The organism is Advenella mandrilli (genome assembly GCF_016595155.1).
Taxonomy (GTDB): domain Bacteria; phylum Pseudomonadota; class Gammaproteobacteria; order Burkholderiales; family Burkholderiaceae_B; genus Advenella; species Advenella mandrilli.
This window is the reverse complement of record NZ_JAENGP010000003.1, coordinates 57672-173014: the sequence shown is the minus strand read 5'-3', so window position 1 is coordinate 173014 and position 115343 is coordinate 57672. Positions and strand designations below refer to the sequence as shown.

The 115343-nt window shown below is 51.5% G+C and carries 94 protein-coding genes (1 of these 94 only partly in view); 54 read left to right on the top strand and 40 right to left on the bottom strand.

Features of this window, described 5'->3' with window-relative positions; translation table 11 throughout:
- A protein-coding gene (gene queA / locus JHL22_RS03880) for a tRNA preQ1(34) S-adenosylmethionine ribosyltransferase-isomerase QueA (protein WP_200233997.1) crosses the window boundary here: on the bottom strand, window positions 1-431 show its 5' end (the start). 628 nt of this gene lie to the left of the window's left edge; 431 of the gene's 1059 nt are visible here — the first part of the coding sequence; its start codon is at window positions 429-431; its stop codon lies off the left edge, out of view.
- A gap of 190 nt (window positions 432-621) precedes the next feature.
- On the opposite strand from queA, the gene upp reads away from it, so the two are divergent.
- The 4 genes from upp to JHL22_RS03860 all read left to right on the top strand — a co-directional run bounded on the left by upp (window position 622) and on the right by JHL22_RS03860 (window position 2555).
- The gene (gene upp, locus JHL22_RS03875; RefSeq protein WP_200233995.1) at window positions 622-1257 is read left to right on the top strand and encodes a uracil phosphoribosyltransferase; all 636 of its coding nucleotides are present in this window, start codon (window positions 622-624) and stop codon (window positions 1255-1257) included.
- A gap of 165 nt (window positions 1258-1422) precedes the next feature.
- Window positions 1423-1740, top strand: coding sequence for an ElaB/YgaM/YqjD family protein (locus tag JHL22_RS03870; RefSeq protein ID WP_200233993.1), 318 nt, complete (start codon window positions 1423-1425; stop codon window positions 1738-1740).
- Between the two features lie 21 nt (window positions 1741-1761).
- Window positions 1762-2154, top strand: a complete 393-nt coding sequence (locus tag JHL22_RS03865) for a phage holin family protein (RefSeq protein WP_200233991.1) — start codon at window positions 1762-1764, stop codon at window positions 2152-2154.
- Window positions 2151-2555, top strand: a complete 405-nt coding sequence (locus JHL22_RS03860) for a hypothetical protein (protein ID WP_200233989.1) — start codon at window positions 2151-2153, stop codon at window positions 2553-2555. Before JHL22_RS03865 ends, JHL22_RS03860 begins: the two co-directional genes overlap by 4 nt.
- Here JHL22_RS03860 and ubiD read toward each other — a convergent pair.
- Window positions 2512-4056, bottom strand: coding sequence for a 4-hydroxy-3-polyprenylbenzoate decarboxylase (gene ubiD / locus JHL22_RS03855; protein ID WP_200234303.1), 1545 nt, complete (start codon window positions 4054-4056; stop codon window positions 2512-2514). The genes JHL22_RS03860 and ubiD overlap by 44 nt on opposite strands.
- Window positions 4057-4221: 165 nt before the next feature.
- Between ubiD and JHL22_RS03850 the strand changes: the two genes are divergently transcribed.
- Complete coding sequence (locus tag JHL22_RS03850) at window positions 4222-5076, top strand: lytic transglycosylase domain-containing protein (RefSeq protein ID WP_200233988.1); 855 nt, start codon at window positions 4222-4224, stop codon at window positions 5074-5076.
- Here JHL22_RS03850 and JHL22_RS03845 read toward each other — a convergent pair.
- Window positions 5047-6249, bottom strand: a complete 1203-nt coding sequence (locus JHL22_RS03845; protein WP_200233986.1) for a pyridoxal phosphate-dependent aminotransferase — start codon at window positions 6247-6249, stop codon at window positions 5047-5049. The genes JHL22_RS03850 and JHL22_RS03845 overlap by 30 nt on opposite strands.
- A gap of 170 nt (window positions 6250-6419) precedes the next feature.
- Between JHL22_RS03845 and JHL22_RS03840 the strand changes: the two genes are divergently transcribed.
- The 4 genes from JHL22_RS03840 to JHL22_RS03825 all read left to right on the top strand — a co-directional run bounded on the left by JHL22_RS03840 (window position 6420) and on the right by JHL22_RS03825 (window position 11486).
- Complete coding sequence (locus tag JHL22_RS03840) at window positions 6420-7331, top strand: hypothetical protein (RefSeq protein WP_200233984.1); 912 nt, start codon at window positions 6420-6422, stop codon at window positions 7329-7331.
- Window positions 7332-7502: 171 nt separating this feature from the next.
- The gene (locus JHL22_RS03835) at window positions 7503-9809 is read left to right on the top strand and encodes an NADP-dependent malic enzyme (RefSeq protein ID WP_200233981.1); all 2307 of its coding nucleotides are present in this window, start codon (window positions 7503-7505) and stop codon (window positions 9807-9809) included.
- Window positions 9772-11016, top strand: a complete 1245-nt coding sequence (locus tag JHL22_RS03830; protein ID WP_200233979.1) for a patatin-like phospholipase family protein — start codon at window positions 9772-9774, stop codon at window positions 11014-11016. The genes JHL22_RS03835 and JHL22_RS03830 overlap by 38 nt, the downstream gene beginning before the upstream one ends.
- Complete coding sequence (locus JHL22_RS03825; RefSeq protein WP_200233974.1) at window positions 11013-11486, top strand: barstar family protein; 474 nt, start codon at window positions 11013-11015, stop codon at window positions 11484-11486. The genes JHL22_RS03830 and JHL22_RS03825 overlap by 4 nt, the downstream gene beginning before the upstream one ends.
- A 55-nt stretch (window positions 11487-11541) precedes the next feature.
- Here the strand turns inward: JHL22_RS03825 and JHL22_RS03820 are convergent, their stop codons facing one another.
- On the bottom strand, window positions 11542-12279 hold the full coding sequence (locus tag JHL22_RS03820; protein ID WP_200233973.1) for a 16S rRNA (uracil(1498)-N(3))-methyltransferase: 738 nt from the start codon (window positions 12277-12279) through the stop codon (window positions 11542-11544).
- A 197-nt stretch (window positions 12280-12476) separates the two neighbouring features.
- Here JHL22_RS03820 and tkt point away from each other — a divergent pair, with 197 nt between their 5' ends.
- From tkt to pbpC, 5 genes are all read left to right on the top strand, one after another.
- Complete coding sequence (gene tkt, locus JHL22_RS03815; RefSeq protein WP_200233972.1) at window positions 12477-14531, top strand: transketolase; 2055 nt, start codon at window positions 12477-12479, stop codon at window positions 14529-14531.
- Window positions 14532-14547: 16 nt separating this feature from the next.
- Window positions 14548-15558 carry a type I glyceraldehyde-3-phosphate dehydrogenase gene (gene gap, locus JHL22_RS03810; protein WP_200233971.1) on the top strand — a complete coding sequence of 337 codons (1011 nt, stop codon included), beginning with the start codon at window positions 14548-14550 and terminating at the stop codon, window positions 15556-15558.
- Window positions 15559-15645: 87 nt separating this feature from the next.
- Window positions 15646-16845, top strand: coding sequence for a phosphoglycerate kinase (locus JHL22_RS03805; RefSeq protein ID WP_200233966.1), 1200 nt, complete (start codon window positions 15646-15648; stop codon window positions 16843-16845).
- Window positions 16846-16962: 117 nt separating this feature from the next.
- Complete coding sequence (locus JHL22_RS03800) at window positions 16963-22824, top strand: alpha-2-macroglobulin family protein (protein ID WP_200233965.1); 5862 nt, start codon at window positions 16963-16965, stop codon at window positions 22822-22824.
- A gap of 3 nt (window positions 22825-22827) precedes the next feature.
- A complete protein-coding gene (gene pbpC / locus JHL22_RS03795) occupies window positions 22828-25056 on the top strand; it encodes a penicillin-binding protein 1C (RefSeq protein WP_234041094.1) in 2229 nt (742 codons plus the stop codon).
- A 65-nt stretch (window positions 25057-25121) separates the two neighbouring features.
- Here pbpC and JHL22_RS03790 read toward each other — a convergent pair whose 3' ends face one another.
- A complete protein-coding gene (locus JHL22_RS03790) occupies window positions 25122-26003 on the bottom strand; it encodes an NAD-dependent epimerase/dehydratase family protein (RefSeq protein ID WP_200233964.1) in 882 nt (293 codons plus the stop codon).
- A 277-nt stretch (window positions 26004-26280) separates the two neighbouring features.
- Here JHL22_RS03790 and JHL22_RS03785 point away from each other — a divergent pair, with 277 nt between their 5' ends.
- On the top strand, window positions 26281-27105 hold the full coding sequence (locus tag JHL22_RS03785; protein ID WP_200233963.1) for a carbon-nitrogen hydrolase family protein: 825 nt from the start codon (window positions 26281-26283) through the stop codon (window positions 27103-27105).
- A 167-nt stretch (window positions 27106-27272) separates the two neighbouring features.
- Here the strand turns inward: JHL22_RS03785 and cydX are convergent, their stop codons facing one another.
- From cydX to JHL22_RS03765, 4 genes are all read right to left on the bottom strand, one after another.
- Window positions 27273-27386, bottom strand: a complete 114-nt coding sequence (gene cydX, locus JHL22_RS03780) for a cytochrome bd-I oxidase subunit CydX (RefSeq protein WP_200233961.1) — start codon at window positions 27384-27386, stop codon at window positions 27273-27275.
- Between the two features lie 24 nt (window positions 27387-27410).
- On the bottom strand, window positions 27411-28547 hold the full coding sequence (gene cydB, locus JHL22_RS03775) for a cytochrome d ubiquinol oxidase subunit II (protein ID WP_200234299.1): 1137 nt from the start codon (window positions 28545-28547) through the stop codon (window positions 27411-27413).
- 23 nt (window positions 28548-28570) lie between these two features.
- Complete coding sequence (locus JHL22_RS03770) at window positions 28571-30118, bottom strand: cytochrome ubiquinol oxidase subunit I (RefSeq protein ID WP_200233959.1); 1548 nt, start codon at window positions 30116-30118, stop codon at window positions 28571-28573.
- A 98-nt stretch (window positions 30119-30216) separates the two neighbouring features.
- Window positions 30217-30624: a DUF2946 family protein gene (locus JHL22_RS03765; RefSeq protein WP_200233957.1), complete on the bottom strand. Its 408-nt coding sequence runs from the start codon at window positions 30622-30624 to the stop codon at window positions 30217-30219.
- Between the two features lie 253 nt (window positions 30625-30877).
- On the opposite strand from JHL22_RS03765, the gene fba reads away from it, so the two are divergent.
- The 7 genes from fba (at window position 30878) to JHL22_RS03730 (ending at window position 37948) form a co-directional block, all read left to right on the top strand.
- Window positions 30878-31942, top strand: a complete 1065-nt coding sequence (fba, locus tag JHL22_RS03760) for a class II fructose-bisphosphate aldolase (protein ID WP_200233956.1) — start codon at window positions 30878-30880, stop codon at window positions 31940-31942.
- Window positions 31943-32105: 163 nt separating this feature from the next.
- The gene (locus JHL22_RS03755) at window positions 32106-32987 is read left to right on the top strand and encodes a phosphoribosylaminoimidazolesuccinocarboxamide synthase (RefSeq protein ID WP_200233954.1); all 882 of its coding nucleotides are present in this window, start codon (window positions 32106-32108) and stop codon (window positions 32985-32987) included.
- A 13-nt stretch (window positions 32988-33000) separates the two neighbouring features.
- Entirely contained in the window at window positions 33001-33504 is a 504-nt protein-coding gene (gene purE, locus JHL22_RS03750; RefSeq protein ID WP_200233953.1) for a 5-(carboxyamino)imidazole ribonucleotide mutase, read from the top strand.
- Window positions 33505-33534: 30 nt separating this feature from the next.
- Window positions 33535-34719 (top strand): 5-(carboxyamino)imidazole ribonucleotide synthase, encoded by a 1185-nt coding sequence (locus tag JHL22_RS03745; protein WP_200233951.1) that lies wholly within the window; start codon window positions 33535-33537, stop codon window positions 34717-34719.
- Window positions 34720-35742, top strand: a complete 1023-nt coding sequence (locus JHL22_RS03740) for an L-threonylcarbamoyladenylate synthase (RefSeq protein ID WP_200233950.1) — start codon at window positions 34720-34722, stop codon at window positions 35740-35742.
- Between the two features lie 54 nt (window positions 35743-35796).
- Window positions 35797-36984, top strand: a complete 1188-nt coding sequence (locus tag JHL22_RS03735; protein ID WP_200233947.1) for a M20 aminoacylase family protein — start codon at window positions 35797-35799, stop codon at window positions 36982-36984.
- A 25-nt stretch (window positions 36985-37009) separates the two neighbouring features.
- Entirely contained in the window at window positions 37010-37948 is a 939-nt protein-coding gene (locus JHL22_RS03730) for a 2-hydroxyacid dehydrogenase (protein ID WP_200233945.1), read from the top strand.
- A gap of 26 nt (window positions 37949-37974) precedes the next feature.
- On the opposite strand, the gene JHL22_RS03725 is transcribed toward JHL22_RS03730, so the two are convergent.
- From JHL22_RS03725 to JHL22_RS03715, 3 genes are all read right to left on the bottom strand, one after another.
- The gene (locus tag JHL22_RS03725; RefSeq protein ID WP_200233943.1) at window positions 37975-38823 is read right to left on the bottom strand and encodes a hypothetical protein; all 849 of its coding nucleotides are present in this window, start codon (window positions 38821-38823) and stop codon (window positions 37975-37977) included.
- 19 nt (window positions 38824-38842) lie between these two features.
- Entirely contained in the window at window positions 38843-39193 is a 351-nt protein-coding gene (locus JHL22_RS03720; protein ID WP_200233941.1) for a nucleotide pyrophosphohydrolase, read from the bottom strand.
- A gap of 89 nt (window positions 39194-39282) precedes the next feature.
- The gene (locus JHL22_RS03715; RefSeq protein ID WP_200233939.1) at window positions 39283-40377 is read right to left on the bottom strand and encodes an NAD(P)-dependent alcohol dehydrogenase; all 1095 of its coding nucleotides are present in this window, start codon (window positions 40375-40377) and stop codon (window positions 39283-39285) included.
- Between the two features lie 201 nt (window positions 40378-40578).
- Here JHL22_RS03715 and queE point away from each other — a divergent pair, with 201 nt between their 5' ends.
- The 11 genes from queE (at window position 40579) to JHL22_RS03660 (ending at window position 50332) form a co-directional block, all read left to right on the top strand.
- A complete protein-coding gene (queE, locus tag JHL22_RS03710) occupies window positions 40579-41211 on the top strand; it encodes a 7-carboxy-7-deazaguanine synthase (RefSeq protein WP_200233937.1) in 633 nt (210 codons plus the stop codon).
- Window positions 41211-41924 (top strand): 7-cyano-7-deazaguanine synthase QueC, encoded by a 714-nt coding sequence (gene queC / locus JHL22_RS03705; protein WP_329610628.1) that lies wholly within the window; start codon window positions 41211-41213, stop codon window positions 41922-41924. The genes queE and queC overlap by 1 nt, the downstream gene beginning before the upstream one ends.
- Window positions 41924-42388 carry a 6-carboxytetrahydropterin synthase QueD gene (queD, locus tag JHL22_RS03700; RefSeq protein WP_200233935.1) on the top strand — a complete coding sequence of 155 codons (465 nt, stop codon included), beginning with the start codon at window positions 41924-41926 and terminating at the stop codon, window positions 42386-42388. Before queC ends, queD begins: the two co-directional genes overlap by 1 nt.
- Window positions 42385-42801, top strand: a complete 417-nt coding sequence (locus JHL22_RS03695) for a GNAT family acetyltransferase (RefSeq protein WP_200233930.1) — start codon at window positions 42385-42387, stop codon at window positions 42799-42801. The genes queD and JHL22_RS03695 overlap by 4 nt, the downstream gene beginning before the upstream one ends.
- Before the next feature lie 267 nt (window positions 42802-43068).
- Window positions 43069-43869, top strand: a complete 801-nt coding sequence (locus JHL22_RS03690) for an OmpA family protein (protein WP_200233929.1) — start codon at window positions 43069-43071, stop codon at window positions 43867-43869.
- 355 nt (window positions 43870-44224) lie between these two features.
- Entirely contained in the window at window positions 44225-45268 is a 1044-nt protein-coding gene (locus JHL22_RS03685; RefSeq protein WP_407926758.1) for a cytochrome-c peroxidase, read from the top strand.
- A 279-nt stretch (window positions 45269-45547) separates the two neighbouring features.
- Entirely contained in the window at window positions 45548-46150 is a 603-nt protein-coding gene (locus JHL22_RS03680; RefSeq protein ID WP_200233928.1) for a glutathione S-transferase, read from the top strand.
- Between the two features lie 2 nt (window positions 46151-46152).
- Complete coding sequence (locus tag JHL22_RS03675) at window positions 46153-47085, top strand: LysR family transcriptional regulator (protein WP_200233927.1); 933 nt, start codon at window positions 46153-46155, stop codon at window positions 47083-47085.
- A gap of 94 nt (window positions 47086-47179) precedes the next feature.
- Window positions 47180-48370 (top strand): CaiB/BaiF CoA transferase family protein, encoded by a 1191-nt coding sequence (locus JHL22_RS03670; RefSeq protein ID WP_200233926.1) that lies wholly within the window; start codon window positions 47180-47182, stop codon window positions 48368-48370.
- A gap of 15 nt (window positions 48371-48385) precedes the next feature.
- Window positions 48386-49321, top strand: a complete 936-nt coding sequence (locus tag JHL22_RS03665; protein ID WP_200233925.1) for a hydroxymethylglutaryl-CoA lyase — start codon at window positions 48386-48388, stop codon at window positions 49319-49321.
- A gap of 27 nt (window positions 49322-49348) precedes the next feature.
- Complete coding sequence (locus tag JHL22_RS03660) at window positions 49349-50332, top strand: Bug family tripartite tricarboxylate transporter substrate binding protein (protein ID WP_200233924.1); 984 nt, start codon at window positions 49349-49351, stop codon at window positions 50330-50332.
- A gap of 86 nt (window positions 50333-50418) precedes the next feature.
- Here the strand turns inward: JHL22_RS03660 and JHL22_RS03655 are convergent, their stop codons facing one another.
- Window positions 50419-51912, bottom strand: coding sequence for a CoA-acylating methylmalonate-semialdehyde dehydrogenase (locus tag JHL22_RS03655; protein ID WP_200233923.1), 1494 nt, complete (start codon window positions 51910-51912; stop codon window positions 50419-50421).
- Between the two features lie 16 nt (window positions 51913-51928).
- Window positions 51929-53137, bottom strand: coding sequence for an ABC transporter substrate-binding protein (locus tag JHL22_RS03650; protein WP_200233922.1), 1209 nt, complete (start codon window positions 53135-53137; stop codon window positions 51929-51931).
- Between the two features lie 119 nt (window positions 53138-53256).
- On the opposite strand from JHL22_RS03650, the gene JHL22_RS03645 reads away from it, so the two are divergent.
- The 5 genes from JHL22_RS03645 to JHL22_RS03625 all read left to right on the top strand — a co-directional run bounded on the left by JHL22_RS03645 (window position 53257) and on the right by JHL22_RS03625 (window position 57962).
- Window positions 53257-54180 carry a LysR family transcriptional regulator gene (locus JHL22_RS03645; RefSeq protein ID WP_200233921.1) on the top strand — a complete coding sequence of 308 codons (924 nt, stop codon included), beginning with the start codon at window positions 53257-53259 and terminating at the stop codon, window positions 54178-54180.
- 18 nt (window positions 54181-54198) lie between these two features.
- On the top strand, window positions 54199-54858 hold the full coding sequence (locus JHL22_RS03640) for a dienelactone hydrolase family protein (RefSeq protein WP_200233920.1): 660 nt from the start codon (window positions 54199-54201) through the stop codon (window positions 54856-54858).
- Between the two features lie 22 nt (window positions 54859-54880).
- Window positions 54881-56536 carry a L,D-transpeptidase family protein gene (locus tag JHL22_RS03635; protein ID WP_234041092.1) on the top strand — a complete coding sequence of 552 codons (1656 nt, stop codon included), beginning with the start codon at window positions 54881-54883 and terminating at the stop codon, window positions 56534-56536.
- A 22-nt stretch (window positions 56537-56558) separates the two neighbouring features.
- Entirely contained in the window at window positions 56559-57125 is a 567-nt protein-coding gene (gene mepK, locus JHL22_RS03630) for a peptidoglycan L,D-endopeptidase MepK (RefSeq protein WP_200233918.1), read from the top strand.
- A gap of 381 nt (window positions 57126-57506) precedes the next feature.
- On the top strand, window positions 57507-57962 hold the full coding sequence (locus JHL22_RS03625; protein ID WP_200233910.1) for a MaoC family dehydratase: 456 nt from the start codon (window positions 57507-57509) through the stop codon (window positions 57960-57962).
- A gap of 195 nt (window positions 57963-58157) precedes the next feature.
- Here JHL22_RS03625 and JHL22_RS03620 read toward each other — a convergent pair whose 3' ends face one another.
- Window positions 58158-59351 carry an acyl-CoA dehydrogenase gene (locus JHL22_RS03620; protein ID WP_200233908.1) on the bottom strand — a complete coding sequence of 398 codons (1194 nt, stop codon included), beginning with the start codon at window positions 59349-59351 and terminating at the stop codon, window positions 58158-58160.
- Window positions 59352-59494: 143 nt separating this feature from the next.
- Here JHL22_RS03620 and JHL22_RS03615 point away from each other — a divergent pair, with 143 nt between their 5' ends.
- Window positions 59495-60394 (top strand): LysR substrate-binding domain-containing protein, encoded by a 900-nt coding sequence (locus JHL22_RS03615; RefSeq protein WP_200233906.1) that lies wholly within the window; start codon window positions 59495-59497, stop codon window positions 60392-60394.
- Between the two features lie 6 nt (window positions 60395-60400).
- Here the strand turns inward: JHL22_RS03615 and purU are convergent, their stop codons facing one another.
- The 5 genes from purU to JHL22_RS03590 are packed head-to-tail and all read right to left on the bottom strand — an operon-like array spanning window position 60401 to window position 64180.
- Window positions 60401-61252 carry a formyltetrahydrofolate deformylase gene (gene purU / locus JHL22_RS03610; protein WP_200233903.1) on the bottom strand — a complete coding sequence of 284 codons (852 nt, stop codon included), beginning with the start codon at window positions 61250-61252 and terminating at the stop codon, window positions 60401-60403.
- Between the two features lies 1 nt (window position 61253).
- The gene (locus tag JHL22_RS03605) at window positions 61254-62372 is read right to left on the bottom strand and encodes an NAD(P)/FAD-dependent oxidoreductase (RefSeq protein ID WP_200233893.1); all 1119 of its coding nucleotides are present in this window, start codon (window positions 62370-62372) and stop codon (window positions 61254-61256) included.
- A gap of 2 nt (window positions 62373-62374) precedes the next feature.
- Entirely contained in the window at window positions 62375-62896 is a 522-nt protein-coding gene (locus JHL22_RS03600) for a flavin reductase family protein (RefSeq protein ID WP_200233891.1), read from the bottom strand.
- Window positions 62897-62931: 35 nt separating this feature from the next.
- Window positions 62932-63564 carry a pyridoxamine 5'-phosphate oxidase gene (gene pdxH / locus JHL22_RS03595; protein WP_200233890.1) on the bottom strand — a complete coding sequence of 211 codons (633 nt, stop codon included), beginning with the start codon at window positions 63562-63564 and terminating at the stop codon, window positions 62932-62934.
- A gap of 55 nt (window positions 63565-63619) precedes the next feature.
- Window positions 63620-64180 carry a gamma-glutamylcyclotransferase gene (locus JHL22_RS03590; RefSeq protein ID WP_200234277.1) on the bottom strand — a complete coding sequence of 187 codons (561 nt, stop codon included), beginning with the start codon at window positions 64178-64180 and terminating at the stop codon, window positions 63620-63622.
- Between the two features lie 162 nt (window positions 64181-64342).
- Between JHL22_RS03590 and JHL22_RS03585 the strand changes: the two genes are divergently transcribed.
- The gene (locus JHL22_RS03585; RefSeq protein WP_200234269.1) at window positions 64343-65221 is read left to right on the top strand and encodes a tRNA threonylcarbamoyladenosine dehydratase; all 879 of its coding nucleotides are present in this window, start codon (window positions 64343-64345) and stop codon (window positions 65219-65221) included.
- A gap of 304 nt (window positions 65222-65525) precedes the next feature.
- Here the strand turns inward: JHL22_RS03585 and uvrA are convergent, their stop codons facing one another.
- Complete coding sequence (uvrA, locus tag JHL22_RS03580) at window positions 65526-71204, bottom strand: excinuclease ABC subunit UvrA (protein ID WP_200233888.1); 5679 nt, start codon at window positions 71202-71204, stop codon at window positions 65526-65528.
- A gap of 246 nt (window positions 71205-71450) precedes the next feature.
- On the opposite strand from uvrA, the gene pdxA reads away from it, so the two are divergent.
- From pdxA to JHL22_RS03570, 3 genes are all read left to right on the top strand, one after another.
- Window positions 71451-72542, top strand: a complete 1092-nt coding sequence (pdxA, locus tag JHL22_RS03575) for a 4-hydroxythreonine-4-phosphate dehydrogenase PdxA (RefSeq protein WP_234041091.1) — start codon at window positions 71451-71453, stop codon at window positions 72540-72542.
- Window positions 72543-72769: 227 nt separating this feature from the next.
- Window positions 72770-72898 (top strand): hypothetical protein, encoded by a 129-nt coding sequence (locus JHL22_RS16085; RefSeq protein ID WP_268918908.1) that lies wholly within the window; start codon window positions 72770-72772, stop codon window positions 72896-72898.
- Window positions 72899-73115: 217 nt separating this feature from the next.
- Window positions 73116-74045 carry a glycosyltransferase family 2 protein gene (locus tag JHL22_RS03570; RefSeq protein WP_200233887.1) on the top strand — a complete coding sequence of 310 codons (930 nt, stop codon included), beginning with the start codon at window positions 73116-73118 and terminating at the stop codon, window positions 74043-74045.
- Here JHL22_RS03570 and JHL22_RS03565 read toward each other — a convergent pair.
- Window positions 74042-74518, bottom strand: a complete 477-nt coding sequence (locus JHL22_RS03565) for a hypothetical protein (protein ID WP_200233886.1) — start codon at window positions 74516-74518, stop codon at window positions 74042-74044. The two genes, JHL22_RS03570 and JHL22_RS03565, sit on opposite strands and share 4 nt — an antisense overlap.
- Window positions 74519-74668: 150 nt before the next feature.
- Here JHL22_RS03565 and ettA point away from each other — a divergent pair, with 150 nt between their 5' ends.
- The 4 genes from ettA (at window position 74669) to JHL22_RS03545 (ending at window position 87590) form a co-directional block, all read left to right on the top strand.
- Window positions 74669-76342: an energy-dependent translational throttle protein EttA gene (gene ettA, locus JHL22_RS03560; protein WP_200233885.1), complete on the top strand. Its 1674-nt coding sequence runs from the start codon at window positions 74669-74671 to the stop codon at window positions 76340-76342.
- Between the two features lie 153 nt (window positions 76343-76495).
- Window positions 76496-76708, top strand: coding sequence for a YMGG-like glycine zipper-containing protein (locus tag JHL22_RS03555; RefSeq protein WP_200233881.1), 213 nt, complete (start codon window positions 76496-76498; stop codon window positions 76706-76708).
- 561 nt (window positions 76709-77269) lie between these two features.
- Window positions 77270-86716, top strand: coding sequence for a YadA-like family protein (locus tag JHL22_RS03550; protein ID WP_200233880.1), 9447 nt, complete (start codon window positions 77270-77272; stop codon window positions 86714-86716).
- Window positions 86717-86804: 88 nt separating this feature from the next.
- Window positions 86805-87590 carry an OmpA family protein gene (locus JHL22_RS03545; RefSeq protein ID WP_200233877.1) on the top strand — a complete coding sequence of 262 codons (786 nt, stop codon included), beginning with the start codon at window positions 86805-86807 and terminating at the stop codon, window positions 87588-87590.
- 164 nt (window positions 87591-87754) lie between these two features.
- Here the strand turns inward: JHL22_RS03545 and minE are convergent, their stop codons facing one another.
- The 4 genes from minE to JHL22_RS03525 form a co-directional block, all read right to left on the bottom strand.
- On the bottom strand, window positions 87755-88030 hold the full coding sequence (minE, locus tag JHL22_RS03540; RefSeq protein ID WP_200233876.1) for a cell division topological specificity factor MinE: 276 nt from the start codon (window positions 88028-88030) through the stop codon (window positions 87755-87757).
- Window position 88031: 1 nt separating this feature from the next.
- A complete protein-coding gene (minD, locus tag JHL22_RS03535) occupies window positions 88032-88847 on the bottom strand; it encodes a septum site-determining protein MinD (RefSeq protein WP_200233874.1) in 816 nt (271 codons plus the stop codon).
- A gap of 88 nt (window positions 88848-88935) precedes the next feature.
- The gene (minC, locus tag JHL22_RS03530) at window positions 88936-89742 is read right to left on the bottom strand and encodes a septum site-determining protein MinC (RefSeq protein WP_200233873.1); all 807 of its coding nucleotides are present in this window, start codon (window positions 89740-89742) and stop codon (window positions 88936-88938) included.
- The gene (locus tag JHL22_RS03525; protein ID WP_200233872.1) at window positions 89733-91484 is read right to left on the bottom strand and encodes a glutamine--tRNA ligase/YqeY domain fusion protein; all 1752 of its coding nucleotides are present in this window, start codon (window positions 91482-91484) and stop codon (window positions 89733-89735) included. Before JHL22_RS03525 ends, minC begins: the two co-directional genes overlap by 10 nt.
- Window positions 91485-91593: 109 nt before the next feature.
- Here JHL22_RS03525 and JHL22_RS03520 point away from each other — a divergent pair, with 109 nt between their 5' ends.
- Both JHL22_RS03520 and JHL22_RS03515 read left to right on the top strand, forming a co-directional pair.
- Window positions 91594-92745, top strand: a complete 1152-nt coding sequence (locus JHL22_RS03520) for a cytochrome ubiquinol oxidase subunit I (protein WP_200233870.1) — start codon at window positions 91594-91596, stop codon at window positions 92743-92745.
- Complete coding sequence (locus tag JHL22_RS03515) at window positions 92742-93764, top strand: cytochrome d ubiquinol oxidase subunit II (RefSeq protein WP_200233869.1); 1023 nt, start codon at window positions 92742-92744, stop codon at window positions 93762-93764. The genes JHL22_RS03520 and JHL22_RS03515 overlap by 4 nt, the downstream gene beginning before the upstream one ends.
- Here JHL22_RS03515 and JHL22_RS03510 read toward each other — a convergent pair.
- The 5 genes from JHL22_RS03510 to JHL22_RS03490 all read right to left on the bottom strand — a co-directional run bounded on the left by JHL22_RS03510 (window position 93761) and on the right by JHL22_RS03490 (window position 98552).
- Window positions 93761-95164 (bottom strand): ATP-binding protein, encoded by a 1404-nt coding sequence (locus JHL22_RS03510; protein ID WP_200233867.1) that lies wholly within the window; start codon window positions 95162-95164, stop codon window positions 93761-93763. The genes JHL22_RS03515 and JHL22_RS03510 overlap by 4 nt on opposite strands.
- The gene (locus JHL22_RS03505) at window positions 95161-95868 is read right to left on the bottom strand and encodes a response regulator (protein ID WP_200233866.1); all 708 of its coding nucleotides are present in this window, start codon (window positions 95866-95868) and stop codon (window positions 95161-95163) included. The genes JHL22_RS03510 and JHL22_RS03505 overlap by 4 nt, the downstream gene beginning before the upstream one ends.
- A gap of 168 nt (window positions 95869-96036) precedes the next feature.
- Window positions 96037-96741, bottom strand: a complete 705-nt coding sequence (locus tag JHL22_RS03500) for a DUF6776 family protein (RefSeq protein WP_200233865.1) — start codon at window positions 96739-96741, stop codon at window positions 96037-96039.
- A 39-nt stretch (window positions 96742-96780) separates the two neighbouring features.
- Complete coding sequence (gene murU / locus JHL22_RS03495) at window positions 96781-97506, bottom strand: N-acetylmuramate alpha-1-phosphate uridylyltransferase MurU (RefSeq protein ID WP_200234265.1); 726 nt, start codon at window positions 97504-97506, stop codon at window positions 96781-96783.
- Window positions 97506-98552, bottom strand: coding sequence for a phosphotransferase (locus JHL22_RS03490; RefSeq protein ID WP_200234262.1), 1047 nt, complete (start codon window positions 98550-98552; stop codon window positions 97506-97508). Before JHL22_RS03490 ends, murU begins: the two co-directional genes overlap by 1 nt.
- Before the next feature lie 304 nt (window positions 98553-98856).
- Here JHL22_RS03490 and JHL22_RS03485 point away from each other — a divergent pair, with 304 nt between their 5' ends.
- From JHL22_RS03485 to rsmA, 3 genes are read left to right on the top strand one after another with little or no spacing between them, the layout of a single operon-like run.
- Window positions 98857-101247 (top strand): LPS-assembly protein LptD, encoded by a 2391-nt coding sequence (locus tag JHL22_RS03485; RefSeq protein ID WP_329610625.1) that lies wholly within the window; start codon window positions 98857-98859, stop codon window positions 101245-101247.
- On the top strand, window positions 101247-102734 hold the full coding sequence (locus JHL22_RS03480; RefSeq protein WP_200233864.1) for a peptidylprolyl isomerase: 1488 nt from the start codon (window positions 101247-101249) through the stop codon (window positions 102732-102734). Before JHL22_RS03485 ends, JHL22_RS03480 begins: the two co-directional genes overlap by 1 nt.
- Before the next feature lie 3 nt (window positions 102735-102737).
- Window positions 102738-103523 (top strand): 16S rRNA (adenine(1518)-N(6)/adenine(1519)-N(6))-dimethyltransferase RsmA, encoded by a 786-nt coding sequence (rsmA, locus tag JHL22_RS03475; protein WP_200233863.1) that lies wholly within the window; start codon window positions 102738-102740, stop codon window positions 103521-103523.
- A gap of 97 nt (window positions 103524-103620) precedes the next feature.
- Here rsmA and JHL22_RS03470 read toward each other — a convergent pair whose 3' ends face one another.
- Both JHL22_RS03470 and pyk read right to left on the bottom strand, forming a co-directional pair.
- Window positions 103621-104784 carry a glycerate kinase gene (locus JHL22_RS03470; RefSeq protein WP_200233862.1) on the bottom strand — a complete coding sequence of 388 codons (1164 nt, stop codon included), beginning with the start codon at window positions 104782-104784 and terminating at the stop codon, window positions 103621-103623.
- Window positions 104785-104796: 12 nt separating this feature from the next.
- Complete coding sequence (pyk, locus tag JHL22_RS03465) at window positions 104797-106236, bottom strand: pyruvate kinase (RefSeq protein ID WP_200233860.1); 1440 nt, start codon at window positions 106234-106236, stop codon at window positions 104797-104799.
- 494 nt (window positions 106237-106730) lie between these two features.
- Between pyk and JHL22_RS03460 the strand changes: the two genes are divergently transcribed.
- Both JHL22_RS03460 and JHL22_RS03455 read left to right on the top strand, forming a co-directional pair.
- Window positions 106731-107138, top strand: coding sequence for a hypothetical protein (locus JHL22_RS03460; protein ID WP_200233855.1), 408 nt, complete (start codon window positions 106731-106733; stop codon window positions 107136-107138).
- Window positions 107139-107214: 76 nt separating this feature from the next.
- Entirely contained in the window at window positions 107215-107880 is a 666-nt protein-coding gene (locus JHL22_RS03455; RefSeq protein ID WP_200233854.1) for a hypothetical protein, read from the top strand.
- Window positions 107881-108109: 229 nt separating this feature from the next.
- Here JHL22_RS03455 and JHL22_RS03450 read toward each other — a convergent pair whose 3' ends face one another.
- The 7 genes from JHL22_RS03450 to glyQ all read right to left on the bottom strand — a co-directional run bounded on the left by JHL22_RS03450 (window position 108110) and on the right by glyQ (window position 115261).
- The gene (locus JHL22_RS03450; RefSeq protein WP_200233852.1) at window positions 108110-109630 is read right to left on the bottom strand and encodes a YdgA family protein; all 1521 of its coding nucleotides are present in this window, start codon (window positions 109628-109630) and stop codon (window positions 108110-108112) included.
- A gap of 37 nt (window positions 109631-109667) precedes the next feature.
- Window positions 109668-110087, bottom strand: a complete 420-nt coding sequence (gloA, locus tag JHL22_RS03445) for a lactoylglutathione lyase (RefSeq protein WP_200233850.1) — start codon at window positions 110085-110087, stop codon at window positions 109668-109670.
- A gap of 160 nt (window positions 110088-110247) precedes the next feature.
- Window positions 110248-110949: a M48 family metallopeptidase gene (locus JHL22_RS03440; protein ID WP_200233848.1), complete on the bottom strand. Its 702-nt coding sequence runs from the start codon at window positions 110947-110949 to the stop codon at window positions 110248-110250.
- Window positions 110950-110964: 15 nt separating this feature from the next.
- On the bottom strand, window positions 110965-111696 hold the full coding sequence (locus JHL22_RS03435) for a lysophospholipid acyltransferase family protein (RefSeq protein ID WP_200233846.1): 732 nt from the start codon (window positions 111694-111696) through the stop codon (window positions 110965-110967).
- 2 nt (window positions 111697-111698) lie between these two features.
- Window positions 111699-112238, bottom strand: coding sequence for a D-glycero-beta-D-manno-heptose 1,7-bisphosphate 7-phosphatase (gene gmhB / locus JHL22_RS03430; RefSeq protein ID WP_200233844.1), 540 nt, complete (start codon window positions 112236-112238; stop codon window positions 111699-111701).
- Window positions 112235-114361: a glycine--tRNA ligase subunit beta gene (gene glyS / locus JHL22_RS03425; protein WP_200233842.1), complete on the bottom strand. Its 2127-nt coding sequence runs from the start codon at window positions 114359-114361 to the stop codon at window positions 112235-112237. Before glyS ends, gmhB begins: the two co-directional genes overlap by 4 nt.
- The gene (glyQ, locus tag JHL22_RS03420) at window positions 114362-115261 is read right to left on the bottom strand and encodes a glycine--tRNA ligase subunit alpha (protein WP_200233841.1); all 900 of its coding nucleotides are present in this window, start codon (window positions 115259-115261) and stop codon (window positions 114362-114364) included.
- Window positions 115262-115343: the final 82 nt, after the last annotated feature.

Genomic DNA, 115343 nt, shown 5'->3' with positions numbered 1-115343 from the left:
TCCAGCAAGTCCAGCACATGGCTGGGGAAGCGAAGATCAAACAACTCACCCTCGCGGCCCAGCACTTCCGCCTCGAAGGCATTTTCAAACACCAGACGGGTACCTGCCTTGGGTGATTTGCTGGATTTGATATGGGCCAGGGCACGGGTGGGCTCGGTAATGCGCTCGATTAAGGCTTCTATTTTGCCCCCGCTTTGTTTTTGTCCGTGCAGGCGTGCCTTGATGACCTTGGTGTTGTTAAAAACAAGCAGGTCGTTGGGTTTTAGCAAATTTACGATATCGGCAAAGGCAAGGTCGTGTAACTGGTCCTGCGGGTCGATATGCAACAGGCGGCTTTGCCCGCGAGAGGCTGGGGGTGTCTGGGCGATAAGCGCTTGTGGCAACTCATAATTGAAGTCGGCAACAGTGAGCGTATTGTTGGTCTGATACATGAAAACAGCAAAGGTAATTGGAAAAATATCGGAGGGCGTATTATCATTTCGGCATGGTTGTTGCCGGGGAAAGGGTTATTATAAAGCCAGTTTAATCCTGTGCCATTGAAATGAATGGATCAGGTAAGTTATGCCCATTCCCAATGCTGGCAAACTGACTATATTGTATTGTGAATCCATCGGAGAAATTATGGCCATCCACGAGATCCGGCACCCCCTTATCAGACATAAATTGGGCATTATGCGCAGTGTAGAGCTGAGTACAAAAAGTTTTCGCGAACTGGCCCAGGAAATTTCAGCATTGCTCACCTATGAGGCCACTAAAGACTTTCCGCTTGAAAATACCACCATCAAGGGGTGGTGCGGTAATGTTGTGGTAGAAAAAATCGCCGGCAAGAAAGTAACCGTGGTGCCCATTTTGCGTGCCGGTATTGGCATGCTCGAAGGGGTACTGACACTGGTGCCTGGCGCCAAGGTGAGTGCGGTTGGGATTGCCCGCAATGAAGAAACTCTTGAAGCCGCGACCTATCTGAAAAAACTGGTGGATGACCTGGATCAGCGAATTGCCCTGATTATCGACCCCATGTTGGCCACTGGCGGTTCTATGGTGGCAACCATCGACATGCTGAAGGCGGCTGGTTGCCGTGAAATACGTGCCTTGGTATTGGTGGCGGCCCCTGTGGGGATTGAAAAGGTGCTCAGCCTGCATCCTGATGTGGATATTTACACGGCTTCGGTTGATGAGGGCCTGAATGAAAACGGTTATATCATTCCCGGGCTGGGTGATGCCGGCGACCGGATTTTTGGCACCCGGCAGAAAGATTAAGACATAGTTTGCCAGCCCCGGTTTTTGTGACGCAGCGATTACACTGTTGCGTTATATTCATACAATGATGTAATTGGCTGTCATGTTTTTTTATGTTTTATTATAGGGTGGTTTCCTAAAATCATATATGATGTTCTGAATCCCCTTAATTTTTGGAGAAAGCAAATGGCGACACGAAAAAGTCTGGAGCAAACCGAAGAGCAGTTGTTGGAAACCCTGCGCAAAAGTATTGAAGATGCAGAAGCTTTGCTGAAGGAAGCCGCGGGTGTGGGAGAAGAAAAAGCGCATGAATTAAGGGCCAGGGCGATGGGGGCGATTCACCGGGCGACCGATACCTTCAAGGAAACCCAGGAAAAAGCCATTGTCCAAAGCAAGGAAGCAGCACGGGTTACCGATGAATACGTTCACGAAAACCCATGGCGCTCTATTGGCATGGTGGGCCTGGCTGGTTTGTTGCTGGGCGTTATTATTGGCCGTCGTTAAGGTTTAAAGGGTACCGCTTTTATGACCGTCAGGCATGATCTGAAGAATGCGGTTGGTAGCCTTTTTAAAGTTGCTGCCACCCGTATGGAGTTGTTCGGACTTGAACTGGCCGAAGAAAAAGAACGTATGCTGGGCATGCTGTGGTTGAGCATGTTTGGCTTTGTTTTTTTTCTGTTGGCCCTCATGAGCGCAACGGTATTGGTTGGCCTGTATTTTTGGGGTACCGAATACCGTTTTGTTGTGTTGCTGGGGTTGGTGTTGTTTCATGCCCTGGCTGCATTGGCCTGCTTTTTCTATGTCCGCTCCCGCCTCATCAGGAAACAGCTGCCGTTTGCCGCTACCGTTAACGCCTTGCAAGAAGATGCGAGCTTTATGAACCGGCAAACACCTGCTGTCAAAAAGGATCGCCCATGAACCGGAAAGAGCGTGAGCTGCATAAACAGTTGCTGGTTGCCCGCATAGAGGTTGAGCGGGAAATTGCCAGCCTGAGTTTCAGAAAGCTGGGCCTGTCGGCGTCGCCGCGGGCACTTAAACAGCAATTCTTGCAAAGTGGCACCTTGGGCCTGTCCCGTTTTACGGGTATCCCTTCTACCGTATTTGATTATCTTCAAAAGCACCCCCGCCTTAGCCTGCTGGTTGGCCGGTTCTTGCTGCGCTCCAGCAAAACCCGTTCAAAGGTGCTTAAGCCCGTGGTGCTGGCGGCGGTTTCTTGGTTTGTTTACAATAAATTTCAGGGCCGGGAAAGCGAAGTGCCTTCCCGTCAGCCGGTTACTACAAACCCAGATCCTTCCACAGAGAATCCACCCGGGTTTTAACGCTGGCATCCATTTTAATGGGGGTGCCCCATTCACGCTGGGTTTCGCCGGGCCATTTGTTGGTGGCATCCAGCCCCATCTTGCCGCCCAGACCAGAAACCGGAGAGGCAAAGTCCAGGTAATCAATGGGGGTGTTTTCCACCAGTAGCGTATCCCGTACCGGGTCCATCCGGGTGGTCATGGCCCAAATGACTTCTTTCCAGTCGCGGGTGTCAATATCGTCATCTACCACAATAATAAACTTGGTATACATGAACTGGCGCAAAATGCTCCAGACGCCAAACATGACGCGTTTGGCATGGCCAGCGTATTGTTTGCGAATGGAAACCACCGCCAGTCGATAACTGCAGCCTTCCGGGGGCAGGTAAAAATCGACGATTTCAGGCAGTTGCTTCTTGAGAAGGGGAACAAATACCTCGTTCAGGGCAACTCCCAGCACAGCGGGTTCATCGGGGGGTTTACCGGTATAGGTGGAGTGATAAATGGGGTTTTTGCGCATGGTAATGCGTTCAACCGTAAAGACCGGGAACCAGTCCTGCTCGTTGTAATAGCCGGTATGGTCGCCATAGGGACCTTCCAGCGCCATTTCATAAGCAGACTGTTTAGGGGGCGTCATGCCCTCGGGAACCGAGGGAGCCAGGGCCCGTGGATCGGATGAGGGAAGGATATGCCCTTCAAGCACGATTTCGGCCGAGGCCGGAATGGATAAATCACTGCCAATGGCCTTGACCAGCTCGGTGCGGGAACCTCGCAGCAGGCCAGCAAACTGGTATTCGGACAGGCTGTCGGGAACAGGCGTGACGGCGCCCAGGATGGTGGCGGGGTCTGCCCCTAGCGCCACGGCAATGGGAAACGGCTTGCCGGGATTGGCCAGGGCAAAATCACGAAAATCAAGGGCGCCGCCACGATGTGACAGCCAGCGCATGATAAGTTTATTGCGGCCAAGGAGTTGCTGGCGGTAAATGCCCAGGTTCTGGCGCTTGGCAAGCGGGCCTTTGGTAATGACCAGGCCCCAGGTAATCAGGGGGGCAATATCGCCCGGCCAGCAGGTCTGGATAGGCAGCCGGTTAAGGTCAACATCATCGCCTTCAAAAATAATTTCCTGGCAGGGGGCGTGGCGATGCATTTTGGGTGCCATGTCCCAAAGTGCGGATTTGAGCATGGAAACCTTGCCAAAAGCGTCTTTCAGGCTTTTGGGTGCCTCGGGTTCACGCAGGGTAGCCAGTAATTCACCTATTTCCTTAAGGGCACTGGTGCTGTCTGCCCCCATGCCCCAGGCAACCCGCTGGGGCGTGCCAAACAGGTTGGCAAGAACCGGGATATCAGACGTCTGGCCATTGTGCATGGCATTTTTAAAAAGCAGGGCAGGCCCTTCCTTGCGTAAGACGCGGTCGCTGATTTCCGTCATTTCAAGATGGGTGGAAACCGGCGTTTGAATGGATTTCAGGTTGTTCAGTTTGTCGAGCTGACTGAGGAAGTCGCGCAGGTCACGGTATTTCAATTTATTCGACCTATCAAGATTGGATAAAGAAGCTTCATTATAGGGTATCTGGTGGCTGTCGGTGTGGCTGTTCATCGGGTTTGGCAACCTGGTAGGCCTGATATTTTATGCATGTATGAATTTTCGGGTTATATTCAGGGTTTACCCTTTTGTTGGCAATAAAAGATGGCTTTATTTGATATTGGTCCGGAAACCCGACAGCTTCGTCAGGGCGTGGTTTCTTTTGCGCATGAATTTATTCGTTTAATGCTCATGTATCTGGGGATTGTCGCGATGGTGCTGGTGGCGGCCATATTCATTTTGCCGGCAGCGCAAGACCGTTTCCTGCAGGTGCGGCTGGCCGTGCTGGATGCGCTTGAACCCGATAACTCCATGGTGTCCGAGCAGGACTTCCTGAGTTTGTTCGCGGTGAATGATCAATATGGGCGCTCCCGGGAGGCGGTTTCAGCGTCTGTCATAAGCGGGGAAGAAGCAGCGACTGAAAAGGGGTTTTTTGCCAACCTGACGATTGACCAGCCGCAGTTCAGTCTACCGGGCGTGTCGGCACACCAGGCGCAGTTATTGAGGGATTACATTGCGCGTAAATTCAAGGTGGCCCGCAATGTGACCGGCTCGCTGATTCTGACTGTTTATGAAACGGCCCGAGAAAAAGACCTTGATCCCTTGCTGGTATTGGGCGTTATTGCGATTGAGTCACGTTATAACCCTTTTGCCGAGAGTCATGTCGGCGCACAGGGGCTGATGCAGGTGCTGACCCGGGTGCATGCCGAAAAATTTGACGAGTTTTATGGCGGCAAATTGTCAGCCCTGAATCCGGTGGCCAATGTCCGGGTAGGAACCCGGATTTTGCGTGACTGTATCAAACGTAGGGGCTCGGTAGATGGTGGGCTGGCCTGTTACGTTGGGGCAACCGGCCCCAATGGGGGAAGCGGTTATGCCGCAAGGGTTCAGGCCGAGCGCAAACGTATTGCGCTTGAATCGGGGATCCCATTAGGAAAGAACCTGGGGCAGTTCTATTGATTTTTTGTTGGCCTGTTTTTGCAGGAAAGGTTCCAGACGGGCAATCGCCTCTTTTAACCGGTCCAGGCCGGTGGCATAAGAAATGCGAATCATGCGGCTGGCATGCTCTGGCCCAAAATCAAGCCCTGGAATTACCACGACACCGGCTTCGTTCAGCAGATCCTGGGCAAATTTCTCGCTGTCATCAGCGTAATAACTGATATCGGCATAAATGTAGAAAGCGCCATCGGGTGCCACCGGTACGTTCAGTTTCAGCCGTTCAAGTTCTGGCAGCAGGTAATCTCGGCGTTCCTTAAAGGCCAGCCGGCGTTTTTCGTAAATCGCCATGGCTTCGTCGGTAAAGCAGGTAATAGCGGCATGCTGGGCCAGGGTCGGAGGGCAAATGCACAGGCTGCTGGCCAGTTTTTCTACGGCCGGCACAATGTCTTCAGGAACGATCATCCAGCCCAGACGCCAGCCTGTCATATGAAAATATTTTGAAAAGCTGTTAATCACGATAATGTCGGGGTCGATAGCCAGGGCTGAAACCGGATCGTGGTCATAGCTCAGGCCAAGATAAATTTCATCCATGATCACCAGGCCCTTGCGCTCTTTAACCACCTTAAGAATTTTTTTCAGTTCTTCATTGTCCACAGAGGTGCCGGTGGGGTTGCTGGGTGAGGCAATCAGGATGCCACGGGTGTTGCTGTTCCAGTTGGCAATGATTTTTTCTGCCGATAGCTGAAACCGTTCTTCTGCGGTGCAGGGAATCAGGCGGGGCTTGGCACCGGCACAAATAATAAAGTTGCTGTTGGCCGGATAGGCCGGGTCTGGCATGAGGATTTCATCGCCGGGATTAAGCGTGCTTAAACAGGCTAGGGACAGGGCGCCTGAAGCGCCCGAGGTGATAATGACCTGTTCGGGGTTGACGCTGGCGCCAAACCTTTTTTTGTAATAATTGGCGATTTCCGCCCGTAGTGGCGCAATGCCCAGCGCCGGGCTGTAACCGCTCAAGCCGGCCTCTGCCGCATGGTTAAGGGTTTCAACAACAATGGCGGGTGCGGTAAAATCGGGCTCACCAATTCCAAGACTGATAATATCCTGTCCCTGCTCTTTCAGTTTTTGGGCTGTTTTGGTAACTTCCACAGCCTGAAAAGTCAGGGCTTCTTCAATTCGGTTGGCAATACGTGACATTGTAAGCTCGGCAGCAAAAAATAAAACAGCAGACACAAGCCGAAAAAAGGGGATTCGGCTGAATATAATAATGGATTGTAGTTTGTGGACGGCGTTCCGTCATTCACATCCGTGCTAAAGCACTTAAAATGTGCAAGTTTGTTTAATTGTTTTCAGGTGGCAATGTCATTATGACTATGAATCGTCGTGCGTTTTTGAGTTTTGGCAAAAAAGCGGTTAGCCAGAGCCCATGGCAAAATTTCTGTCAGCGGGTGGCCCGCTCTGTCAAGGGAAAAATCCGGGATGAGGGTGAGCTTGAAGGCTATGGCGCCGCTTCGGTAACGATCAGCCGGCTTGCCGATGCACTGCATTTACAGGCGTTGTGTGCGGAATATGATACGGCAATGGTGCTGGAGGGTGTTTCCGTGCGGGATAATGTCATTGGCCGTTCATGTTTAAACGTCAGGCTTGAGTCATCCCTGTCGCAGGTGGAGCCAATGGGAGAGAATGCTTGTCTGGCCCAGCCGGCGGCTACCGCCGGGCAACTGCTGGCGCTGGGCTACCGGCAATTCGAACAGGTGCCGGCCGATGTGACACTGGCCCATTGGTTGGCCAGCCCACAATACCATGATGTCAGACCCGGCTATACCCATACATCGGGCCTGGAGCGGATTCATGTCATGTTTGCCGATGGCAAAACCGCAGTCCTGGGTGGTTTTGGCGTTAATGATGAATCTCCGCTTGCCATTCCAACTTTGCAAAGAATCATTCCCAATCTGTTTGAGCTTTTGCGTGAAGATGATGTCGAGTGGAGCCTTGGCCTGGCATGCTGGCCTTTTTCGTACCGGCTGGACGCCCTCAAGGCGCTTCATGCGGATATCAATTTGGCCCGCCTGTTTTTGGGACACCAGGCAACACTGGTCTGGGCCCAGGAAATGGTTATTCGTAAAATGCCCGAGGCACCGGCAGTCACGCCGGGCATGGTCATGCCTAGCGAGCAAGAGCGGGAGCGGCTGGTCCATTCGATTACGCATGTGGAAGGCAGGGTCAAGGGATTGTTTGATCCCTCCGGCGTGTTTCTGTATTTGGACGAGTGCCTTTGAGGGGGTGTCTTTGAACGTGCCCGAAAGGGCTGCCAAGGTGTCTTTACAGCACAGGTGCATCATCTTTATGAAATAGGCACAGAAAATAAATGAATCATCGTGCATTTCCGTTGTATTTTTCGTATCATAGAGCACTTAATACTCATACACTCGTCAGTACAGGATTCAAAAATGGATGAAAGTTTACGCGCCGCCGCTTTGGAATATCATAAAAAAGGCCGTCCGGGCAAAATCTCCGTAACGCCGACCAAACAATTATCAAACCAGCGAGATCTGGCGCTGGCTTATTCACCTGGCGTGGCGGCTGCCTGTGATGAAATTGTCAGCAACCCTGCCAATGCGATTCAATATACCGCCCGTGGCAACCTGGTTGGCGTGATTACCAATGGTACTGCCGTGCTGGGGTTGGGTAATATTGGCCCCCTGGCCTCTAAGCCCGTCATGGAAGGCAAGGCGGTCCTGTTCAAGAAATTTGCCGGTATTGATGTTTTTGATATTGAAATCAACGAGAACGATCCCGATAAGCTGGTAGAGATTATTGCCGGCCTTGAACCCACTTTTGGCGGCATCAACCTTGAGGATATCAAGGCGCCCGAATGCTTTCTGGTCGAGAGAAAACTGCGCGAACGCATGAAAATCCCGGTTTTTCATGATGATCAGCATGGTACTGCCATTACTGTTGCCTCGGCCTTCCTGAACGGGTTGAAGGTGGTTGGCAAAGATATCAAAGCCATTAAACTGGTCACGTCCGGTGCCGGGGCCGCAGCACTTGCCTGCCTTGATTTATTGGTTGACCTGGGCCTGCCGGTTGAAAATATCTGGGTTTCCGACATTGAAGGCGTGGTTTACAAAGGCCGCAAAGAATTAATGGATCCGGCCAAAGAGCGTTTCGCACAAGAAACCCCGTTGCGCAAACTGGGCGAAATCATGGAAGGTGCGGATGCTTTTCTGGGTCTGTCCGCTGGCGGTGTGCTGAAACCCGAAATGCTGCTGAAAATGAAGCATAACCCGCTTATTCTTGCGCTGGCCAACCCAAGTCCCGAAATCCTGCCCGAAGACGCGCATGCGGTCCGTGATGATGTGGTGATGGCAACCGGTCGCTCCGACTATCCTAACCAGGTTAACAACGTACTTTGCTTCCCCTATATTTTCAGGGGGGCGCTTGATGTGGGCGCCACCACGATTACCCGTGGCATGGAAAAAGCGGTGGTGCATGCCATTTGCAAGCTGGCTGAAGAAGAACCCAACGATATCGTGGCTGCCGCCTATGGTGGTAACCAGCTTGATTTTGGCCCCGGATATCTTATTCCCAAGCCTTTTGATCCTCGCCTGATTGTCAGGATTGCCCCTGCCGTGGCCAAGGCGGCCATGGAAGACGGGGTGGCCACCCGTCCCATTGAAGACCTGGGTGTCTATGCCGAGCAGTTGCAGCAGTTTGTCTATCATTCCGGCTCTTTCATGAAGCCCATGTTCTCGCTGGCTCGTTCATATGTTCGTGACGGTGGCAAAACCCGCATCGTGTTTACCGAGGGTGAAGATGAACGTGTGTTGCGTGCGGCACAGGTTCTGATCGACGAAAAAATCTGCCGGCCCATCCTGGTTGGTCGTCCTGCCATTCTTGAAAACCGCATTCGCAAATTTGGCCTGCGGATTCGTCTTGGCGAAGATGTCGATGTCACCAACTCTGAAAATGACCCCCGTTTCAAACATTACTGGATGAACTATTGGGAAATGATGAGTCGCAAAGGGGTAACCCAGGAGTTTGCCCGGGTTGAAATGCGCCGTCGTTTAACCCTGATTGGCGCCATGATGATCAAGCTGGGTGATGCCGATGGCATGATTTGCGGTACGGTGGGTACCTACGCCAATCACCTGCGCCTGGTTGATCAGGTCATTGGCAAGGCACCGGGTGTCACGACTTACGGTGCCATGAATATCCTGCTCATGTCAGAGCGCACGGTAGCCGTGGCCGATACCCATGTGAATGCCGATCCCACTGCGGCTGAAATTGCTGAAATTACACGGATGGCCGCCGAAGAGATGCGTCATTTGCAAATTGAGCCCAAGGTTGCCTTGTTGTCCAGTTCCAACTTTGGCACCGATAACCCAATGTCCGGCGCCAAGATGCGTGAAGCCCTGGGCATCATTCGTGAGCACGAAACCAACCTGGAAATTGACGGTGAAATGCACGCAGATGCGGCGCTTGATGAAGATGTCCGCAAGCGGATCCTGCCATCAAGCACCCTGACAGGCAGTGCCAATCTGTTGATTTGTCCCAATGTGGATGCGGGTAATATTGCTTATAACCTGCTTAAAACATGTGCCGGGGGTAACGTGGCGGTTGGGCCATTCCTGCTCGGGGTCAATGCGCCCGTTCATATCCTTACAGCCAGCTCGACAGTGCGTCGCATTGTCAATATGGCGGCATTGACGGTGGTAGATGCCAATACACCCAGAAAGAAATTCACCGGCCTCTGATCATGCCGCCTCGCGCCGGGAAGCACCTGTTGGATTGGTGTTTACCGGTGGCGGAGCCAAGGCTGCTTACCAGGTTGGGGTGCTTTGGGCTTTGCTTGACATCCTTGACCCCAACCGCAGCCCCCGCTTTCGTAATCCGTTTCAGATTATTTGCGGCTCTTCTGCCGGGGCAATCAATGCCACAGGATATGCCTGCCGGGCAGCCTTTCCACATGCCTCGGTCAGGCGCCTGCGTCATATCTGGAGCAATATCAAAACCAGTCAGGTGTATCGTTCCGATCCGGCAGGGGTTTTTGGCAGCGCAACCCGCTGGCTGTCCCTGCTCATGTTTGGTTGGGCCAGCCCGTTTATCAGGGCACAAAGCCCCAAGTCTTTACTTGATAATCGGCCTTTGGCGCATTTGCTGAACCGGTTCATGCATTTTAACAACCTTGCCCATAATCTTGACAATCATGACCTGTCTGCCTTGGCTATTACAGCAACCAGTTACACAACGGGCTCTCATTTAACGTTTTACCAGTCTAAACATACCATGCAGGAATGGCAGGGGGTCAGGCGAAAATCAGTGTCCTGTGATATTAACCTGAATCATTTAATGGCATCCAGCGCTATTCCGTTTGTTTTCCCCGCGCAATGCCTGCCTGTCCAGACGCATACCGAGTGGTGTGGCGATGGTTCCATGCGGCAGTTGGCGCCTATTAGTCCGGCCATTCACTTGGGCGCGGAAAAAGTGGTGGTGATCAGCACGACCGATCACAACACTCAGGAACAGGTCTCTTTAGACCACTGTTCAGATAATTATCCAACCCTGGCCCAGCTGGGTGGGCATGCCCTGTCTGATATTTTTGTCGATGGCCTTTCTATTGATCTGGAACGTATTCACCGTATTAACTCCCTGTTAAAGGTGATTCCCAAAGAAAGTGATTTCAGGCCGGCCTTGAAAACCATTAATGTGCTTACATTAAGTCCAAGCAAATCTATTGACGAAATCGCCATGATGTATTTAAATTGCATGCCGCAGACCGTACGAGCATTTTTGCGCGTCCTTGGCGTCTCTTCCAAAGGTGGCGTTCATACGGGAAGTATTGTTGCTTCTCACTTATTATTTGAGGCGGATTTCACAACAGAGTTGATAAATCTCGCTTATGTAGATACGATGCAGCGAATAGACGAAATTAAGGCGTTTTTTAATGAGGGCGCATCATGAGTAAAAAATCAGAAAGTACGTTAAAGACGATCCTGTCTTCTGGCGGAGAAATCAAGGCTGACGCACACAAGCTGGAAGAGGTTGCGGCCTTGGCTGAGGAAATGGGCCTGACATTTTATGCCGCCGATTGTGACAAGGCCAGAAATCGATCCGCCATTTTAAGGGCATTGTCAAAGGCCGTTGATTACCCGGTTTTCTTTGGCAATAATATGGATGCCTTGCTGGACTGTCTGGGAGAAACCCTGCTTGAACAGAAAAAAGGTATGGTGCTCTGGATTGAAAATCTGCATTCGGGAGATCCATCTCTGGTCGCCGATACGCAAGATATCCTGGGTATCCTGAATGATACGCTTGAGTATGCCACCGATAAAGAACGGGTTTTTGTGTATGCCATAGAACATGTTGGCAAGCATTCCGATCCGGAGCCCGGTGTGGCGCCTGCCCCTTATGCCGAAAGCCAGAGCAAGTAAAAGCCAGGCAAACCGGCAGGAAACGGCTCCGCCGGTTGGGTTTGTCGGGCTGCGCTCACACCCAGTCCATTAATGCCGTGCAGGCTGCCGTTAGCGCGAGGCCAGCCGTTTCTGTACGCAAGATCCTTGATCCATAAGTAATCTGGCGGGCGCCATTTTTTATGAGTAAATCAAGCTCCCTGTCAGACCAACCTCCTTCGGGGCCCACAATCAGGCAGATTTCCCTAGCATCCGCGTGTGCTTTTAGGTAAGAGGCAAAGTCTGTTCCACCTTCCGGGTGACACAGCAGTTTGTGATCCAGGTGGGCATGGTCGGCTACAAACCGGGCCAGTGTTTGCAGGGGTTCTATTTGCAATATCCGGTTCCTGCCGCATTGTTCACCAGCTGAAATGGCCACTTTTTTCCAGTGATCCTGGCGTTTCTCAAGACGATTGCCGGTTAAGTTCAGCACACTGCGTTCAGCCTGGACAGGAATCAGATGCGGTACACCCAATTCGCTGGCTTTTTCAATAATCCAGTCCATTTTATCGCCCGATGGCAAGCCCTGAACCAGGGTGATTTTGCCTTTGAGCTCATGTTCTTGCGCATTGAAGTGCTTGATATGGGCCATGGCCTTGCCGTTTGTGAATAACAGTTCAGCATGGTATTGCCCCTGTTTGCCGTCAAACAGGATGATGTCGTCGCCTTCTCGCAGGCGTAGCGCTCGCGAGGCATGATGGGCGACATTGTCGGGCAGTGCGATGGTTTGGTTAACGGGTAAGGGGATGGGACAATAAAACCGGGGAGTAGCCATTGAAAATAAACAGTATGAATAAACAGGTTAATCCTGATTGACAGAGGCAGGCCACAAGCCTGAGCGTAAATTTTTCCCTGCAGGCAAGGCAATTGCATGGATAAATTTTACTTTATACAGGCAGTCGGCAAAGTGCAAGGTTTAGAGTGCTAAAATTATAGGTTATTGAAAAAATTTGTTCGCGAGATAGGACACTCATGAAGAATACTGCCACAAGCAATAATCCGCCACTTCTTTCAAATGCAATCCGTGCACTTGCCATGGATGCCGTTCAAAAGGCAAATTCCGGTCACCCCGGTGCCCCCATGGGGATGGCGGAAATTGCACAGGCTTTATGGACACGTCATTTGCGTCATAATCCGCAAAATCCGGCCTGGTTTGACCGTGACCGCTTCGTGCTGTCCAATGGTCATGGTTCCATGCTGTTATATGCCTTGTTGCACCTTACCGGCTATGACCTTTCCATAGAAGAGCTCAAAAACTTCCGCCAGCTGCACTCCCAAACACCGGGACACCCCGAAGTGGGTATTACCGCTGGTGTCGAAACCACCACCGGTCCCCTTGGACAAGGCATTGCCAACGCGGTTGGTTTTGCCCTTGCAGAGCGTCTGCTGGCCGGGGAATTTAATAAGCCCGGGCTGCCTGTTATTGACCACTTCACCTATACGTTTGTAGGTGATGGCTGTCTGATGGAAGGCATTTCCCACGAAGTGGCTTCATTGGCCGGCACACTCAAGCTTTCCCGTTTAATCGTCCTGTACGATGACAATGGCATTTCTATCGATGGTCAGGTACAAAACTGGTTTGCCGATGACACCCCCAAACGCTTTGAAGCCTATGGCTGGAATGTGATTCGTGATGTTGACGGCCACGATGTAGACGCCGTTGACCGTGCCATTGCACAGGCTAAAGAAGCCGCGTTGGGCGGCAATGCCGGCCCCACCCTTATCTGCTGCAAGACGGTCATTGGTAAAGGGGCACCCAATATGGCCGGCTCTGAAAAGGTGCATGGCTCACCCCTGGGCGCCACCGAGATCGAGGCAACCCGTGCCGCGATTGGCTGGGATCTGCCTGCCTTTGAAATCTCTGATGCGGTTTACCAAGGCTGGAGCCAGGTAGAGCGTGGCATTCAGTTGCAAGACGAATGGCAAACACGTTTTGACCGCTACACACAAGAATACCCAGAGCAAGCCAAAGAACTGGCGCGCCGCATGAATGGCGAACTGCCGGCTGGTTTCGCCGATCAATTCAATGCTTACTTGCAAGAGACAGTAAATAAAGCAGAAACGGTTGCCTCACGCAAAGCGTCCCAGTTTGCCATTGCCGCCCTGGCAGAAATCCTGCCCGAATTTCTGGGTGGCTCGGCCGACCTGACCGGTTCCAACTTTACCGACTGGAAAGGGGTTGCACCGGTTCGTGCCACTGGCAATGGCCTGCAGTTTGGCCGCCATATCAATTATGGTGTACGTGAATTTGGCATGGCCGGTATCATGAACGGTATTGCCCTGCATGGTGGTTACCTGCCATTTGGCGGTACTTTCCTGACTTTTTCCGATTACTCCCGCAATGCGATTCGCATGGCCGCGCTCATGAAGCAGCGTGTGGTGCATGTTTTCACGCATGACTCTATTGGTCTGGGTGAAGATGGCCCCACCCACCAGTCTGTCGAGCATGCCGCCAGCCTGCGCCTGATTCCCAATCTGGATGTCTGGCGTCCTTGCGATACGGTGGAAACCGCTATTGCCTGGAAATCTGCGGTCAGCCGCCCAGCCAGCCTGGGTAGCAACGTGCAAAATGGCGGCCCCAGTGCCTTGCTGTTGTCGCGCCAAAACCTGCCTTTTGTGGCGCGTACACCAGAAGTACTGGCCAATATTGAAAAAGGTGGTTATATATTGCGCGATGCAGATCAGGCAAAGGCGGTCATTATTGCCACCGGCTCTGAAATTGAAATTGCGCTAAAAGCCCAGGAAGCCCTGGCCAGTGAAAATATTCCGGTGCGTGTGGTTTCCATGCCCAGTACCAATGTCTTTGACCGCCAGTCAAAAGAGTGGAAAGATACCGTGTTGCCAAAAGCGTTGCCATGTGTGGCCGTAGAGGCAGGCGTGTCTTCCATCTGGTATAAATATACCGGACGTGACGGCGCTGTAGTGGGTATTGATACCTACGGAGAGTCGGCCCCTGCTGGCGTTTTATTCAAGTATTTTGGCCTGACTTCCGAAAAAGTGGCCGACGCTGTCAAACAAGTTTTATAAACCAGGAGAGAATGTAATGACCATTCGTGTTGCAATCAATGGATACGGTCGTATCGGCCGCAACGTATTACGTGCCCACTACGAAAGTGGCAAATCACATGATATTGAAATCGTCGCCATCAATGACTTGGGTGACCCTAAAACCAACGCCCATTTAACCCAGTATGACACCGCCCACGGCAAGTTCCCTGGTACGGTTACGGTTGATGGCGATTACATGGTGGTTAACGGCGATAAAATCCGTGTGCTGGCAAACCGCAACCCGGCAGAATTGCCATGGGGCGAGCTTAACGTTGACGTGGTGCTGGAATGTACCGGTTTTTTCACCAGCAAAGAAAAAGCCAATGCCCACCTGCAAGGTGGTGCCAAAAAAGTTATCATTTCAGCGCCTGGCGGTAAAGATGTTGACGCAACCATCGTATATGGTGTTAACCACCAGGTCCTGAAAGCGACCGATACCGTTATTTCAAACGCATCCTGCACTACCAACTGCCTGGCTCCGCTGGTTCAGCCACTGCATGCTGCCCTGGGTCTTGAAACCGGTTTGATGACCACCGTTCATGCTTACACCAATGACCAGGTTTTAACCGACGTTTACCACGAAGACTTGCGTCGTGCCCGTTCTGCCACCATGAGTATGATCCCCACCAAAACCGGTGCTGCGGCTGCCGTTGGTCTGGTATTGCCCGAACTGAATGGCAAACTGGATGGCTATGCCATTCGCGTTCCCACCATCAACGTTTCCATGGTAGACCTGTCTTTCATCGCCAGCCGTGAAACCACGGTTGAAGAAGTCAACGCTATCCTGAAAACCGCCTCCGAAGGTGCCCTGAAAGGCATTCTGGATTACAACGAAGCACCGTTGGTTTCCATCGACTTCAACCATAATCCGGCATCCAGCTCATTTGATGCGACCTTAACCAAAGTTTCTGGCAAACTGGTTAAAGTGGCCTCCTGGTACGACAACGAGTGGGGTTTCTCCAATCGTATGCTTGATACCACGGTTGCCTTAATGAACGCCAAATAATCAGTTCATTCAGCAATTCACGAAAAACGGCATCCGGTTCCTTAAGATGCCGTTTTTCCTTATCACCATCAATTTTCTTAAATCATAATGCTAAACGTTCAAACGCTTTCTGCACTGGCCAAGTCGGATCAACTCAAGGGTAAACGTGTGTTTATCCGTTCCGATTTAAATGTCCCCCTTAATGATCAAGGTACGATTACCGAAGACACCCGTATCCGGGCTTCGGTTCCTGCCATTAAATTGGCGCTGGAAGCCGGTGCTGCCGTATTGGTCACTTCCCATCTGGGGCGTCCCGTTGAAGGCACCCTGACCGATAAAGACAGCCTGGCACCAGTGGCCGCCCGTTTGTCAGAATTACTGGGCCAGCCGGTTGAGCTGGTTCAAAACTGGGTGGATGGCGGCTTTGAAGTAGCACCCGGCCAAGTTGTGTTGCTGGAAAATTGCCGCGTTAATGTGGGCGAGAAAAAAAATGACGAAGCACTGTCCCGCAAAATGGCCGCGCTTTGTGATGTTTATGTTAATGATGCATTTGGTACGGCTCACCGTGCCGAAGCCACTACGCACGGCATGGCCCGGTTTGCACCGGTGGTGTGTGCCGGCCCACTTCTAGAGGCTGAACTGGCCGCTTTGGGACGTGTATTGCAAAACCCCAAGCGCCCAATGGTTGCCATTGTGGGTGGCTCCAAGGTATCCAGCAAATTGTCTATCTTGCAAGCCCTGGCCGAGCGTGTAGACCAGCTGGTGGTAGGTGGCGGTATTGCCAATACCTTCATGTTGGCCAGTGGCCTGAATATTGGCAAGTCCCTGGCCGAACCCGATCAGGCCGACCAGGCCAAAACCGTGATTGATATCATGGCCAAGCGCGGTGCCGATGTCCCCATTCCGGTTGATGTGGTTTGTGGCAAATCTTTTTCTGCCGATACGCCCGCCACTGAAAAGGCCGCTACCCAGGTTGCCGATGACGACATGATTTTTGATATTGGCGAGCAAACTGCCGATACCCTGGCTGACATCCTGAAAAATGCCGGTACCATCGTCTGGAACGGTCCGGTGGGTGTGTTTGAGTTTGACGCTTTTGCCAATGGTACGAAAAAAATTGCCCAGGCGATTGCCGAGTCGGAAGGCTTTTCGATTGCCGGTGGTGGCGACACCCTGGCCGCGATTGCCAAGTTTGGCATTGCTGACAAGGTGGGCTATATCTCTACCGGTGGCGGTGCCTTCCTTGAGTTTTTAGAAGGCAAGACATTGCCTGCCGTTGATATCCTGCAACAACGCTTTGCCCAATAATTTTTTACCAACCAGGTAAAACTTTATTACATTTCAAACTGGTGCCATAATAACGGTTCAGAATAGAACGTAAAAATATGGCATCAGCAGATGCCCTTAAAGATAGGGGTAGGGGAAATGTATAAAAGGCATTTTTTGTCCTTGGGGCTTGCCTTGCTGGCCGGCACGGCTTGCGCGGTGCAGGCGGCACAAATAGAGTCATTAATACCCACCGGGCGAATTAATGAAGTCAGCAGTGTCAAGGCACGTTTCAGTGAGCCGGTTATTCGTCTTGGACGTGCAGACAGCCCCAATCCCCTGTTGGTTGACTGCGATCATCCCACCCTGACAGGCCATGGCAAATGGAGCGATCCTTCCAATTGGTCTTATGATTTCGAAGGCAGGGTGCCTTCCGGTGTTACCTGCACCATCACCCCTAATGCCGGTTTTCGCGACCTGCAAGGCAAGGCCGTACAGTCAAACCCCCAATATACTTTCAATACGGGCGGTCCCCGGGTGGATTATGCCGTTCCCTACGGTGACCAGGTCGACGAAGACCAGGCCTTTGTGATTAATTTCACGGCACCGGTCAATCCCCAGTCCCTGGCCCAGAAAGCCGTTTGCACGGTAACCGGTTATGGTGAGCAAATTCCGGTGCGGGTATTTGGCCAACAAGAAAAACAGGATTTGCTAAAGCAATCCATGGATTATCTGTCAGACCGTGCGGGGCAGGTTGAGGTGGTGCAATGCAGCCGGCGCTTGCCCGCCAGTGGCAAAATGCAGTTGTTTATTGATAAAGGTCTTGAAGGCGTGGGAGGCCTGTTATCCGAGCTGCCTTATACGCGCAATTACGAGGTTAGGGAACCATTTAAAATCAGTTTCAGCTGCCTGCGCGAAAACCAGAATGCGGGCTGCATGCCCGTCAAACCGGTTACCCTAAGCTTTAGTGCACCGGTTCCGCTTGAGCAGGCCAAGGCGATTAAACTTGAGGTGGATGGCCACATTCATTCTCCTGCCTGGCAAGATGAAACGCCCGATAATCTGGTGGAAAGCGTCCGGTTTGCACCTCCGTTCCCGGAAAATGCGGCAATGCGTATCGTATTGCCTGCGGATTTTCGGGATGATGCGGGTAGGGAGCTGGGCAATGCCAGTCAGTTTCCCCTGAAAAGCGCTTTTGGGCGCACGCCACCGCTGGTGAAATTTGCCTCATCCACCTTTGGTATTATAGAAAAGCATGCCGAAACCGAACCCGGCCAATCACTGAAAGAGCAACCCGCCCTGGTCCCCTTGACGGTGCGCAATGTAGAAAGCCATTTGCAGGCAGGTGATCACTTCATTTCTCCGGGACAGGTTAGTGATTTTGTACCGCAAACTGACCAGGATGTGCTTAACTGGTTTCATCGCGTGCGCCGTCTGGAAGACGTCCGTTACAGTCCTGCCAATATCCGGGCCATCATGAATGACCAGGCCATTGACTGGAACCGGGAAGATCCAAAAACAGAGGTGGACACCCGTTCGGTTTCCATGCTTTCCAATCATGAAAATGTCACCACAATTAATTTGCCAGCTTCTGGTAACAATAACGAGCGTGATTTTGAAGTAATCGGCTTACCTTTGCAGCAAACCGGCTTTCATGTGCTTGAAGTCAAGTCCGGCCATTTGGGGCAGTCTTTACTGAAAGACCGCAATCCCATGTATGTGCGAACCTCTGTATTGCTCACCAACCTGGGGGTACACGTTAAAAAGGGCAAAGATGACTTCCTGGTTTGGGTTACCACGCTGGATGATGCCAAACCGGTGCCCAATGCACAGGTAAATGTGCTGGCCTGCGACGGGCAGGTGGTGGCGGGTGGCCAAACCGCTGAAAACGGCATTTGGCATTTGCGCAAGGCCATTAAAGGCAAGGATTACTGTGAAAGCAATGGCATGAGCGGTTATTTCGTGTCGGTCCGTATTCCTGACACCCACCCCATGGCTAATGGGACATCTGATTACTCCTTTGCCTTCACCAGCTGGGACCGGGGCATTGAGCCCTGGCGTTTTAATGTGCCAATGGGCTATAGCAGCGATCTGGCAGACCTTAAAACTCACACAGTATTTGACCGCAGCCTGTTCCGGGCCGGTGAAACCGTGTCCATGAAGCATTTTATCCGTACCGAAACCCGTGATGGTTTTGGCTTGCCCGCGGCCGAACGCCAGCCCAAACAGCTGACTATTTCGCATATAGGTTCATCCGACAGTTATGAAATCCCGGTTGAGTGGCAGCCAAGCCCCAGTGGTGGTTTAAGTGCCACCATCAGCTGGGCCATTCCAAAATCGGCCAAACTGGGAGAATACGAAGCCCGGTTTGACAGTGTGGGAAGCGATTATTTTGCAGGGGAAAATTTCCGGGTGGAGAGTTTTAAACTGCCACTACTCACAGGCAGCCTGAAAATTATCCAGCCTGGCCAAGAGGGTGCCGCTATTGTTGCGCCGCATGAGCTAGATCTGGACCTGCAGCTTAATTACATTGCCGGGGGGGCAGCGGGACAGTTACCTGTTGCGATTTCCGCCATGGCACGGGATCGCTCGGTTCATTTTGCCGATTACAGCGATTTTTCTTTTGAACCGCCATACAGTGAACAGGATGAAGAGGAATATGGGCAGCCTGATTCTGCGGTGAGGCTGTTTGTAGATAAAAAACAGTTGGTGCTGGATGGCAAAGGTGGGGCACGCATAAAGATTGAGCCTGTGCCAGAGGTAAAACAAGCCAAAACCTTTACCTTTGAAGCCAGCTTCATGGATCCGAATGGTGAAATCCAAACCCTGAGCCAGCAAGTGTCGGCATGGCCAGCTAATATCGTGGCGGGTATTCGTACCGGCTACTATCTTGAAAAGGGCAAAAATGCCAAAATTACCGCGCTGGCCTTGACGCCGGCTGGCAAACCGCTTGGGCAAACCCCTGTTCAGGTCCAGGCCGTTAAATATACCTCCCATACCGTACGCAAACGTTTGGTGGGCGGGTTCTACAGTTACGACACGCAGCGCGTAAGCCAGGATATGGGGACGGTTTGTGAAGGCCGCACCAATCATGAAGGCCGGCTTGAATGCGATATTGCCCTGACGGAAACCGGGCGTGTCAGCCTGGTTGCCCAAGTCCGGGATGAACAGGGGAACCTGTCCCAGGCAGAATCCTCGGTGTGGGTTGTTGGGCAGGAAGAACTCTGGTTTGCCGGTGAGAATAATGACCGCATTGATATTATCCCCGAGCGCAAAGAATACGCGGCCGGTGAGCAGGCGCGGTTCCAGGTAAGAATGCCATTTCGGCAGGCAACCGCACTGCTGGCCGTCGAGCGCGAAGGGGTGCTGGAAGCCAGGGTGGTGGAAATTGATGGCAAAGATCCAACTGTTACGCTGGATATCAAACCCGAATGGGGGCCCAATGTTTATGTATCCGTACTGGCTGTGCGCGGGCGTGTCAGGCATTCACCTGGGTTGTCCCTGTTCAACTGGGGTAAAGATACCGAAGAAGTGGCCGCGCCTACGGCCATGATTGACCTGGCCAAGCCGGCCTTCCGCTTTGGCTTGACCGATATCCGGGTCCAAAGCCCGGCACACAAGATTAATATCCAGCTAACGTCCAACAAAGAGCAGTACAAAATCCGTGAAACTGCCCAGGCTAGCATTAAGGCCGTTCTGCCCGATGGCCGTCCAGCGGCAGGAGCCACCGTGGCGGTTGCCGTGGTGGATCAGGCCCTGCTTGAGCTGGCCGATAACCCCAGCTGGAAATTGCTACAGGGCATGATGGGCATCCGGCCTTACAGCGTTGAAACAGCGACGGCCCAACTGGAGATTATCGGGAGACGGCATTATGGCCGTAAAGCCCTGCCACCGGGCGGTGGTGGGGGTATTGGCGCCCCTACCCGCGAGTTACTTGATACCCTGTTGCTCTGGAAACCCAATGTGCTGCTGGATGAACAGGGGCAGGCCACGGTTGATATTCCACTAAACGATGTGATCTCCCGTTTTAAAGTGGTGGTGGTCGCTGATCATGGCGTGCAACGGTTTGGTGACGAGGCCGTTTTCATTAATACGACGCAGGATTTGCAAATTATTTCAGGCTTGCCACAGGTGGTGCGAGAGGGGGATCGTTATCAGGCTATGGTAACGGTACGCAATTCCAGTGCCCGGGATATGAAAACCAGAGTACAGGCCAGTTTTACCGGTACGGCGGTGGCACCCCAGTCATTGCCGGCACAAGATATCGAACTGGCGGCGGGTCGCTCAGGGCAATTAAGCTGGGAAGTACAGGTGCCTACCTCAGGCTCTATTCTTGACCGGCAAAAACTAAGCTGGACCTTGCGGGTAGCCGAAACCGGCACCGGTGATGCGCTGGACCAATTGCGTTTTACGCAGGAGGTATCGCCGGCAACGCCTGTCACCGTGCGCCAGGCAGCATTGTTATCGGTGACGCCTGAAGTGCCGCTTAATGACTTGTCGTTGCAAGTGCCACCCGAGTCGCTGCAAAAAGCGGGCCGCTTGATAGGTGGCGTGCAGGTTCAGCTGCAGCCCACGCTGGCTGGCGGGCTGCAGAATGTGCGCAAATGGTTCAACAACTATCCTTACACTTGCCTTGAACAGGTTTCTTCCATTGCCGTTGGCTTGAGCAGTCCCGAGAAATGGAATGCCATTATGGAGCAATTGCCGTCTTATCTGGATCAGGATGGCCTGGCCATGTATTTCCCCAGCGCTGTCCTGAGTGGTGATGCGGTGTTAACCGCGTACCTGGTTTCCATGGCTGATGAAGCTCAAAAACAGGGTATTGTAAATGGCATTCCCGAGGCCTACCGGGAACGCATGCTTGACGGCTTGCACAATTATGTATTGGGCAAATTGCGCCGCCATTCCTGGGCACCCGCCAATGATAATGTAGAGCGCCGGTTGCTTGCGCTTGAAGCGCTTTCCCGATACGGTCGGGTAACGCCTTCCCTGTTGGCATCGGTCAAACTGGATACCCAGAATTGGTCAACCGCTGCGCTCATCGACTGGATGAATATTGTTACCCGTGTCAAGGGTATTCCCAATCGCAGCCAGATGCTGGAGCGGATTCGTCATGCATTGGTCGCGCGCATGGATCGCCAGGGAACTGCCATGGTGTTTGCCGATACCGATCGCAATTCCTCCTGGTGGCTGATGCTGAACCCCGAGGCGAATATGGGCAAGCTGCTACTGGCTGCCATGAGTCACAAGGCGTGGGAAAACGATATTCCCCATATGTTGCAGGGCCTGCTGCAAATGCAGCAAAAAGGCGCATGGTCAACTACCACCGCTAACTTGTGGGGGACCCTGGCCGTGGGGCAGTTTGCTCGGCAGTTTGAAAAAACACCAGCTCAGGGCAGCGTCACCATGACGTTGGTGCCGCAAACCGGAGAAACCCAAACCTGGGAGAACATGAGCCTAAACCAGAAAGTGTTGTCACCGTGGGTGGGTACCGGTATGGAGTCCCTGTCTTTGGATAAACAGGGGCAGGGCCGGGTATGGGCAACCGTTAGTGCGCTGGCAGCCGTGCCGGTTACCCAGCCGGCTTATGCGGGTTACGTGATAGAAAAAACCATAGAACCGGTCAGCCGGGCTTTGGCCACACAATGGACCCAGGGGGATGTGTATCGGGTCAGGCTGCTGGTCAAGGCCAAGTCGGCCATGAACTGGGTGATTGTTTCTGACCCGGTGCCTGCCGGTGCCACGATTCTTGGCAGTGGTTTGGGTCGTGATTCACTAATCAGCACGGTTGGTGAACAAAATGACGGCTGGAATGGCCCCAGTTTTGTTGAACGCTACCCCGATGTTTACCGTGCTTACTACCAATATCTGCCAGCCGGAGAATCGGTGGTGGAATATACCGTGCGTCTGAATACCCCTGGCCAGTACGTGTTGCCACCCACGCGTGTGGAAGCCATGTATGCGCCCAATGTTTATGGGGAATTGCCGAATATGGCTGGCTTTGAGGTGAAAGGGCCATAAAGTATGGGGTTGCAATCGAGGCGGCCTGGCTGGCGTATCCTGGGCTGGTGCGCCATGACCGCAGTGGCGGTGATGGCGCTGGCCTTTTTCCTGATGCGCCTAATGGTGGCGCAGCAGGAAGTACCCTCTTTTGAGACGCTCAAGGCAGGTTATCGCTCGTCGTATGTGGCGCTGCTGGATGCGCAGGGTCATCTGCTGCAGCAGCAGCGGCAGGATTTCCGGGAACGGCGGGGTGAATGGACTGCGATTGAGGATATTTCTCCAGCCATGCTGGATGCCTTGATGGTTTCTGAAGATAAGCGGTTTTATGCCCATCACGGGGTAGACTCCCAGGCCTTGCTGGGGGCGGCCTATAAACGCCTGTTTGAAGGTCATAGTGGTGGGGCTTCAACGTTAAGCATGCAGCTGGTGGGTCTTCTGGATGAGCGCCTTTTCCGGCAAAAACGAACCCGCACTTATCGGCAAAAAGCCCGGCAGATCATCATGGCCCAGGCACTGGAACAACTCTGGAGCAAAGCCCAGATACTTGAAGCTTATCTGAATCTGGTGTCGTTTCGCGGAGAATTAACGGGTATTGACAGCGCGTCCCGTGCCTTGTTGCAGAAATATCCTGCCGGTATCGACCACCGTGAAGGTGCCATGCTGGCAGCGCTTTTGCGAGCCCCCAATGCTTCGGCGCAAACGGTTACCCAGCGTGCCTGTGGCATTTTGCGGCGGCAGGCATTCACGCAGGATTGTGATTATCTGGATCGTTTTGTCGGGCATTACCTGGCCAATCAACACCATGTCAGCCTGGATGAGCCGGTGCTGGCCCCGCATTATGCCAGCCAGTTGCTTAGCCTGTATAAAGAAAGCGGGCAAGCCATGCCTGCCACCATTAGCAGTACGCTAAATCGTGATTTGCAGGTTTATGCCTTGCAAAGCATCCAGCGTAATCTTAAGCCTTTGCAAAAGCATAATGCCAATGATGCCGCCGTTGTCGTGCTGGACAACCGTACGGGCAACATCCTGGCCTATATTGGCTCTTCGGCCGATTTGGCCAGCGCGGTTCATGTGGATCATGCGCGGGCCCTGCGTCAGGCGGGTTCAACCCTGAAACCGTTTCTGTATGCACAGGCTATCGACCAGCAGCGCCTGACCGGTGCCTCCTTGCTGGATGACAGCCCGGTTAATCTGGCCACTGGCTCGGGCCTGTATGTACCGCAAAATTATGACCGGCAGTATTCTGGTTGGGTTAGTGTCAGGGTAGCACTGGCTTCTTCCCTGAATATTCCGGCGGTTCGCACCTTAACCATGGTAACGCCCGATGCCTTCCAGCATTTGTTAAGCAGTTTTGGCCTGCCGCTGGAACAATCAGGCGATTACTACGGATACAGCCTTGCGCTGGGCAGTGCCGAGGTATCCCTGCTAAGCCTGAGTAATGCGTTTCGGGCGCTGGCCAACGGTGGGCGGTACAGCGAGGTAAATTGGGCTATTCCGGGGGTGGAAAATGCGGCACCCGTGTCTGGCAAACCGCTGGTTTCTGCCCCAGCCGCCTGGATCATTGCTCATATGTTGTCAGACCGCCAGGCACGTGCGCGCACGTTTGGGCTGGACAGTTCCCTAAGCACCCCCTTCTGGAGTGCCGTGAAAACAGGGACCAGCAAAGACATGCGTGATAACTGGACGGTTGGTTGGTCGCAGGATTATACCGTTGGCGTTTGGGTGGGCAACAGCAGTGGTGCCAGCATGCATGACATTACCGGTGTTTCAGGGGCCGGGCCGATTTGGCATGATGTGATGGGGTATTTGCACCAGCACCGGCCAAGCAAGGCGCCTGCCATGCCGGTGGGCGTGGTGGCCCAACAGGTGGTGTTTGAACAGGGGCTGGAGCCTTCACGCACCGAATATTTTTTGGCAGGGACCGAGTTTTCGCGGGTTGCCCTGGCCACTTCATTGCAGTCGGGGCAAGTCCAGCCGCTGTTTATCAGTCATCCGGCCCATGCCACCATTATTGCCCTTGATCCTGACATTCCGGCCGATAACCAGCGCCTGATGTTGCGTGCCGGCAATACGGCCGGGCGGGTAACGCAAACGGTGAGCTGGTATGTGAACGGCCAGTATTTGGGCAGTGCCAATCCTTATGCCTGGTTACCCTTGCCGGGCCGCCACCGGGTGGAAATCAGGGACGAAAAAAACCAGGTGATTGATGCGGTGGTCATTCAGGTTCGTGGTGCCCGTCTTGCCAAATAAGAAACCCGGCCTGGCTGAATTACTTTAAAGTAATACTTGTTTTAAATTTAATTTAAATTTAAAATTTATACTTGCTGTTCATTTGATCGTTGTTCATTTAACAAGGCCGTGTACCCCTGTTTGGTATTGGGCCAGCGCAGGCGAAAACCGCTTTCCAGCAGTAATGTATTACTCAGTCTTTTGTTGCCAATGCCGGCCGGTGGTGCGCCCTCTGGCGGGCAGGGAACCTGCATGGCGCTTGCCAGCCAATCGTACAGTTCGTCTATCGGCAAGGGGGTGTTGTCGTTAACCAGATAACAGGGTGCCGGTTGGGGTAAAGTCAGGCAATGCACAATCGCAGCGGCCGCGTCTTCAAGATGAATGCGATTGGCGTAATACGTTTCATGGCGGGGTACGCGGGTCTGGCCAGCGCGAATCCGTTCAAGAAGTTGTTGCTTTTCGGGGCCATAAAGACCGGACAGCCGCAATACAACGGTTTCATAAGGCAGTGTATGCAATTGTTGTTCTGCTTCTTGCAAAACCCGGCCATTTACCCCCAGCGGCAACAGGGGTGTTTTTTCATTTACCCAATTCCCATGATGCTCGCCATAAACCGCACTGGAAGAAATGAAAACAAGGCGTTCAAGCCAGGTGGTGTCCAAGGTGCCCAGCAAGTTATTCAGCCCCTGGATGAAAATGGCCCGATAGGCGGTTTCGGTTCTTTGCGCTGGGGTGGGGCAATAGATAATAGTGCTGATTTTTTCAGGTAAGGGTGTGTGGATGCCTGTCTGGCATAAGTCAGCCTGTATCCATGTTATTGGCGACGCCGTTTTTTTCTGGGGAGTGAGCGGGCCGGGTGGGCTTCTTCTTAATCCATAAACCACATGGCCTTGCTGCAGCAGCAATTGCGCGGTACGCAGACCAAGATCTCCGCATCCGGCAATTAAAATATGTTTGGTGGTATTCAATGCAGGGATTCCGTTAAGAGGCTGGTTTGTTTATCATAAATTTGCCGTAAGACCCCTTCCGTTAGGGAGGGGAGGAAGTCAACGGGATAGTGTACACGGTGAAACAGGCTTGTCATGCCGCTCATGGATTAATACGAAGCGGGTGCCGTTTTTTTGACGCGAGTGCCCGTTTTTTTCAATGCAGGTAATCTGGTGCATAATGAGCAAAAACCGCGTAAACCCTCGCCCACTCGGGCGGGGATATAAATGCGTTAATCCCAGAAATTTTGTGAGGAATATGACTTTGACTGCTGATTTTTCCCGCCTGAAAGTGGCTGTGGCACAATTTCCTGCCGTGAATGATATTACGGCAAATAAAAAATACATCCAGGACCTGACGGAACAGGCCGTTGCCCATGGTACCGAGCTACTGGTTTTTCCCGAGGCGGCCATGTGTTCGTTTGGTTCTGACTTGCCAACCTTAAGGAATGTTGCCCAACTGCACTCTCCGGGTTTTATTGAGTTCATGCAGAGCCTGGCACGCAGCCACCAAATGAATATTATCGTGGGCGTGCTTAGCTTAAGCGATGATCCGGCTGAAGAGCGGGTTACTAACCAGTTGCTGGTGATTAATGCCCAGGGTGAGGTGATTGTCCGCTATACCAAACTGCATGTTTATGATGCTTTCAATTTCAAGGAATCTGACAAGGTCAAACCGGGTGATATCAAGTCAGACGGTTCAGAACTTGGTTTGTTCAAGATTAAAGATTTTACGATTGGCCTGGTTAATTGCTATGATCTTCGCTTTCCCGAACTGTCCCGTGCCCTGGCGGTCAAGGGGGCCGATGTTATTTCGGTTAGTGCCGCCTGGATTGCCGGGCCTTACAAGGAAAATCATTGGGAAATCCTGCTTAGGGCGCGGGCCATTGAAAACACCAGTTATGTATTGGCTTCGGGGCAGACAGCCACCCGTTGCACTGGCAACAGCATGATCATAGACCCGATGGGCAGTGTGCTTGCCGGTTGTGCCGACCAGCCGGGGCTGGCGGTACATGTATTGGAAAAAGGCAGGCTACAACAGGTCAGAAGTATTCTGCCTTGCCTTGAAAATAGACGGTTTTAAGGTAAACGTAATTTTTACAGTAAGCCCAAATGTTGGGTTTTGGTGTAATAATAAATTTAACTTTATTTAAAAAAATATCTTTAATTTTAAATGTAATTGAAAAAGGCCGGTGCAAGACCGGCCTTTTTCTGGCAGCGGCCATTTCGGCCTGGCCTGCCACGGTTTGTTTAACCTTCCTGTTTGCTTTTCAGGCGATCGGGTTCGTATTCACCCCAAAGTACATTCAGGATGGCCAGGGCAACGGCAAACCCAAGGCCCAATGTCCAGGCAAAATACCACATAGTAAACTCCAGTAAAAATATGGTTTAGTAAACGGAATGTTTATTTTCACGGATATAGGCCGTGGTTACTTTTCCTCTCATGATGCTGTAAGCCCAGCGGGTATATAACACAATGAGTGGCATGAAGATAACGACTGCAATCAGCATGACAAACAGGGTGAAATGGCTGGAAGAACTGTCCCAGACGGTCAGGCTGGATGCCAGATGGCTTGATGAAGGCATCATGAACGGGAACATGGAAACACCAGCAGTACCAATAACACCTGTAATGCCTAGCGCGGATACAAAGAACGCTGCAAAGGTTTTGCCTTTTTTGGCCAGCCACAGGGCACCCAGAATGCCAACATAGCCCAGGACTGGAACCAGAATGATTAAGGGCCAGCGTTGGTAGTTGGCCAGCCAAGCACCGGTTTCACGCACCACTTCCTTGGTTAAGGGGTCGGGGCTGGCCGCCAGATTGACGACAGAGGTAATGCGATAGCCGTCAATGCCGAAGGCCACCCAGATTCCGGCCAGGGTAAAACAAACTACCGTAACCAGGCCACTGATGGTCATCCATGATTGCGCGCGGGAATAGATCGGGTCTTTGGTGCGGTGCATCAGGTAAATGGCACCGTGGAAAGTGACCATGGCACTGGCAACAACACCGCAAAGCAGGGCGAAGGGGTTAAGCAGGGCCCAGAAACTACCTGAATAAACAGGGTTAAGGGATTGGGTGTATTCAAAGGGCACGCCAAGCAACAGGTTGCCAAAGGCCACTCCAAAAATGACCGGAGGAATGAAACTACCTACAAAAATCCCCCAATCCCAGGTTTTGCGCCAGGTGGGATTGCTTAATTTACTGCGATAGTCAAAACCGACCGGGCGGAAAAACATGGCCCATAACACCGCCATCATGGCCCAGTAAAAGCCCGAGAATGCGGAAGCGTAAATCATGGGCCAGGCCGCAAAAATGGCACCGCCGGCTGTAATGAACCAGACCTGGTTGCCATCCCAGTGAGGAGCGACCGTGTTAATGATGGCACGGCGTTCTTCATCGGTTTTACCTACAAAAGGAAGCAGTGTGCCTACGCCCATGTCATGGCCGTCCATGATGGCAAACCCGACAAGCAGGACACCAATCAACAGCCACCAGATGAATTTTAGAATTTCATAATCAATGAGGTTTTCCATAGTGTGGCTCCTTAGTGTTTAGGCTCATGGACATAGCGACCGGTGCCCAGGCTACCGGGGCCTTGTTTAGAGAAGCGGATCATAAGATACATTTCAACAATGAGAAAAATGGTGTAGAAAGTGATGAATCCGATGAGAGAACCATACACGGAGCCGGGACTGAGCGAAGAAACCGAGATGGTGGTGGGCAGGACCCCATACACGGTCCATGGCTGGCGTCCGAACTCGGCCACGAACCAGCCCATTTCGCAGGCGATCCAGGGTAATGGCAGGGAAAATATAAGCAATTTCAGCAACCATTTTTTCTCGGCAAAATTGCCTTTGAGGGTGGCCCAGAAAGTAACGGCAAATACGAAGAGCAGGAAAAAGCCCAGGCCGACCATAATGCGGAATGTCCAGAACAGGGGTTTGACGGCAGGAATGGTGTCTTTGGCTGCCAGGGTAATCATTTCCGGGGTGGCCAGCGAGACATCGTCGGTGTAGCGTTTAAGCAGCAGGCCAAAACCAAGATCGTCCTGGTGTTTCAGGAAAATTTCCATAGCTTCAGGGTCATCACGGTTGATACGCAGTTTGTCCAGGGCAACGACTGCATGTTGGCCGGACTCGATGCGGGCGTGATTTTCCTTGAGGATATCGTGAATGCCGGGCATGACTTCGGTGGTGGAGCGGGTGCCAATCAGGCCCATGGCCCATGGGATTTTGACTGCCCAGTTGTTTTTCATTTCCTCATCATTGACAGAGGCAATAATGGAAAAGGGGGCGGGAGCCGGTTCGGTTTCCCACATGGCTTCAATGGCGGCCATTTTGGTTGTTTGCGCTTTGCCAATAGAGTAGCCTGATTCGTCGCCAAGTACGATGACTGACAGGATAGAGGCAACGCCAAAAGCCGCGGCAACACGAAAACTGCGCTTGGCAAATTCAACGTCTTGTTTTCTTAGCAGATACCAGCTGGAAATGGCAAGCACAAACATGGATGCCGTTACATAACCGGCCGAAACCGTATGCACAAATTTGTTCTGGGCTTCGGGGTTGAGAACAACGGTCCAGAAATTGGTCATTTCCATGCGCATGCTTTCAAAATTGAATTCGGCCCCGATAGGATTTTGCATCCAGCCATTGGCAACCAGGATCCACAGGGCGGACAGGTTACTGCCGACTGCCATTAAAATGGTTACCATCAGGTGCTGCTTGCGTGACATGCGCTCCCAGCCAAAGAAGAACAGGCCGACAAAGGTGGATTCTAAAAAGAAAGCCATAAGGCCTTCAATGGCCAGTGGGGCACCGAAGATATCCCCCATGTAATGGGAATAGTAAGCCCAGTTGGTGCCAAACTGGAATTCCAGTGTAAGGCCGGTAGTGACACCAATGGCGAAGTTGATGCCAAAAAGTTTGCCCCAGAATTGGGTCATGTCCTTGTAAATAACCTTGCCGGTCATGACATAGGCGGATTCCATAATAACAAGAATCCATACCAGGCCGATGGTGAGTGGTACGAACAGGAAGTGGTACATGGCTGTCAATGCAAATTGCAGCCGGGATATGTCAACTAATTCATCCATGCGGATTTACTCCTTGAAACTTTTTCTGGAATGAAAGGGGGGGCGTATGTCAGCAGACGTGACATTCACCTTGATAAATGCAATGAAAAATTTTCTGGTCAGGAAAACAGGGGAAACTGAGGAGGAGCCTGGCTGCGGTTGGGCCGCCAGCGGATAGTGCGAATGATCAGACGCCATTCGTGGTAAACAATGGCAATGGTTTGCCGAACGATAAAACCGAGGAGCAGGATACAGGCCAGCGAGACAATGGCGGCCTGGAATTCGGAGAGAATGCAGAACAGGCAGTGAATGTCTGTGTCGTGTATTGATGAATCCTGATTGGGGGAAGTGCTGTCAACAAGCAGGGTTTTGCCATTACCTGACGAATCGCAGATTTCGATGGTAAATGGCAGGCTGGATTCTGTGCGTAAAAGGGCTGAAACCGAAGGTGAAACCGCTGCCAGGGTCATCGCGATGAGGACAACCCATAAGGCATAGTGGAGAGAGCGGTTTTTGCAGCGGTTCACAATATTGAATAATAGGACAAGTTAAACAAATTGTAAGTGTGATGAAGAAAAATTACTTTGTGAAATCTCAAAAGTTTCTTGATTCAGATTAATTTTTTTATTGAGTATTTTTCTTGGGTAGTGCAGATGCCTGATTATCCCGTCCGTATTGCAAAATTTGCGGGGCAGGGGGAAACTTGGGTAAAAAAACACAAACCCACGTAAAATATGGGCAATTCGGAAATTTGACATATATCCACTAGGAGAATCTCACATGGCATTAGTTTCAATGCGTCAGTTGCTCGACCATGCGGCCGAAAACGGTTATGGTATTCCTGCTTTCAACGTTAATAACCTTGAGCAAGTTCAGGCCATCATGGAAGCGGCCAAAGAAACCAATAGTCCCGTTATCATGCAAGCCTCGGCAGGTGCCCGCAAGTATGCTGGCGAAGGCTTCCTGAAATACCTTATCCAGGCTGCGGTTGAAAGCTACCCTGACATCCCTGTCGTTATGCACCAGGATCACGGCCAGTCTCCTGAGATTTGTCAGGGTGCGATTGATCTGGGTTTTTCCAGCGTCATGATGGATGGCTCCTTAATGTCAGACGGCAAAACTATTGCCGACTACGAATACAACGTGGATGTCACTAAAAAAGTGGTGGACATGGCCCATAAACTGGGTGTTACCGTAGAAGGCGAGCTGGGCTGCCTGGGTTCACTGGAAACCATGGAAGGTGACAAGGAAGACGGCCACGGTGCAGATGGTAAGTTAACCATCGACCAGTTGCTGACCGACCCAGAACAGGCTGCTGATTTTGTACGCAAAACCCAGTTGGACGCCTTGGCGATTGCCATTGGTACCAGCCATGGTGCGTATAAATTTACTCGTAAGCCTACCGGAGATATCCTGTCTATCCAGCGTATCAAGGACATCCACGCCCGCCTGCCCAATACCCATCTGGTCATGCACGGCAGTTCAAGCGTACCGCAAGAACTGCTGGCTGAAATCCGCGAGTTCGGTGGCGACATGAAAGAAACCTATGGCGTGCCGGTTGAAGAAATTCAGGAAGCCATTAAATATGGCGTTCGTAAAATCAATATCGATACCGATATCCGTCTTGCCATGACGGGTGCGATTCGTCGATTTTTGGCCGAAAACCCTTCAAAATTCGACCCGCGTGAATACAATAAACCTGCCCGCGAAGCAGCGAAACAAGTATGTATTGCCCGTTATGAAGCGTTTGGTACGGCGGGTAATGCCAGCAAGATCAAGCCGGTCAGCTTATCTGAAATGGCCTCTTTGTATGCGGCCGGTAAGCTTAACCAGCAGGTTAAATAAACCCGGGTTTGCATAAAAAGAAAATACCGGTATTAAAAATCCCGCCTTGCATTCATTTGGGGCGGGATTATTAATGTAACGCGTTAAAATATGGGGTTTGATCCGTTATGGTTTTCACCATGGCGCAAATATCCCATTCCAACCGAAAACTTAAGGGTTACAAGTGGCTACCGCACTTCATCAATCAACCATCCAATCATTACCCTTGCTGGCACGCGGTAAAGTACGCGACATGTATGCCGTGGGTGATGACAAGCTGCTTATTATTGCCAGCGACCGCATCTCTGCTTTCGACGTCATCCTTGACGACCCGATTCCCGGCAAAGGTAAGGTGCTTACCGAACTTACCGAGTTCTGGCTGAAAAAACTGGCGCACATTATTCCCAATCACTCTACCCATGTGAAGCCCGAAGCGGTGGTGGCCCCCGATGAGATTGAGCAAATCACAGGCCGTGCTGTCGTTGTCAAACGTCTTAAGCCGGTGTTGGTTGAAGCGGTTGCCCGTGGTTATCTTATTGGTTCCGGCTGGAAGGATTATCAGGAAACCGGTACGGTTTGCGGTGTGAAGTTGCCGGCAGGCCTGAAACTGGCCAGTAAACTGCCAGAACCTCTTTTTACGCCAGCTGCCAAGGCCGAGTTCGGTTCACACGACGAGAACGTGGATTTTTCCCATGTGGTGAAGGAAGTGGGTCAGGAAATGGCCGAGAGAATTCGTGACATCACCTTGAAACTGTATGCGGAAGCGGCCAGTTTTGCTGCGAAAAAAGGTATTATTATTGCCGACACCAAATTTGAGTTTGGTTTGGATGAAAATAACCAGTTGTATTTAATGGATGAAGTGCTTACACCGGATTCTTCCCGCTTCTGGCCAGCAGACAGCTACCAGGAAGGGGTCAACCCTCCTTCATTCGACAAGCAGTTTGTGCGAGACTGGCTTGAAACCCAGCCTTGGGATAAAACCGCGCCGGCTCCCCGCCTGCCACAAGACGTACTTGAAAAAACAGCCGCCAAATACCGTGAGGCGGTAGACCGCCTGCTGGCATAAGAAAAGGAATATCATGAGCGACAATATCAAACCGGTTGTGGGCGTTATTATGGGCTCTTCCAGTGACTGGGATGTCATGCAAAACGCAACCCGGATACTTGAAGAGTTTGGTGTGCCCTTCCAGGCGCAGGTCATTTCAGCCCATCGCATGCCGCACGATATGGTGGCTTACGGTGCCCGCGCTTACAATGACGGCATTCGCGCCATTATTGCCGGTGCCGGGGGCGCTGCCCACCTGCCTGGCATGATGGCCGCCTTAACCGAAGTGCCAGTGTTTGGTGTGCCGGTACCTTCCCGTTACCTGAAGGGTGAAGACTCTTTGCTTTCCATTGTACAAATGCCCAAAGGCGTGCCGGTGGCCACGTTTGCCATTGGCGAGGCGGGGGCAGCCAATGCGGCCCTGCATGCCATTGCAACACTGGCCATGACCAACCCCGCGTTGCGTGAGAAATTGCTGGCCTTTCGTGAAAAACAAACGGCAGCCGCGCGTGCCATGACCTTGCCACCTTCGGCTTAGTGTTTTTGTAAATCAAAATTTTTATCTCTTATGAATAATACTGTATTGACTTCTGCTGTTGTTTATCCCGGCCAGTGGCTTGGCATGCTGGGTGGTGGGCAACTGGGCCGCATGTTTTGCCATGCGGCGCAAAGCATGGGGTATAAAGTGGTGGTACTTGATCCCGCCCAGGACAGTCCTGCCGGGACGGTTGCCGAAAAACAGGTATACGCAGCCTATGATGATGTAAAAGGGCTGGATGAATTGGCTGCCCTTACGCGGGTGGTTACAACCGAGTTCGAAAACGTGCCTGCTACCAGCCTTAAACAGTTATCGGCCAATTGCCGGGTGAGTCCCGGTGCGGCGGCCGTGGCAGTGGTACAAGACCGTATTGCTGAAAAAGCCTTTATTGCGGCGCAGGGCATTCCGGTCGCGCCTTATGCCGAAGTCCGTTCGGCTGCCGATCTGGAAAACGCCGGGCAACACCTGTTTCCGGGCATCCTTAAGGCGGCACGACTGGGGTATGACGGTAAGGGACAGGCGCGCGTTGCCAATGTACAAGAAGCGCTGATCGCTTTTGAGTCGTTTGGCAAGGTGCCTTGCGTGCTAGAGGCCATGCTGCCCCTGAAAGAAGAGATTTCGGTGGTGATGGCGCGTGGTTTCAATGGCGAAGTGGCGGTTTTCCCGATTGGCCAAAATACCCATGTCAATGGTATTCTGGCCACCACCGTGGTGCATCCCGGCCTTATTCCTGAAAATATCCAGCAACAGGCTAAACAGGCGGCTATTAAAATTGCCGAAGGCCTGAATTATTTTGGCGTGTTGTGCATTGAGTTTTTTATTCTTGACGATAACCGCCTGATTGCCAATGAAGTGGCGCCACGCCCGCATAACAGTGGTCATTACACCATGAATGCCTGTGCCAGCAGCCAGTTCGAGCAGCAGGTGCGCGTGATGGCAGGCATGCCACTGGGTTCTACCCAATTACGGGCGCCAGCGATCATGCTTAACATTTTGGGCGACAGCTGGTTCCACCCCGAAACCGGGGCCTTTGCCGAACCGGCCTGGGACAAGGTGCTGGTTTTGCCGGGCGTGTCCTTGCACCTGTATGGCAAAAGCGATGCCCGCAAGGGCCGTAAAATGGGTCATGTAAATGTGGTTCATGAAAATTTCGATACCGCACTTGCGCATGCCCGCAAGGTCAGTGAAATCCTTAATCTAAGTCAGGTACTGTAAATGCAGGCAGACCAGGAGCAGGAAATTCTCAGGGCAGCCACTCGCCTGGTACATGGAGAGCTGGTGGCCTTTCCTACTGAAACGGTTTACGGTCTGGGGGCTGATGCCGAAAATCCGCAGGCGGTCGCCAAAATTTACCAGGCCAAGGGCCGGCCTTCCAATCATCCGGTCATCGTGCATGTGGCCCCTGATGCCGATTTGTCTTACTGGGCTACCGATATTCCCGAAGAAGCTCATCAGTTGATCAAGGCATTCTGGCCCGGTCCGCTAACGCTTATCCTGCAACGGGCCAGCCATATTCCCGATACGGTCAGTGGTGGCCAGAGCAGTGTGGGCATTCGTTGCCCGTCCCATCCCGTGGCCCAGGCCCTGCTGCGGCAGTTTGCCCGGCTCAAGCCTTCCGGGCAAGGGGGCGTTGCCGCGCCTTCGGCCAATAAGTTTGGCCAGGTATCACCTACCTTGGCAGAGCATGTTATAAGCGAATTTCCCGAAGAAGTGGCCAAGGGTATGCCGGTCCTTGAAGGGGGGGCAGCCAATATCGGTATTGAATCCACCATTGTTGACCTGTCCCGTATTGGGCAGGGGGTTGGGGCGGTTTTGCTGCGTCCCGGCCATGTCAGTGCCAGCCAGATTGGCCAGGTACTGGGTTATGCCCCAAAACTGCCAGACAGCCATGCACCACGTGCCTCGGGTACGCTTAAAGCGCATTATGCGCCACGTACGCCCTTAATGCTGGTCAGCGCCCAGGAATTGGCAGCAGGCAAGCTGCAACACCGGGTGCCCGCTGGGAAAAAATGGGCGGTTTGTGTGTTTGACGCCGGCCAGCAGCCTCACACCGAAGGGATAGACTGGTTCGAAGTGTCCAATGAACCGGTGCAATATGCTCATGATTTATACGCTTTTTTGCGTCGGGTAGACCAGCTGGGGTATCAGCGTATCTGTATTCAGTCCTTGCCCGAAGACCAGCGCTGGGAAGCGGTGAATGACCGTTTGCAAAGGGCTGCTGCGGCTTTCCCTAGGTGACATTTTTACCAAACACGATTATGATTGTCCGGTCACAAATCACCGGAAATTTTTATGATCAAGTTTACCGGCATTGATGAAATAGTCGCTATTCGGCGAGACATCCATGCACATCCCGAACTGTGTTATGAAGAGCATCGTACCTCTGCTCTGGTAGAACAAAAACTAACAGAATGGGGCATAGAATGTATAACGGGTATCGGTAAAACCGGTGTGGTGGGTAGTATCAAGGCGGGCTCGTCCAACAAAACCATCGGTTTGCGGGCGGATATGGACGCCTTGCCCATGCAGGAAGAAAATAATTTTGAGCACCGTTCACGCCATGACGGAAAAATGCATGGCTGTGGTCATGACGGGCATACCGCCATTTTGCTGGCGGCCGCAAAACATTTAAGCGAGAATCGTAACTTTGACGGCACGGTACGGTTTATTTTCCAGCCCGCTGAAGAAGGCGGTGCCGGCGCCAAAGCCATGATAGAAGACGGTCTGTTTGAGCGCTTTCCCTGTGATGCCGTGTTTGGCCTGCATAACTGGCCCGGCATGCCTGAAGGCAGTTTTGCGTATCGCACCGGTCCTTTAATGGCGTCCAGCAATATTTTTCGCATCAATATACGGGGTAAAGGCGGGCATGCCGCCGCACCGCAAGACAGCGCCGATCCGGTTCCGGTGATTGCCCAACTGGTGCAGGCATTGCAAACGGTGGTATCACGCAATATTCGTCCCATTGATGCTGCCGTGCTGTCTATTACCCAAATTCATGCCGGTACGGCAAGCAATGTGATTCCCGACCATGGCTGGATTGGCGGGGCCGTGCGTGCCTTTTCCGATGAAGTGGTCGACCTGGTCGAAGCTCGCATGAACCAGCTGGCAGCACAAATTGCCAGTGCGTTTTCCTGCACCAGCGAAGTCATCTTCGAGCGGCGTTATCCGGCATTGGTCAACACAGAGGCAGAAACTGAATTGTGTGCCCAGGTAATGCGTGCCTTGCATGGAGAAGAGAAAAGCGCTGAATATGTGTTTGAACATGAGCCGGTCATGCCCTCTGAGGATTTTTCCTTCATGTTGCAGCAAAGGCCGGGCAGTTATGTATTCCTGGGTAACGGAGATGGCTCCCACCGGCAACCCGATCACGGCCTGGGCCCTTGCCTGCTGCATAACCCCAGTTATGACTTCAATGACAACTTGCTGGGTATAGGGGCTTCATTTTGGGTCAGACTAACAGAAAAATATCTGGGTAAATAATCAACACGAATTTAAAGGGCATGCATTGAACATTATTCTGGCTTCTGAATCCCGTGAATATGCCAATAACTGGTTAAAAATCATCAAGGAAAACTACCCCCATTGGCATGCTTTTGTGTATGAGCCTGGCATGCGTCAACCCGATGTGGCCGTTAGCAAGGCCATTGTCTGGAGGCCGCCCGCTTCATTGTTTGCCAGTTATCCAGGCCTTAAGTATCTGTTCAATATGGGGGCGGGGGTTGATGCCATTTTGCAGCAAGCCGGCTTGCCGGCAAACATCCAGATTGTCAGGCTTGAAGACGCGGGCCTGGCCGATAAAATGCTGGAATATGTCATTCATTACCTGTCAAAAATAACCCGTCCGTTTGATCAATATGCCCGTTTTCAACAACAACAGCAATGGAAACCCTTGCCAGAGCTGGCAGCCAGCCAAGTGGCCGTTGGGGTAATGGGGCTGGGGGTGATTGGACAAAAAATTGCGCAAGCCCTGGCCGGGCTGGGATATACGGTGCATGGCTGGTCACGTACCGAGCGAAAACTGCAGGATGTTCATACTTACGCGGGTGAAACAGGTTTGTCTGCTTTTTTGCAAAATACGCAGGTTTTAATTAACGTTTTGCCACTAACGCAGCAAACCCACGGAATCCTTAACCGGCAAACCCTGGCTCAATTACGGGCACCGGCCAGTCTTATCAATATTGGCCGTGGCGAGCACCTGAATGAAGAAGACCTGCTTGAACTGATGAAATCGGGGCATATCGGCAAGGCGGTCCTGGATGTTTTCAGTACCGAACCCTTGCCCCATGGACATCCTTTCTGGGGGCACCCCAACATTATCGTGACACCGCATGTTTCAGGTCCCACCAATGACCCGCTTGCTTTGGCACAGATTAACCAGAAAATAGTCAATCTTGAAAATGGCCGGGAAATTGGCGGCATTGTGTCACGGGAAGCGGGATACTAAGACTTGCGCATTGACCATAAATGCCATCAGGTTAGCGCAAAATAGGCGGCAAAAATAATGAGCAAAATAACAATAAACCGGAATACCGAGACATTGTTTTTGGGGCCGCTTGTGTCGGGGACCTGGTCTGGAATGTCGCTAACAGGATCGGGGCTGTCCAGTTCTTCTGCCGGGGCTTCATGGGCGCTGGCCGAAGCGGCATCGGGTGCGGGGGTTTCGTTGGCCTGGGACCTTAGTGTTTCCAGTAACTGCTGTTGACGGGCCTTGATGGCGGATTCCAGCGCTGGCAAGGGCCAGATGTTTTCAGCGCGTCCGCTCAATACCATGAAAGGGTCAATATTGGGGGCCTGCAGTTCTTCCAGAAGGCCGGTAATTTCAAATTTCAGATCGCTGTCGGCACCCAGTTTATCCAGCGGCATGCCTTCTTTGAGCTTTTGCCAGTCGCGGGCACGACTTCGTAGCATGAAACGCCAGTCATCGCCCGAGGCACTTTCAATGTCAGGCAAATAGGTGGTGCGCAAAATCATAAAAGCCCCGCTCATCTTTTCTTGCAGGAAAACATCAAAGGCGTTCAGGATGGGTTGCCACGGTTCGGGCAGGATTTTTTCAAGCGCCTCCAGTCGGTGGGCCCAGTGCCTGAGTGCTTCGGTGGTTGGCGCGCTTAGATAGGGATAAACTTTTTCGGGGTCATTGCCGGTACGGGCAGTGCTAATATGGGTATCGTCAAACAGGGCCCACCAGAACAGGGCAGGCCAATGGCGGGCCTGAAGTTCAAGGACGATATCTTGACGGAAAACATTGTGCAACTCAATATTATCGCCATCAGGAATGGATTCCTGGCTTAACAGGTTGGCCAGATAAACAACGCCCTGCATGTTGGATTCCTTTTGCTTTTTAAAGTTCGGTGTATTTTTTTGCGTTACCCCGCGCTTTGTCCAGTGGGTATTTAATCTCATTAAGCGCCAGCTTTTCTGCCGCAGCCTCTAGGATATCAATATCCAGTACACGGCTAATTGTTAATAAATACAGGAAAACATCGGCTATTTCGTGCTTTACCGCCTGCAATTTATGGGTATTAAGATGCAGGGACTCTTCTTCTGTCATCCATTGGAAAATTTCCTGCAATTCGGCAGCCTCTACGGTTAGTGCCATGGCAATATTTTTGGGGGAGTGATAGTTGTCCCATTGCCGCTCATGGGCAAATTGCCTGAGCTTTTGCTGGATATGGTCAAGATCGGCAGCCATTTTTTTCCTTAAATACAAGCAATTATAAAGGTATAAAAGCAGCCGGGTATTGTCCGGCTGCTTTTATGTTACCTTAAAGAAAAAAATGATTATGGCTTGATGGCGATCTTGAGTACGCCATCAAGCTGGTTGGCAAAAAGATCGTAAGCCTCGACAATGTCGTCCAGTTTGTATTCGTGGGTAACCAGTGCTTCAAGGTTGACGCGGCCTGTTTCAACGATTTTAAGCAGGCGACGCATCCTTTCCTTGCCACCGGGACACAGGGCGGTAACGATTTTGTGATCGCCCAGGCCTGCTGCAAAAGCATTGACCGGAATGGTCAGGTCTTCCGAGTAGACGCCCAGGCTGGACAGGGTGCCACCCGGTTTCAATACGCGCAGGGCCTGTTCAAACGTGGTTTGGGTACCCAGGGCCTCTATGCTGACATCTACCCCGCGACCGGCTGTGAGTTTCATGATTTCGTCAACCACATCCACTTTTTTGAAGTTCAGGGTCACATCGGCACCCATTTGGCGGGAAATTTCCAGACGTTCGTCTACGCCATCTACCGCAATAATGGTGGCGGCACCGCGCAGTTTGGCGCCGGCTGTGGCACACAGGCCAATGGGCCCCTGGGCGAAGATAACCACGGTGTCACCAATTTTGATATTGCCATTTTCGGCACCCACAAAGCCGGTAGACATGATGTCGGGGCACATGAGCACCTGTTCATCAGTTAGCGCATCGGGGACGGGCGCCAGGTTGGCCTGGGCATCGGGAACCAGCACATATTCTGCCTGGGTACCATCAATAATGTTGCCAAAACGCCAGCCACCGGTTGCCTTGTAACCATGGCAGGCGCAAGTGCCATTGGCAGTGAGATAGCCGCCATCCTGGGAAGGAAAACCATCCTGGCAGGCGTAAGAGGTAAAGCTGGGACAAATGGCGCCGGCAATGACCCGCTGGCCTTCCTGGTAGCCGGTGACGTTACTGCCCAGTTTTTCAATGATGCCTACCGGTTCGTGACCAACGGTCAAGCCGGGAGCAACCGGGTATTCACCTTTCAGGATATGAATGTCGGTACCGCAAATGGTGGTGGTGGTAATACGCAGCAGTGCGTCGTTGGGGCCAACAGACGGGATGGGCTTTTCCTGGATTTCGATACGGCCGGGGGCAACAAAAACAGCAGCTTTCATGGTAGACATGGTAGTCCTCCTGGGGTAAATAACGTAAAGGGAATTGCAGGATGTTTAGTTTCACCGTATGACTGTACAACTATACGATATGAAAATGACAGTATTTTTATACAATTGTAATGTTTTGTTGTAAGAGAGGAGGTGATTAAAATCAATACAAGAGCGCAGGCAAGTTAGAATACGGTATTATCAATTCAAGTAGATGCTGGCGTGGTTTATTCAGTCAAGGAAATATTCAAGACATTGCAGGGTGAGGGCTCGCAGGCCGGACGCACTGCCGTATTTTGCCGGTTTTCCGGTTGTAATTTGTGGTCGGGCCGTGAACAGGATCGTGCCAGTGCGCAATGCACTTTCTGTGATACCGATTTTGTTGGTACCAATGGCACCGATGGCGGTAAATACGCCTCGGCCCAGGCATTGGCAGCATTGCTGGCCAGGGTTTGGGGCCCGGGCACCGAAAACCGGTTCGTGGTTTTTACAGGGGGAGAGCCTCTGTTGCAAGTGGATGATGCCCTGATAGCAGCGGTTCACGAACAGGGGTTTGACATTGCACTGGAAACCAACGGCACCCTGCCGGTCCCTGAAGGCATAGACTGGATCTGCGTCAGCCCCAAGGCAGGCACAACACTGGTCCAGACCTGGGGTAACGAACTCAAGCTGGTGCACCCGCAGGCGGGTATTAATCCCTCTCAATTCGAGCACCTTGATTTTCAGCAATTCTGGCTTCAGCCCATGGATAATCCGTTGCAACGCGCCAATACGGAACAGGCCATTGCTTATTGCCTTGAACATCCCCGCTGGCGGCTAAGTACACAAACCCATAAAATGATAGGAATACGATAGTGGTAAGCAATGCTCTGGTACTTTTTTCCGGTGGCCAGGATTCAACGGCATGCCTGGCCTGGGCATTAAACCGATTCAACCGGGTAGAAACACTGGGCTTCGATTATGGCCAGCGTCATCATGTCGAGCTGGAATGCCGGCAAAATGTTATCGCGCAAATTCGCCAGCAGTTTCCCCAATGGGATAAAAAACTGGGGCAAGACCATTTGCTGGACTTGGGTTTGCTGGGGCAAATTTCAGATTGCGCCTTAACCAGTGAAACCGAAATACAGTTTGCGCAAAGTGGCTTGCCTAATACCTTTGTGCCCGGCCGCAACCTGCTCTTTTTGACCTTTGCCGCCACCCTGGCCTATCGTCGCAACCTGGGCGTATTGGTTACCGGTGTGTGTGAAACCGATTATTCCGGTTATCCGGATTGTCGCAGCAATACCATGCAGGCACTTCAACTGGCCCTTAACCTGGGCATGGAGCAGCAATTCAGGATAGAAACTCCCTTAATGTGGCTGGACAAGGCTCAAACCTGGCAACTAGCCAGCGATCTTGGGGGGCTCGCTTTGCTGGATATTACCCGCGAAGACAGTCACACCTGTTATTTGGGCGAGCGCAACCGGCGTTTTGACTGGGGTTATGGCTGTGGCACCTGCCCGGCCTGTGAGCTTAGGGCAAAAGGATACGAAACATTCATGGAAACACAGCAGGGCGAGGCCGGTTAATGATACGCATTACACGAAAAATGGAATTTGACGCGGGTCACCGTATTCCCGACCATCGCAGTCAGTGCCGCAATTTGCACGGGCACCGTTATGTGCTGGAAATTACCCTTGAGGGTGAAGTGCATGATACCCCCGGGCAGTCTGATAACGGGATGGTGCTTGATTTTTCCGATATTAAGGCGATTGCCCATGAACAGATTGTGGGGCCGTGGGACCATGCTTTTCTGGTTTGCCAAAGTGATACCGCGGTACTGGAATTTCTTAAATCAATGCCCGGTCATAAAACGGTTGTCACCCGTAAAGTGCCAACGGCAGAAAACCTGGCGCAACTGGCTTTTGATGTGCTGGCCCCGGCATTTGAGCAACGCTATGGCAAAGAGCTGGTCCTGCATCGGGTGCGCCTGTATGAAACGCCCAACTGCTGGGCTGATGCCATCCGGATGAGCAGGTCCGATCAATCATGAAAATCAGGTCATTTGTACAGAAAGATAACGATGCCGTCATCCGTTTATGGCAGGAATGCGGCTTGGTCAGGCCATGGAATGATCCGCAAAAAGACATTGAACGTAAACTGACCACTCAGCCAGAGTTGTTTTTGGTGGGCGAGAAAGACGGAGCTGTTGTTGGTTCGGCCATGGTCGGTTACGAGGGACACCGCGGCTGGGTGTATTATCTGGCGGTTGATCCGGCCAGCCAGGGTCAGGGCATTGGTCAGGCGCTTATGCAGGAAGCCGAGCATTTGTTAATGGCAAGGGGCTGCCCCAAGATCCAGTTGCTGGTGCGTAGCAATAATAGCCGGGTACTGGTTTTTTACGAAAAACTGGGTTATGAGACAGGCGATGTTGTCATGCTGGGCAAACGACTGATTCCCGATTAAGTCCTGAGTGGGCGTTTTTTCAAGAAGATCTTATTGGTTTACCTGTCTGGGGACAATAAGACGATAATTTGCTGTTTCGTGTTAAAACCGATGCTTGAATGTGCAGGTATATGCGGTTTTTTTTCCAATAAATATCTGATTTTACAGACAATAATTTGGATTTTTAGTTTGTTTCTTGTTATCCGAATTAAATTGCCACAAAATGAATGTGCTGTTTCTGTAAAAGGTGTAACATTCAGCCTGATATTATCTTTCGAGGAGTCTAAAATGAAGAAACCAAATTCTGGCCGCCGCCTAAAATTTGGGTTTGTTGCGTTAATGGCATTAACATTTGCCGGATGCTCATCCATTAGCAACGTCAGTTCAGACGGTGTTACCGAAGATCCCGTTTGGCCAAATGCAGAAAGCGTTACGTTAAATAACAAGCAGGGTACTTATCCCAACTTTTATAATTTGACGCAGGTTCGTTCTGGCGTAACAAAAGACCAGTTGTATTATTTGTTGGGTCGGCCACATTTTAGTGAAGGCATTAGCGCAAAAGAATGGGATTACCTGTTCCATTTTCATACCCCTGATGTGGGTGTCAACAATGTAACCACTTGCCAGTTCAAAATTCTTTTCGATTCAGAAAGCGTTGCCCGCAGTTTTTACTGGCGTAGCGTAGGTGAAGGTGCCGGTTGCCCTCCAGGCAGCGCCAAAGAGTCATACACACTTAGCGCAGATGCTTTGTTTGAATTTGACAAATCTACCTTAAGCGCCATTACTACCGGTCGTCAGGAACTTGATAACCTTGCCCAAAGCTTAAGTAATGCCAAGGAAATGACAGGGATCTCTATCGTCGGTCATACCGATTTACTGGGTAATAGTGCTTATAACATGCGCCTGTCACAAGCCCGTGCAGAAACGGTTGGCAATTACCTGGTAAGTCAGGGCATTCCGGCTAACCTGATTCAGGCATATGGTGTGGGTGAAACACAACCTGTTGTGCAATGTACAGGCAGTGGCCAAGAGCTTATCAACTGTCTGGCACCTAACCGCCGTGTGGTCATTAGCGTCGACAAGCAATAATAAAACAGGCTGTTGTTTTAAAAAAATTACAGTCTGGGTCATCTTTACATCCGTACCGCATCACTTTAAAAAGGTCATGCGGTTTTTTTTATTAAAGCTTTTATAAATATTAATAAATAATGCTATTTGTATAATATGTAATCAAATTTATGCAATTTATTAAAGCATTAAGTTAATAGTTAATTGTGATTAAGTTTGATATATAACAAGGTTGGCTATTACCTCTAAAGTTATCATAGTCTTAAGCTTTGAATGAATTTATAAAAACTCATTACGGGAAAATTAGTAAGTATCTTTTAGAAATTTTTTTAAAAAGGTGCTTATATTTTTAAAAGAGGTTGTTGATATGGTGAAAATGAAAAAATCCATTGCCAGCTATGCGCTTGCATCAGTACTGTGTCTGGCCGGAAGTGCCTCTGCCATGGCACAGGAAAAGGGGGCTGAAGCTGCCCAAACAGAACGCTACAAACCAAATAACGAATTAATTGTTGCCATCGAGCCAGCAAACGGTCATAACCCTGCAGAAGTTGAGCTGGGTAAAAAACTGTTCTTTGATCCTCGTTTGTCGCGTTCAGGATTTATTTCCTGTAACTCCTGTCACAATCTGGGCATGGGCGGCAGCGATAATCTGCCAACCTCAATTGGTCACAACTGGCAGGAAGGGCCTATCAACTCGCCCACCGTGCTTAACTCCAGCCTGAACTTCGTTCAGTTCTGGGACGGCCGTGCGGCAGACTTGCGTGAACAGGCCGGTGGCCCGATTGCCAACCCAATGGAAATGGCTTCTTCACATGATTTGGTGGTGAATATCCTTGAATCCATTCCTCAATATAAAGAAGAGTTCAAGCAGGTATATGGTTCAGATACCATCACTATTGATGAAGTAACCAAAGCACTGGCCGTATTTGAAGAAACCCTGGTGACACCCAACGCACCCTTTGACCGTTGGTTGAAAGGTGAAGAAAACGCGATTAATGACCAAGAATTGCGCGGTTACCTGACCTTTAAAAACAGCGGTTGTGTTGCCTGCCATAATGGTGCCAACTTAGGCGGTGCATCATTCCAGAAAATGGGCCTGATAGAACCGTACGTAACTGATAACGAAGCTGCCGGCCGTGCCGGTGTGACCGGTAACGACGTTGAGCGTATGATGTTTAAAGTGCCTACCTTGCGTAACGTGGAACTGACCTACCCGTACTTCCACGATGGTGCTGCCAACACGCTGACTGAAGCAGTGGATATCATGGGACGCCTGCAGTTGGGCCGCAAATTTACAGATAATGAAATTGAAGACATTGTTGCCTTCCTGAAAACCCTGACCGGTGACCAGCCCAGGTTTGAAATGCCTATCTTGCCACCTTCCAGTGATTTGACACCTCGTGCCAAGCCATTTGACTAAGGCATAGCAGGGCGCCAATGGCAGTACGGTAAACGGCTGCCAGTCATAGGCCTCAGTTATAAAAAAGCACCTGTTTCGCATTTGTGAGCAGGTGTTTTTTTTATGAAATATCGTGGTATTAAAAAGTCCTGGTTTTGTTGGGGGGGGGCTCATCAGCTGTGACTGTTTTGATACAGCCGCTTTTTGTTTTTAAGACAAGAAAATCATTCTGCCAGTATATTCACTTACAATCACAGCTAATGCAATTTGAAATTATCAAGATCTATTCGGAGAGTATGAATGAAGCTTTATTATTCAGCAGCATCACCTTTTGTTCGTAAAGTGATGATGGTGGCGCAAGAGTTGGATTTGCTTGATCAGCTGGAAAAGGAACCTGTCCAGGTACATCCGGTGAACCGTCTGCAGTCGCTTATTGTCTCTAATCCATTGGGACAGGTTCCTACCCTGATTACTGATGATGGGCAAGCACTTTTTGATAGCCGGGTGATTTGTGAATATCTTAATGACAAGGGGAATGGAAGCTTGTTTGGTAACCAGGATAGCCGTTGGGGTATTTTGTCTGAATTGACCGCGCTGGACAGCTCTTTAAGTGCCTTGGTGATTGCCCGTTATGAAATAAGTGTCCGGCCTGTTGAATTGCAATGGCTGGCTTGGGTTGATGCCCAGATGGATAAATCCCGTACGACGTTGGACTATTTTGAAGGCAAGGCCGAATCACTGGAAGGTCGCGTGGATATTGTCATGTTTGGGCTGGCCTGTTTGTTGGGGTATTTGGATTTTCGCTTTGCTCATTTTGACTGGCGCAAACTTTATCCCAAGCTTGATGCCTGGAATGCGCAGTTCTCGCAACGGCCATCCGTTCAAAATACAGTACCGGTATAGCGTTGAATTTATCCCGGTTTGATCCGCATACCTTACGCGTTTTTCTTCTGGCGGCCCAGCATTCAAGCCTGACCAAGGCCGCCCAAGAGGCGCATCTTACCTTATCGGCCGCCAGCAAGCGTATTTCAGAGCTTGAGAAACAGCTTAACTGCACACTTTTCATCAGGCAAGCCAGAGGGGTGGCGCTAACGCCCGCCGGACAGGCACTAGTGGAACATGCGCAACAGGTTATTAGCACGATTAACCGCATGGCCGCCGATATGGGGGATTATGCCGCCGGCTTGCGTGGTCAGGTCAGAATGTGGGCCAACACCTCTGCGGTGATTCAGTTCTTACCCGGTGATTTGGCCCGGTTTTCCAGCCAGAATCCGGCGATTCGCTTAAGCCTTGAAGAAAAGTTGAGCCATGAGATTATTTCGGCATTAATCCAGGAAAAAATTGATATAGGTATTTTTGCCGATAATATCCCCAGCGGACAAGTGCAGAAAAGCCTGTACCGCTTTGATCAGCTGGTGTTGCTGGTACCTTCTTCCCATGCGTTGCGGGGTTCGTCACCGGTTTATTTCAAAGATGTGTTGCATGAGGGTTTTGTAGGTTTGTCTGATGGCAGCGCTTTACTGGTTCGCATGCAGGAAGCCGCCTTGGCAGCCGAAAAATCATTGCGCCTGCGGGTGCAGGTTAGCAGTTTTGATGCCATTTGCCGCATGATAGAGGCCGGCTTGGGCATTGGGCTTTTGCCTCGTGCCTCGGTACGTCCCGAAATTCTGGGCACCGGCCTGCATGCGGTTGATCTGCTGGACAGCTGGGCAGAGCGCACTTTATGGATTGGGGTACGTAATGAACATAGCCTGACCCCCGATACCCAGCGTTTGTATGCTTTTCTGAAGCAAGCCCGGCACGCAAGACAAAATAATGAATCTTTGCCGGAGCCTTGAATTTCAGGAAAGGGTGGTTTAGAAAAAATTGATTTTCAAAGTGCCATTTTGCTTTCATTATAGAGGATATTGAAAGCAATAAAAGGCAACAAGAATGAAAAAACCATTGGATGGCATCAAGGTACTTGAACTGGGACAACTCATCGCCGGGCCTTTTGCCTGCAAAATGCTGGCCGAGTTTGGCGCCGAGGTCATAAAGATAGAGCCTCCGGAAACCGGTGACCCCTTACGGAAATGGCGTTTGCTGCATGAAGGCACATCGGTCTGGTGGGCCTCGCAGTCCAGGAACAAACAGTCGGTTACCCTGGATTTGCGCCAGAAAGAAGGGCAGGATGTCATTCGCCTTTTAATTAAAGAGGTGGATGTGCTGGTGGAAAACTTCCGTCCTGGAACCCTTGAGAAATGGGGGCTGGGTTGGGAAGAATTGAAGGCCATCAATCCAAACCTGATTATGCTCCGGGTCTCGGGTTATGGACAAACCGGCCCCTATAAAGATCTTCCCGGCTTTGGTGTCGTGGGTGAGGCCATGGGGGGATTACGGCACCTGAGTGGCGAGCCGGGTCGTCCACCGGTGCGGGTGGGTATTTCCATTGGTGACTCCCTGTCTGCCTTGCATGGCGTGATTGGTGTTTTGCTGGCTTTGCGTCATCGTGACCAGAATGGGGGCGATGGGCAGGTTATTGACGTGGCGCTTTACGAGTCCGTGTTCAACATGATGGAAAGCATGGTCGCCGAGTATTCTGTGTTTAATGAAATCCGGCAACCCGCGGGAAGCAGTTTGCCAGGGATCACTCCCAGCAATGCGTATCGCTGCGCGGATGGCAAGTATGCCTTGATTGCCGGTAACGGAGACAGTATTTTTAAACGGCTCATGACATTGATCGGGCGTGACGATATTAGTAATGACCCGGAATTTGCGCATAACGACGGGCGTTCCAGACAGGCTGAATATATTGATGGCGTCATTGGACAATGGGCGGCCCAGCATTCTTTGGAAGACGTGCTGCAGGCTCTGCACGAGTCACGTATCCCGGCCGGAAAAATTTATGACGTGGCTGATATTGTTAACGATCCGCATTATAAAGAGCGGGAAATGCTGTTGCAAGGTGAGCTTGAAGATGGCACGCCAGTTATCCTGCCGGGTATTGTGCCCAAATTAAGCGGTACACCGGGCGAGGTGCATCGCAGGGCACCCACGCTGGGTCAGGATACGGCAAGCGTATTGAGTGCATTGGGGATAGATGAACAAATGCAGCAGCAATGGCGCGAACAAGGAATCATTTAGGTGGGGACGAAAGCAATGACGAGCAATAAAATTTATATGCAGGAAGTGGCGTGTCGTGACGGGTTTCAGAACGAGGCCATGTTTATCCCGACCGAAGAAAAGATTGCCATAGTGGACCAACTGAGTGAATGTGGCTATGCCAAAATAGAAGTCACGTCATTTACGTCACCCAAAGCCATTCCCGCATTGCGTGATGCCGAAGAGGTCATGCACCGTATTCGACGCAACCCCGATGTGTTGTATACCGTTCTGGTGCCCAATTTGCGTGGCGCGGAAAGGGCCATGTCATGCGGGGTGGATGAAATCAACTTGGTGATGTCCGTTAGTGAAACGCATAATCAGTCCAATTTGCGCATGACGCGTGAACGTTCTTTTGAACAGCTGACGGGTATTATTGGAGAGGTTAAATCCACACCAGTAGCGATTAATATTTCCCTGTCCTGTTCTTTTGGTTGCCCCATGGAAGGGGAGGTGGCCCAAAATGAGGTGTTGCACTGGGCAGATCGCTTTGCTGAGTTGGGCGTGCATGGTATTACTTTATGCGATACCACTGGTATGGCCTATCCAACGCAGGTCAGTGCGTTGTTTGAGCGTGTTAAGTCGCAATTTTCCGAGCTTGAGTTAACCGCGCATTTTCATAATACACGCGGTATGGCGCTGGCCAATGCCAATGCCGCGATAGCGGTGGGCATAAATCGTTTTGACGCCTCTTTAGGTGGGCTGGGTGGGTGCCCTTATGCACCAGGTGCCTCAGGCAATGTATGTACGGAAGATATGGTTCATATGTTTGAATTGATGGGACTGGATACCGGTGTTGATTTGCAGGGGGTTTTGGCGGTGGCGGCCAGGTTGCCCAAGTTGCTTGGCCATGATGTGCCCGGCCAGATCCTGAAAGCAGGCTCACGTTTAACGTTGCATCCGGTACCGGATGGTGTAGTAACTGCAGTTTAAAAATTTAATATCTAATGGAGACAAACCGTGAAAAAACACACAACATTAAAGCCATTGTGCTATGCCATACTGTTGGCGGGTCTGGGAAGTAGCGTTAACGCCCAGGAAGTGGCTTATCCAGATCGTCCAGTATCCCTGATCGTTTCAGCAGCACCTGGTGGCACTACCGACCTTGCCGCTCGTATGATTGCCGAACCTTTAAGCAAAGCGTTAGGGCAATCGGTGGTCGTGGAAAACAAGCCGGGCGCATCAGGTGGAATCGCTGCCTCACAGGTCTTAAGAGCTAAGCCGGATGGTTATACTTTATTATTGCAATATTCCGGTTATCAAGTAATTACGCCGAATATTGACAAGGTCAGCTGGGATCCTGTCAAATCTTTTGCACCGGTTGCCAATGTGCTCTCAGCACCACAAGTGTTGGTGGTGAAGAAAGACTTGCCGGTTAATAACCTGAAAGAGTTTGTTGATTATGCCATCAAGAATCCGGGTAAACTCAATTATGCCTCTTCAGGTAATGGCTCGCTTCAGCAGGTGGCTACTGAACAGCTGAATCAAATGGCGAATATTGAAACCACTCATGTGCCTTATAAAGGAACAGGTCCGGCGTTGGCTGATTTGCTAGGAGGAGTAGTGGATTTAACCATTACGACGCCGCCTCCTTTGTTACCTCATATAAAATCAGGCGCTTTGAAGGCACTGGTTGTAACCGGTAGCCAGCGTCTGGATTCGGCACCCGAAGTACCTACAGCGGCAGAGGCGGGTTACCCTGATTTACAGGTTTCTTCTTGGTTCGCCATGTATGCGCCCGCAGGGACGCCTGATGCGGTTGTTCAGAAGCTGGCGGGTGAAATTGAAAAAATCATGGCAACTGATGAGTATCGTGAAAAAGCTGAAACATTGGGGGCAACGGCAGAATTCATGGGGCCGGAAGCACTGGGCAAGTATACGGAAGAAGAGCTGGTTCGCTGGAAAAAAGTCATTGATACTGCCGGTATAAAAGGCAATCAATAATACAAAAAGAGATACGTTTTCGCGTATCTCTTTTTGCCGTATTTTTTTATGGGCCTGCCAGCAATGGCAGACCTGTCGTGCCGATTTTACTCCATTTTAATCGTGGTATTGACCCCTTGGGCATGATGGGTCCAGCGGGCGGTGATTGATTTTGTTTGGGTCCAGAAGCTGACGGCCTGTTTGCCGTTGGGACCCAGATCACCCAGTTTTGAACCGCGTGAACCGGTGAAGCTGAACCAGGCCACGGGTACGGGAATGGGAATATTGATGCCAATCTGGCCTACATCGACATTGTTCTGGAAGTAACGGGCATCGCCACCGCTTTGCGTGAAGATGGCCACGCCATTGCCATTGGGGTTGGCATTAATAAACTCAACGGCCTCATCCAGGGTGTCCACACACACCACACACAATACCGGGCCAAAAATTTCTTCCTGATAAATGCGCATGTCCGCTTTGACTCCAGCAAAAATGGTCGGGCCAACAAAGTTGCCGTTTTCATAACCTTCAACGGTAATGTCGCGTCCATCCAGCAGCAGTTCAGCGCCTTCATCAACACCGGCCTGGATCAGGCCACGAACCCTTTCACGGGCTGCCGGAGAAACCAGCGGGCCCAGGTCTGCCGCGCGGTCTGTCCCCACATTGACTTTCAGGGTTTTACTGCGCTCGACAAATTCGTCCAGCCACGCTTTGGTTTCACCCACCATAACTGCCACCGAGGTGGCCATGCAGCGTTGTCCGGCAGCGCCAAAGGCAGCGCCTACCAATTGGTTAAGGGCCACGTTTTTGTCGGCATCGGGCAAAATTACACAATGGTTTTTGGCACCCATCATGGCCTGGCAGCGTTTGCCTGCGTTGGAAGAACGCTGGTAAATTTCTGTGCCAACGCGGGTGGAGCCAATAAAGGAAACCGCCTTGATGTCCGGGTGCTCGCATAAGCGGTTAGCCACTTCAGGGCCACCATGCACCACGTTCAGGACGCCTGGGGGCAAGCCTGCCTCCAGGGCCAGTTCGGCCAGAAATAACGAGGAACTGGGGTCTTGTTCGGAGGGTTTGAGGATGAAGGTATTGCCACACGCAACGGCAATCGGGAACATGAAGCAGGGCAGCATGATGGGGAAGTTGAACGCGGTAATGCCGGCGCAAACCCCCAACGGCTGGTTTAGCGTATAAACATCAATGCCCGAGGCTGCGTTTTCAGCATATTCGCCCAGTTGCAGGCTGACAATCGAGCATGCATGTTCAATTACTTCAAGGCCACGGCCAACTTCGCCTTCCGCATCGGGCAGGGTCTTGCCATGTTCCAGGGTAATCAGTTCGGCAAGTTTGGTGGCGTTTTCACGCACCAGATGCTGCAGTTTCAGCATGATGCGCATGCGGGTACCCTGGCCGCTATTGCGCCAGGTTTTGAAGGCTTCCTTGGCATTGGCAATCGCCTGATCCACTTCATCAAGGGTGGCAAAGGGAACCCGTGCAACCACTTCCTGGTTGGCCGGATTCACCACATCGCGCCAGACATCGGACGTGGAGCGGACTTTTTCACCATTGATAATCAGGGGGACTTCTGGGATGGAGCGCATGATGTAATCCTTTTACTTATTTAAGAAGAGAGCAGCTTGATTCGGAAAGGGGCTGGAAAGCTTCTGCCGCCGGAATGGTGGCAAGCAGTTTTGAGTAATCCCATTCGCTTTGTTTTTCTGACGGTTTCTTGACCTCATACAGATACATGTCGTGAATCACACGGCCATTGGGCTGGATGGATGCATTATGCATGATGGGGTCTTCGATGGGCAATTCGCGCATTTGGGCAGCCACTTTATCGCCTTCGGTTGATTTGGCGGCAGCGACCGCTTTCAGGTAATGCAAGACACTTGAATAAACGCCCGCCTGGGTCATGGTGGGTTTCAGGTTATTGAATTCCTTGGCAAAGCGGTCGGACCAGGCACGGGTATTGTCATCAAAATCCCAGTAAAAACCGTCAACATAACTAAGCCCCTGGGCGCTTTCATTACCCAGCGCACGCAGGTCGGACAGGAAAATAAGCAGGGAAACCAGTCGCTGGCCACCCTCACTAACGCCAAATTCCTTGGCCTGCTTGACGGCATTGACGGTGTCCTGGCCACCATTGGCCAGGGCGACTACGTCGGCCTTGGAACTTTGGGCCTGCAGCATGAACGAGGCGTAGTCGGAGTTGTTCAGCGGGTGACGCACCGCACCGTTTACCTTGCCGCCAAGCGTTTCCACCATTTTGGAGGTATCCGCTTCAAGTGAGTGGCCAAAGGCGTAATCAACCGTGAGGAAAAACCATGATTTGCCGCCGGTGGCAATGGTGGCCTTGGCACCACCCACAGATTGTGAGTAGGTGTCAAACATCCAGTGAAAACCCACCGGAGAACATTCTTTATTGGTTAGGGCCGTGGTGGCCGGGCCGGAAAACAGCACCACCTTGTTCTTGTCCCGGGCAATATTCTGGACGGCCAGCGCAACGGCCGAGTTGGTCAGGTCGGCAATGGCTGTTACGCCATCACGGTCAAACCATTCCCGCGCCTTGGCGGCACCCACATCGGCCTTGTTCTGGTTGTCGGCTGAAACCAGGTCGATTTGCATGCCTTTGCACTCGGCGGCCAGGCAATCATTAATCGCCATTCTGGCAGCGGCCACCGATCCTGGGCCACCCATAGAAGCATAGGTGCCCGACATGTCGGTAAGAACACCGATTTTGACAGGGGGGATGTCGTTGGCGCTGGCTATTGAGCTGAATGCCAGGGCGCAACTTAAGGCGAGGGTATGCGCGTGGATTTTCATGGTTTGTCTCCGGGGTTTTCATTCGTTTTAATAAGTCTCTTTGGACCAGATACAGTTTGATGTGTATAAATTAAAATTGCAATATAAAATATGCACATCTATTGTTTAAAAATGCACATATGAAAACACTTGACTGGGATGGTTTGAGATACTTTCTTGAGGTGGCAAGAACCCAGCGGGTTAGCGCAGCCGCCGTACGGCTGGGTGTTGAGCATACAACGGTAGCCAGAAGGATCCGTCAGCTGGAGACGCAAATGGATACCTTGCTGTTTGACAAGTCCCGTTCCTCAGGGTTTGTCCTGACGGCTGCAGGGCATGAATTGCTGGCCCATGTCGAGCAAATGGAAAGTCATTTGTTTAATGCCCGCGAGAAGGTAACCGGGGTGGGAGAATCCTTGTCGGGTCATATCAGGGTAGCGGCCACCGAAGGTTTTGGCAGTTATATTATTACGCCCCTGTCGATGCAGTTCCAGCAACAGTATCCCGATATTACCCTTGATGTCTTGCCGGTGCCGCGTTTTGTCAGCCTGACCCGGCGTGAAGCCGATATTGCCATTACGATTGAACGCCCTTTACGCGGACCTTATGTGTGCAGCAGGCTGTGTGATTATTCTTTGCGGCTGTATGGTACGCGTGAGTATTTACAAAACCATCCCCCTATCCGGCAACAGGATGACCTTAAGTTTCATTCCGGTATCAGCTATGTTGAAGAGCTGATTTACAGCGACCAGTTGCGCTACCTGGAAGATGTGCTGCCTTTGAGCAACGTTGTATTCAAAAGTACCAGTATTATTGCGCAATATTATGCCTGTTTGCAGGGGCAGGCACTGGCCATCCTGCCTTGCTTCATGGCCGCTCAAAACCCGCATCTGGTCGCCATTTTGCCCGAAGATGTCCATATCCAGCGCAGTTTCTGGATGTATTTTCATGAAGACCTGAAGCGCCTTAGGCGCATGACCGCCTTTTGTGATTTTGTAAGAAGTGTGGTAGAAAGGAATTCAGGATTAATGAAAGGAACAGGCACGACTTTGTTCATGCTTTAACGACACTGGAGAATATTTATGTACATGACTTTACGGGCAGAAGACGGACATGTTTTTGATGCTTATGTGACCGGAGAAGAGACTGCCCGTGCGGGTATTGTGCTCATTCAGGAAATTTTTGGCGTCAACAGCCACATACGTGATGTTGCCGGTTTTTTTGCGGCGCAAGGTTACCGGGTGGTCGCGCCGGCCCTGTTCGATCGGGTTCAGGCCAAGGTAGAGCTGGGCTATGCCCAGCAAGACATACAAAAAGGTCTTGAATTGCGCAGTGAAATCAGCCAGGAGCAGGTCATGATGGATATTGCCGCTGCCGTTCAGGCGCTTGAAAAACAGTCCAGTGTGGGTGTCGTGGGTTATTGCTGGGGTGGCACGCTGGCGTGGCTGGCAGCATCCGAAATAGCAAGTGTTAATGCTGCTTCATGCTGGTACGGCGGTGGTTTGGCACAGGTTGCCACTGAGCAAACCGCGGTACCGGTGCAAATGCACTTTGGTGAACTGGACAAGTCCATACCTTTAAGCGATATAGAAATTATCCGCCAGGCCCAACCTGATGCTGAAATGTTTGTTTACCCAGGCGTTGATCACGGCTTTGGCTGCGACCAGCGCGGCTCTTACAATCAGGCGGCAACTGAGTTGGCCCGTCAGCGGACACTGTCGTTTTTTGCTAAACATCTGTAAAAAACAAACGCAGGAGGTGGCTATGAAAATCTATAAAATTTTGTTTGCAGCCTTATTGACTGCCGGAGCAAGCACCCATGTCGCGGCCAATGTGCCCGTGCTTGCCGTGCCAGAAGAGCCCGTTCTTTTTCTGGAACAGCCGCCGGTTTTTGGCAAGGCACCCGAAAGTGCCGCTGTTGTCGCACCGCAAATGCCGCTTTCCTGGTTTTCCGGCAACCGACCCATTCGTCAAACGCAACAGGCCATTGGCTTGCTTGAACAGGCCGGGCTTCAGGGCCTGAATCCGGCCGACTATCCCATAGAAAGTTTAAGACAGCAACTGGCCCAGGCCAATAACGGGCAATTAAGTAGCGAACAGGTGGCTTTGCTTAATGATCGCACCAGCCGTGTCATGAGGGCTTATGTCAAAGACCTTAAAAACGGGCGGGTTGACCCGGCCAGCGTAAAACAGAAATTTAACCGCACGCCCATTACCGATGCGCAGGCCGATGCCTTGCTGCAAAATGCCTTGCAACAGGATCGTTTAGCCAGTTTGCCCGAAACCATTACCAACTCCATACCCATGTATGGCAGCTTGCTCAAGGTGCTGGCTCACTATAAAACCCTGGTGGGTAATCCTGCCTGGCAAACCCCGTTACCTGCCATCAAGGGTAATAGCCTTAAGTCCGGGCAGCCGTATGCTGGCCTGGCGGGTGTGCAGGCACGCCTTGAAGCCTTGGGAGATCTGTCCCCTGGCGATGCCGTACCGGCGGTTTATGATGCCAGGCTGGAGCAAGGCATAAAAAGCTTCCAGGAGCGGCACGGACTGGCGCAGGACGGGGTAATTGGCAAGGGCACGCTGGCCCAGCTGTCAGTAACGCCAGAACAACGCGTCAAGCAAGTTGAAGTCAACCTTGAACGCTTGCGCTGGACTCCGTTAACCACACATTCGCGTATGATCGTGGTGAATGTACCCGAATTCATTTTGCGGGGTTATGCCGTTAATAATGGCAAGGTAGACCCCCAAATTGAAATGAAAGTGATTGTGGGCCGGGCTTTCAATACCAGTACTCCCTTGTTTGATGGCGAAATGAAATTCATCGAATTCAGTCCGTACTGGAATATTCCCTATTCCATTGCGCGCGGTGAAACCATTCCACGCCTTCGCCGCGACCCTGGCTACTTAAACCGTCAGGGCATGGAGTTTGTGGTGGGCAATAGCGTATCAACGGCCGTTAGTGAAGCAAACATGAGTGCGGTATTGGCTGGCAAGGCGCGCATTCGCCAGCGTCCCGGCCCACAAAATGCCCTGGGAGATATTAAATTCATCTTCCCCAACAACATGAGTATTTTCCTGCACCATACCCCGTCGGTCGGACTGTTTGACCGGGCTCGCCGTGATTTCAGTCATGGCTGTATTCGTGTTGAAGAACCGGTCCAGCTGGCCCAGTTTATATTGCTTAACCAGCCCGAATGGACGGTGGCGCGCATCAAATCGGCAATGGCGGCCAGAAAATCGAATACAATGAAGCTTGACGAGCCCATTCCTGTTGTTCTGGCATACAGTACCGTCGTCGTGAAAAATAATAAAACGTACTTCTTCCCTGATATCTACGGGCAGGACAAACTGCTGAACCAGGCTCTTCTGCGTTATACGCAGCAACAGGCCGCCAGGCCTTTGCTCGCGTCCAATCCTTAAAATTATCAGGAGAATGTATAGCATGTCGTTGCGTACACCTCATACCCGGCGCCAGTTTTTGCGAACAACCCGTAAACTGGCGCTGACAGGTGCAGTATTTTCAATTGCCCCATCTGTCAATGCCGGTTTATCATTAAGCTCTAAAAATCATCTTCTTGCCCTGGATCATACGCATACCAATGAAAAACTGTCTGTGGTTTATCGTTTGGGTGACCAGTATGTCAATTCGGCACTTACCCGCCTGAACCGCTTTCTGCGCGACCACTATTCCGGTACCGTAGGTATTATGGATCCTGCCCTTTACGATATCCTTAATGGTATTAAGGTGGCGTTGCGTGCCGATATCCCCTACCAGATTATTTCCGGTTATCGCGATCCGCATACCAACGAACGTTTGCGTACCACCCGTGGTGGCGGTGTCGCCAAGAAAAGCCTGCATATGCAAGGCAGGGCACTGGATATCCGCATGCCGGGCGTGCCGCTTGCCGAGTTGCGTGATGCCGCCCTGTCATTAAAAGCCGGTGGTGTGGGCTATTACCCCAAAAGCCAGTTTGTGCACGTGGATACAGGCGGTATCCGAAGCTGGTAACGTTTTGAAAATAGTGTTGTTGCCCAAGGCTTGCGGCGGTTTGCCGGTGGGTTTTTGGGCAGCATTTACCGCATTCAGGTAAGAAATAAAAATATAGAAGCAATCTGCGATATTGCAACGCATCATTAATCGGGCAATTATTTTTTCCAAATGGAAATAAAGGCTAAATGCCTGTATAAAAACATCTATTGTGATTTATTTTAAAGATATTCATTAATATATTTACGATTGGATTGATTTGTTTTTGTGCAGTGCGTTAGAATGGCTTTATTAAATCCGAAACCCTGGGGCCAATAATAATGTTCTATTGGCTGGAAAGGCTGGATTCAATAGGGGTGTGTTCTCACGGTTCTATTAGACTTGTAATTTAAGGTTGATGAAATGAAGTTCGCAGATTTCAAGCCAGGCCAGGTATTTGAGCAGGGTCCCAGGCATGTTACTCAGGAAGAAATTCTTGCCTTTGCCAACGCCTATGACCCACAATGGTTTCATATTAATCCTGAAAAAGCGGCAGAAAGTCACTGGAGCGGGTTAATTGCCAGTGGCTGGCATACTTGTGGCATGGCCATGAAAATGGCGGTTGATGCCGTGCTCGGAGAATCCGAATCATTCGCCTCGCCGGGGCTGGACTACGTGAAATGGCTTAAACCGGTACGCCCTGGCGATGACCTGTTCTGGAAAGGAATTATCAAGGCAAAGCGTGAATCCAATTCACGCCCGGGTATTGGTATTATTCTTTGGAGTTGGGAGGTCACCAACCAGAACGGTGACGTTGTCCTTGAACTGGATGCTACCAATTTATTTGATATTTCAGGACAGGATAAGAACGACGCCTGATGCGAAGCCGCCCGCTTGTGGTGTAAAACCGGGGGGGCGTGTTTAGCATTGCAGGAAACAAGGGCCGCCAGGGGCGGGCAGAATCAAAAGGACTGAAGCAGGTGCAAATACCTGTTTCAGTCCTTTTTTTATTGCTTCATTGCGGCTGCAAACAACATGCTGGCCTGTTTTCAGGCTCACATGTTGTTGTCTGGATTAATAAAAGGCTTGCAAGCCGGTTTGGGCACGGCCCAGAATTAGGGCGTGAACATCGTGGGTCCCTTCGTAGGTATTTACCACTTCAAGGTTGACCAGGTGGCGGGCCACGCCGAACTCGTCGGAAATACCGTTGCCACCCAGCATGTCACGGGCCAGGCGGGCAATATCCAACGCCTTGCCGCAAGAGTTGCGTTTCATGATAGAGGTAATTTCAACGGCAGCGGTGCCTTCGTCTTTCATGCGACCCAAACGCAGGCAGCCTTGCAGGCCCATGGTGATTTCGGTTTGCATGTCGGCCAGTTTTTTCTGGATTAGCTGGTTTTGTGCCAGAGGACGGCCAAATTGCTTGCGATCCATCGTGTATTGGCGAGCCGTATGCCAGCAGGCTTCTGCCGCACCCAGTGCGCCCCAGGCAATGCCAAAACGGGCAGAATTCAGGCAGGTGAATGGGCCACGCAGGCCGCTGACGCCAGGCAGCATCTGGTCATCGGGAATCTCTACTTCGTCCATCACGATTTCACCGGTAATAGATGAACGCAGGCCGACTTTGCCATGAATGGCCGGGGCACTTAAGCCTTTCATGCCTTTTTCAAGAATGAAACCGCGGATTTTGCCATCGAACTCACCGCCCACACAACGGGCCCACACCACGAATACATCGGCAATGGGAGAGTTGGTGATCCACATTTTATTGCCGCTTAAGCTGTAGCCGTTTTCGGTTTTTTTAGCGCGGGTTTCCATGCCATCGGGATCGGAACCGTGATTGGGTTCGGTTAAGCCAAAGCAGCCAATCCATTCACCGGTGGCCAGCTTGGGCAGGTATTTCATTTTCTGGGCTTCGCTGCCAAATTCATTGATAGGTACCATCACCAATGAAGACTGCACGCTCATCATGGAGCGGTAGCCGGAGTCAATACGTTCTACTTCACGGGCAACCAGACCGTAAGAAACGTAGTTCAGGCCCGAGCCACCGTATTCAACCGGAATGGTCACGCCCAGCAGGCCCAGTTCACCCATTTCCCTGAAAATGGAAGGATCGGTTTTTTCATGACGGAACGCTTCCAGTACGCGCGGCGCCAGTTTGTCCTGGCAGTAGGCGTGGGCGGCGTCACGAATCATACGCTCTTCATCGGTTAACTGTTCGTTAAGCAATAAAGGATCGTCCCAGTGGAAAGAAGGATTTGAAGACATGGTGTTGACTCCTGTAAATTGATGATTTTATGGTTTTACAATGTAATGAGATATATTCTATGTGCCATTTATTCACATAGCAATTGATAAAAACGCACAATCTGGTGCAATATAGTCACTTCAACCTGTTGGAAAGGAAAAAAATGCGTAAAGGAGTACCCAATCTGGGGGCCTTGCAGGCCTTTGAGGCCTCTGCACGGCTGGGATCTTTTTCTCGTGCCGCCGAAGAATTGTCCCTGACCCACAGTGCTGTGTTCAGGCAGGTGGCCGGGCTGGAGGAGCGTCTGGGGGTGGAATTGTTTACCCGGGTGCGGCGGCGGATTGTGCTAACCGATCATGGTGCGGAATATGCGGCCAGGGTTCGGCATCATCTGGAGCAATTGCAAAAAGACACGTTTGGCCTGATCAGTCGCGCCGGTATTGGCCGTAGCCTGAATATTGGCACTGTGCCCACCTTGGCGGCCACCTGGCTGATTCCCCGGCTGGCCGGTTTTCAGCGGCTCTATCCCGATATTGCCATTAGTCTTTCCAGCAAGACCGCGCCTTTTTTATTCAAGGATTATCCGCTAGATGCGGCTATTTACCATGCCGAGCAACCCTGGAACAATACGCACAGCATTCGTCTGTTTTACGAACAGGAGCTGATTCCAGTGTGTTCATCGCAGCTGCTGGCACGGGTTAAAAGCAAGGGGGTAAAAGCCCTGGCAGAAATGACCCACCTGCACATGATGACGCGGCCCGATGCCTGGATGCAATGGTATGAACACAACCATTATGAGTGTGAGCCGCATATATTGGCCGGGCCCAGGTACGAGGTTTTCAGCATGTTACTGGCTGCGGTGGAGGCCGGTTTGGGCATGGGCCTGTTTCCGGCCTTTATTGCCAGGGAGCATATCAAGAGCGGGCGTTTTGTCATGCCTGTGCCGGCCGTCTTGCCGGTTAGCAAATCGTATTATTTTGGTTATCCCGATGACCGGAGCCCTTCAGAGGCATTGGGCCTGTTTGAGCAATGGCTGGTCACGCAGGCACAACAACCGGTCTGATATGTCTTATTTGAACACGACGGTTTTATGTCCGTTTAGTAAAATGCGATGTTCAACATGATGTTTTACCGCACGTGACAGCACCAGCGATTCGGTATCGCTGCCCACCTGTGTCAGGTCATCGGCCGTCATGGTGTGGTCTACGTACTGGATATCCTGTTCGATAATCGGGCCTTCATCCAGATCAGCCGTTACATAATGGGCGGTGGCACCAATAATTTTTACACCCCGGGCATGTGCCTGGTGATACGGGCGGGCACCCTTGAAGCTGGGCAGAAAGCTATGGTGAATATTAATGGCACGTCCTTGCAGGGCCTGGCACAAATGATTGGACAATATCTGCATGTAGCGGGCCAGTACCACTAGGTCAACATTCAGATCTGACACCAGTTGGATAATTTGCTGCTCTTGTTCTGCTTTGGTCTCGGGGGTAATGGGCAGGTAATGGAAGGGGATGCCGTAAGAAGCGGCCAGGGCTTCGTAATCCCGGTGGTTGGAGCCAATGGCCACGATATCAACCGGCAAAGAGCCGTGCTGGGCGCGAAACAGCAGGTCATTCAGGCAATGCCCCTGTTTGCTGACCATAATCATGACACGGGCTTTTTGTTGGGCACTATACAGGTTCCAGTTCATCTGGAACTGTTCGCCCAGAGGCGCGAATTTTTGTTTCAGGCTGTCCAGTTCCTGGGCAGTTTCCAGTGAGAAGTGCACGCGCAGGAAAAACTGGCGGGTTTCTTCATCGCCAAATTGTTGTGAATCCAGAATGTTGCCGTTCAGTGCAAGCAAGAGGCCGGAAACGGAATGGACAATGCCGGTACGGTCGGGGCAGGAAACGGTAAGGATGTAATCTTTTTGCATTTTAATGGGATGTTGGGTTAAGTGCTTGCCAGACTTCATCAGCCAGGGCAAGACAGGCCGTCAGGCCGGGTGATTCTATGCCAAACAGGTTAACCAGATTGGCAATGCTGTGCTGGGCGGGGGCCGAAATCATGAAATCGGCAGCGGCCTCATGGGAGGAAACAATTTTTGGACGAATGCCGGCATAACCCGCTTCAAGGCTGCCATCGGCCAGTTCGGGCCAGTAACTGCGCACAGCCGCATAAAACTGCTCGGCCCGGGCAGGGTTAACGGTATAGTCTTCTTCGGTGATCCATTCGGTGTCAGGGCCAAATTTGGCCTGCCCGCCCAAGTCCAGCGTTAAGTGCACGCCCAGGCCAGATTCATTGGGCATGGGGTAAATAAGATGGGAAAAAGGTGCCTTGCCGCTTAAGGTAAAGTAATTGCCTTTGCAATAGTATTCCGGGGGAATAAACGCCGGGTTTAGCCCTTTGAACTGGCGTGCCAGGCTGGGGGCATGCAGACCGGCGGCATTAATCAGGGTATGGCAGCGCAGGGTCATGGCTTCGGCACCGCCAAAGGTACAGCGGAAGGTGCCGTCTTCTTCAATCACCACGCTTTCCAGCGGCGTATGAAAAACACATTGCCCGCCATGATTTTCAAGGTCGCCCTGCAAAGCCAGCATCAGGCCGTGGCTGTCGATAATACCGGTGGACGGTGAGAGCAGGGCCGCCTCGCAGTGCAGCGCGGGTTCCAGGGCCAGCACTTGCTTCCGGTCCAGTTTGACCAGGTCATTAACCTGGTTGGCCCTTGCCTGGGCCTGTAGGTTGTCCAGTTGCGGCAGTTGTGCGCTTGAAGTGGCCACTAGCAGCTTGCCTATGCGCTGGTAAGCAATGCCGCGTTCTTCGCAATAGCGGTACAGCATTTCTTTGCCCTGCACACATAGCCGGGCTTTCAGGCTGTTGGCGGGATAATAAATACCGGCATGGATCACTTCAGAATTGCGCGAGCTGATGCCCATGCCAATGGCTTCTTCGGCCTCAAGCAGCAGCACCTCTTTGCCGGCCATGGCCAGTTTGCGGGCCGTGGCAAGACCCACCACGCCTGCACCAATCACGATACATTCAATATCCACACTCATAGTCATACCTTGTTGATAATGGCTTGCGGGGTCAGGTCGAAACTGCCGGCATGGTAAACCAGGGGCAGGCTGTGGGTGTGACCGCAGCGTTCAACCTCGCCAATCAGGATCATGTGATCGCCTTCGTGGTAGCGGTTGCGGCTGTAGCATTCAAACCAGGCGGCGCAGCATTCGTTAGCCAGTTTGGGCAGTCCGTATGCATTAGTCTCGTAATTGGCACCGGCAAAGCGTTCTTCAATGGTGCCTTTGGAAAAGCGGCGGGCCAGATCAAGCTGATCGGCGGCCAGTACGTGAATGATATAACGTTCGGCTTGTTCAAATGCCCTGATATTGGAAGAGTCCTGGGTGAGGCTCCACAGCACCAGCGGCGGATTAAGCGAAACCGAATTGAAAGAACTGACGGTTAATCCAACCGGCTTGCCGGTATCGGGGTGAAGGGTGGTAACGATGGTAACACCAGTGGCAAAACGGCCCAGTGCCGTTCTAAATGCCGGAGAATCAAAATCGGGAGCGCGTAAGCTCATGGGTAAACCTTGTGAATCAGAAGAAAACTGGAACCTCAGGGCGATAGCCGGGTGAATGTCCAGTTTCCATTATTGTCTTTGTTGTATTTGATGCGATCGTGCAGGCGTGAAGGCCGGCCTTGCCAGAATTCAACGGTGTCGGGAACAATCAAATACCCGCCCCAATAGGGGGGCTTGGGGATATGGTTGCCGAATTTTTCCTTGAAATGCTGTTCCCGGGCCTCTAGTTCTTCACGGGTAATTGGCTGGCTTTGGATGGACGCCCAGGCGCCAATGCGTGAACCTTCGGGGCGACTGTTGAAATACTCGGTGGACGCCTCTTCGGACAGCTTGACGACATGACCGTTGATATGCACCTGCCTTTGAAGGGGAAGCCAGCAGAACAGGGCGCTGATATTGGGGTTGCCGCTTAAGTCTTTACCTTTGCTGGATTCGTAGCTGGTAAAAAATACCAGACCTTCGTGGTCGAAGCCCTTTAACAGGACGGTGCGGGAGGATGGTTTGCCTTCAACGGAAACCGTGGAAACGATCATGGCATTGGGCTCGAGGATTTCTCCCTGATAAGCCTCTTGGAACCAGTTTGAAAACTGGCTTATGGGATCGGGGGCCAGTTGGGATTCGAGTAAAGCGTTTCTTTCGTACTGTTGGCGCAAATCGGCAATAGACATGGCAGTGAAATGGATACGTAAAAAGGATTAGTTTACCGCACAGCCGTGACTGTGATTAGGGTTTGGCAATGCGTTGCTTAATAAGGTCGGCCAGTTCAAACAGATTTTCATCATTAATGCTTGCCTGTGCCAAAGCGCTGGCGGTTTCCAGTACATATTCGGGGCAGGGGCCGCAAGTGCCACAGGCGTTAAGAACGATGTCCAGGGTTTCATCCCGGGTAAGGCCTTGTATGTAAGCATGGCTGTTGATGTCCATAACAAAGGCCAACGCGGTGATGGGGCCCATCATGGTTTCACACTTGATCCACTTGGGAATGTAAGCGCCAGAGGGCATTTCGCGTTTCCAGAGCAGGCGGAACTGTTCATGAATGTTGTTATCATGCAGTTTAAAAACCTTGCCCTGGCAGGTGCCGCCAGAATCAAGGCCAAATACCAGGCCCGGCTGCTCGGGGGTGCCCCGGTTGACGCTGGACCACAAACATAATGAACGATGGTAGCCCTGCAGCGTGGCCAGACGATCTTCCTGAAAATGGAACTCGGGACGCCAGATTAAAGAGCCATAGCCAAACACCCAGATTTCCTCGGGGGACGGATGTTCGGCAAGTGTTTCCAACATGGACAGCTCGCGTTCTTCATCGGTCCACAGGCGGAATTTCTGGATATGCTCAATAGCCTTATGCAATGCGGTAGGAAGAGGTGTCTTCACTTTGAATTCGATTTAAAAATGTACGTTAAAATAGCCTGACTTTAGTATAGGACAAAAGAGACACAAATGAGCATGCAGGAAAGTAATAATGAGCGTCGTTTTGGCGGCTTGCGGCGGCTATATGGTGAAAAAGCAACGCAAACCCTTGCCAGTGCTCATGTCATGGTGGCCGGCATTGGTGGCGTAGGATCCTGGGTAGCCGAGGCCCTGGCCCGTTCCGGTGTTGGACAGCTTACGCTGGCCGACCTGGATCATGTGGCCGAATCCAATGTGAACCGGCAGATTCATGCCTTAAGCCAAACCATGGGCATGGCCAAGGTGCAGGCTATGGCAGAGCGGGTGGCAGGCATTAACCCTGAATGCCAGGTGCACCGGTTTGAGGATTTTGTTGACGCCACCAATATTAATGAATTGCTGGATGACCGGCAGCCTGATGTCTTTATTGACTGTACCGACCAGGTGTCAGCCAAAGTGGCCATGGTGCTGGCCTGCCGTCAGCGCAAGGTGCCTTTAATCATGTGCGGGGGCGCTGGCGGCAAAACTAATCCCTTAAGTTTGTGTGCCGGTGACTTGTCACAGGCCCGCAACGATGCCCTGCTGGCCCGGCTGCGCAATATTTTGCGCAAGCAACACGGCTTTGCCAAAGGCTCGGACCACAACGGCAAAGCCTTAAAACGCGTGCCCAAAATGAATGTGGATTGTTTCTGGTTTGATCAGCCAGCCATTTTGCCTGATTTGTGGCAGGTTGGTAAGGATGATGCCGGGCAAGCAAGAAATAACGATGTGGAGCAAATAAGAAATAACGATGCCGGGAAAAATGCGGGGCAAACAGAGAGCAATTCCCCCTTGCAGGGTTTGTCTTGTGCCGGTTACGGCTCTTGCGTGACGGTAACTGCCACCATGGGGATGGCGGTGGCCAATGCCGGCATTGCGCAATTGTTGAAACTCTGACGCTATGTGTGAGCATCCCGTCAGGCGTAGTTTGATATTAGTTATCAGTTTGCGTGTAACCACCCCGTCAGGCGTAGCCTGACACCCCTCCACGGGAGGGGAATTTTCCTGCTTCGTAGAAACGTCAGTGCCTCACATTCCCCTCCCGTGGAGGGGTGGCGCCAAGCGCCGGGGTGGTCCCCAAACCACCTCCCCCCTAAACGAAGCCTCAAATAATTCCCCTCCCGCGGAGGGGTGGCGCGAAGCGCCGGGGTGGTTGTACGCACACCCTGACGTGGTTATACGCCCCCCCCCAACGCTGAATTCACCCCCCCATAAACTCAAACAACACCTGCCCCGTATGGGATTTATACCGGGCCGCCACCAAGTCTTCAGGTGTGCCGGCAGCCACCACTTCACCCCCTTCGGTGCCCCCTTCAGGCCCCATATCCACAATCCAGTCGGCTTCGGCCATAATATCCAGGTTGTGTTCAATCACCACCACCGTATTACCGGCATCCACCAGGCGGTGTAAAACATGGGTCAGCTTTTCAACATCGGCCATGGATAGTCCTACCGTGGGTTCGTCCAGCACATACAGGGTATGCGGGCGGCTGGAGGCACGGCCGGTTTTAATCACCCCTTCATCCATCCGGGCCTTGACCAGCTCGGTCACCAGCTTGATGCGCTGCGCCTCTCCACCCGAAAGAGTGGGAGACGGTTGCCCCAGGGTCAGGTAACCCAGGCCAACATCCTGCATTAATTGCAGGCTGCGGAACACCTTGGGATGGGCGGCAAAATAGGGCAGGGCATCGTCCACGTCCATGCGCAGCACTTCCCCCACGGTTTTATCACGCAGGCGTATGCTCAGGGTATCGCTGTTGAATCGGTTGCCGTTGCAAGCTTCGCAGTGAACTTTGACATCGGGCAAAAAACTCATTTCAATGGTGCGCATGCCTTGGCCTTCGCAAATCGGGCAGCGTCCTTCACCGGTATTGAATGAGAAGCGCGAAGCGTTCCAGCCACGGATTTTGGCATCCCGGGTTTCGGCAAACTGCCTGCGGACATCGTCCCAGAAACCCACATAGGTGGCAGGGCAGGAGCGGGGTGTTTTACCAATCGGCGTCTGGTCCACTTCCAGCACCCGGTCCAGGGGTTCCCAGCCTTCTATGTGTTCGCAACCCTTCCAGTGTGGTGTGTTTTTGGTGCCAATAAACGACTTAAGATTATCCAGCAGGACATCCCGGGCCAGGGTGGATTTACCTGAGCCCGATACCCCGGTAATTACGGTCAGCCGGTTAAGCGGCACCCTGGCGTTCACGTTTTTCAGGTTATGCAGGCGGGCATTTTTAACGGTAATGAACGCGTTTTCATCGCTCACCGGGCGGCGCGGCTGCATGGGGTGGGCAATAGGGTGGGCCAGGTATTTGCCCGTCAGGGAATTCGGGTTGTTGGCAATGTCCTGATAACTGCCCTGGGCCACTACCGTACCGCCCCGTACCCCGGCACCGGGGCCCATATCAATAATATGGCTGGCGCGGCGGATGGTGTCTTCATCGTGTTCAACCACCACCAGGGTATTGCCATTGCCTTCAAGGCGGGCCAGGGCATTAAGCAGGATGCGGTTGTCGCGGGGGTGCAGGCCAATGGTGGGTTCATCCAGAATATAGCAAACCCCTTGCAGGTTGGAGCCCAGCTGGGCCGCCAGCCGGATGCGCTGGGCCTCGCCACCGGACAGGGTGGGAGCGGCACGGTCCAGACCCAGATAGCCCAGTCCTACTTCTTCCATGAAAGCCAGGCGGTTTCTGATTTCAGACAGGATGTCACGCGAAATTTCCGCCTCACGTTTGTTCAGGCTTAAATGACTGAAGAAAGCCAGGGCTTCTGAAACAGGCAGCGTGGTGAGTTCGGTAATAGCCCTGTTTTGCCATTGCACGGCACGGGCATTGCGGTTTAAGCGCAGGCCATGGCAGGAAGGGCAATCCTGCAGGGCCGCTTCTTCCTCTTCACTGGTGTTGATCCAGCTGCTTTCTTCACCGGTTTGTTCGGCATCAAATCCGCTTATTTTCAGGCCGGTGCCAAAACAATCGGGGCACCAGCCATGCTTGGAATTAAAAGAGAACAGGCGCGGGTCGGGTTCGGGAAAGCTGGTGCCGCAGCACGGGCAGGCACGTTTCACCGAAAAATGCTGTTGCGGTAAATGGCTGGCTTGCAGGGGATTGTTGCGGTCCAGTTCCCAAATAATGCTCATGCTGCCCTGGCCATGTTCCAGTGCCTTGTGTAACGCCTCTTTCAGGCCGCTTTCATTGTTCACGTCCACGATGAAATCGGCAATTGGCAACTCTATGGTGTGTTCTTTGTAACGATCCAGTCGTGGCCAGGGCTGTACCGGAATGAAGTCGCCGTCTACCCGCAAGTGGGTATAGCCTTTGGATTGCGCCCATTTGGCCAAGTCAGTGTAATAGCCTTTACGGGCGGTGACCAAGGGTGCCATGATCCCAATGTGTTGCCCCCTGTGTGCGTGCAATATCCGGGCAAAAATCTGTTCGGGGGTTTGCGGCTCGACCGGCACCTGGCAGTCGGGGCAAAACTGGGTGCCCAGCTTGACATATAGCAGGCGCAGGAAATGGTGGGTTTCTGTCATGGTACCCACGGTGGATTTGCGCCCGCCCCGGCTGGTGCGCTGTTCAATCGCCACCGTGGGCGGAATGCCATAAATGGCGTCTACATCGGGCTTGCCTGCCGGTTGCACCACGGCACGGGCATAGGCATTCAGCGATTCCAGATAGCGGCGCTGGCCTTCGTTAAACAGGATATCAAACGCCAGGGTGGACTTGCCCGAACCCGATACCCCCGTAATAACGGTAAAGGTGTTGTGGGGGATATGAACATTGATGCCTTTCAGGTTGTGCTCACGGGCGTTCATGATATCAATTTGATTGGCCCGGGCCACGTCGTTGTTGCCTTGCTGGCGCAGGGCGGTTCCCAGATAGGCCGGAGATACTTCATTCAAACTGGCCGGTGCCGGGGCGAGCATGCTTTGCGTATACTCGCGCAGGGCCTGTCCGGTGCTGGACGTGGCATGCTCTATAATCTTTGCAGGGGAACCTTGGGCAACCACCTGGCCACCGGCTTCACCGCCATCGGGGCCCAGGTCAATAATCCAGTCGGCAGCCCCGACCACATCCAGGTTATGTTCAATAATGAACAGGGAATGGCCAGCCGCCAGCAGTTTGCGGAAGGCGCGCATCAAGCGGGCCACATCATCAAAATGCAGGCCGGTGGTGGGTTCGTCAAACAGGAACAGGCTGCCTTTTTTGGCAACTTTGGCGCTGGAAATACCGCTGCGGGCCGCTGTGGCCAGGTGTCCGGCCAGCTTCAGACGCTGGGCCTCGCCGCCTGAAAGGGTGGGTACCGGCTGGCCAAGCGCCAGGTATTCCAGCCCCACATCCGACAGCGGCATCAGGCTGGTTTGTACATCTCGCAAGCCCTTAAAAAATTCCAGGGCCTCGTGAACGGTCATGGCCAGCACTTCATCAATGGAAGCCTGGCGTCCCAGGTGCTCAACCTTGACTTCCAGTATTTCAGGCCTGAAACGTTTGCCATCGCAATCGGGGCAGCGCAGATAAACGTCGGACAGGAACTGCATTTCCACATGCTCGAAACCGGTGCCGCCGCAGGTCGGGCAGCGCCCGTCGCCGCTATTGAAGCTGAACGTGCCGGCGGTATAGCCGCGCTCGCGCGAAACCACGGCCTGGGCAAACAGCTTGCGGATGGCATCAAAAGCGCCCACATAACTGGCCGGGTTGGAGCGGGCGGTTTTGCCAATGGGAGACTGGTCTACCATGACCACATCGGCCAGCTGTTCGGCACCCAGCAGGCGGGTAAACGGCCCGGGGGCTTCGGTGGGCTTGCCAAAATGCTTCAGCAGGGCCGGATGCAACACATCCTGGATCAGGGTAGACTTGCCCGAGCCTGAAACCCCGGTAATGCACACCAGCCGGCCCAGCGGAAAAGACACATCGCAGTGCTTAAGGTTGTTGGCCGTCACGCCTTCAAGAATCAGCCGGGGCGTGTTGTTGCTGACCGGCATGGGGCGTGGCGACTCCACTTTCAGTTTGCCGCCCAGATACTGTCCGGTCAGTGACGATGCCGAACGCAATTGGTCGGGTGTCCCGTCAAAAATGATTTCACCGCCCCGTTCGCCCGGGCCCGGGCCAATATCCAGAATCCGGTTGGCGGCCACCATCACTTGCGGGTCGTGTTCAACCACCACCAGGGTATTGCCGGCATCGCGCAGGCGCAGCATGACTTCAATAATGCGGTGCATATCACGCGGGTGCAGGCCAATAGAGGGCTCATCCAGCACAAAAAGCGTATTCACCAGTGAAGTGCCCAGTGCCGTCGTTAAGTTGATGCGCTGCACTTCGCCACCCGACAGGGTGCGGCTTTGGCGGTCCAGGCTTAAATAACCCAGCCCCACATCGCACAGGAATTTCAGGCGCGTGCGAATTTCCGTTAGCACCAGGGTCATGGCGGCATCGTTGTCTTCACCCAGCTCCAGTTGCCCGAACAGGGCATGCACCCGTTCGATGGGTAGCTGCATCAGGTCATGAATGGCCAGGCCGCCCAGTTGGTTCAGTTGTGCTTCGCTCCAGGAGGCACCGACCGGCTTGAAGCGTTTGTAGTTGCCAGTTAGCGGATGGTCCTGGCGGGTATTGCCCAGCCGCCACAGGTTGGCATCGGGCTTCAGGCGTGAGCCATGGCAGGCCGGGCAGGGTGTGTAGCTGCGGTATTTGGATAGTAGAACACGCACGTGCATTTTGTAGGACTTGGTTTCCAGCCAGTCAAAAAACCGTTGCACGCCGTACCACTGGTGTTTCCAGGCCGAGGCACCACCTTTCCATTCGGGGGTGCCGTACAGGACCCAGTTTTTTTCTGCCTGGTTAAGGTTGTTCCAGGGGGTTGCCGTGCGGATGCCAATTTTTTTGGCATACTGCATCATTTCTTGCTGGCATTCTTTGTAGCTGGGGGTTTGCCAGGGTTTGACGGCCCCTTCTTCCAGGGACTTGCTTTCATCGGGAATCACCAGGCCAAAATCAATCCCCATGGCCCGGCCAAAGCCCCGGCAGGTTTCGCAGGCCCCCAGGGGGGAATTGAAAGAAAATGTGCTGGGCAAGGGGGCAGAGTAGCTAATGTCACAGTGGGCACAATGCAGCTGGTCACTGAATTTCCAGGTATGCAGGGGGGTGTTTTCAGTGTCTAGTGCGTAAACTGAACAATGCCCGTTGCCATATTTCAGGCAGGCTTCCAGTGCTTCCATCACGCGGGATTCTTCGGTGTTGGAAAAGCGCAACCTGTCTTGCACCACATACAGCACGCGCAGGGTTTCGGACACCGGTTTTTCTTTCTTTTTCTTGTCTTTCACCAGGCGGGTTACCGTGCGGGTTTCTTCGGTATGAATCCGCGTGTAGCCCTGCTGCTCAAGATAACTCTTGATTTCTTCTTCAGAATAATTAAGCGGCACAATTACCGGGAAGGTAATAATTAGCCGTGGGTCATTGGCTTGTACCGACAGCCTTGCCAGCGCCCGGTAAATGCTTTCCGGATTGTCTTTTTTAACCTCACGCGCGCAACAGCGGCAGTACAGGCGGGCGGCACGGGCATAAAGCAGTTTCAGGTGGTCGTTCAGTTCGGTCATGGTGCCCACCGAGCTGCGCGAATTGCGCACCGGATTGGTCTGGTCAATCGCGATGGCCGGTAAAATGCCTTCAATGCGTTCCACCTGGGGCTTGTCCATGCGGTCCAGGAACTGGCGGGCGTAAGGGGAAAAGGTTTCCACATACTTGCGCTGGCCTTCGGCGTACAGGGTATCAAAAGCCAAAGAGCTTTTGCCGGACCCGGACACCCCGGTAATCACCGTGAACTCTCCGGTGTTGAACGTGACATCAAGGTTTTTAAGGTTGTTTTGTCGGGCACCGACGATTTTGATTTGTGAACTCATGAAAAGGGATACCGTTATGCTTGAAGGCGTTGGGGCGGGTGGCAAAAAAAATTAAAAGGGGAGAACAGGGGTACTGTTCAAACATCCAGATTCATTATATGACGGCTTTGCCACCAACACCATGAAACCCTGCCGTCAACAAGTGTGAATTTGTGCCTGAATGCCAGGCCTGAACTGTTAAACTTGGAAGAAAGAAATCTTATTAATACGTAATACGGGTAATCATATTCATTGGAAAGGTGGCGTATGTCAGGCGAATCATTACAACAGGCGGCTTTGCCGCTGGGTATTACCATGGGAGATGCGGCCGGCATTGGCCCCGAACTGGTTGTGAAGCTGTTTGCCAAGGGCTTGCCGGTACCGGCGGTGGTGTATGGTGATGCGGGCAGCCTGGCCAGGGCGGCCGGTTTTTTGGCCCTGCCGCAGGTACAAATACAGGAATTTGCCAGCATTAATGACTATTTTCAGAAAAGCCCGGCGGGTTTGGGGGAGAATGCCACTACGCCAGCCACACCGGGTGCAGTGACCATTCCTGTCATTAACTGCGCACCACCTATTCCGGCCAGCCTGCCCCTGGGCCAGGTTAGCAAAGAAGCCGGGCAGGGGGCGTATGCTTATCTTTGTCAGGCCATTGACGATGCCATGGACGGGAAAATTGCCGCCATTGTGACCGCACCCTTGCATAAGGTTTCTTTGAAAATGGCGGGGGTGGATCATCCTGGCCATACCGAAATTCTGGCGCAACGCTCAGGGGCGGGGCAGGTGGGTATGATGCTGTTAAACGACGAACTGCGGGTCTTGCTGGTTACCATTCACATCCCGCTGTCGGCGGTGCCGCAACAAATCACCCATGACAATGAATGCACTGCCATCCGGCTGGCGCACCAGGCCTGTCGCCAGCTGGGCATTGCCCGCCCGCGCATTGCCGTGGCCGGTTTAAACCCGCATGCCGGTGAAGAAGGGCGATTTGGGCAGGAAGACATCAATATTATTGCCCCCGCGATTGAACATATGCGCCAACAGGGCCTGGACGCAAGCGGCCCTTACCCCGGCGACACCATCTTCATGCGCGCCCGCAAGGGAGAGTTTGATATTGTGGTGGCCCAATACCACGACCAGGGTTTAATTCCCGTGAAATATCTGGGGGTGGATAACGGCGTTAACGTGACCGTTGGCCTGCCTTTCATCCGTACCAGTGTTGATCACGGCACCGCTTTTGATATTGCCGGAAAAGGCATTGCCGACGAATCTTCTTTGCGGGTTGCCTTTGAACTGGCGATGAAAATGCACCACCCCGGCGCTACGCGCCACCCCTCCGCAGAGGGGAATTTATGCTAAGTTCTCAAGCGGGGCGGAATGCATATACTGGTGTATCCACGAAGCAGGAAAATTCCCCTCTGTGGAGGGGTGGCAGGCGAAGCCTGACGGGGTGGTACTAAAATCTACACAGCTGCATCAGAACCAGAGTAGTACGGGATTTAATTTTCACACAATTGAATATTTATTGATCAACCTGATCATTTTAAAGTAAACTGTAAGGCTAACCTATTAATCCGGAGAATCTCATGGCTGAAATCAAGCGCGTCCGTCGTAATACTCTTGAGCGCCGCTGCCTGGGTAAAGCATTCAAACGTTTGTTTGTTGGCTCACCAAAAGGCGTGTTCAAAATGCTTGAAAAAGTAAAGCGTGCTTAATCCCTTAGGGCGTTAACCATGTTTTGCCCATCTGGCAAAAATTCAAGGCCGTTGTCACCAGACAGCGGCCTTTTTAATGAATAATGCCAGCTTCATTAATGTCATTTACGCATTTTACGATTCACTACAGGTTAGCGTCCAATAACATGGCAAACTAGCGTATCGTTTGGCTTAACAAGCCATTAATAAAAAGCAAAGCCGTTATTTATTTTCAGCCATGACAGAGAATCAGTTTTCGTTTACGGTGTTGACACCGACCTACAATAGGGCACACACTCTGTTGCGCGCCTATGAGTCGCTGTGCAATCAGTTATTTAGTGATTTTGAATGGCTGATTATTGATGACGGTTCTACCGACAACACCCGTGAACTGATAGAGCAATGGCAAGAAGACTCCCCCTTTCCCATCCGCTATGTCTGGCAAAAAAATCAGCATAAAAAAACCGCTTTCAATAATGGGGTCAGGCAGGCCTGGGGACGCTTGCTGGTGGTTCTTGACAGCGATGACACCCTGCCGCCCGATGCCCTTAACCAGATGTGGGCGTGCTGGCGTTCTATTCCTGCCGAACAGCGCGACGGTTATATTGCCGTTACGGGCCTGTGTGCCCGCCCCGATGGCAGCATTGTGGGTGATAAATATCCTGAAGACGTCATGGACATGACCTCTATGGACATGATTTTCCGACATTCTGTCAAAGGTGAAAAATTTGGCTGCATGCAAACCGAGGTGCTTAAATATTTTCCCTTCCCGGAAAACATAGACGGTTTTGTACCGGAAAGCGTTGTTTGGCGAGCCATTGCCCGCAAAGGATATTTAACCCGTTTCGTCAACCAGGTGTTTCGGGTTTATCATGAAACCGAAGGCTCCCTGTCTGAAGAGGGCGCGCAATTGGGAAAAAAACATGCCCTGGGCCTGTTGCTGCTGGCACGCGATACCGTGGTGGAATGCCTGCCCTGGTTTAAGTACCAGCCTGCCGCTTTTTTAATGGCAGCGGCACGCTACACCCGTTTTCGCCTGCATTTGCGGGCAGGGGGCGTTAAACTGCCCGGCCTGGCCCAGTTGCGGGGTTTAATGCCCACTTTGCTGGTGGCATCCATGTATCCGGTTGGGGTATTGCTATATTTGCGGGATAAAAGCCTGCATTAATGCAAGGTTGGGGCAGGCGGGGTGTTATCGGGCTCATCATCGCCCTCATCTTCTTCGTCCCAATCTTCATTATCAATAGAAAAGTCTTCATCGTTAATGGCAAATGGCAGCATTTCTTCCAGGGTTTCGGTCCATTGAACCTCTTCGCCGGTATAGTCAATACGAATGAAACGGATGTTTTCCTGGTCGGTTAGCTGAATGCCCCACAGGAACTCGCAGGCATAAACCTCTTGTTGCCAGTCATTAAGACCACCGGCATTGCCCAGCAGGCGTGCGGACGGGCCGGCCATCTGGATCTGCACCATTTCTTCATCGGCTTCGTTGTTAACGTCTAGCGGAACCCCAAACATCACCCATTCAAAGCCGTCTTCAGATACATCCACTTCGGCCAGGACCGGTTTGCCCATATAGGCGCTAAGGGCATCGGCGGTTTTGCCAAGGAGTTCCAGTTCGTGTTCAGTAAAAGTAAGCATGTTTATCACTATAGGGTAGGCGTGGATTTAATTAGCTAATTGTACTGGATTTTATTTGCTCCAACCCTTTGGCCAATTCCACAAACGGACAATGCGACAGGAAATGGCTACAATGGGCTCTTTCATATTTTCATATTTACACAGATAAAAATGGCCCAATACGTTTATACCATGAACCGAGTCGGTAAAATCGTGCCTCCCAAGCGGCAGATTTTACGTGATATTTCCCTGTCTTTTTTTCCGGGTGCCAAAATTGGCGTCCTTGGCCTGAACGGCTCTGGCAAATCAACCCTGCTTAAAATTATGGCCGGGGTTGACAAGGAGATTGAAGGCGAAGCCATTCCCATGCCTGGCCTGAATATTGGCTACTTGCCGCAAGAACCCCAGCTGAACCCCGAGCATACCGTGCGTGAATCGGTGGAAGAAGGCCTGGGCGAGGTGTTTACCGCCCGTAAACGCCTTGACGAGGTCTATGCCGAATACGCCGAGCCTGATGCCGACTTTGACAAGCTGGCGGCTGAACAGGCCGAACTGGAATCCATTATTGCCGCTGCGGCCACCAGCGGGGCGGATGACATTGAGCATCAAATGGAAATTGCGGCCGATGCCCTGCGTTTGCCCGCATGGGATGCCATGGTTGGCAATTTGTCGGGCGGTGAAAAACGTCGTGTAGCCCTGTGCCGCCTGCTGCTATCCAAACCCGACATGTTGTTGCTGGACGAGCCCACCAACCACCTGGATGCGGAAAGCGTGGAATGGCTTGAACAGTTCCTGCAAAAATTCCCGGGCACCGTTGTGGCGGTCACCCACGACCGTTACTTCCTGGATAACGCGGCCGAATGGATTCTGGAGCTTGACCGTGGTCATGGTATTCCCTGGAAAGGCAACTACAGCTCCTGGCTGGAACAAAAAGGCAACCGCCTGCAGCAGGAAGAAAACACCGAATCCGCCCGCCAAAAAACCATCAAGAAAGAGCTGGAATGGGTACGCCAGAATCCCAAGGGACGCCAGGCAAAATCCAAAGCCCGTTTGGCCCGCTTCGAGGAACTGTCTTCGCATGAATACCAGAAGCGCAATGAAACCCAGGAAATTTTCATTCCCGTGGCTGAGCGTCTGGGTAATGAAGTTGTTGAATTCAATCATGTCAGCAAGGCCTTTGGTGAGCGTTTGCTGATAGACGATTTAAGCTTCAAAGTGCCGCCTGGCGCCATTGTGGGTATTATTGGCCCTAACGGTGCGGGTAAATCAACCCTGTTCCGCATGATTGCCGGCCAGGAAACCCCTGACTCCGGTGAAGTGAAGATAGGCCAGACCGCCAATGTTTCTTTTGTTGACCAGTCACGTGAAACCTTAAGTAACGATAAAAGCGTCTTCGACTTCATTTCCAACGGTGCAGACTTGCTGACGGTTGGCAAATTTGAAATGCCGGCCCGTGCCTATCTGGGCCGTTTCAACTTCAAGGGCGCCGACCAGAACAAAATGGTGGGGCAATTGTCGGGTGGTGAACGCGGACGCCTGCACTTGGCCTCTACCCTTATTAAAGGCGGTAACGTTTTGTTGCTTGACGAGCCCTCTAACGACCTGGATGTGGAAACCCTGCGTGCCCTTGAAGATGCCTTATTGGAATTTGCGGGCAGTATCATGGTAATTAGCCACGATCGCTGGTTTCTGGACCGTATCGCCACCCATATTCTGGCTTTCGAAGGGGATTCGCAAGTGGTGTTTTTTGATGGTAACTACCAGGAATATGAAGTCGATAAAAAACGTCGACTGGGTGAGGAAGGCGCCAAGCCCAAGCGGATTCGCTATAAAGCATTGAAGTAAATTTCAGTGTGTGTCAAAAGCGCTGTATATTAGAATATTGATACAATTTAAACCCTAAATATATAGCCAAAATACGGGTATTTTGAGAAGCTATCAGTAATAGGATAATGTTTAAATTATTGAATATTTGGCCAATGGCTTAAGGAGTAAAAAATGAAAATGCAAAATGTAAGTAAAGTAATGCTGGTTGCCGTTGTGGCTGCTGCATTAACCGGTTGTGGCCACATGAGTACGCGTGATAAAAGCACTATTGGTGGCGCAGCCATTGGTGGTGTGGCCGGTGCTGTGTTAACCGGTGGCAGCGGCTGGGGTACTGTTGGTGGTGCCGCCGTTGGTGGTGTGATTGGTAACCAGGTGGGTAAATAAACACCCATAATTGCCCTATGAACAGGTAAATACTGTCGTTACCTGATTCAAACCGGAAACCCGAACATTTACGAATGTTCGGGTTTTTTTATGGGAGTTTTTTGTAGATAACGTGGTTGTTTTGCCAACAATGTAAACAATTGATAAAAGAGAGCTTTTTTTCAATGAAAAACAGGGTGGGTTTTTCTTAAAAAATAACAGTTCTTAATAGTTGTTATGATTTTTAAGTAACATATTGAAAGTAATGTTTCATTGATATGAATCAAATTATAATCAATCAAAATTTAATTGTTATAAATAAAAATAAATTAGATATAAATCAAAAATAAATATGATTTCAAAAAGTTAATAATTGAAAATTGAATAATTTAATTACATTCACTAAAGTTGATTCTGAGTCGTGCCGGAAACCTATTTTTTATCGTGATTGTGTTTTTGGCATGGAGTTACTGATGGTCACGATGCTGGTTCCATTTGGGTTTGTTGCTAACTGAAACAGGTTTGTTTTAGAGTTCAGCTTACCAATCGTACCGGCAGATATACATATTTAAAGGATCGATTGTGAATCGTATATATAAAAGCATATGGAACGAGCAAACAGGCACTTATGTCGCTGTTTCTGAAAACGTTAAGGCAAAAGGGAAACGGAGTGGTGCTTCCTTGCTGGCTGGGGTTGTTTTAGCGGTGGCTATGGGTGCTTCTGCCCAAGCGCAAACTGTTACCGTAGGGGATGACCCAGCTGTAGGTGGAAACAGCATTGTTTTTTCAAGCGGTACTGGAGCTATTAGTGGTTTGGGTACGTTTGATATTACAGAATTATCAAATTCAAATAGGGCAGTAACAGCCGGACAGTTGAATACTGTTAATGAGGCGGTGATTGAAAATAAAAATGATATCGCAGCTTTGGATACTCGGGTCACAACATCTGAAGGCAAGATTGGTGCCTTGGAGACAGGTTTAGGGACTGCCAATACAAATATTTCTGGCTTAACAACGCAGGTCACAACCGCTGAAGGCAAGATTGGTGCCTTGGAGACAGGTTTAGGGACTGCCAATACAAATATTTCTGGTTTAACAACGCGGGTCACAACCGCTGAAGGTAAGATTGGTACCTTGGAGACTGGTTTAGGGACTACCAATACAAATATTTCTGGTCTAACAACTCGTGTAGGCGAAACAGAAACAGATATAACAACCCTGAAAACAACACTATCTGATCTGGGTGTTGCAGAGACTACGCCAGGTATCAAATATTTTCGGGTTAATTCAGATAAGGATGACGCCTCAGCGACTGGTGTTGATAGCGTCGCAATTGGTCCTCAAGCGGAGTCCTCGGGCCTAAACAGTGTCGCACTTGGTTTTATGACCCAAGCGCAAGCAGAGAATGCTTTCGCTGCAGGTGTAGGTGCTGTGGTAACTGAAGAAGGTGAAAGTGCCATTGCTTTGGGTGATGGTGCTATTGCAGGTGGGGCAGCATTAGGTAGTGGCGGTATAGCAGCCATTGCGATTGGCCGTGACAGTAAGGCCGGCGGTAGCAGCTCGGTGGCATTGGGTGATGCTACAGTAGCATCCGCTTCTAAGACGACTGCACTGGGCGCAGACTCTACGGCCACTGCTGCGAATGCAATTGCTATCGGTGGTGGATCAGCTAACGCAACGGGTTCTTTTGCTGCAGGCTCAGGAGCGGTAGTGGCCGCTGGTTCAAGCAATAGTATTGCACTGGGTACTGGAGCTGGTGCTGGAACGAATATTGGGGATGCTGATGATAGAATCGACCTTATCGCTATTGGTACCAAGGCAGGGCAAAATGTAGGTGGTTCTCAAAATATCGCCATTGGTGCCGGTTCTGGTAGCAATGTATCAGGTTATTTCAACGTGGCGCTTGGTCAGAATAGTGGGACTGGCTTAGGAGTCGGAAGTGATTCGGTTGTATCAATCGGTCGTGAAGCCAATCATGAGGTTGGCGAAACACTTCAACATGCAGTTGCCATTGGCAGTTATACAAACGCTGCAACGAATGCAGTGTCTATTGGCCATAAATCCGATGCATTAGTAGGTGGTATTGCTATTGGTTATGATGCGGATGCAGCTGAAAATGCGGTTGCTTTGGGTACAAATGCAAATGCTGTTAGTGGAAGCGTGGCTTTAGGTTTAAATTCAGCTGCTAGCGCGTTGGATTGGGCAGGCACTTCGTATCTGACAAATCAGGCAACCCCTGGCTCAGTGGTATCTGTTGGAAATCGCAACGAAGGTGGTGGTGATGCCACGTTACGTCGTATTGTTAACGTCGCCGATGGTGCCGCAACAAGTGATGCAGCAACAGTAGGCCAATTGCACAAAGCACAGACAGAAGTCGCTTCTTTAATTGGTGGTGGTGTAACAGTTCAGGGCGATGGATCTTTTTCTGATTTTACAATAAAAGATAAAAGTGGTACAGAGCACACGTTTAGTACAGTAGCGGCCGGATTTGCTCTGTTGGCTAACGGTGAGATTAATCTTCTTCCATCTGATGCAGTAACTTTTGTGAGTGATACTGACAAAAGAATTACAGGTGTTGTGGCTGGTACCGATAATAGTGATGTAGTCAATGTAGGGCAACTGAAGCAAGCGCTTACTGACAATAAAGTCCAGTACTTTCATGTTAACTCTAGCATAGGTGCGAATCAAGGTAACAATGGTGCGGCGGGTACAAATGCGATGGCTATTGGTCCTGATGCGAGTGCGGGGGGCGATTCCTCAATCGCATTTGGACATGGTGTGATTACATCTGCAGCACAGAGTATTGCTATTGGTAATGATGTAGATGCAATCGGTCTGAAATCGACGGTAATTGGTAACTCAGGCACAATGGCTATCAATGAAGGCGGGGTTGCCATTGGTAAGAATGCACATAGTTATGGTGAAAACGCTATTGTCATTGGTACAGGAGCACGATCTCACTTGGCAGATTCTGATGAGCCCAGTCACAACACCGTTGTTATCGGTACGAGTGCAGAGGCTACAGCGGATAATGGTACTGCCATTGGTATGGACGCAGTGGCTACTGATGAGCGTGCAGTGGCACTCGGGACGACAGCACAAGCTCGTGGTGAAGACTCAATGGCCTTTGGTAGCAATGCGATAGCCACCGGCGTAAGTTCACAGGCCAGCGGTACCAATGCTAATGCCAGTGGTTTAAATGCACAGGCCAGTGGTACAGGTGCCAGCGCCAGCGGCTACAACGCTGTTGCCACGGGTACAGGAGCAGTAGGTTATGCCACGGATGGTATTGCTATGGGTACAGGAGCGGTATCGGGCTTTAGTGATCCGTTCAATACAGACGCTGAGCGTAATACCGCCGGAATCGCAATCGGTAATCAATCATTGGCTGATCAAGAGCATGCCTTGGCATTGGGTGTTGAAGCAGAAGCGCGTGCCAAGTCATCTGCTGCCATTGGTGATAACGCAGAAGCGACAGCAGCTGCTGAAAATGGTTTTGCTGCAGGTACTAATGCCCTTGTTTCCGCTCAAAATGCAACCGCTGTTGGTGCGAACACAGACGCAACCGGTGTTAACGCTTCAGCCTTTGGTAACGGAGCACAAGCTACCGCCGGCAGTGCTTTGGCTCTAGGCGACGGTGCAGTAGCAGAGGGACTTAATTCTACTGCTATGGGTACCGGTGCCAATGCGCAGAAAGCTGACTCCATGGCTTTAGGTACGAACGCAATAGCCTATCATGAAGGTTCTGTTGCCTTGGGTAGTGGCTCTGTTACCGGTACTGTTAACGTGACACGTACGCCCGATGCCACCGTAGATGGTGTTAAGTATGACTTTGCCGGTGCGCAAACAGGCGTGATATCTACAGTCAGTGTAGGGTCTGTGGGTAACGAGCGAACCATCAGCAACGTAGCGGCAGGTCAGTTAACTGAAACTAGTACTGACGCTATTAACGGCAGCCAGTTGCATGCTACGAATAAAGCGGTAACCGCTTTGGGTAATGATCTGGATACTTTTGGTGGTTCGGTTGCTGGTGCGCTGGGCGGAACCTCTAAATATGATCCTGAAACACATACTGTTACAGCTGGTTTGTCAGTGAATGGTAATGATTACAGCAATGTCAATGATGCACTTCAATATGTAGGCCAAGGTTGGGATGTTTCCGGTTCTGGCGCGGACAAAGTTAACATTGGGCCTGGTGGTGCAGTTGACTTCAAAGGCGACAACAATATTAGCGTAGCTCAGACTGGCGAAAAAGATGCAGGTGTGATTGCAATCAACCTGGCGAAAAATGTCGATCTTGGTGCAGACGGTAGCCTGACAACCGGTAACACTAAAGTTAACAATACGGGTGTAACCGTAGGTAGTGGTGGGTTCGCCCCAACTACGACAGTAGAAGCGGGCAAGATTGTGGTCACTTCAGCGGGTGGAACAGGTAATAACAAGAGTATTGTGCTGGATACGTCACCGACCAAGGCAGAGATTACAGGCTTGACCAATACCACCTGGAATCCGGCAGGCACTTACAATGCTGGCCGTGCAGCAACAGAAGAGCAGCTGAAAATGGTTTCCGATGTGGCGCAAAACGCCAACCAGGGCTGGAATGTCACCACCAATGCAGATGACGCGACTTCTGAAAACGTGGCACCGGGTGCAACGGTTGACTTTGATAATACCGATGGCAATATCGTGATTGGTCAAACTGGTACCAAGCTGACCTTTGATCTGGCAGACAACTTGTCAGTCGGTGGTGATGGTGTGGATGGTAAAGTGGGTGTCAAGGGGGCCGACGGTAAAGATGGCGTCAGCATTAATCCTGATGCCATTGTGTTCCATGGCATTGATGGTGTTGACGGAAAAGACGGCAGCCTGACAATGGGTAAGGGAGAGCCGGGCGTTGATGGCGTTGACGGCATTACCCGTATCCAGTACACCGATCCTGATGGTAACGATCACGAAGTGGCAACACTGGATGATGGCCTGAAGTTTGCCGGTGATATTGGAAGTATCTCTCATAAACTGAATGAAACGGTCAGTTTGACTGGTGGTGTAACGGATGCAGACAAACTGTCTGATGACGCCAACATTGGTGTGGTTGCAGGCGCTACAGGAGGTTTGTTGCTTCAGCTCGCCAAAGACCTGACTGGCCTGAACAGTGCCACTTTTAGTGATGGTACCAACACAACGGTAATTAATGGTGAAGGTTTAACGGTTACTGGTGGTCCAAGCGTAACGGTTGACGGTATTGATGGTGGCAATAAGCAGATTACCGGTGTGGCCAGTGGTTTGGGCGGTACAAAGCTGGTTGATGCTACTGGCGCTACCTTGACTAATGCCGCCAATATTGGTGATTTGCAGTCTGCCGCCAATAATCTGAAGACCGCTGGTCTGAATTTTGTGGGTAACACCGGTGGTGCAATCCACAAAGATCTGGGTGATACCCTGAGTATTGTGGGTGGCTTGGCAGATGGCGCTGCCTCAACAGGCGCCAACCTGCGTGTGGATAGCGATGGTAGTAAGTTGAACCTGGTCATGGCCCGCAATCTGACCGACCTGGAGAGCATTACGATCAATAATGGTCCTGTCATTAATGCTGGCGGTATCAATATGGGTGGCAAAAAAATTACCAACCTGGCACCCGGCACAGATGGTACTGATGCGGTTAATGTAAATCAGCTTGAGGATGTTAAAACGATTGCCAATAAAGGCTGGAACGTTACCACCAACGCTGATACGAAGACCTCAGAAAACGTGGCACCGGGTGCAACGGTTGACTTTGATAATACCGATGGCAACATCGTAATTGGCCAAACTGGCACCAACCTGACCTTTGATCTGGCAGACAACTTGTCAGTCGGTGGTGATGGTAAAGACGGATCAATTGGCGTCAAGGGTGCCGACGGTAAAGATGGCGTCAGCATTAATCCTGATGCGATTGTCTTCCATGGTATTGATGGTGTTGACGGTAAAAACGGCAGTATCACAATGACTCAGGGCGCTTCAGGAGTGGATGGAAAGGATGGTATTACCCGTATCCAGTACACCGATCCTGATGGTAAGGATTACGAAGTGGCAACACTGGATGACGGCCTGAACTTTGTAGGTGACGATGGAACCGTTGTTTCCCGCAAACTTAATGACACCTTGGGTCTGACGGGCGGTGCAGCTGCGGCTGATCTCGCCGGTAAAGGCAATATTGGTGTGGTGGCAGACGGTACTGGCGCCCTTAGCGTTCAGTTGGCTAAAGACATTGATCTGACTGAAGACGGAAGTCTGACAGTGGGTGATACGGTTGTTGATACAACAGGTCTTGCCATAACCGGTGCCAGCGCAAATGATCCAAGCACCAAGGTTGAGGCTGGCAGGATTGAACTGTTTGCCAACCCGCTGACTGGTTCAGCCAACACTATTGTGATTGATGCCGGTAAAGGTACTATCGAAGGCTTGAGCAACCGTAATCTGGAAGCTGCTGATTTTGCAACAGCAGGTCGTGCAGCGACAGAAGAACAGCTCAAGTTGATGGGTAGTGATCTTACTAAAGAAGGTTTGAATTTTGCTGGTAACCAGGGTGCTGACATCCATAAAGATCTGGGTGATACCCTGAGTATTGTGGGTGGTCTGGCCAATGATGCCAGTGCTTCCGATGCCAATATCCGTGTAGACAGTGAAGATGGTGAACTGCGCATCAAGCTGGCCACCAAACTGACTGATCTGGAAGATATCCAGGTAGGAAAGGATGGCGTTGATGGTGTTGACGGCACGATTGGTGTGAATGGCAAGAACGGTTCCTCAGTGGTACTGAACGGTGAAGATGGTTCTATTGGCCTGACCGGTCCAAGAGGCACAGATGGTAGCGATGGTGTCAGCACCAACATCAGCGTGAAAGACGGTGCGCCAGGTGTTAATGGTGCCCCCGGTGAAACCACTACACGTATTGTGTACACCGATGAAAAAGGTGATCCGCAAGAAGTGGCCAACCTGAATGACGGCCTGAAGTTTGTGGGTGACGATGGCAACACCGTGACACGCAAGCTGAACGAAACCCTGGGTCTGACCGGTGGTGCCGATATTAGCAATCTGTCCGCAGACAATATTGGCGTGGTTCAGAAAGATGACGGCAGCCTGAGCATCCAGTTGGCTAAAGACCTACTTGGCCTGAACAGTGCAACCTTCACGGATGGTACCAACACAACCGTGATTAACAGCTCTGGCCTCACCATTACGGATGGTCCAAGCGTAACGGTTGGCGGTATTGATGGTGGCAATAAACAGGTTACCGGTGTCGCCAGCGGTCTGGGTGGTATTAACCTGGCTGATGCTACCGGTGATACCCTGACCAATGCTGCCAATATTGGTGACTTGCAAACGGCCACCAATGATCTGACAGCCGCAGGCCTGAACTTTGCCGGAAACACCGGTGCAGACATCCATAAAGATCTGGGAGAAACCCTGAATATTGTGGGTGGTCTGGATGCGGCAGCAGGTGCTTCCGATAGCAATATCCGGGTAGACAGTGAAAGCGGTGACTTGCGCATCAAGCTGGCCACCAAACTGACTGACCTGGAAGACATCCAGGTAGGCAAGGATGGCGTTGACGGTGTTAATGGCACCATTGGCGTGAATGGCAAGGACGGTGCATCAGTGGTACTGAACGGTGCCGATGGTTCTATCGGCTTGACCGGTCCAAAAGGTGCCGATGGCAGCGATGGTGCCAGCACCAACATCAGCGTGAAAGATGGAGCGCCCGGTGTTAATGGTCTTGATGGTGAAACCACCACCCGTATTGTGTACACCGATGAAAAAGGTGATCCGCAGGAAGTGGCCAATCTGAATGACGGCCTGAAGTTTGTGGGTGACGATGGCAACACCGTGACACGCAAGCTGAACCAGACTTTAGGTTTAACCGGTGGTGTAACAGAGCCGACTGACCTGACAGGTGAAGGCAATATCGGTGTGGTTCAGAAAGACGATGGCGCCCTTAGCATCCAGCTGGCCAAAGACATTGACCTGACTGAAGACGGCAGCTTGACAGTAGGTGATACCACTGTTAACGACAAAGGTCTGGTGGTGCATGATGTAACAGCTAATCCAACGGCAACCACTACAGTGGAAGCCGGCAAGATTGAATTGTTTGCCAACCCAACCGGTGGTCCGGCCAATACCATTGCAATAGATGCCAACACAGGCACAATTGCTGGCTTGACTAACAAGACCATCGATTACCCTGAGTTTGCCAATGGTTCTGGTCGTGCGGCGACAGAAGAGCAGCTGTCTATCGTGAACGAAACTGCCAATAAAGGCTGGAACGTCACCACGAATGAGGCGGATGTTTCTGAAAACGTGGCGCCAGGGGGCAGTGTTGATTTTGACAATACCGATGACAATATCGTGATTGCGCAAGACAAGACGAATCTCACCTTTGATCTGGCTAAAAATATCAAGGTTGACAGCGTTAATGCGGGCGGTACTTTCCTTAACAGCAACGGCTTGAGCTTTGTTGATGGAAGTGGTGCTCAATTGCCCAATACGGTGTTCATTAAACCGGATGGCATTGACATGGGTGGTAATAAAATCACCAGTCTGGCAAAAGGTGAAATTAGCGCAACCAGCACCGATGCCGTCAATGGCAGCCAGCTGTCGTTCCTGGCGGATTCGGTCCAGAACATTTTTGGTGGTGATGTAAGCTTTGACTTTGAAAAAGGCACTTTCACAAGCCCTACTTACAGCATTAATGGTAAAGATTATTCAACCGTGCAGGAGGCCATTGACAAGCTTGCTGAAGGTTGGACGGTTACGGTTAATGATCCAGGTGGTTCGAATCCAGGTACAGGTACAGGTACAGGTGGTACCCCCGGAACCGGCACAGGTGGACCCGCTGATATTCTGCCCGGTGACCAGTTAACCCTGGTGGCGGGTGACAATATCGACATTGTTCAGAAACCGAAAGAAGACGGCAATGTTAATATTGAAATCTCCGTTGATCCTAATCTGGTTGTTGATTCGGTGACCGCAGGCCAGACAGTCATGGACGATAGTGGTGTTAAGGTGGGCGACAAGGTACATCTGGGAGATACCGGTCTGACCGTAAAAGGTGGACCTACCGGTGATTTGGCCTTTACAGCCGATAAAGTAGATGTCGGTGGTAATAAAATCACCAACGTTGCTGAGGGCACCATCGCCGCAGGCAGCAAAGATGCCGTTAACGGTGGCCAGATCAAGGATATTAGCCAGTCTGTGGCTGATGCCCTGGGTGGTGGTTCCACAGTGAAGGATGATGGTACGGTTAGTGCACCAAGTTACACGGTTGGTAACAAAGACGAAGTGGTCAACAATGTTGGTGATGCCATTGAGGTCTTGAACCAGGGTTGGACCTTGAATGCCGGAGGCAATAATTCACAGGTTCAGGCCGGTGATAAAGTCAGCTTGCTGAATAACGATGGCAATATCGTGATTACGCAAGTGGTTGGCAGTGCTGAAGTGAACTTTGCACTGAATGACACGATTACCGTGACAGAAGTTAATGCCACCACTGTTAACGCCACAACTGTGAATGCCTCGACCTTCAAGGCGGGCAATACGATTGTTAACAACAATGGCTTGTCATTCGTGAATAACGAGGGTGACCAGGTTGGCCCAAGCGTTTCTGTCGATGGCATTAATGCAGGCAGTAAAACCATCACCAACGTGGCAGCAGGTGTTAATGAAACTGATGCGGTTAACGTGGGCCAGCTACAAGGTGCTGTTACCAACATCAATAACCAGATCAACTCTGTACGTGGTGATTTGCGTCGTGTTGACAGGGATGCCAGGGCGGGTACTGCTTCGGCAGCGGCCATGGCCAACTTGCCACAGGCTTATTTGCCAGGCAAGAGCATGTTTGCGGTTTCAACAGCGGGGCACCGTGGTGAGCAGGGTTTTGCGGCTGGTTTGTCAACCATCTCTGATAACGGTAAATGGGTATTGAAAGGTTCGGTTTCTGGTAATAGTCGTGGTGACACAACTTACGGTGCCGGTGTAGGTTACCAGTGGTAATTTTACATTAGCCATTAACCATGGCTTGGGCCACACACCTTTATGTGTGGTCCGGGCACTAAAACGTTTAACTATTAAGGAAATGTTAATGAAACTTTTTCAATACAAAGCAAGTATCGTTGCGGTAGCAGCCGCCTTGGCATTAACCGCATGCGGCACCATGAGCAATGTCAGCAAAGAGGGCACAGCCAGTGAGCTGGTATGGCCGAATGTGGATGCTGTCAAGTTTGATAATGACCAGGGTACTTTCCCGGTACTGGGGGCACTTGCCCAGGTTCGCGACGGGGTGACCCGTGACCAGCTATATTATTTGCTGGGTCGCCCTCATTTTGCGGAAGGTTTCCGGGTTAAAGAGTGGGATTACCTGTTTCACTTCAATACCCCCGGACAGGGCGTTAATAACATTAGCACCTGCCAGTATAAAGTGCTGTTTGATAACAATCTGATTGCCCGCAATTTTTACTGGAAACCGGTTACCGAAGGGTCGGTTTGCCCTGATGGCCAACAGAACGAAAGTTATACCCTAAGTGCCGATGCGCTGTTTGCTTTTGATCGTTCAGACTTAAGTAATGTTACTGCAGGTCGTACTGAGTTAGCCAATTTGGCCAGCCATCTTAAAAGCCGTCAGAACCTGACAGCGGTAACGGTAGTAGGGCACACTGATCGTTTGGGCTCAGAGGCCTATAACCAGAAGCTGTCGCAAGACAGGGCGGTGACTATTGCCAATTATCTGGCAGCCCAGGGTGTACCTGCCAATTTGTTACAGGCACGTGGTGCTGGCAAGTCTCAGCCAGTGGTGCAGTGTGAGGGTAGTGGTGCCCAGTTGATTCAATGTCTGGCACCCAACCGTCGCGTGGAAATTAATATTCAGTAAAAACAACGGTTGGGCAAGCGTTACCACGCAGGCGCGTGGGAACGAGTCCAACAGGCATAATGCCGGCCGGTTAAGTCCGGCATAACCGTAAACCGCTGCAAGCATGATGTTTGCAGCGGTTTTTTTCTGGCTCCCATGCGCCCGCGTGGGAGCCGCTGTAGCGGTTACTTTGCTTTTTTGTTTTTGTCTTCCTGGGGCATTTCAATTTTTACTTCAAGTACTTCCAGGGTGTCTTTGCGGTCAAGCTGGACCTTGATGTCGTCTGCGTTGATGTTGATGTACTTGGAGATGACTTCAATCAGTTCCTTTTGCAAAGCGGGCAGGAAGTCGGGCTCGGTGCTGCCCGGGCTTCGTTCACGTGCAAGAATGATTTGCAGGCGGTCTTTGGCAACGCTGGCCGAGGACTTTTTTTCTCCAAGAAAAAACTTTAGGAATGACATATTATTTCCCTCCGAAGAGCCGTTTCAGCAAGCCCGGTTTTTCGTATTCGGTAAAGCGCAGGGGTTTTTCTTCGCCCAGGTAACGGGCGACGATATCCTGGTAGGCTTCAGCCACGTCGGTGTCTTTCAGGTGAATGGCTGGCATACCTGCATTGGATGCCTGAAGCACCGCTTCGGACTCTGGCACCACACCAATCAGCTTGATACGCAAAATGTCTTCAATGTCTTGCAGTGAAAGCATCTCGCCTTCTTCAACACGTTTGGGATTGTAGCGGGTAAGTACCAGGAACTCCTTGACGGGCTCTTGTGAATCTTCGGCCCGTTTGGACTTGGCCGACAAAATGCCTAGAATGCGGTCAGAGTCACGTACCGATGAGACTTCAGGGTTGGTAACCACCAGCGCGTCATCGGCAAAATAGGCCGACATTAAGGCACCAGTTTCAATACCGGCCGGTGAATCGCACACAATGTATTCAAAGCCCATTTTTTTCAGGTCTTCAAGGACTTTGCCCACGCCTTCTTTGGTAAGCGCGTCTTTGTCGCGGGTTTGTGAGGCGGGCAAAATAAACAGGTTTTCAAGCTGTTTGTCTTTGATAAGGGCCTGGTTTAGTGTGGCTTCTTCTTGAATGACATTGACGAAGTCGTAAACAACACGGCGTTCGCAACCCATGATGAGGTCAAGGTTGCGCAGGCCAACGTCAAAATCGATAACGACGGTTTTGTGGCCACGCATGGCCAAGCCTGCTGAAAAACTGGCGCTGGTGGTGGTTTTGCCCACACCGCCTTTACCTGATGTAACGACAATAATACGTGCCATGAAAAGATATTCCTGTAATCTTTAAGTGGTCATTATCTTACCGCATAATGACCTTGTTCAACTGTAAAAAATTTAAAATTTCCCGCTGTTACTTATGTTCATCGTTGCTAATGAAGCTAAGTGATTCATTTTCCAGTTCTACAATAACCGGCTGCTTGATCAGGCTTTGGTTGAAGTCGGCATCAATAAGACGGTAAATGCCGGCAATGGCCAGCAGCTCGGCGTCTAACTGAGAGGTGAAAATCCGGGCCTGGGTATTACCCTTGGCTCCCGCAATGGCCTTGCCACGCAAGGGGCCGTACACATGGATATTGCCATCGGCAATAATCTCGGCGCCACGGCCGACGGCCCCAATAATGATCAGGTCACTGTTACGGGCATAAACGCGTTGGCCTGAACGCAGCTGGCGCTTGATAACCAGGGTAGGTTCAGCCGGTGGTGCCTCTGGGGCTGGTTCGGGCTCTGGTTTTGCGGGGGCTGCCTGCGGTATGGGTGCGGCAGGTGGCTCATCGTCCCTGCGATTGGCATTGGAAGGCGTAGAAAGGGTAACCGGCACCAGTCCGGCTTTGCGCGCACTGTCCAGAACCGCGCCTTCGGCCATCACGCCAATCACGGGCAGATGGTTGGCCTGCAAATGAGCCAGCAGGGCAGGCCAGTCGGGCGCTTCGTTAATTCGGGTGGCGTCAAGCACAACCGCCTCGTCCTTGAACAGGCTGCCGGCTTCTGACATTTTCCGGGTAATGGCTTCTTTAAGGGCGGCAAGATTGCTGCTATTAAGCACAATGCGTAATGCAAACAGGGAGGCACTTTTGAAGATGAGTGCTTGGGTGGTATTGGCTTTGCTTGTCACAGTAATGCCTGTTTCGGAAAAAAAGTTAAATCCATTTAAATCCATGCGTCCCGCAGGGTTACGCTGCGGTTGATAACGGGGGTTTCACCAGAGTCCGGGTCTACGGTAAAGTAGCCCAGGCGTTCAAACTGCCAGCGGGCGCCTGGTGTGGTCTGGGTGCCTGGTTCTAGCCAGCCCTGAACGGTTTGCATGGAGTTGGGGTTAATGTGCGCCAGGAAATCTTTGTCTTGCCCATCGGGGTGTGCATTGGTAAACAGGCGGTCATAAATGCGGAACGTGGCCGGTTGGGCATGTTTGGCGCTGACCCAGGTAATATTGCCCTTGACCTTGACGCTGTCTGCGCCCGGTGTACCGCTTTTGGTGTCGGGCAGGTATTCGGCATGAACCTGGGTGATGTTGCCTTGTTCGTCTTTGACGCAGCCGGTGCAGCGCACAACGTAACCGTATTTCAGGCGTACCTGGTTGCCGGGGAACAGACGGAAATATTTTTTGGGTGGTTCTTCTTTGAAGTCATCGCGTTCTATCCAGAGTTCACGGGTGAACGGGAAAGAACGGCGGCCCTGGTCGGGGTTGCGCGGGTTTTTGGGCGCGCTACAGTCTTCTTCCTGGCCTTCGGGGTAATTGGTAATAACCAGTTTAAGCGGGTCGAGTACGGCCACGGCACGGTCGGCGATGGGGTCCAGGTTGTCGCGCAGGGCTTGCTCAAGCACGCTGTAATCAATGCGCGAGTCTGATTTTGAAACGCCAATGCGCTCACAGAACAAACGCAGGGATTCGGGCGTGTAGCCACGGCGGCGCAGGCCGGCCAGCGTAGGCAGGCGCGGGTCATCCCAGCCATTGACGTGGTTTTCTTTAACCAGTTGCAGCAGCTTGCGTTTGCTGGTGACCACGTGGTTAAGGTTAAGGCGGGCAAATTCATATTGCCTTGGCAGGGGTTCATTTAATTTGCCCAGGGCAACCAGTTTTTCAAGAACCCATTCGTAGAAGGGGCGCTGGTCTTCAAACTCTAGCGTGCAAATGCTGTGGGTAATGGTTTCCAGTGCGTCTTCAATGGGGTGGGCAAAGGTATACATGGGGTAAATGGGCCACTGGTTGCCGGTGCGGTGGTGTTCGGCATGGCGAATACGGTAAATAACCGGGTCGCGCATGTTGATATTGGGTGACGCCATGTCTATTTTTGCCCGAAGCGCCATGCTGCCATTGGGGTGCTTGCCTTCACGCATTTCAATAAACAGCTGCAGGGATTCTTCGGTGGGGCGGTCGCGCCATGGCGAGTTGGTACCCGGCGAGGTAAGCGTGCCGCGATTAGCCCGCATTTCATCGGGGCTTTGCATGTCTATGTAGGCATACCCGCCCATAATAAGTGCCTGGGCAAAATCGTACATGTATTCAAAGTAATCACTGGCGAAATACAGGTTTTCCTGGTCGCTGCTGGTCCAGGAAAAACCCAGCCATTGAACCGTGTCTTTGATGGCATCAACATATTCCTGTTCTTCTTTTTCGGGGTTAGTGTCATCAAAGCGCAGGTGACAGATGCCGCCGTAATCCCGGGCCAGCCCGAAGTTCAGGCAGATGCTTTTGGCATGCCCGATGTGTAGATAGCCGTTGGGTTCGGGCGGAAAGCGGGTGCGGATTCTGGCGCTGTCTTTGGGCGCATTGGCTTGTACCGATGCAGGGCCAGGTACGCCAGCCCATTTTTTGGATTGGTAGCGTCCTGCACTCAGGTCATTTTCAATAATGGTTCGCAAAAAATTGGAAACGGGTACATCAGTTGAGAAATCAGTCATACAGAAATTTATCAATAAATCATGAAATAGCATACATTCTGCCACGTTCAGGGGTTAGACTCACGGTGAATAATCATAGTTATACAAAATAGTTCGTGAATCGTTGCTTATGTTTGAAATTTCCCCGCTTTTGCTTGCCGAATGGCAGTTCTTTGGTTCATTAGGCTTTTTGTCGGTGTTTGTCGCCGTGTTGTTTTCGTCGGCCTGGCTGCTGCTTTTTCTGAAGCTGGCCTGGCACAAGACAGGGCAAGACGCCTGGATTGGTGTTTACCGTTATTGGGTACGGGTATTTGCCCTGGCCATGGTGGTTAGTGTGGCGGTTACCATCCCCCTGATGATACAGGCAGGCACGTTATGGCCGGCACTGCTAATGAAAATAGCCGGTGTGGCCGGGCCATTGGCCTGTTTGGCCGTCTTGCTGGCTTTTGTCTGTAAATTGATTTTCTTTAACGGCATGCTTTACCGTCAAGGCAAAATGAAAGAAAAATGGCATACGGCATCGGTGTTGATGTCGGCACTGGGGGTGACAGGCATTGTTTACCTGATGCTGGCCTTGCAGTCCTGGATGAATGCCCCGCAGGGAACTATTAAGACAGAAAGCAATATTGTTGTGCATGACTGGCTGGCCATTGTGTTTCATCATGAAATTGCCTGGCGCTTGATACTGGTGTTTGCCGGATCCAGCCTGTGTCTGGGTTTCATGATGATGGGTGTTAGTGCCTGGCAGGTTTTAAGGCGGCCCTTGAACCAGGCAGAAAACCTGACTTTCCGTATTGGCCTGGTCATGGCTTTGTATGGCATGGCTGGCTTTGTCTTGCAGGTTCTTTTTGCCCAGGATACTTTGTTTGTGCCTTTTGCCGCCAATGGCTGGCGCAAGGTGTGGTGGGGGGGCATTCTGTTGCTGGGGATCATGCTGCTGGTGTTGACACTGTTATGCTATTACCTGTTAGGTAAAAAACGGGATATTGGCAAAATGCCGGTGTTTTTACAAAAGTGGTGCTCTCTCATGACTTTTTCCGGGTGCTTGCTGGTCTTGTTAACGGGCGCGCTGTCTTATTTCCGGAATTTACCTTTTATTGTCTACAAGGAAATTGCCCTGCAGGAAGTTTTTCGGTATTTAAGTACCCAGACTCTGGTGCTGTCTTCGCTGGCCTATCTGGTGGTTTATCTGCTTATTGCCGTCAGTTTCAGGCAAATGTTTTACCAGGCTGCCCGCTATGGGGTGGTGCCGGTGCGTAAAACCATGGGGGCAGCGGCATGACTGAACTGGCAAATTTGTTGGGCTTAAGTATTTATGATCCGGTGTTCTGGATGCCGCTGGCCTGTATGGCGGCATTTTCCCTGTTAGTGCTCATGGGTGCTATTCTGGATGGCTTTGATCTGGGTGTTGCCCTGTTGCTGCCATTTGCTGGCGAGCACCGCAATCGCATGATGGGCTTGCTGGGGCCATGGCGCAATATCAATGAGTTTTGGCTGTTGTTGGGGATTGTGTTTTTCATGGCCATCTTCCCCAAAGCCTGGGCTTTTATTTTTACTGTCCTGTATTGGCCCATGATTATGATTGCCCTGGGGGTTATGCTGCGTAATATTGCGTATGAATTTCGCCTGCGCTCAAGCGGTGGGTGGCGTCATGTCTGGACCACGATGTTTTTTGTGGGGGCTTTGTGCATGGTGCTGGGGCAGGGCTGGGTATTGGGTAAATTCGCGGTTAATTTCCAGGAAGAGCCCGGTTATGATTTTTTTGCCTTGTTCATTGCCCTGTGTGTGGTTGCCCTGTATGCCCTGTTGGGGGCATTATGGCTGGTAATGCGGCTTAGTGCTTCGCAGGGTTCCTTGCAGACCATGGCGATCAAATGGGCGCGTCGCACAGTCAGGCTGGGTGCAGCGGGCCTGTTTGCGGTAATGGCGGCCCTTGGATTTAGCAATACCGGTATTTTTTATAAATGGGCGTTGTTTGACACACTGGGCATGGTGTTGCCAGGCTGGTTGTTAATATTAAGCCTGTTTGTGCTGATTGAAATTCTGCTACGTCATGCCCATAAAAATGACTGGTTGGGACGTTTGCCCTTTATATTGCTGCTGCTGGTGATTGTGCTGGCGGTGGCCGGCTTTGCTTACAGTTATTTCCCATTTCTGGTTTATGATGAATTAAGCCTGTGGGACAGTATCGATTCTGTCGCCACCCTGCGTTTGCTGGTGTGGGGGATGGCTTTTGTTCTGCCGGTCATGCTGGTGTATTTTGGCTGGGTGTACGGGGATATGTTCGATAAGCTGCGTTAGTTGTCTGCCAGGGGCAGGGTGATGTCAACACGCAATCCACCCGATTCACCGCTGCCCAGTTCCAGCGAACCATGATGGGCCTTTGCAATGGCGTCTGCCAGCGCCAGGCCCAAGCCCACGCTACCGGTTTTGGTGCGGGCCGAATCCAGCCGTGAGAATGCCCGCAGGGCTTCGGTGCGGCGTTCAAGCGGAATCCCTTCACCCTGGTCGCACACAGAAATTACCACTTGTTGTTGGTGGGTGCGTACTTGTACGTCAACCGGGGGTTGACCATGTTTTAAGGCATTGCTAATAAGGTTGTCTAAAAGACGTCCCAGTGCCAGGCCATCGGCATTAACAAACACTTTGTGGGGCGGCATGAGTTTCAGAAAAACCGGGCTGCCGGCACCTTCCCACGATGAAACGCGTTCGTCAATCCAGGTGTTAAGCGCTAGTTTGCTGAAGGTGTAGGTGCCGGGGTCTGAGCCGCGGACATAGCCAATAAACTGGTCTATCATGCGCTGCATGTCCTGTACGTCGTTGCGCATGCCTTCTTTCAGGGACTGGTCGTCGGTCATTTCCAGCCTTAGCCACATACGGGCCAGGGGGCTTTTCAGGTCGTGAGGCAGGCCGGCCAGCAAGGTTTGCTGAACCTGTTTGGATTCATCAAGGGCATCCAGCATGGCGTTGAAACGTTCGCCCAGCAGGCGGGTTTCGGTAGGGCCTGCCGGTGTTACCCTTTCGGGGTGCCCCTGGGCCAGCTGGTCTGCGGCCCTGCTTAAGCGGGTAAGCGGGCGGGTGATATGCCAGGCAAAGCCGGCCGCCATGGCAATAAGCAACAGGTTAATGCTTAACCATGCCACCATGATGGCCTGCATATTGGGGGGCTCTATACGGTCTAGCGGAATCACCAGCCATTCGCGCATCACGGTATTGTCAAATTCGTTCAGCTCGGGCAGCAGTGAAATATACATGCGGGGTTCTTCACCACGTGACAGCCCCACCCGGGTACCGTCATTCAGTTCATGGTTCAGGTGGTTGATCAGGTCGCGCAGGTTGTTGCGCAGGTCACCCGACGGGTATTCGGTCAGTCTTTCCCTGTGCTGATGGTTTTGGGCATTTCGGCGCAAGGGTTGTGAAAAACGGGTATCTTTGGGAAGCTGGCGTGACCACAGACGCCATTTGTTTTGTGAGGCTTCCTCAATGAAGCGGGCCCTGTTTTCGGCCGGTATCTGGGCGACTGCAGCCCTTAAGGTGCGAATGGTGGTGGTTAGGTAATTAACCACTACATCTTCTACATAGCGTTCCCTAAGGTAATTGCCCACCGAAAGGCTGCCAACCTGGACCAGTATGATGGTGCCCAGCATCATGAGAATCATTTGCAGGCGCAGGGAGCGGGGCCACAGTTTTATTTTTTTCATGCATCAGGGGAAAACCGGTAACCGACTCCCCATACGGTTTGTATCCAGCGCGGGTCTTTGGGATCGTCTTCGATGGCACGGCGTAAACGCAAAATCGCAATGTCGATAGCGCGGTCATTGCGTTCGCCTTCGTCGTCATCGCGGGCCAAGGCCAGCAGGCGTTCGCGGGACAGGGGTTTGCCCGGGTTTTTAACCAGGGCCTCGAGCAGGTTGATTTCACCACCGGTAAGTTTTACGGTGATGTCATCTTTGAATAATTGGCGACGGGCCGGGTCAAAGGTAAATGGGCCAAAGCTGATGGGGGTTTCCTTGATGAGGGCCGAAGGACCTTTTTTGCGGCGCAGGACGGTTTCTATGCGGGCCAGCAATTCCCGTGGGTCAAAGGGTTTGCCCAGATAGTCGTCTGCCCCTGACTCAAGGCCAATAATACGGTCAGCGGTTTCATCGCGGGCGGTAAGCAAAATAATGGGAATGTCTTCATTCTGGCTGCGTAGTTTGCGGCAGGCCTCCAGGCCGTCTCCGCCGGGTAGCATACGGTCAAGTACGATCAGGTCGGGCGAGAATTTGGTAATTCGCTGGGGCAGGTCGGTGGCGTCCGGGGCCAGCAGGGTATCGTAACCGTGCCGGTTAAGGTACTCGGCCAGTAACTGCCTAAGCGCCGGATCATCATCAACAACGAGAATTTTGATATGCTGTTTTTCCATAGTGATGATATCTTGCCAAAGTACGTGCCATTAGGCAAGCGTTGGAAATGAATTGAAATTGAAATAATCCCGCTGCCATTCCCCACCTGAACGCTTGGCGTTAGGGGGTGGTAGTTCATTAATGAGCGCAAATCAGCTCCGGCCCGAAAAGGCAGGAGCTGAAATGGTTTAGCGGATATTGAAAGTGCGGTTGGCCTGGGTTTTCTGGCTGTCGAGACTGCGAACCCGAATAGTCACTTTTCGGGGGGTCAGGGTGGGGGGCAAGGTAAGATTGCCTGCTACTTGCTGGAAGTTGGTAATATTGATTTCCGTTGGGGGAATTTCGGCGTAGCCGGTTTTTCCGTTGCGGTATCTGCCTTCTACAATGAACTCAAGCTGGGCCTTGTAATCGGGGTCGGCATCATCACTTTTCATGATGAGCAATTTATAATCAAGCTTGCCCATGGCGGCCTCAAATTCGGCAGCCCGAATGCCTAGCGGGTTGCCGCTTGGGTCGGCAGGAATGGCTTTCTTGATGAGTTCCAGATTGGCAGTGAGCTGCTGGATGCGCTCTTGGCTGCTTTGCAGGGTGTTGCCCTGGGCAGAATTGCTTTTTTTCAGGGCGTCAAGATCCAGGGTGGTTTTTTCAAGTTCGGCTTGTAAACGTTGCTTTTCCTGTGTCAGCTGGCTAATTTCATTGGTCAGGTTGTTGGACTCTTCAACGCTAAGACGTTTGGGACCATAATTGGTTTGCAGAAACCAGAAACCGCCTGCGCCAATAATGACGCCAGTAAACAGGATCACGAGCCAGCGTGGCATACGCTTGCCGCGCCGGTTGCTACTGCTTTCATAAACGGAGGGTTTGAAAACGGCTCTTTTTGAAGATCCAAACATTACTGAATTATCCTTTGGTTACGAAATGAAGTGATTTCATTAGGGTTGAATGGAGGTGGCTGGGACATTGTTGTCAGTTTGTAACTGCCGGTCAAGCAGCGCAAGCCTTTCGGGCGTGCCGACATCAATCCATTGACCGGTATGCAGGCCGCCTTCCACCAAGTGGTTTTGCATGGCCAAACGCAACAGGGGAGCCAATGGCTGCGGTTGTTGCGGGTTGATGCCCCTGAAAAAGGACGGGTGATAAATGCCAATGCCGGCAAACGTATGGTTAATGACTACCGGTTTTTTGTTGTGCAAAAAACCCTGGCCATCCAGATGAAAATCCCCTTCGGGGTGATGAGGGGGATTATCTACCATGAGCAGCCAGGCTTGTGTTGATGCTTTATGCAAATGGTCAACAATTGTAACCGCCTGCATGGGGTTCCAGTCGCACCAGATATCGCCATTGATGACCAGGAAAGGCTGGTTGCCCAACAGGGGCAGGGCATTGGCAATACCGCCTGCGGTTTCAAGGCCATTGGGAGACTCGGCAGAGTATTCAATGGCAACACCAAATTGACGGCCATTGCCCAGGGTTTCTTCTATTTTGTGGCCCAGCCAGGCATGGTTAATCACAATATCACTAATGCCAACGCTGGCCAGCCGTTCTATGTGCCACACAATAAGGGGCTTGCCACCCACGCACAGCAGGGGTTTGGGTAAGGTGTCGGTAAGCGGGCGCATGCGTTCGCCACGACCGGCTGCCAGAATCATGGCCTGAATCAAAATGTATATCCTACTTTGTGGTCGATGTTGTCGAGCCGGTCTAGCAAACGCAATAGGGGCTTAAAGACCAGATAGCGGTTGGCAACCTGGCGGACATAGGCATTAACACGGGGAATATGCTGCAGGTAATGATCTTTGCCATCACGGATGGAAAGCCGGGAAAAGACACCTAAAATGCGTAAATTACGCTGCAAGCCCATGAATTCGTAATTGGTATGGAAGTGGGCGAAGTCGTCGGGGATAGGCAGTTTTGCTTCTTGGGCCATTTGCCAGTAACGAATGGCCCAGTCCAGTTGCTGGGGCTCTTCCCAGGTGGTGCGGGCATCCATGACCAAAGAGGCCAGATCATAGGAAATGGGCCCGTTGACGGCATCCTGGAAATCGATAATCCCGGGGTTGGGACCGTAAATATCCTGGTCGCACACCAGTAGATTGGGAGAATGGTAATCGCGATGCACGAATACGCAGGGCTGTTTGGCATTGTGGGCCACTAGCAGGCTGAAGGTTTTTTCAAGTGCGTTTTTTTCGTCGTTACTTAGCTGGCTTTGGCAATGCCGGTTAACATACCAGTCGGTAAACAGTTCCAGTTCATCGCGCAAGCGTTGTGCATGATAGGCGGGCAGGTCTTGGGCACCGGCCTGCTGCATTTGCACCAGTGCCTGAAGGGCATCATGGTACAGAGATTGCAAGGTGGTGTCATCAAGGCCTTTTTGAATGCGTTGGTAATAGGTGTCGTTACCCAGGTCGGTAAGCAGTAACCAGCCGTTTTCCAGGTCTTTTTCAAGGATGGCCGGTACATTCAGGCCTGCTTTGGCCAGTTTTTCAGCAATGTCAATAAAAGGGATACAGTTTTCCTGTTGCGGGGGGGCATCCATAATGATAAGGGGAGCCTTGTTGGTATCTACGCGGAAATAACGCCTGAAACTGGCATCACTGGAGGCCGTGCGAAGGCTTTCGGTTTGGATGTGATGGGTATTTGCAATGTTGGCTAACCATTGTTGCAAGGCATCTTTGCGGGGATCTGCTGAAACGTTTAAGGGCATAATCATAAAATATGAGTATTTCGCGTCAATTGGGTGACGAAACCTGAGTCCTGAATGTAAAATCGGTTTAATTTCAGTGAAAGAATTAAAAAAACCAATTTAAATTAAAGAGCAACTACTATAATTGGTCGTTTCGACTTGGCAATTACTCTGGAAAAATCTATTTTAAGCTTTTTAACCGGGTTTTGTCTTTTCTGCATCAATAAAATAGTCTGCAGGAGTAATGTCATGGGTAGTTGTTTGCAACCGGGAATAAAATTGTCTGTGTTCCATATAAACAGAATCTTGAATGGATTAGTTTTTTGTGCGTAAAGTTTATGCTTTTACTCTGCTAACGCTTATTTCGTTTGCCAATACCGGTCTTGCACTGGCAGCACCCGGAATACGTATTAATCAATACCCGATTTTGCAGGACTCTGCCTTGTTGCAGGTAACGCCCGGCGATAAAAACAAGACGGTTACTTTTACCGACAGTGCAAAGGCGGACTACAACAATAATAGCAGTGATATTACCTTGCATGGGCTGGCGCAGGTGCGACGCACTGATGCCATCCTGAAAAGTGAGCAGATCCGTTATAACAATGATACGGGTGACATGACGGCAACCGGGAACACCCGTTTCTTCAAGGATGGCACCCTGATCACCGGAACGGGGCTTCAATATAATATCAACACAGACAGCGGCAAGTTCTTTGAACCGGTGTTTAACCTGGCGGGCGGCGGAAGCGGTACGGCCAGCCAGGCCGAGGCGCTTGATGAGAATCACACACGGTTGATGGATGTGATCTATTCGGGTTGCGATTGCCCCGAAAAATTCTGGACCATCCAGTCTCCGCAAGTAGATATTTATGATGACGAAAACGAGGGGATTGCCAAAAACGGGGTACTTTATATCAAGGGGGTACCGGTACTTTGGTCGCCTTACCTTACGTTTCCAGTCAGGGCAGAAAAGAAATCGGGGTTCCTTACCCCTACTTATGGTTACACCTCACGTGGAGGCTATGATCTGGCCGTGCCGTATTTTTTCAACCTGGCCCCTAATTATGACGCAACGCTAACACCCCGGTATTTAAGCAAGCGCGGCTTGTTAATGGGCGGAGAGTTTCGCTATTTAATGCCAAATTACTCAGGTATGGCTGCGGGTACCTATATTAACAAGGATATGGATACCCGCGAAAAACGCTGGTCGTATTCTATCTTGCATGATCATCGCCTGGGCCAGTTCATGGGCCTGAATTTTAATTTTGACCTGGACTGGAACGGGGCTTCCGACGATAATTATTTTCGTGACTTTACCAGCATGGGCCTGAATGAAGCTGACCAGACCTATTTGTCAAAAAGGGCCACCCTGCGCTGGTCGGGGTACGATTACTGGAGCGGTCATTTAACGCTGCAAAAATACCAAACACTGCAAGACGAAACGCTGGGACGCTTATACGGGCAATACGAAAAAGTGCCCGAACTCAATGTGCGCGGCAGACGCTACAACTGGAACGGGTTTGATGTAGAAACCGACAATACCCTTACCCGTTTTGAGTTTCCCACTTACTTTGGCGATATTGTTGATTTGTCCAATACCAATGGTCACCGTGCTCCCGATGGCACCCGGTTCTCCTCTTATAGCACCATTAGTTATCCGGTTGTCCGCCCAGGTTGGTATGTCACGCCCAAGGCCGGTCTGCATGTTTCCCATTACTCAACCGACTGGTATAAGGAATTTGGCCGCTACAGTTTCACAAGCCAGGACGGTACCCAAAAAGGTTCCATCAACCGGGCCTTGCCCATTTTGTCCATTGACAGTGGCATGACTTTTGAACGTAGTACTACGCTGTTTGGCAAACCGTCTTTGCAAACGCTTGAACCCCGACTGTATTATTTGTATATTCCTTATAAAGACCAGTCGGATATTCCTCTTTATGACACCTCCATCAGCCAGTTCGGCTTTGGTTCAGCGTATGCTGAAAACCGTTATAGCGGTGGCTGGGATCGTATTAACAATGCCAATCTGCTTACCATGGGTATCACCAGCCGCTGGTTTGATGAAGATAGCGGTTTCGAGCGGCTGTCCCTGCAACTGGCGCAACGGTTTTATTTTGAAGACCAGAAAGTGACCTTGCCCGGGGAACAGGCCCGCAAGCGGTCCAAGTCGGATTATCTGGCTGGCTTAAGTGCGGCGCTTACCGATACCCTGAATACCGAGCTGGCGGTGCAGGTGGATTCGGCTGAGCGCAATGTGGTGCAATCGTATGCGTCTTTGCGCTGGAAGCCCAAACGCCTGACCAGCATTTCCATGTCTTACCGCTATCAGCAAGATCCTTTTCTTGATGAAGGGGGCAATCCGCTGCGTTATCAGCTAAAAGGCAAGGAAACCACCAGTTTGTCGGCACAATGGCCATTTACTGAAAATATCTCAGGCGTTGGCCGTATTGATTATTCCATTCAGGATAAAAGGGTAACCCAGTCCATTCTTGGTTTTGAGTATAAAGGCAACTGTTGCTGGACGGGCCGGGTTGTCATGCAGCGTTATGCCGTTTCAAAAGAAAAGGCAAATTCTGCTATATTCTTACAATTGGAATTATCCGGTCTTGGGTCTTTGGGTAGTGATCCAATGAATTTGTTAAGAGAAAATGTGCCGGGGTATGAATCAACAACCGTCCCGGTTCCAGTAAAATCTACATTTGAAAGGTATGAATAATGCGTAGACTAAAACGCGTACGCCAATTCGCATTTGCAACCATTCCCGTTTTTTGTCTTGCCTTGCCAATCGTGGCGCAGGCAGCGCCGGGTACTGCTGGCAAAACAGCGAAAACACAAGCTCAGTTTGGTGATGGCATAGCCGCGGTAGTCAATACTGAAATCATCACCATCCGGGAGCTGGACAATCGAATGGCCTCCTTGCGCATTAGCGGACAGGGTGGGTCAAGCCGCGATCAGGTGCTTCAGTCCATGATTGATGAAAAACTGATGAAGCAGGATGCTGAACGCTTGAACGTAGCGGTTAGCGATGCCCAGCTGGACCAGGTGTTGGCGACTATTGCACAGCGCAATAGCATTCCTGTCGAGCGGCTGAAAGAAGAAGTCAGCCGTTCGGGCATGAAATGGGATGAGTACCTGAAAAACTTGCGCAGTGAAGTCATGATGGATCAATTGCGCAATAGCATTGTTCAAAGCCGGATCAGTGTTACCGAATCGGATGTTGATGCCTTTTTGAAGCAGCATCCTACCGGCGTGTTGCCTAAAAAAGAGCTTGCCTATATTCCTCCTCCGCCCCAGAAACAGGTTGTTATCGAACGCTCCTTTGAGCCCAAGGCGGTCGCCTTGCAACACATCTTTATTCGCGTTCCTGACAACGCTTCTGAAGATGTGGCTGCTGCCGCTCGCAAGAAAGCCAATGACGCCATGGCAAAAATCAGGCGTGGCAACAGTTTTGCCGCCGTTGCCAAAGAGTACTCTGAGGGTCCCGAGGCCGGTGATGGTGGGCAATTGGGTATTCGCCTGTTTGAAGACTGGCCTTCCCTGTTTGTTAACGCGACCCGTAACGTGGCAGACGGGCGCACCACCGGGGTTTTCAAGGCACCTAACGGGTTCCATATTTTGAAAGTACTGGAGCGCCGTGGTTTAGTTAAAGAAAACAAACGGGTTGTTAACGTGCAGCCGCCACCGCCACCCAGACCGCAGTTTTCTCCCATGGAAATTGCCGCCAAACAAGACGGTCCGGTTAATGTGACCGAATCCAATGTTCGCCATATTCTGATTAAAAAAAGTCCTGTGGTTTCCGATCAGCAGGCGTATGAACGAATTCAAAGCTTGCATAATCGCTTAAGCAATGGTGAGGCGTTTGAAGATGTGGCGCGCAAATTTTCGCAAGACACTTCTGCGCCGTTAGGGGGCGATATTGGCTGGATTGCCCCGGGTGTGGCCGATCCCGAATTTGAAAAAGCGGTGGCCAATTTGCAGCCGGGGCAAATCAGCAACCCGGTGCGTTCTGCCTTTGGCTGGCATATTATTGAAGTGCTTGACCGCCGTACCGGCGACAAGCAACCCGAAATCCGTCGCATGCTGGCTCGCCAGACCCTGTACGAACAGCGGGCAGAGCCTATCTTTACCGATTGGTTGCAGCAATTGCGTTCGCAGTCGTTTATTGACAATCGCCTAAGCGGTTCCATTTCTGCCAGAAACTAGACTATGACAGCACATCAGGCAAGAAAACGGTTTGGCCAGCATTTTCTGGTGGATGAAAGCGTCACTGAGGCGATTGTCCGTGCGGTAAATCCTGGCCGTGATGACAAGGTGGTGGAAATCGGGCCGGGGCTGTCTGCCTTAACGGCTCCGCTATTGGCCTGTCTTGATCATTTAACGGTGGTGGAAATTGACCGCGACCTGGCACAGCGCTTACGCAATACGTATAGTCCCAAAAAAATAACCGTCCATGAGGCCGATGCCTTAACCGTGGATTTTAGCCAGTTTGGCGCACCCTTAAGGGTGGTGGGTAATTTACCCTACAATATTTCCAGTCCGTTGCTGTTTCATTTAATGGATTATGCCAATAAGGTGCAAGACCAGCATTTTATGCTGCAAAAAGAGGTCATCGACCGGATGGTGGCAAAGCCGGGCACGTCCGATTATGGCCGCTTGTCTGTCATGTTGCAGTCACGTTATAAAATCCATTGGCTGTTTGATGTCCCCCCCGAATCGTTTGATCCACCACCAAGGGTCATGTCGGCCGTAGTACGTATGATTCCCTTACCTGATTCCCGTCCTGCTCCAAAACAGTGGCCGGTGTTTGAGCGGGTGGTTGCACGTGCTTTTTCACAACGCCGGAAAATGTTGCGTCGCTCTTTGGCAGATTGGGAAATAGACTGGGATGCGGTTGGCATTAAGGAAACAGCCCGCGCCGAGTCGTTAAGTGTGGCCGATTTTATCCGCCTTTCTGACTATTTGCTGGATAGCGGAAAAATAAACCAGGCTTGAAGTAGTCAATCACCCCGCCCTAAAGGGCGAGGTTTCCCGCGCAAGTTGATGAACGGTAGGCGTTTTTCTAATTCCCATGCTCTCGCGTGGGAGTTGATCATTTAATCTTATAGTTTTTACCGCCTTTGCTTAGCTGGCTTGCCAGAAAAACCTGCATAATATCCCGGCTGCGTTCCTGAAGTAGACGCGATGCCTGTTGCATGGCTTCCTGCAAGGTGATGGGGCCGTTGCACAGGCTGAAGGCCGCGGTCATTCCTTGGCTGTACAATGCCTGGTAATTGGCGCCCAAGGTGCCGGCAATCACAATCATTGGGACCTGATGCATTTGTGCCAGGGTAGCTATGCCGGCCAGGGTTTTACCCTGCAAGGTTTGCTCATCCAGCTTGCCTTCACCGGTAATAACCAGGTCGGCATTTTCAATCAGGCGTGTCAGTCCTGCAAATTCGGCCACTATTTCCACCCCGGGACGAAACCGTGCATTCAAGAAACTTAAGCCAGCAAAGCCAAGGCCGCCTGCTGCGCCTGCTCCCTGTTCATGACGCCTGTCTTTGCCCAGCGTAGTGGCTGTAATATCAGCATAATGCGCCATAGTCTGGTCCAGGAATTGGACCTGTTCTGCCGTGGCGCCTTTTTGTGGGCTAAAAATAGCAGCGGCACCATGGGACCCGCACAAAGGGTTGTTTACATCGGAAGCCAGGGTAAATGCTGTCTGCGACAGACGTGGGTCCAGGCCGGCAAGATTGATTGTTTCAAGCCTGGCCAGCTCTTCGGGGATGGATTCCAGCAAGGTATTGTTTTTACCCATAAACTGAATGCCCAGGGCGGCAAGCATGCCAGCACCGCCATCGTTGGTGGCCGAGCCGCCCAGCCCCAGGATGATATGCCTGGCCTGTTTATTTAAAGCTTCAATAATAAGTTGACCAACCCCAAACGTATTGGCACGCAGGACCTGTCTGTTCTGGGGGGTGAGTTGTTCAAGGCCGGCAGCACTGGCCATTTCTATAATGGCGGTACCGTTGCCGGTTATGGCCCAGGTAGCTGGTACCGGGTGGCCTAATGCGTTGCGGACGGTGCTTTGCATGAGTGTGCACGGAGTGCTTTGCGCAATGGCCAATACGGTTCCTTCACCCCCATCGGCCATGGGAACGCAATGGATGCTGGCGGTGGGCGCTGCTTGCCTTACGCCTTTGGCAATGGCCTTGGCCACTTCATGGGCTGGCAGGCTTTCTTTGAATGAGTCAGGGGCAATGATGATTTTCATTTTAAATTTAAATTAATTGACACAGATTAATTTCATGCTATTGGTGCCGTTACAGGGGGCTGACAGGTCTCCGTTGGTGATAATGATCCAGTCACCGGTTTCCAGGGGTTGGTGATTTTTAAGCTCTTCAAGGACGGCTTGCATGAGCAGGGTTGGGTCCAGATGGCTATTGTCAAAATTCACCGGATAAACCCCCCTGAAAAGGGCAGCGCGGTTTTGGGTTTCCCTATGCCGGGTAAAGCAATAAATAGGCACGCCTGAACGGATGCGCGACATGATCAGGGGAGTATGGCCGCTTTCGCTAAGGGAAACAATTGCTTTTACACCGGGGAAGTGATTGGCCGCATACATGGCGGAAAGTGCGATGGTTTCATCGCAGCGTGGAAAAACCTGCCCCAGCCGATGACCGGATTTATTTGACGTTGGATGTTTTTCAGCCCCTATGCAAATGCGTGACATGGCCATGACGGCTTCAAGCGGATAATTGCCGGTTGCGCTCTCGGCCGACAGCATGACGGCATCGGTGTAGTCCAGGACGGCATTGGCAACGTCAGACACCTCGGCACGCGTGGGAATGGGGTTGGCAATCATCGACTCCATCATTTGGGTGGCGGTAATCACCACTTTATTCAGGGTGCGCGCGTGCAGGATGATTTTTTTCTGTATACCAGCCAATTCGGCATCGCCCACTTCAACCCCCAGGTCGCCACGGGCTACCATGACGGCATCACTGGCCGTAATCAGCTCATCCAGTGCCTGGTCATCAGCCACGGCTTCTGCACGTTCTATTTTGGCCACAATCCAGGCTTTGCTACCGGCTTGCCGGGCCAGTTGCCTGGCCTGTTCAATATCGCTGCCATAGCGAGGAAAAGAAACGGCAATATAGTCGGCTTCAATGTCGGCAGCAATCTTGATATCTTCCTTGTCTTTGGCGGTCAGGCTGGGGGCGGAAAGGCCACCTCCTTTGCGATTGATACCTTTGTTGTTGGAAAGCGGCCCGCCTGCCAGTACCCGTGTGTGCACTTCCTGGCCTTCAATGTGGGTGATTTCCAGCACGATGCGGCCATCATCCAGCAGCAGTTCATCACCCGGCTGGCAATCAGTTATCAGGGCAGGGTAGTCGATGCCGACAATATGCGCCGTACCCTCGTTATGCGGATGGGTGTTGGATAAAATAAATGTTTGACTGGCTTGTAGCAAGACCTGGCCGTTGATGAAACGGGCAATACGAATTTTAGGGCCTTGCAAATCGACCATGATGGCAATGTGTTTTTGCAGCTTGTGTGCTATTGACCTGATGCGCTGCGCGCTTTGGCGATGTTCGTCATGGCTGCCATGGGAAAAGTTTAACCTTGCAACATTCATGCCGGCCAGCATCATCTGTTCAATTTGTTCTGGTGACCGGGTTGCGGGTCCCAAAGTGGCTACAATTTTAGTTCGTCTTGGGTTCATATTTTATTTTCTCATAATATGATAATTATGTTGATGTTACAAAAAAGTAAGAAAATATCCATTAAAGTATTGAAAACTTTTTTGATTCATGTAGAATTAGTTTCAACAATAGCAGGAATGCAGCAAATAAATGTGGTTTCGGCAAGTGCCAGATCATCATACATAAATTATTAACTACTATCAGCAACTCAACAATCCTAAGTATTTGGCAGCATAAGTTTTAGAAAAAAATATATATAAGTTTCAACTTTGTACTTTTATCAGAACTGAAAGATTTAATCCCGTAAATATTAGGGGTGAAGTGGTTCGTTTCAAAAATGTAACATATTAAGAATTCAGCAATTTGATGGTTCAAGTTGTTGATGTTGGTGGGGTAGCCTCCCTGTTTAATGTTGCAAACATATACATCTTGACGGAATTTGGCTATTCCATTTTGCAGTAACCGTGCCGGACGGCGTCCGGTTCGAAAAATGTTTCCGTAAAGGAGCAGCAAAATGAAAAAACTACTACTTATCTCGGCATTGACTCTGGCATCTACTAGTGTATATGCAGCAAGCGGTGGTATTGGTCTTGGTGTTTTTGGTGCTGGTGGAGCAGCTGGAAGCAGCTCTGGTGGAAGTTCTTCCACACAAGGAGTACAGGGTTCAATTGGTTTTGGGGCTGCGGGTAATAGTTCTGGAGCAGGGAATGTGTCAACTTCCGGTGCTTCAGTTACTATGAGTCCTGGTGGGGTAGCTACACAAACCGCAGGCTCATCTGTATCTGAACAATTTGGTAACGGTTATTCGTTTGGTTTGGCTGGGCAAGGCTCTAGTGCTTCAGCAGGTGGTGCGCATAATGCTCAAGCCGGTGGCATTGGCGGTTTTGGTGGTTTTGGTGTGATTGGCTGGCTCAATCCATAACAAGGATCAAATGCCTTTAAAACTATAAAATACATATATTCTTGGAGGGGGTATTCCCCCTCCCAAAGGAATCGCCATGAAAAAAATATTTACTGCAATTGCAATATTATTTGCATCAGGTCAGGTATTGGCACAGGTTAACGTGGGTGCGGGGGCAGAAGCTTCTGCCGGGGCCTCTTCCGGGGCTTCTTCAAGTGCAAACGTCTCTTCGGGTGGGGCGGCTATTATTGACCTGAGCTTTGGTGGATCAGAGCAAAGAAAATCCCAGCGTATTCACACCACACCTAACGTTTATGCGCCTGCAAGCATGTTTGGTGGTGCCAATAATTGCGGTCAATCCAATACGATTGGTGTGGGTTTTACCGGGTTTGGGATAGGGGGTTCGATGGCCGGTGAATCAGATGCGTGTAACGCACGAGAGGATACCAGTATTGCCTATAAACTGGGTTACAAAGAAGTGGCTGATATGCGTTTCTTTTGTTTCGGTGAAGACGTGAACCGGATGGCTTATGAAGCAACCGGCCGGCGCTGCCCTAGTTCTTCAACCGCCAAAGGCCTGCCTGATAATGCGGTTGCCAGCAATCCAGCACCCGTTTCTTCAACAGTTGCGGTTAACAATCCTGGCAGCAATGCGGTTGCCGTTAATAGTGTACCCGTAAACTCCCCAAGACAAACCAGAGCAATCGCCTCATCTGATGAGCTTGATGCGCAACGTTTGCGGACCTTTTATGGCAATAATTAATAGTTTGTCTGGCAACTCTGATTTATACCTGAAAGAGAATTTATTAACAGGTGATGATGAGATATCACCTGTTAATAAATAAAACGACCAGATTGAACAAATGTTGATTAATGTAAACTTACATTAATCATGTACATGGGGAACGTCGCTTGATTTGATGATAATGCAGACTGTATTCAGCATTTATTGCGGACTTGGTCGTTGCAGTCTCATTTTCAAGCTTATGCATTTATTCTGCCGGTTCTACTTCCGTATCGTTTTCAAGGGCTTGAAATAGCTCCTCTTCGTTTAGTAACGCAGGGGCAGCCGATGTACCTGCGAAGCCAAGCAGGGAGGATGCTCTCATGGCGAACTCGTTCAAGCCCATTTTTTTGCCGTTAAAATCAATCTGGCTGTCTTCGGGCTGGTCGGCATCATAAGTGATTACAGAGGTAGTTTTACCATCCTTGTAAACCGCCATGCCCGATTGTTCTGCGATAAGACCCGCCATTCCTGTAATCACTTCCGCTTCGGCATCAGCTGTGGCTTTGTCGGTCCCTTCAGATACCTGTAGGACGCCTGAACCCACTTCTTTGATAATGCTATCATCGATGGAGATGGAGAAATTGGCTTTGCGCAAGGCTTCAGTGGCAAATAGCTCCATGGATTCCCTTGATTCTGAAGACGCTTTTTCTCCGTTAAAAATAACCCCGAAATTTAACGTCGCCTCACCGCTTGTGGTTTTTATACTTAAGGGGTCAATGTGGAATTGAATATTGGCATCAGCCAGTTTGACAAACAGTGTTTCGAAATGCCGATCCAATTCATCTACCTCTTTCTGTGAGGTTGAGGCCAGATTAAGGCTGGCCGTGGCCCGACTGAAATCATTAACAGCCTTCATATCCAGATTGTTAACCACCATTTTCATGCTTGTTGTGCCAAAATCAATCTTGTTGACGTTGATTTTGTTCGCGGAATAGATGATATCGCCATTAAGCAGGCCATTGGGGGATTCAGTCGTGCTGGCAACCATGTTGATGGCGTCGATTAAAACGGTTTGTGCGGGATCGGCAATATTGAATTTGTCAAATTTGACGGAAGCATCACCAATATAATTTTTGTTGGCGGTACGGGTTGTTTGATTGCTAAGTGTAAAACCGTCCATAGAAAAGCTGGCTGTGCTTTCTCCCTTGGCTTTAATGGCGCCACCCGTGGCTTCCGTATTGATAAAGGCGTAATCAAGATTGCTGTGCGTAATCGCATGCATCGGTGCCACGGTGATTTCGCCGTTCTTGTTAACGAATTTCAGTGGGGCGGTTTTAAGGGTGTTTTCTATTTCTTTGGTAAAAGAAAGCACGCTGCTGGATACAAAGGGTTCTTGTCCATTGGCGGCATCAAACAATATTTTTGTATTGTCATTGTTAATCAGAGTGGTTTCGCTAATGGCCAAAGCGGGAGAAAAACGACCGTTTTGAATTAACGGCAAGGGGCCGTGATAAACCTTGTTCAGGAATGTAATATTGGAAAGCTCTTCTGGCAGATCGGGTAGATCTATATTTAGCTTATAGGTCCCGGTAGAAGAAAGAAAGCCCTTTTCATAGCTGACTTCGCTTAGGCTGACATTGGGAGCGCTTTGTGCCAGAAATTCATTGAAATTACTGATGGATTGATCGATTTGGGTTTTGGCCTGTTGGCCAATGTACCAGGTTGAGCCTCCCCACACGACACCGGCTGCAACAAGTGCGCCAATAACAATATTTGTTGTTTTCATGATGTACCTTTATGACTTTATGGTTGTTTAACAGGATTTATTTTGCGTGCAAGCCAGTACCTTCGGCCTGCATGTCTTTGCGTTCGATTAATTCTATTTTGTAACCGTCAGGGTCTTCAATGAAGGCAATAACGGTGCTGCCACCCATGACCGGGCCGGCTTCACGCGTAACATTGCCACCTGCCGCCTTGACAGTTTCACAGGCCTGATAGGCATCTGGCACGCCAATGGCAATATGGCCATAGGCGGTACCCAGCTCATAAGAATCAACACCATGGTTATAGGTTAGCTCAAGTTCGGCCTGGTGAGGGTTGGCTTCAAAACCCAGGAAGGCCAGGCTGTATTTGTATTCGGGGTTTTCGGAGCGACGCAAAAGTTTCATGCCAATGACGTTTGTATAAAATTCGATAGACCGTTCAAGGTTGCCGACTCGAAGCATGGTGTGTAGAAATTGCATGATGACTCCTGTTGGAAATGATGACAAGCGGGCTATTTTAGCAAAGCCGTGTTTATAGAATGATGAGTTCAGTACTTTTAAATAACGGATACGGCAAGAATGATACAACAGGCATTATATAAGCGAAAATTTATGGTCGTTTGCAATTGCCCTGTTATGCCTAAAGAATGGGCAGGGTGTGCAGGCTTTTTTGTTTAAGCTTGTGTTTGGCCGCTTCATAGCCGGGTAGGATACGGCCAACTTCGGTCCAGAAACGGGAGCTGTGGTTCATTTCTTTCAAATGGGCAAGCTCATGCGCAATCACATAGTCAATCAGGTCTGAATCCAGGTGAATCAGGCGCCAGTTAAGGCGAATGTTGCCATTGGCACTGCAGGAGCCCCAGCGGGTGGTGGCACTGGACAGGCGCAGCTGCAACGGTTTTGCCCCGCTGCTTTGCCCGAAATGGTGCAGGCGGGTTTCAAACCAGGCCAGGGCACGCCCCTTAAACCATTGGGTGCAGGCTGATTTTAGTTCATGGCTACTTGCCGTGGATGGCAGGTTGATATAAAGAATATCGTTATCTTGTGCCAGATTGTAGTTGCCTTCATAGCGGCATGAAGCCAGCTGCGGGTTAAGTTGCACAATAATTTGCCTACCCAGATAGGGCAGTGGCATGCCATGTTGCCAGTTAGTGGGGGTAGGGGATTGTTGCCGCCATTGCAACAGCTTGCTTTGGATCCAGGTTTTTTTTGCCTGGATGGCCTGGTTGATGATGGCTTGCGATACCCATTGGGGCGCGGTAATTTTCAGCCCTTCGGCGTTAATCGTAAAACCAATGCTTTTACGGTTGGAACGCTGAAGGGTATAGGGGATTTTATCCATGAGAACAGCGGTGCTTCAGGCCTTGTCGTTATAACGGTGCGGGCTAAGCACGCGCATTTCCCCTTCAATCCATGCTTCTACCTTGCGGTTAAGCTGGTCGTGGGTAAGGCCTTCGGACGAGATGGGTGGGCCAAACGAGAAGGTAACCAGACCGGGCGTTTTGATGAAGGAATTGCGTGGCCAAACCTCGCCGGCATTGTGCGCCACCGGAACCACCGACGCACCGGCATGGACGGCAAGACGGGCACCGCCTGATTGATAGCGACCTTTTTGGCCGACAGGAATCCGGGTCCCTTCGGGGAACAGTACCGGACTATGGCCTGCGTGGATACGTTGGCTGCCAATACTTAATACCTGTTGCATGGCGCCCTTGCGGTCGGAGCGGTTAATGGGAATATTGCGCAAGCTAGCCAGCGCCCAACCAAAAAACGGGATGTAATTAAGCTCTTTTTTGTAGACAAAACAGGCGGGTTTGGGTGAAAACCAGGGAAAGAGCAGGGTTTCATAGGCAGACTGGTGTTTACATAGAAACACAACCGGTGTGGTGGGAATGTTTTCCTGTCCTTTGAATTCCCATTTGATGCCAAGAATATATTTGGCCCCCCACATTAGCAAGTGGGGCCAGCCTACCGTGAAACGGTAACGCCACTTGAAGGGTAAAGGCAGCATCAGGAAGCAGCCAAGTGCAAAGAAAATCAGGGTAATCGTTTGAAAAACCAGAAACAGCAGGGCACGTAAAAAAGGCATGATTAATTTTCCCGTAGCCATTCGTTGACAATATCAGCCAGGCTGGCACGTATTTGCGTATCAGGTGGCAGGTTGGGATCGTTTTTTGTTTTCAGACCGTTGCCGGTTTCCACCAGCCAGGGCTTCATGCCTGCCGCCTGGGCTGCCTGCAGGTCACGCAAGGAATCGCCAATCACAGGCACCTGTGCGGGATCTATCTCGTAGCGGTGGGTGATATCGTGCAACATGCCGGGTAAGGGTTTGCGGCAGTTACAGCCGTCATCAGGCGTGTGCGGACAAATGAAAATGGCATCAAGCTGCCCGCCCAGCAAAGTAAGCGCCTGATGCATTTTGGTATGCATGGCGTTCAGGTCGTTTATGCTGAACAGGCCTCTGCCCAGGCCTGACTGGTTGCTGGCAATCACTACCTTCCAGCCAGCCCGGTACAGGCGGGCAATGGCTTCAAGACTGCCGGGCAGGGGAATCCACTCGTCGGCCGATTTGACAAAATCGGCCCGGTCTTCGTTGATGACACCATCACGGTCAAGAATCACGAGCTTCATTTTGCCAGCCTGGAAATATCCGCCACCAGATTCATGGCACCATGCAAGCGGGAAAGCAAAGCCAGACGATTGTTGCGGATGGCCGGATCTTCGGCCATGACCATGACATCGGTAAAGAAGGCATCAACCGCTTCACGGGTGCTGGCAATACTGCTTAAGCTGGCTTCAAATTTGCCTTTGCCAAAGTGGTCAAGGGCAACCGGCTGGATCTGTTCAATGGTGTCGGCCAGGGCTTTTTCTGCCGGTTCAAGCAGGATTTCTGCATTGATGGCAGGCAGGGAGCCGTCTACTTTTTTCAGCAGGTTGGCAATGCGCTTGTTGGCGGCAGCCAGGCTGTCGGCTTCGGGCAATTGCGCGAAGGCGGTAACGGCCTTGACCCGGTCGACAATCTCGTGCAGGGGGGGGGTTAAGGCAATAACGGCGTCTACCACCGAGCGGTCATAATCGCCATTAAGCTGATTGCGATAACGTTCGTAAATGAACGCTTGCACTTCGGCCACGGTGTTGGGATTCAGGCTGATTTTTTCGAATGTGCCGGCAGCAAACTCAAGCAGCTCGTTGAGGGAAAGTTGGGTTTGCAGGTTCAGGAAATGACCGGCGGCTAATTGTTCAACCGCACTGATCAGGCCCAGCGCGGCACGGCGCAAGGCGTAAGGATCGCGCTCGCCAGTGGGCACCAGGCCAATGCCCCAAATGCCAATCAGGGTTTCGGTGCGTTCGGCAATAAATAAAATCGCCGAAGTTAAGGTTTCCTGGCTGACCGGTTTGTCGTAACGCACGCGATACTGCTCTGCCAGGGCGGTGACGATCTCTTCGGGTTCACCATCGGCCTTGGCATAATAGGCGCCAATAATACCCTGTAGCTCGGGGAACTCGCCTACCATGTTGGAGCCCAGGTCGGCCTTGGCCAGCAGGGCAGCGCGGTCGGCCAGGGCAACATTGGCGTTAAGCTGCTGGGCAATGTAAGCGGCGATTTTCCGGACCCGTTCGGAACGGTCCAGCTGGGTACCCAGTTTATTGTGGTAAACAATGGTGGCCAGTTGCTCGACACGGGCGGCCAGTGGCATTTTACGGTCGGTGTTGAAGAAGAACTCGGCATCGGCCAGACGCGGGCGCACGACCCGCTCGTTGCCTTCGATAATTTGTTGTGGATGCTCAATGTCCATATTGCTGACAATCAGGAAATGGTGTGTCAGCTTGCCGGTGGCCGGGTCGAACAGGGGGAAATACTTCTGGTTCAGACGCATGGTAAGGATCAGGCACTCTGGCGGCACGGCCAGGAATTTTTCCTCAAACTGGCCTATATATACGGCAGGGTACTCTACCAGTGAAGTGACTTCATCAAGCAGGGCGGTGACTTCGGGATCATTGCCAATGGTGGCGCCCAGCGTGGCTGCCTGACTGGCCAGCAGGGTGCTGATCATGTCACGGCGCTCTTCATAGGAAGCAACGACCTTGCCTTCATCGCGCAGTTGTTGCTCGTAGGTATTGGCATTGTTTAACTGGATGGGGGCCTTGCTCAGGAAGCGGTGTCCACGGGTAACATGGCTGGATGAGATGCCCAGCACGCTAACCGGCAAGACCTGGTCACCAAACAGGATGACCAGGCCATGCACGGGACGTACGAAGCGGACACTGGTTTGCCCGTCGGCCAGCTGATAACGCATGACTTTGGGAATCGGCAGGCCGGCAATGGCTTCATCAATGGCGGTTTGCAGGAAAGCGGCCAGTTGTGTACCGGGGGCAGTGCCTTTGGCGATTAAGTATTCCTGCTTGCCATCGGACTCACGGTTCAGGTCGGCCACGCTTAAGTGTTCAAGACCTTTGGAAGCCAGTTTCTTTTGCAGGGCGGCACTGGCATGGCCGTTTTCATCAAGCCCGATTTTGACGGGCATGAGTTTTTCTGCAAATGCCTGTTCGGGAGCCTGTGCCAATACCTGGCTTAAGCGGACAGCCAGACGGCGTGGGGTGGCAAAAGATTCAAATTTGCACTGTTCACCCAGCAGGTGTTGTTTGTCCAGGGACTGGTAGATGCCCTGGGCAAATGCCTTGCCCAGTTTTTGTAATGCCTTGGGAGGCAGTTCTTCGGTCAGTAATTCGATGAGTAAAGGATTTGTTGACATTTATGCAATCTCTTGTTTTTTCAGCATCGGGAAGCCAAGCTGTTCGCGGGCGTCGTAATAGCACTGGGCAACAGCGCGGGACAAGTTGCGGATACGGCCAATATAGCTGGCCCGTTCGGTAACGCTAATGGCACCCCGGGCGTCAAGCATATTGAAGGTATGAGCCGCTTTCAGAACCATCTCGTAGGCAGGCAGGGCCAATGGGATCTCGACCAGTTTTTTGGCCTCGGCTTCGTAGTCGTTGAAATGGGCAAACAGCATGTCAGTTGACGCATATTCAAAGTTGTACGTGGATTGTTCAACTTCATTCTGGTGAAACACGTCGCGATAGTAAACGGCATCGCCGTTGGAGCGCTGGGTCCAGACAAGATCATAGACACTTTCCACGTTTTGCAGATACATGGCCAAACGCTCAAGGCCATAGGTGATTTCACCGGTAGTGGCCGGGCAGTCAAGCCCGCCAACTTGCTGGAAATAAGTGAACTGGGTGACTTCCATGCCATTGAGCCAGACTTCCCAGCCCAGGCCCCAGGCCCCTAGCGTGGGGTTTTCCCAGTCATCTTCAACGAAGCGGATATCGTGCTCTTGGGGGTTAATGCCCAGTGCCTGTAGCGAACCGATGTAAAGATCAATAATTTCAGGTGGGGCTGGTTTGAGTACAACCTGATATTGGTAATAGTGTTGCAGGCGATTGGGGTTTTCGCCGTAACGACCATCATTGGGCCGGCGTGACGGTTGCACATAAGCGGCATGCCAGGGCTCGGGCCCGATGGCGCGCAGGAAAGTGGCCGTGTGGGAAGTACCTGCACCCACTTCCATATCGTAAGGCTGGAGCAGTGCACAACCTTGTGCAGCCCAGTATTCCTGAAGTTTTAAGATAATTTGCTGAAAAGTAAGCATGAATTCGACTCTAGCATCGGATGAATAACCAAACCTTGGATTTTAGGGTATTTGTTGTGCTTCTAGGGGTAAATTAGCGTTT

Bases quoted from the DNA above. Each gene is read 5' to 3' on its own strand.
- purE (WP_200233953.1), top strand. From the start codon at position 33,001: ATGAGCGACAATATCAAACCGGTTGTGGGCGTTATTATGGGCTCTTCC.
- rsmA (WP_200233863.1), top strand. From the start codon at position 102,738: ATGACAGCACATCAGGCAAGAAAACGGTTTGGCCAGCATTTTCTGGTG.
- JHL22_RS03480 (WP_200233864.1), top strand. From the start codon at position 101,247: ATGCGTAGACTAAAACGCGTACGCCAATTCGCATTTGCAACCATTCCC.
- JHL22_RS03845 (WP_200233986.1), bottom strand. From the start codon at position 6,249: ATGTCACGTATTGCCAACCGAATTGAAGAAGCCCTGACTTTTCAGGCT.
- JHL22_RS03520 (WP_200233870.1), top strand. From the start codon at position 91,594: ATGTTTGAAATTTCCCCGCTTTTGCTTGCCGAATGGCAGTTCTTTGGT.
- pyk (WP_200233860.1), bottom strand. From the start codon at position 106,236: ATGAACCCAAGACGAACTAAAATTGTAGCCACTTTGGGACCCGCAACC.
- JHL22_RS03440 (WP_200233848.1), bottom strand. From the start codon at position 110,949: ATGGATAAAATCCCCTATACCCTTCAGCGTTCCAACCGTAAAAGCATT.
- JHL22_RS03620 (WP_200233908.1), bottom strand. From the start codon at position 59,351: ATGTCTTCAAATCCTTCTTTCCACTGGGACGATCCTTTATTGCTTAAC.
- JHL22_RS03525 (WP_200233872.1), bottom strand. From the start codon at position 91,484: ATGACTGATTTCTCAACTGATGTACCCGTTTCCAATTTTTTGCGAACC.
- JHL22_RS03830 (WP_200233979.1), top strand. From the start codon at position 9,772: ATGCCAATACACCCAGAAAGAAATTCACCGGCCTCTGATCATGCCGCC.
- JHL22_RS03515 (WP_200233869.1), top strand. From the start codon at position 92,742: ATGACTGAACTGGCAAATTTGTTGGGCTTAAGTATTTATGATCCGGTG.
- JHL22_RS03545 (WP_200233877.1), top strand. From the start codon at position 86,805: ATGAAACTTTTTCAATACAAAGCAAGTATCGTTGCGGTAGCAGCCGCC.
- JHL22_RS03870 (WP_200233993.1), top strand. From the start codon at position 1,423: ATGGCGACACGAAAAAGTCTGGAGCAAACCGAAGAGCAGTTGTTGGAA.
- JHL22_RS03455 (WP_200233854.1), top strand. From the start codon at position 107,215: ATGAAAAAAATATTTACTGCAATTGCAATATTATTTGCATCAGGTCAG.
- JHL22_RS03690 (WP_200233929.1), top strand. From the start codon at position 43,069: ATGAAGAAACCAAATTCTGGCCGCCGCCTAAAATTTGGGTTTGTTGCG.
- JHL22_RS03555 (WP_200233881.1), top strand. From the start codon at position 76,496: ATGAAAATGCAAAATGTAAGTAAAGTAATGCTGGTTGCCGTTGTGGCT.
- JHL22_RS03585 (WP_200234269.1), top strand. From the start codon at position 64,343: ATGCAGGAAAGTAATAATGAGCGTCGTTTTGGCGGCTTGCGGCGGCTA.
- JHL22_RS03805 (WP_200233966.1), top strand. From the start codon at position 15,646: ATGCTAAACGTTCAAACGCTTTCTGCACTGGCCAAGTCGGATCAACTC.
- JHL22_RS03835 (WP_200233981.1), top strand. From the start codon at position 7,503: ATGGATGAAAGTTTACGCGCCGCCGCTTTGGAATATCATAAAAAAGGC.
- gap (WP_200233971.1), top strand. From the start codon at position 14,548: ATGACCATTCGTGTTGCAATCAATGGATACGGTCGTATCGGCCGCAAC.
- fba (WP_200233956.1), top strand. From the start codon at position 30,878: ATGGCATTAGTTTCAATGCGTCAGTTGCTCGACCATGCGGCCGAAAAC.
- JHL22_RS03800 (WP_200233965.1), top strand. From the start codon at position 16,963: ATGTATAAAAGGCATTTTTTGTCCTTGGGGCTTGCCTTGCTGGCCGGC.
- JHL22_RS03565 (WP_200233886.1), bottom strand. From the start codon at position 74,518: ATGCTTACTTTTACTGAACACGAACTGGAACTCCTTGGCAAAACCGCC.
- pbpC (WP_234041094.1), top strand. From the start codon at position 22,828: ATGGGGTTGCAATCGAGGCGGCCTGGCTGGCGTATCCTGGGCTGGTGC.
- JHL22_RS03645 (WP_200233921.1), top strand. From the start codon at position 53,257: ATGAAAACACTTGACTGGGATGGTTTGAGATACTTTCTTGAGGTGGCA.
- JHL22_RS03490 (WP_200234262.1), bottom strand. From the start codon at position 98,552: ATGCCCTTAAACGTTTCAGCAGATCCCCGCAAAGATGCCTTGCAACAA.
- JHL22_RS03785 (WP_200233963.1), top strand. From the start codon at position 26,281: ATGACTTTGACTGCTGATTTTTCCCGCCTGAAAGTGGCTGTGGCACAA.
- pdxA (WP_234041091.1), top strand. From the start codon at position 71,451: ATGTCAGGCGAATCATTACAACAGGCGGCTTTGCCGCTGGGTATTACC.
- JHL22_RS03505 (WP_200233866.1), bottom strand. From the start codon at position 95,868: ATGGAAAAACAGCATATCAAAATTCTCGTTGTTGATGATGATCCGGCG.
- purU (WP_200233903.1), bottom strand. From the start codon at position 61,252: ATGCAAAAAGATTACATCCTTACCGTTTCCTGCCCCGACCGTACCGGC.
- glyS (WP_200233842.1), bottom strand. From the start codon at position 114,361: ATGTCAACAAATCCTTTACTCATCGAATTACTGACCGAAGAACTGCCT.
- gloA (WP_200233850.1), bottom strand. From the start codon at position 110,087: ATGCAATTTCTACACACCATGCTTCGAGTCGGCAACCTTGAACGGTCT.
- JHL22_RS03860 (WP_200233989.1), top strand. From the start codon at position 2,151: ATGAACCGGAAAGAGCGTGAGCTGCATAAACAGTTGCTGGTTGCCCGC.
- JHL22_RS03600 (WP_200233891.1), bottom strand. From the start codon at position 62,896: ATGAGCTTACGCGCTCCCGATTTTGATTCTCCGGCATTTAGAACGGCA.
- JHL22_RS03470 (WP_200233862.1), bottom strand. From the start codon at position 104,784: ATGAAAATCATCATTGCCCCTGACTCATTCAAAGAAAGCCTGCCAGCC.
- JHL22_RS03570 (WP_200233887.1), top strand. From the start codon at position 73,116: ATGACAGAGAATCAGTTTTCGTTTACGGTGTTGACACCGACCTACAAT.
- minC (WP_200233873.1), bottom strand. From the start codon at position 89,742: ATGGATTTAAATGGATTTAACTTTTTTTCCGAAACAGGCATTACTGTG.
- upp (WP_200233995.1), top strand. From the start codon at position 622: ATGGCCATCCACGAGATCCGGCACCCCCTTATCAGACATAAATTGGGC.
- JHL22_RS03625 (WP_200233910.1), top strand. From the start codon at position 57,507: ATGAAGTTCGCAGATTTCAAGCCAGGCCAGGTATTTGAGCAGGGTCCC.
- JHL22_RS03825 (WP_200233974.1), top strand. From the start codon at position 11,013: ATGAGTAAAAAATCAGAAAGTACGTTAAAGACGATCCTGTCTTCTGGC.
- JHL22_RS03650 (WP_200233922.1), bottom strand. From the start codon at position 53,137: ATGAAAATCCACGCGCATACCCTCGCCTTAAGTTGCGCCCTGGCATTC.
- JHL22_RS03695 (WP_200233930.1), top strand. From the start codon at position 42,385: ATGAAAATCAGGTCATTTGTACAGAAAGATAACGATGCCGTCATCCGT.
- JHL22_RS03615 (WP_200233906.1), top strand. From the start codon at position 59,495: ATGCGTAAAGGAGTACCCAATCTGGGGGCCTTGCAGGCCTTTGAGGCC.
- JHL22_RS03720 (WP_200233941.1), bottom strand. From the start codon at position 39,193: ATGGCTGCCGATCTTGACCATATCCAGCAAAAGCTCAGGCAATTTGCC.
- uvrA (WP_200233888.1), bottom strand. From the start codon at position 71,204: ATGAGTTCACAAATCAAAATCGTCGGTGCCCGACAAAACAACCTTAAA.
- JHL22_RS03735 (WP_200233947.1), top strand. From the start codon at position 35,797: ATGATCAAGTTTACCGGCATTGATGAAATAGTCGCTATTCGGCGAGAC.
- JHL22_RS03680 (WP_200233928.1), top strand. From the start codon at position 45,548: ATGAAGCTTTATTATTCAGCAGCATCACCTTTTGTTCGTAAAGTGATG.
- JHL22_RS03510 (WP_200233867.1), bottom strand. From the start codon at position 95,164: ATGAAAAAAATAAAACTGTGGCCCCGCTCCCTGCGCCTGCAAATGATT.
- JHL22_RS03770 (WP_200233959.1), bottom strand. From the start codon at position 30,118: ATGGATGAATTAGTTGACATATCCCGGCTGCAATTTGCATTGACAGCC.
- ettA (WP_200233885.1), top strand. From the start codon at position 74,669: ATGGCCCAATACGTTTATACCATGAACCGAGTCGGTAAAATCGTGCCT.
- JHL22_RS03635 (WP_234041092.1), top strand. From the start codon at position 54,881: ATGAAAATCTATAAAATTTTGTTTGCAGCCTTATTGACTGCCGGAGCA.
- minD (WP_200233874.1), bottom strand. From the start codon at position 88,847: ATGGCACGTATTATTGTCGTTACATCAGGTAAAGGCGGTGTGGGCAAA.
- minE (WP_200233876.1), bottom strand. From the start codon at position 88,030: ATGTCATTCCTAAAGTTTTTTCTTGGAGAAAAAAAGTCCTCGGCCAGC.
- JHL22_RS03745 (WP_200233951.1), top strand. From the start codon at position 33,535: ATGAATAATACTGTATTGACTTCTGCTGTTGTTTATCCCGGCCAGTGG.
- JHL22_RS03740 (WP_200233950.1), top strand. From the start codon at position 34,720: ATGCAGGCAGACCAGGAGCAGGAAATTCTCAGGGCAGCCACTCGCCTG.
- pdxH (WP_200233890.1), bottom strand. From the start codon at position 63,564: ATGTCTATTGCCGATTTGCGCCAACAGTACGAAAGAAACGCTTTACTC.
- cydX (WP_200233961.1), bottom strand. From the start codon at position 27,386: ATGTGGTATTTTGCCTGGACATTGGGCCTTGGGTTTGCCGTTGCCCTG.
- JHL22_RS03725 (WP_200233943.1), bottom strand. From the start codon at position 38,823: ATGCAGGGCGTTGTTTATCTGGCCAACCTGTTAAGCCAGGAATCCATT.
- JHL22_RS03820 (WP_200233973.1), bottom strand. From the start codon at position 12,279: ATGGCTACTCCCCGGTTTTATTGTCCCATCCCCTTACCCGTTAACCAA.
- JHL22_RS03685 (WP_407926758.1), top strand. From the start codon at position 44,225: ATGAAAAAATCCATTGCCAGCTATGCGCTTGCATCAGTACTGTGTCTG.
- JHL22_RS03665 (WP_200233925.1), top strand. From the start codon at position 48,386: ATGACGAGCAATAAAATTTATATGCAGGAAGTGGCGTGTCGTGACGGG.
- JHL22_RS03450 (WP_200233852.1), bottom strand. From the start codon at position 109,630: ATGAAAACAACAAATATTGTTATTGGCGCACTTGTTGCAGCCGGTGTC.
- JHL22_RS03670 (WP_200233926.1), top strand. From the start codon at position 47,180: ATGAAAAAACCATTGGATGGCATCAAGGTACTTGAACTGGGACAACTC.
- JHL22_RS03605 (WP_200233893.1), bottom strand. From the start codon at position 62,372: ATGAGTGTGGATATTGAATGTATCGTGATTGGTGCAGGCGTGGTGGGT.
- JHL22_RS03460 (WP_200233855.1), top strand. From the start codon at position 106,731: ATGAAAAAACTACTACTTATCTCGGCATTGACTCTGGCATCTACTAGT.
- JHL22_RS03850 (WP_200233988.1), top strand. From the start codon at position 4,222: ATGGCTTTATTTGATATTGGTCCGGAAACCCGACAGCTTCGTCAGGGC.
- JHL22_RS03655 (WP_200233923.1), bottom strand. From the start codon at position 51,912: ATGCGCTCCATCCCAGAAGTCCCCCTGATTATCAATGGTGAAAAAGTC.
- JHL22_RS03865 (WP_200233991.1), top strand. From the start codon at position 1,762: ATGACCGTCAGGCATGATCTGAAGAATGCGGTTGGTAGCCTTTTTAAA.
- tkt (WP_200233972.1), top strand. From the start codon at position 12,477: ATGAAGAATACTGCCACAAGCAATAATCCGCCACTTCTTTCAAATGCA.
- gmhB (WP_200233844.1), bottom strand. From the start codon at position 112,238: ATGAAGCTCGTGATTCTTGACCGTGATGGTGTCATCAACGAAGACCGG.
- JHL22_RS03715 (WP_200233939.1), bottom strand. From the start codon at position 40,377: ATGTCTACCATGAAAGCTGCTGTTTTTGTTGCCCCCGGCCGTATCGAA.
- JHL22_RS03590 (WP_200234277.1), bottom strand. From the start codon at position 64,180: ATGTTGGAAACACTTGCCGAACATCCGTCCCCCGAGGAAATCTGGGTG.
- glyQ (WP_200233841.1), bottom strand. From the start codon at position 115,261: ATGCTTACTTTTCAGCAAATTATCTTAAAACTTCAGGAATACTGGGCT.
- JHL22_RS16085 (WP_268918908.1), top strand. From the start codon at position 72,770: ATGGCTGAAATCAAGCGCGTCCGTCGTAATACTCTTGAGCGCCGCTGC.
- JHL22_RS03840 (WP_200233984.1), top strand. From the start codon at position 6,420: ATGACTATGAATCGTCGTGCGTTTTTGAGTTTTGGCAAAAAAGCGGTT.
- JHL22_RS03500 (WP_200233865.1), bottom strand. From the start codon at position 96,741: ATGTTTGGATCTTCAAAAAGAGCCGTTTTCAAACCCTCCGTTTATGAA.
- JHL22_RS03640 (WP_200233920.1), top strand. From the start codon at position 54,199: ATGTACATGACTTTACGGGCAGAAGACGGACATGTTTTTGATGCTTAT.
- mepK (WP_200233918.1), top strand. From the start codon at position 56,559: ATGTCGTTGCGTACACCTCATACCCGGCGCCAGTTTTTGCGAACAACC.
- queD (WP_200233935.1), top strand. From the start codon at position 41,924: ATGATACGCATTACACGAAAAATGGAATTTGACGCGGGTCACCGTATT.
- JHL22_RS03435 (WP_200233846.1), bottom strand. From the start codon at position 111,696: ATGCCTTTTTTACGTGCCCTGCTGTTTCTGGTTTTTCAAACGATTACC.